115 protein-coding genes and 2 pseudogenes (2 of these 117 cut by a window edge) are annotated in these 110,380 nt (G+C 63.4%); 69 read left to right on the forward strand and 48 right to left on the reverse strand.

The annotated features are described in order from the left end of the window. Together Amn_RS12845 and Amn_RS12850 are read right to left on the reverse strand one after the other, a co-directional pair. Positions 1–145 carry the beginning of an NADP-dependent isocitrate dehydrogenase gene (locus Amn_RS12845; RefSeq protein ID WP_192316852.1) on the reverse strand. It extends 1,067 nt beyond the left edge of the window, so 145 of the gene's 1,212 nt are visible here — the first part of the coding sequence; its start codon is at positions 143–145; its stop codon lies off the left edge, out of view. A gap of 179 nt (positions 146–324) precedes the next feature. After that, positions 325–669, reverse strand: coding sequence for a TfoX/Sxy family protein (locus Amn_RS12850; protein WP_286297522.1), 345 nt, complete (start codon positions 667–669; stop codon positions 325–327). A gap of 99 nt (positions 670–768) precedes the next feature. Here Amn_RS12850 and Amn_RS12855 point away from each other — a divergent pair, with 99 nt between their 5' ends. The 3 genes from Amn_RS12855 to Amn_RS12865 all read left to right on the forward strand — a co-directional run bounded on the left by Amn_RS12855 (position 769) and on the right by Amn_RS12865 (position 2,684). Next, a complete protein-coding gene (locus Amn_RS12855; protein ID WP_246340630.1) occupies positions 769–1,629 on the forward strand; it encodes an RNA methyltransferase in 861 nt (286 codons plus the stop codon). Continuing rightward, complete coding sequence (gene murI, locus Amn_RS12860; RefSeq protein ID WP_067962648.1) at positions 1,622–2,416, forward strand: glutamate racemase; 795 nt, start codon at positions 1,622–1,624, stop codon at positions 2,414–2,416. The genes Amn_RS12855 and murI overlap by 8 nt, the downstream gene beginning before the upstream one ends. A 79-nt stretch (positions 2,417–2,495) precedes the next feature. After that, the gene (locus Amn_RS12865; RefSeq protein WP_067962645.1) at positions 2,496–2,684 is read left to right on the forward strand and encodes a DUF3008 family protein; all 189 of its coding nucleotides are present in this window, start codon (positions 2,496–2,498) and stop codon (positions 2,682–2,684) included. A gap of 41 nt (positions 2,685–2,725) precedes the next feature. Here Amn_RS12865 and Amn_RS12870 read toward each other — a convergent pair whose 3' ends face one another. Beyond that, positions 2,726–3,361, reverse strand: coding sequence for an NAD(P)-dependent oxidoreductase (locus Amn_RS12870; protein ID WP_154385523.1), 636 nt, complete (start codon positions 3,359–3,361; stop codon positions 2,726–2,728). 147 nt (positions 3,362–3,508) lie between these two features. On the opposite strand from Amn_RS12870, the gene Amn_RS12875 reads away from it, so the two are divergent. The 4 genes from Amn_RS12875 to ttcA all read left to right on the forward strand — a co-directional run bounded on the left by Amn_RS12875 (position 3,509) and on the right by ttcA (position 6,602). After that, a complete protein-coding gene (locus Amn_RS12875; protein WP_154385522.1) occupies positions 3,509–3,919 on the forward strand; it encodes a winged helix-turn-helix transcriptional regulator in 411 nt (136 codons plus the stop codon). Positions 3,920–3,993: 74 nt separating this feature from the next. Further along, positions 3,994–4,701, forward strand: a complete 708-nt coding sequence (locus tag Amn_RS12880) for a 2OG-Fe(II) oxygenase (protein WP_154385521.1) — start codon at positions 3,994–3,996, stop codon at positions 4,699–4,701. 222 nt (positions 4,702–4,923) lie between these two features. Further along, on the forward strand, positions 4,924–5,541 hold the full coding sequence (gene rpsD / locus Amn_RS12885; RefSeq protein ID WP_067962637.1) for a 30S ribosomal protein S4: 618 nt from the start codon (positions 4,924–4,926) through the stop codon (positions 5,539–5,541). A 212-nt stretch (positions 5,542–5,753) separates the two neighbouring features. Then, a complete protein-coding gene (ttcA, locus tag Amn_RS12890; protein WP_154386084.1) occupies positions 5,754–6,602 on the forward strand; it encodes a tRNA 2-thiocytidine(32) synthetase TtcA in 849 nt (282 codons plus the stop codon). Between the two features lie 79 nt (positions 6,603–6,681). Here the strand turns inward: ttcA and Amn_RS12895 are convergent, their stop codons facing one another. The 7 genes from Amn_RS12895 to Amn_RS12925 all read right to left on the reverse strand — a co-directional run bounded on the left by Amn_RS12895 (position 6,682) and on the right by Amn_RS12925 (position 13,615). Then, positions 6,682–7,947, reverse strand: coding sequence for a multidrug effflux MFS transporter (locus tag Amn_RS12895; RefSeq protein WP_154386083.1), 1,266 nt, complete (start codon positions 7,945–7,947; stop codon positions 6,682–6,684). A 93-nt stretch (positions 7,948–8,040) separates the two neighbouring features. After that, entirely contained in the window at positions 8,041–8,376 is a 336-nt protein-coding gene (grxD, locus tag Amn_RS12900) for a Grx4 family monothiol glutaredoxin (protein ID WP_067962632.1), read from the reverse strand. Between the two features lie 164 nt (positions 8,377–8,540). Next, complete coding sequence (locus Amn_RS12905; protein WP_067962630.1) at positions 8,541–8,765, reverse strand: hypothetical protein; 225 nt, start codon at positions 8,763–8,765, stop codon at positions 8,541–8,543. Positions 8,766–8,842: 77 nt separating this feature from the next. Beyond that, positions 8,843–9,580, reverse strand: coding sequence for a class I SAM-dependent DNA methyltransferase (locus Amn_RS12910; RefSeq protein ID WP_286297534.1), 738 nt, complete (start codon positions 9,578–9,580; stop codon positions 8,843–8,845). Between the two features lie 14 nt (positions 9,581–9,594). After that, positions 9,595–9,828, reverse strand: a complete 234-nt coding sequence (locus Amn_RS12915; protein WP_067962623.1) for a BolA family protein — start codon at positions 9,826–9,828, stop codon at positions 9,595–9,597. 14 nt (positions 9,829–9,842) lie between these two features. Next, positions 9,843–12,068 (reverse strand): phosphoribosylformylglycinamidine synthase subunit PurL, encoded by a 2,226-nt coding sequence (purL, locus tag Amn_RS12920; RefSeq protein WP_154386082.1) that lies wholly within the window; start codon positions 12,066–12,068, stop codon positions 9,843–9,845. Positions 12,069–12,199: 131 nt separating this feature from the next. Continuing rightward, the gene (locus tag Amn_RS12925; protein ID WP_286297537.1) at positions 12,200–13,615 is read right to left on the reverse strand and encodes an aminotransferase-like domain-containing protein; all 1,416 of its coding nucleotides are present in this window, start codon (positions 13,613–13,615) and stop codon (positions 12,200–12,202) included. 83 nt (positions 13,616–13,698) lie between these two features. Between Amn_RS12925 and Amn_RS12930 the strand changes: the two genes are divergently transcribed. Next, positions 13,699–13,914 carry a DUF1127 domain-containing protein gene (locus Amn_RS12930; RefSeq protein ID WP_067962615.1) on the forward strand — a complete coding sequence of 72 codons (216 nt, stop codon included), beginning with the start codon at positions 13,699–13,701 and terminating at the stop codon, positions 13,912–13,914. Positions 13,915–14,147: 233 nt separating this feature from the next. Here Amn_RS12930 and Amn_RS12935 read toward each other — a convergent pair whose 3' ends face one another. The 4 genes from Amn_RS12935 to purC all read right to left on the reverse strand — a co-directional run bounded on the left by Amn_RS12935 (position 14,148) and on the right by purC (position 16,357). Then, complete coding sequence (locus tag Amn_RS12935; protein WP_067962612.1) at positions 14,148–14,555, reverse strand: hypothetical protein; 408 nt, start codon at positions 14,553–14,555, stop codon at positions 14,148–14,150. Positions 14,556–14,599: 44 nt separating this feature from the next. Continuing rightward, positions 14,600–15,274 (reverse strand): phosphoribosylformylglycinamidine synthase subunit PurQ, encoded by a 675-nt coding sequence (gene purQ / locus Amn_RS12940; RefSeq protein WP_182573850.1) that lies wholly within the window; start codon positions 15,272–15,274, stop codon positions 14,600–14,602. A 1-nt stretch (position 15,275) separates the two neighbouring features. Beyond that, complete coding sequence (purS, locus tag Amn_RS12945; RefSeq protein WP_067966646.1) at positions 15,276–15,518, reverse strand: phosphoribosylformylglycinamidine synthase subunit PurS; 243 nt, start codon at positions 15,516–15,518, stop codon at positions 15,276–15,278. Between the two features lie 71 nt (positions 15,519–15,589). Next, complete coding sequence (gene purC / locus Amn_RS12950; RefSeq protein WP_067962607.1) at positions 15,590–16,357, reverse strand: phosphoribosylaminoimidazolesuccinocarboxamide synthase; 768 nt, start codon at positions 16,355–16,357, stop codon at positions 15,590–15,592. Between the two features lie 286 nt (positions 16,358–16,643). Here purC and Amn_RS12955 point away from each other — a divergent pair, with 286 nt between their 5' ends. Both Amn_RS12955 and Amn_RS12960 read left to right on the forward strand, forming a co-directional pair. Next, positions 16,644–16,964: a DUF1476 domain-containing protein gene (locus tag Amn_RS12955; RefSeq protein WP_067962605.1), complete on the forward strand. Its 321-nt coding sequence runs from the start codon at positions 16,644–16,646 to the stop codon at positions 16,962–16,964. A 135-nt stretch (positions 16,965–17,099) separates the two neighbouring features. Next, the gene (locus Amn_RS12960; protein ID WP_286297540.1) at positions 17,100–17,870 is read left to right on the forward strand and encodes an HpcH/HpaI aldolase family protein; all 771 of its coding nucleotides are present in this window, start codon (positions 17,100–17,102) and stop codon (positions 17,868–17,870) included. Here the strand turns inward: Amn_RS12960 and Amn_RS12965 are convergent. Both Amn_RS12965 and Amn_RS12970 read right to left on the reverse strand, forming a co-directional pair. Beyond that, positions 17,867–18,421: an RBBP9/YdeN family alpha/beta hydrolase gene (locus Amn_RS12965; RefSeq protein ID WP_286297544.1), complete on the reverse strand. Its 555-nt coding sequence runs from the start codon at positions 18,419–18,421 to the stop codon at positions 17,867–17,869. The two genes, Amn_RS12960 and Amn_RS12965, sit on opposite strands and share 4 nt — an antisense overlap. Positions 18,422–18,467: 46 nt before the next feature. Beyond that, the gene (locus Amn_RS12970) at positions 18,468–18,875 is read right to left on the reverse strand and encodes a GNAT family N-acetyltransferase (RefSeq protein ID WP_353622429.1); all 408 of its coding nucleotides are present in this window, start codon (positions 18,873–18,875) and stop codon (positions 18,468–18,470) included. A gap of 128 nt (positions 18,876–19,003) precedes the next feature. On the opposite strand from Amn_RS12970, the gene Amn_RS12975 reads away from it, so the two are divergent. The 4 genes from Amn_RS12975 to Amn_RS12990 all read left to right on the forward strand — a co-directional run bounded on the left by Amn_RS12975 (position 19,004) and on the right by Amn_RS12990 (position 21,340). After that, positions 19,004–19,393, forward strand: coding sequence for a GFA family protein (locus Amn_RS12975; RefSeq protein WP_286297550.1), 390 nt, complete (start codon positions 19,004–19,006; stop codon positions 19,391–19,393). Between the two features lie 105 nt (positions 19,394–19,498). Then, entirely contained in the window at positions 19,499–20,296 is a 798-nt protein-coding gene (locus Amn_RS12980) for a DODA-type extradiol aromatic ring-opening family dioxygenase (protein ID WP_286297552.1), read from the forward strand. Between the two features lie 50 nt (positions 20,297–20,346). Continuing rightward, positions 20,347–20,706 (forward strand): diacylglycerol kinase, encoded by a 360-nt coding sequence (locus Amn_RS12985; protein ID WP_067962590.1) that lies wholly within the window; start codon positions 20,347–20,349, stop codon positions 20,704–20,706. Between the two features lie 40 nt (positions 20,707–20,746). Continuing rightward, positions 20,747–21,340 (forward strand): hemerythrin domain-containing protein, encoded by a 594-nt coding sequence (locus Amn_RS12990; RefSeq protein ID WP_067962587.1) that lies wholly within the window; start codon positions 20,747–20,749, stop codon positions 21,338–21,340. Here the strand turns inward: Amn_RS12990 and Amn_RS12995 are convergent. Both Amn_RS12995 and Amn_RS13000 read right to left on the reverse strand, forming a co-directional pair. Then, positions 21,337–21,918 (reverse strand): DedA family protein, encoded by a 582-nt coding sequence (locus tag Amn_RS12995; protein ID WP_067962584.1) that lies wholly within the window; start codon positions 21,916–21,918, stop codon positions 21,337–21,339. The genes Amn_RS12990 and Amn_RS12995 overlap by 4 nt on opposite strands. Next, entirely contained in the window at positions 21,915–22,478 is a 564-nt protein-coding gene (locus Amn_RS13000) for a DUF1003 domain-containing protein (RefSeq protein ID WP_067962582.1), read from the reverse strand. The genes Amn_RS12995 and Amn_RS13000 overlap by 4 nt, the downstream gene beginning before the upstream one ends. 98 nt (positions 22,479–22,576) lie before the next feature. Here Amn_RS13000 and Amn_RS13005 point away from each other — a divergent pair, with 98 nt between their 5' ends. The 4 genes from Amn_RS13005 to Amn_RS13020 are packed head-to-tail and all read left to right on the forward strand — an operon-like array spanning position 22,577 to position 26,738. Beyond that, the gene (locus tag Amn_RS13005; protein WP_286297562.1) at positions 22,577–23,290 is read left to right on the forward strand and encodes a DNA-3-methyladenine glycosylase I; all 714 of its coding nucleotides are present in this window, start codon (positions 22,577–22,579) and stop codon (positions 23,288–23,290) included. Positions 23,291–23,343: 53 nt separating this feature from the next. Then, positions 23,344–25,023, forward strand: coding sequence for an NAD+ synthase (locus tag Amn_RS13010; RefSeq protein ID WP_067962580.1), 1,680 nt, complete (start codon positions 23,344–23,346; stop codon positions 25,021–25,023). A 44-nt stretch (positions 25,024–25,067) separates the two neighbouring features. Next, positions 25,068–25,487 (forward strand): GNAT family N-acetyltransferase, encoded by a 420-nt coding sequence (locus tag Amn_RS13015; RefSeq protein WP_067962577.1) that lies wholly within the window; start codon positions 25,068–25,070, stop codon positions 25,485–25,487. Positions 25,488–25,496: 9 nt separating this feature from the next. Beyond that, positions 25,497–26,738 carry an MFS transporter gene (locus tag Amn_RS13020; protein ID WP_286297566.1) on the forward strand — a complete coding sequence of 414 codons (1,242 nt, stop codon included), beginning with the start codon at positions 25,497–25,499 and terminating at the stop codon, positions 26,736–26,738. 4 nt (positions 26,739–26,742) lie between these two features. On the opposite strand, the gene Amn_RS13025 is transcribed toward Amn_RS13020, so the two are convergent. From Amn_RS13025 to Amn_RS13035, 3 genes are read right to left on the reverse strand one after another with little or no spacing between them, the layout of a single operon-like run. Next, positions 26,743–27,363 (reverse strand): ATP-dependent Clp protease proteolytic subunit, encoded by a 621-nt coding sequence (locus Amn_RS13025; protein ID WP_067962570.1) that lies wholly within the window; start codon positions 27,361–27,363, stop codon positions 26,743–26,745. A 37-nt stretch (positions 27,364–27,400) separates the two neighbouring features. Next, positions 27,401–27,784: an SRPBCC family protein gene (locus tag Amn_RS13030; protein WP_067962567.1), complete on the reverse strand. Its 384-nt coding sequence runs from the start codon at positions 27,782–27,784 to the stop codon at positions 27,401–27,403. Next, positions 27,781–28,095, reverse strand: a complete 315-nt coding sequence (locus Amn_RS13035) for an ArsR/SmtB family transcription factor (protein ID WP_067962565.1) — start codon at positions 28,093–28,095, stop codon at positions 27,781–27,783. Before Amn_RS13035 ends, Amn_RS13030 begins: the two co-directional genes overlap by 4 nt. A 341-nt stretch (positions 28,096–28,436) precedes the next feature. On the opposite strand from Amn_RS13035, the gene Amn_RS13040 reads away from it, so the two are divergent. Continuing rightward, a complete protein-coding gene (locus Amn_RS13040; RefSeq protein WP_286297569.1) occupies positions 28,437–30,239 on the forward strand; it encodes an ABC transporter ATP-binding protein in 1,803 nt (600 codons plus the stop codon). A 171-nt stretch (positions 30,240–30,410) separates the two neighbouring features. Next, entirely contained in the window at positions 30,411–31,784 is a 1,374-nt protein-coding gene (gene gltX / locus Amn_RS13045) for a glutamate--tRNA ligase (protein ID WP_067966637.1), read from the forward strand. Here the strand turns inward: gltX and Amn_RS13050 are convergent. The 3 genes from Amn_RS13050 to Amn_RS13060 form a co-directional block, all read right to left on the reverse strand. Next, entirely contained in the window at positions 31,702–32,772 is a 1,071-nt protein-coding gene (locus tag Amn_RS13050) for a DUF2865 domain-containing protein (RefSeq protein ID WP_286297570.1), read from the reverse strand. The genes gltX and Amn_RS13050 overlap by 83 nt on opposite strands. Before the next feature lie 105 nt (positions 32,773–32,877). Next, on the reverse strand, positions 32,878–35,196 hold the full coding sequence (locus Amn_RS13055) for an NADP-dependent malic enzyme (RefSeq protein WP_286297573.1): 2,319 nt from the start codon (positions 35,194–35,196) through the stop codon (positions 32,878–32,880). Between the two features lie 239 nt (positions 35,197–35,435). Beyond that, on the reverse strand, positions 35,436–36,215 hold the full coding sequence (locus Amn_RS13060) for an SDR family oxidoreductase (protein ID WP_263007302.1): 780 nt from the start codon (positions 36,213–36,215) through the stop codon (positions 35,436–35,438). A gap of 117 nt (positions 36,216–36,332) precedes the next feature. On the opposite strand from Amn_RS13060, the gene Amn_RS13065 reads away from it, so the two are divergent. Continuing rightward, positions 36,333–37,154: a UDP-2,3-diacylglucosamine diphosphatase gene (locus Amn_RS13065; protein ID WP_182573859.1), complete on the forward strand. Its 822-nt coding sequence runs from the start codon at positions 36,333–36,335 to the stop codon at positions 37,152–37,154. A gap of 313 nt (positions 37,155–37,467) precedes the next feature. After that, the gene (locus tag Amn_RS13070) at positions 37,468–38,688 is read left to right on the forward strand and encodes an MFS transporter (RefSeq protein ID WP_286297577.1); all 1,221 of its coding nucleotides are present in this window, start codon (positions 37,468–37,470) and stop codon (positions 38,686–38,688) included. Here the strand turns inward: Amn_RS13070 and dgcA are convergent. Then, a complete protein-coding gene (gene dgcA / locus Amn_RS13075; RefSeq protein WP_067962540.1) occupies positions 38,650–39,633 on the reverse strand; it encodes an N-acetyl-D-Glu racemase DgcA in 984 nt (327 codons plus the stop codon). The genes Amn_RS13070 and dgcA overlap by 39 nt on opposite strands. A 77-nt stretch (positions 39,634–39,710) precedes the next feature. Here dgcA and Amn_RS13080 point away from each other — a divergent pair, with 77 nt between their 5' ends. From Amn_RS13080 to Amn_RS13095, 4 genes are all read left to right on the forward strand, one after another. Beyond that, a complete protein-coding gene (locus Amn_RS13080) occupies positions 39,711–40,898 on the forward strand; it encodes an ABC transporter permease (RefSeq protein WP_286297583.1) in 1,188 nt (395 codons plus the stop codon). Between the two features lies 1 nt (position 40,899). Beyond that, positions 40,900–41,721, forward strand: coding sequence for an ABC transporter ATP-binding protein (locus Amn_RS13085; protein WP_286297586.1), 822 nt, complete (start codon positions 40,900–40,902; stop codon positions 41,719–41,721). 14 nt (positions 41,722–41,735) lie between these two features. Then, positions 41,736–43,109, forward strand: coding sequence for an MlaD family protein (locus tag Amn_RS13090; protein ID WP_154386068.1), 1,374 nt, complete (start codon positions 41,736–41,738; stop codon positions 43,107–43,109). Positions 43,110–43,210: 101 nt separating this feature from the next. After that, on the forward strand, positions 43,211–43,789 hold the full coding sequence (locus tag Amn_RS13095; RefSeq protein WP_263007298.1) for an ABC-type transport auxiliary lipoprotein family protein: 579 nt from the start codon (positions 43,211–43,213) through the stop codon (positions 43,787–43,789). Between the two features lie 273 nt (positions 43,790–44,062). Here Amn_RS13095 and Amn_RS13100 read toward each other — a convergent pair whose 3' ends face one another. Continuing rightward, positions 44,063–50,704 (reverse strand): kinesin, encoded by a 6,642-nt coding sequence (locus Amn_RS13100; protein WP_286297589.1) that lies wholly within the window; start codon positions 50,702–50,704, stop codon positions 44,063–44,065. Positions 50,705–51,007: 303 nt separating this feature from the next. On the opposite strand from Amn_RS13100, the gene Amn_RS13105 reads away from it, so the two are divergent. The 3 genes from Amn_RS13105 to Amn_RS13115 all read left to right on the forward strand — a co-directional run bounded on the left by Amn_RS13105 (position 51,008) and on the right by Amn_RS13115 (position 52,942). Next, on the forward strand, positions 51,008–51,358 hold the full coding sequence (locus tag Amn_RS13105) for an Hpt domain-containing protein (RefSeq protein ID WP_246340632.1): 351 nt from the start codon (positions 51,008–51,010) through the stop codon (positions 51,356–51,358). A gap of 153 nt (positions 51,359–51,511) precedes the next feature. Beyond that, positions 51,512–51,832, forward strand: a complete 321-nt coding sequence (locus tag Amn_RS13110) for a 2Fe-2S iron-sulfur cluster-binding protein (protein ID WP_067962523.1) — start codon at positions 51,512–51,514, stop codon at positions 51,830–51,832. 81 nt (positions 51,833–51,913) lie between these two features. Beyond that, positions 51,914–52,942: an NAD(P)/FAD-dependent oxidoreductase gene (locus Amn_RS13115; protein WP_182573860.1), complete on the forward strand. Its 1,029-nt coding sequence runs from the start codon at positions 51,914–51,916 to the stop codon at positions 52,940–52,942. An 18-nt stretch (positions 52,943–52,960) separates the two neighbouring features. On the opposite strand, the gene Amn_RS13120 is transcribed toward Amn_RS13115, so the two are convergent. After that, positions 52,961–53,575 carry a DUF922 domain-containing Zn-dependent protease gene (locus Amn_RS13120; protein WP_154386063.1) on the reverse strand — a complete coding sequence of 205 codons (615 nt, stop codon included), beginning with the start codon at positions 53,573–53,575 and terminating at the stop codon, positions 52,961–52,963. 152 nt (positions 53,576–53,727) lie between these two features. Here Amn_RS13120 and folP point away from each other — a divergent pair, with 152 nt between their 5' ends. From folP to folK, 3 genes are read left to right on the forward strand one after another with little or no spacing between them, the layout of a single operon-like run. Then, positions 53,728–54,576: a dihydropteroate synthase gene (gene folP / locus Amn_RS13125; RefSeq protein ID WP_286297602.1), complete on the forward strand. Its 849-nt coding sequence runs from the start codon at positions 53,728–53,730 to the stop codon at positions 54,574–54,576. Positions 54,577–54,581: 5 nt separating this feature from the next. Next, a complete protein-coding gene (gene folB, locus Amn_RS13130; protein ID WP_154386061.1) occupies positions 54,582–54,941 on the forward strand; it encodes a dihydroneopterin aldolase in 360 nt (119 codons plus the stop codon). Further along, positions 54,925–55,449, forward strand: a complete 525-nt coding sequence (gene folK / locus Amn_RS13135) for a 2-amino-4-hydroxy-6-hydroxymethyldihydropteridine diphosphokinase (protein ID WP_154386060.1) — start codon at positions 54,925–54,927, stop codon at positions 55,447–55,449. Before folB ends, folK begins: the two co-directional genes overlap by 17 nt. Before the next feature lie 9 nt (positions 55,450–55,458). Here folK and Amn_RS13140 read toward each other — a convergent pair whose 3' ends face one another. Continuing rightward, positions 55,459–56,112, reverse strand: a complete 654-nt coding sequence (locus Amn_RS13140; protein WP_154386059.1) for a hypothetical protein — start codon at positions 56,110–56,112, stop codon at positions 55,459–55,461. Beyond that, positions 56,109–56,408 carry a DUF3572 domain-containing protein gene (locus Amn_RS13145; protein ID WP_154386058.1) on the reverse strand — a complete coding sequence of 100 codons (300 nt, stop codon included), beginning with the start codon at positions 56,406–56,408 and terminating at the stop codon, positions 56,109–56,111. Before Amn_RS13145 ends, Amn_RS13140 begins: the two co-directional genes overlap by 4 nt. Before the next feature lie 214 nt (positions 56,409–56,622). Between Amn_RS13145 and Amn_RS13150 the strand changes: the two genes are divergently transcribed. Then, positions 56,623–56,994 carry a response regulator gene (locus Amn_RS13150; RefSeq protein WP_067962504.1) on the forward strand — a complete coding sequence of 124 codons (372 nt, stop codon included), beginning with the start codon at positions 56,623–56,625 and terminating at the stop codon, positions 56,992–56,994. A 30-nt stretch (positions 56,995–57,024) separates the two neighbouring features. Then, entirely contained in the window at positions 57,025–58,398 is a 1,374-nt protein-coding gene (locus tag Amn_RS13155; RefSeq protein ID WP_154386057.1) for a PleD family two-component system response regulator, read from the forward strand. Between the two features lie 436 nt (positions 58,399–58,834). Here Amn_RS13155 and rpmG read toward each other — a convergent pair whose 3' ends face one another. From rpmG to Amn_RS13205, 10 genes are all read right to left on the reverse strand, one after another. Next, the gene (rpmG, locus tag Amn_RS13160) at positions 58,835–59,002 is read right to left on the reverse strand and encodes a 50S ribosomal protein L33 (protein WP_019173400.1); all 168 of its coding nucleotides are present in this window, start codon (positions 59,000–59,002) and stop codon (positions 58,835–58,837) included. Positions 59,003–59,119: 117 nt separating this feature from the next. Then, entirely contained in the window at positions 59,120–60,262 is a 1,143-nt protein-coding gene (locus Amn_RS13165) for an MFS transporter (protein ID WP_182573884.1), read from the reverse strand. Positions 60,263–60,309: 47 nt separating this feature from the next. Next, positions 60,310–61,050, reverse strand: a complete 741-nt coding sequence (locus Amn_RS13170) for an NUDIX hydrolase (protein WP_067962500.1) — start codon at positions 61,048–61,050, stop codon at positions 60,310–60,312. A gap of 73 nt (positions 61,051–61,123) precedes the next feature. Beyond that, positions 61,124–61,561: a DUF983 domain-containing protein gene (locus Amn_RS13175; RefSeq protein WP_286297639.1), complete on the reverse strand. Its 438-nt coding sequence runs from the start codon at positions 61,559–61,561 to the stop codon at positions 61,124–61,126. A 2-nt stretch (positions 61,562–61,563) separates the two neighbouring features. Further along, the gene (gene rnr / locus Amn_RS13180) at positions 61,564–63,879 is read right to left on the reverse strand and encodes a ribonuclease R (RefSeq protein WP_286297641.1); all 2,316 of its coding nucleotides are present in this window, start codon (positions 63,877–63,879) and stop codon (positions 61,564–61,566) included. Between the two features lie 6 nt (positions 63,880–63,885). Continuing rightward, complete coding sequence (gene topA / locus Amn_RS13185) at positions 63,886–66,498, reverse strand: type I DNA topoisomerase (protein ID WP_286297642.1); 2,613 nt, start codon at positions 66,496–66,498, stop codon at positions 63,886–63,888. Positions 66,499–66,939: 441 nt separating this feature from the next. Continuing rightward, on the reverse strand, positions 66,940–68,073 hold the full coding sequence (dprA, locus tag Amn_RS13190) for a DNA-processing protein DprA (RefSeq protein WP_286297645.1): 1,134 nt from the start codon (positions 68,071–68,073) through the stop codon (positions 66,940–66,942). After that, positions 68,070–68,681, reverse strand: coding sequence for a glycerol-3-phosphate 1-O-acyltransferase PlsY (gene plsY / locus Amn_RS13195; RefSeq protein WP_263007290.1), 612 nt, complete (start codon positions 68,679–68,681; stop codon positions 68,070–68,072). Before plsY ends, dprA begins: the two co-directional genes overlap by 4 nt. Before the next feature lie 28 nt (positions 68,682–68,709). Further along, complete coding sequence (locus tag Amn_RS13200) at positions 68,710–69,996, reverse strand: dihydroorotase (protein WP_286297649.1); 1,287 nt, start codon at positions 69,994–69,996, stop codon at positions 68,710–68,712. Next, entirely contained in the window at positions 69,993–70,958 is a 966-nt protein-coding gene (locus Amn_RS13205; RefSeq protein ID WP_192316774.1) for an aspartate carbamoyltransferase catalytic subunit, read from the reverse strand. Before Amn_RS13205 ends, Amn_RS13200 begins: the two co-directional genes overlap by 4 nt. 184 nt (positions 70,959–71,142) lie before the next feature. Between Amn_RS13205 and Amn_RS13210 the strand changes: the two genes are divergently transcribed. After that, positions 71,143–72,771: an acyl-CoA dehydrogenase family protein gene (locus tag Amn_RS13210; RefSeq protein WP_182573865.1), complete on the forward strand. Its 1,629-nt coding sequence runs from the start codon at positions 71,143–71,145 to the stop codon at positions 72,769–72,771. A 193-nt stretch (positions 72,772–72,964) separates the two neighbouring features. Beyond that, positions 72,965–73,300: a DUF6105 family protein gene (locus Amn_RS13215; RefSeq protein WP_067962479.1), complete on the forward strand. Its 336-nt coding sequence runs from the start codon at positions 72,965–72,967 to the stop codon at positions 73,298–73,300. Here Amn_RS13215 and ruvX read toward each other — a convergent pair. Further along, positions 73,239–73,724, reverse strand: a complete 486-nt coding sequence (gene ruvX, locus Amn_RS13220; protein WP_067962477.1) for a Holliday junction resolvase RuvX — start codon at positions 73,722–73,724, stop codon at positions 73,239–73,241. The genes Amn_RS13215 and ruvX overlap by 62 nt on opposite strands. A 146-nt stretch (positions 73,725–73,870) precedes the next feature. Here ruvX and Amn_RS13225 point away from each other — a divergent pair, with 146 nt between their 5' ends. From Amn_RS13225 to Amn_RS13245, 5 genes are all read left to right on the forward strand, one after another. After that, positions 73,871–74,578 carry a metal-dependent hydrolase gene (locus Amn_RS13225; protein WP_182573867.1) on the forward strand — a complete coding sequence of 236 codons (708 nt, stop codon included), beginning with the start codon at positions 73,871–73,873 and terminating at the stop codon, positions 74,576–74,578. 32 nt (positions 74,579–74,610) lie between these two features. After that, positions 74,611–75,027 (forward strand): hypothetical protein, encoded by a 417-nt coding sequence (locus Amn_RS13230; RefSeq protein ID WP_182573868.1) that lies wholly within the window; start codon positions 74,611–74,613, stop codon positions 75,025–75,027. A gap of 83 nt (positions 75,028–75,110) precedes the next feature. Beyond that, on the forward strand, positions 75,111–75,398 hold the full coding sequence (gene gatC / locus Amn_RS13235; protein WP_067962472.1) for an Asp-tRNA(Asn)/Glu-tRNA(Gln) amidotransferase subunit GatC: 288 nt from the start codon (positions 75,111–75,113) through the stop codon (positions 75,396–75,398). Positions 75,399–75,467: 69 nt separating this feature from the next. Continuing rightward, positions 75,468–77,033, forward strand: a complete 1,566-nt coding sequence (locus Amn_RS13240; RefSeq protein WP_182573869.1) for an amidase — start codon at positions 75,468–75,470, stop codon at positions 77,031–77,033. Between the two features lie 132 nt (positions 77,034–77,165). Beyond that, on the forward strand, positions 77,166–77,963 hold the full coding sequence (locus Amn_RS13245; protein ID WP_154386048.1) for a YdcF family protein: 798 nt from the start codon (positions 77,166–77,168) through the stop codon (positions 77,961–77,963). On the opposite strand, the gene Amn_RS13250 is transcribed toward Amn_RS13245, so the two are convergent. Next, positions 77,912–78,649: a DUF599 domain-containing protein gene (locus Amn_RS13250; RefSeq protein WP_067966626.1), complete on the reverse strand. Its 738-nt coding sequence runs from the start codon at positions 78,647–78,649 to the stop codon at positions 77,912–77,914. The genes Amn_RS13245 and Amn_RS13250 overlap by 52 nt on opposite strands. A 305-nt stretch (positions 78,650–78,954) precedes the next feature. Here Amn_RS13250 and Amn_RS13255 point away from each other — a divergent pair, with 305 nt between their 5' ends. From Amn_RS13255 to Amn_RS13275, 5 genes are all read left to right on the forward strand, one after another. After that, positions 78,955–79,083, forward strand: a complete 129-nt coding sequence (locus tag Amn_RS13255; RefSeq protein ID WP_256438414.1) for a hypothetical protein — start codon at positions 78,955–78,957, stop codon at positions 79,081–79,083. A gap of 189 nt (positions 79,084–79,272) precedes the next feature. Further along, entirely contained in the window at positions 79,273–80,676 is a 1,404-nt protein-coding gene (locus Amn_RS13260; RefSeq protein WP_154386047.1) for an L-serine ammonia-lyase, read from the forward strand. A 90-nt stretch (positions 80,677–80,766) separates the two neighbouring features. After that, the gene (locus tag Amn_RS13265; protein WP_067962461.1) at positions 80,767–81,204 is read left to right on the forward strand and encodes a DUF1489 family protein; all 438 of its coding nucleotides are present in this window, start codon (positions 80,767–80,769) and stop codon (positions 81,202–81,204) included. A gap of 66 nt (positions 81,205–81,270) precedes the next feature. After that, positions 81,271–82,002: a VWA domain-containing protein gene (locus Amn_RS13270; RefSeq protein WP_286297665.1), complete on the forward strand. Its 732-nt coding sequence runs from the start codon at positions 81,271–81,273 to the stop codon at positions 82,000–82,002. Then, positions 81,999–82,694, forward strand: coding sequence for a DnaJ domain-containing protein (locus tag Amn_RS13275; RefSeq protein ID WP_067962454.1), 696 nt, complete (start codon positions 81,999–82,001; stop codon positions 82,692–82,694). The genes Amn_RS13270 and Amn_RS13275 overlap by 4 nt, the downstream gene beginning before the upstream one ends. Positions 82,695–82,735: 41 nt before the next feature. On the opposite strand, the gene Amn_RS13280 is transcribed toward Amn_RS13275, so the two are convergent. Next, entirely contained in the window at positions 82,736–84,175 is a 1,440-nt protein-coding gene (locus tag Amn_RS13280) for a D-alanyl-D-alanine carboxypeptidase (RefSeq protein WP_083948773.1), read from the reverse strand. 329 nt (positions 84,176–84,504) lie between these two features. Between Amn_RS13280 and Amn_RS13285 the strand changes: the two genes are divergently transcribed. The 3 genes from Amn_RS13285 to clpA all read left to right on the forward strand — a co-directional run bounded on the left by Amn_RS13285 (position 84,505) and on the right by clpA (position 87,917). Beyond that, on the forward strand, positions 84,505–84,834 hold the full coding sequence (locus Amn_RS13285) for a phasin family protein (protein ID WP_067962446.1): 330 nt from the start codon (positions 84,505–84,507) through the stop codon (positions 84,832–84,834). Between the two features lie 273 nt (positions 84,835–85,107). Further along, positions 85,108–85,437: an ATP-dependent Clp protease adapter ClpS gene (gene clpS / locus Amn_RS13290; protein WP_067966623.1), complete on the forward strand. Its 330-nt coding sequence runs from the start codon at positions 85,108–85,110 to the stop codon at positions 85,435–85,437. A gap of 8 nt (positions 85,438–85,445) precedes the next feature. Further along, complete coding sequence (gene clpA / locus Amn_RS13295; RefSeq protein ID WP_067962443.1) at positions 85,446–87,917, forward strand: ATP-dependent Clp protease ATP-binding subunit ClpA; 2,472 nt, start codon at positions 85,446–85,448, stop codon at positions 87,915–87,917. Between the two features lie 70 nt (positions 87,918–87,987). On the opposite strand, the gene Amn_RS13300 is transcribed toward clpA, so the two are convergent. Further along, positions 87,988–89,238 (reverse strand): GGDEF domain-containing protein, encoded by a 1,251-nt coding sequence (locus tag Amn_RS13300; RefSeq protein WP_154386044.1) that lies wholly within the window; start codon positions 89,236–89,238, stop codon positions 87,988–87,990. 193 nt (positions 89,239–89,431) lie between these two features. Here Amn_RS13300 and Amn_RS13305 point away from each other — a divergent pair, with 193 nt between their 5' ends. The 4 genes from Amn_RS13305 (at position 89,432) to Amn_RS13320 (ending at position 91,595) form a co-directional block, all read left to right on the forward strand. Next, the gene (locus Amn_RS13305; protein WP_286297674.1) at positions 89,432–90,178 is read left to right on the forward strand and encodes an AzlC family ABC transporter permease; all 747 of its coding nucleotides are present in this window, start codon (positions 89,432–89,434) and stop codon (positions 90,176–90,178) included. After that, positions 90,175–90,522: an AzlD domain-containing protein gene (locus Amn_RS13310; RefSeq protein ID WP_286297679.1), complete on the forward strand. Its 348-nt coding sequence runs from the start codon at positions 90,175–90,177 to the stop codon at positions 90,520–90,522. The genes Amn_RS13305 and Amn_RS13310 overlap by 4 nt, the downstream gene beginning before the upstream one ends. A 117-nt stretch (positions 90,523–90,639) precedes the next feature. Continuing rightward, positions 90,640–90,957: a hypothetical protein gene (locus tag Amn_RS13315; protein ID WP_286297682.1), complete on the forward strand. Its 318-nt coding sequence runs from the start codon at positions 90,640–90,642 to the stop codon at positions 90,955–90,957. Further along, on the forward strand, positions 90,948–91,595 hold the full coding sequence (locus Amn_RS13320) for a phosphatase PAP2 family protein (RefSeq protein WP_154386042.1): 648 nt from the start codon (positions 90,948–90,950) through the stop codon (positions 91,593–91,595). The genes Amn_RS13315 and Amn_RS13320 overlap by 10 nt, the downstream gene beginning before the upstream one ends. A 100-nt stretch (positions 91,596–91,695) precedes the next feature. On the opposite strand, the gene Amn_RS13325 is transcribed toward Amn_RS13320, so the two are convergent. Further along, the gene (locus Amn_RS13325) at positions 91,696–92,130 is read right to left on the reverse strand and encodes an HIT family protein (protein WP_154386041.1); all 435 of its coding nucleotides are present in this window, start codon (positions 92,128–92,130) and stop codon (positions 91,696–91,698) included. Between the two features lie 88 nt (positions 92,131–92,218). On the opposite strand from Amn_RS13325, the gene Amn_RS13330 reads away from it, so the two are divergent. Beyond that, entirely contained in the window at positions 92,219–92,548 is a 330-nt protein-coding gene (locus Amn_RS13330) for a DMT family transporter (protein WP_067966619.1), read from the forward strand. 3 nt (positions 92,549–92,551) lie between these two features. Here the strand turns inward: Amn_RS13330 and Amn_RS13335 are convergent, their stop codons facing one another. Genes Amn_RS13335 through Amn_RS13345 form a run of 3 tightly spaced genes read right to left on the reverse strand, consistent with a single transcriptional unit; the run spans position 92,552 to position 94,994 of the window. Beyond that, a complete protein-coding gene (locus Amn_RS13335; RefSeq protein ID WP_192316751.1) occupies positions 92,552–93,754 on the reverse strand; it encodes a GNAT family N-acetyltransferase in 1,203 nt (400 codons plus the stop codon). Between the two features lie 38 nt (positions 93,755–93,792). Then, positions 93,793–94,521, reverse strand: coding sequence for a glycerophosphodiester phosphodiesterase (locus tag Amn_RS13340; protein ID WP_067966615.1), 729 nt, complete (start codon positions 94,519–94,521; stop codon positions 93,793–93,795). A gap of 8 nt (positions 94,522–94,529) precedes the next feature. After that, positions 94,530–94,994 carry a RidA family protein gene (locus tag Amn_RS13345; protein ID WP_286297694.1) on the reverse strand — a complete coding sequence of 155 codons (465 nt, stop codon included), beginning with the start codon at positions 94,992–94,994 and terminating at the stop codon, positions 94,530–94,532. Between the two features lie 143 nt (positions 94,995–95,137). Here Amn_RS13345 and Amn_RS13350 point away from each other — a divergent pair, with 143 nt between their 5' ends. The 15 genes and pseudogenes from Amn_RS13350 (at position 95,138) to lpxB (ending at position 109,738) form a co-directional block, all read left to right on the forward strand. After that, complete coding sequence (locus tag Amn_RS13350) at positions 95,138–95,965, forward strand: cell envelope integrity EipB family protein (RefSeq protein WP_067962414.1); 828 nt, start codon at positions 95,138–95,140, stop codon at positions 95,963–95,965. 9 nt (positions 95,966–95,974) lie between these two features. Then, positions 95,975–96,247, forward strand: a pseudogene (locus Amn_RS13355) (DUF4031 domain-containing protein); the annotation flags it as partial. Between the two features lie 363 nt (positions 96,248–96,610). After that, positions 96,611–97,393, forward strand: a complete 783-nt coding sequence (gene rpsB / locus Amn_RS13360) for a 30S ribosomal protein S2 (protein ID WP_067962398.1) — start codon at positions 96,611–96,613, stop codon at positions 97,391–97,393. A gap of 118 nt (positions 97,394–97,511) precedes the next feature. Continuing rightward, positions 97,512–98,432, forward strand: a complete 921-nt coding sequence (gene tsf, locus Amn_RS13365; RefSeq protein WP_067962397.1) for a translation elongation factor Ts — start codon at positions 97,512–97,514, stop codon at positions 98,430–98,432. A 107-nt stretch (positions 98,433–98,539) separates the two neighbouring features. Continuing rightward, complete coding sequence (pyrH, locus tag Amn_RS13370) at positions 98,540–99,262, forward strand: UMP kinase (RefSeq protein ID WP_286297699.1); 723 nt, start codon at positions 98,540–98,542, stop codon at positions 99,260–99,262. Positions 99,263–99,305: 43 nt separating this feature from the next. Further along, a complete protein-coding gene (gene frr / locus Amn_RS13375; RefSeq protein WP_067962393.1) occupies positions 99,306–99,860 on the forward strand; it encodes a ribosome recycling factor in 555 nt (184 codons plus the stop codon). A gap of 32 nt (positions 99,861–99,892) precedes the next feature. Beyond that, complete coding sequence (locus Amn_RS13380) at positions 99,893–100,612, forward strand: isoprenyl transferase (RefSeq protein WP_083948597.1); 720 nt, start codon at positions 99,893–99,895, stop codon at positions 100,610–100,612. A 7-nt stretch (positions 100,613–100,619) separates the two neighbouring features. Further along, positions 100,620–101,450 carry a phosphatidate cytidylyltransferase gene (locus tag Amn_RS13385; RefSeq protein ID WP_067966611.1) on the forward strand — a complete coding sequence of 277 codons (831 nt, stop codon included), beginning with the start codon at positions 100,620–100,622 and terminating at the stop codon, positions 101,448–101,450. Between the two features lie 82 nt (positions 101,451–101,532). Continuing rightward, positions 101,533–102,672 (forward strand): RIP metalloprotease RseP, encoded by a 1,140-nt coding sequence (gene rseP / locus Amn_RS13390; RefSeq protein ID WP_154386038.1) that lies wholly within the window; start codon positions 101,533–101,535, stop codon positions 102,670–102,672. A 221-nt stretch (positions 102,673–102,893) separates the two neighbouring features. Beyond that, the gene (gene bamA, locus Amn_RS13395) at positions 102,894–105,266 is read left to right on the forward strand and encodes an outer membrane protein assembly factor BamA (RefSeq protein ID WP_286297706.1); all 2,373 of its coding nucleotides are present in this window, start codon (positions 102,894–102,896) and stop codon (positions 105,264–105,266) included. A 72-nt stretch (positions 105,267–105,338) separates the two neighbouring features. Then, a pseudogene (gene lpxD / locus Amn_RS13400) lies at positions 105,339–106,379 on the forward strand (UDP-3-O-(3-hydroxymyristoyl)glucosamine N-acyltransferase); the annotation flags it as partial. Further along, a complete protein-coding gene (fabZ, locus tag Amn_RS13405) occupies positions 106,362–106,853 on the forward strand; it encodes a 3-hydroxyacyl-ACP dehydratase FabZ (protein WP_286298040.1) in 492 nt (163 codons plus the stop codon). The pseudogene lpxD and the gene fabZ, both read left to right, overlap by 18 nt. Before the next feature lie 11 nt (positions 106,854–106,864). Further along, positions 106,865–107,698, forward strand: coding sequence for an acyl-ACP--UDP-N-acetylglucosamine O-acyltransferase (gene lpxA, locus Amn_RS13410; RefSeq protein WP_192316742.1), 834 nt, complete (start codon positions 106,865–106,867; stop codon positions 107,696–107,698). Further along, complete coding sequence (locus tag Amn_RS13415; RefSeq protein ID WP_286297710.1) at positions 107,685–108,578, forward strand: LpxI family protein; 894 nt, start codon at positions 107,685–107,687, stop codon at positions 108,576–108,578. The genes lpxA and Amn_RS13415 overlap by 14 nt, the downstream gene beginning before the upstream one ends. Continuing rightward, positions 108,575–109,738 carry a lipid-A-disaccharide synthase gene (gene lpxB / locus Amn_RS13420; RefSeq protein ID WP_192316738.1) on the forward strand — a complete coding sequence of 388 codons (1,164 nt, stop codon included), beginning with the start codon at positions 108,575–108,577 and terminating at the stop codon, positions 109,736–109,738. Before Amn_RS13415 ends, lpxB begins: the two co-directional genes overlap by 4 nt. Positions 109,739–109,841: 103 nt before the next feature. Here the strand turns inward: lpxB and gltA are convergent, their stop codons facing one another. Next, positions 109,842–110,380, reverse strand: partial view of a citrate synthase gene (gene gltA / locus Amn_RS13425; protein WP_067962369.1) — the 3' end only. Its footprint extends 751 nt past the window's final position; only the last 539 of its 1,290 coding nucleotides appear in the window; its start codon lies off the right edge, out of view; it ends in the stop codon at positions 109,842–109,844.

Here is a 110,380-nt window from a genome sequence, read left to right on the forward strand (position 1 = left end):
GGTGTTCGATGCCGAGGTCGTAATATTCGAGGTCGATGTCGAGATAGGGGTGGATCAGCTTGTCCTTGATGAACTGCCAGATGATGCGGGTCATCTCGTCGCCGTCGAGTTCGACGACGGGCTTGGCCACCTTGATCTTCGCCATAGGAAATTGCCTCTTTTTGCCTGGAACCAGCCGGTCCCGGAGGGTTCACGATTGGGAGTGCGGCCCCTATACCAAAGCGAATCGGGCGGCGCAAATGATTGCGATTGCGACCTTCGGCCTGTCTGCTGACATTGTATGAAATGCCTGGCTGCGACGTTGGCCGTCGCTGGTGCCGCAGGTCATTTCCGCCTTGCTGATCCCGTCTTCGGCGGCATCGGCCCGACGAAGCGCGACGCCATGGCGATCCAGTTCTCGATCGCCCGGTCGTCCAGCTTATCAGGCGCCACCATGATGAAGCCTTTCATCTCGCGGCCGGTGAAGTCCATTCGCCTGGCGCCCGGCAAGGCGAGAGCTGCGGGCTCCTGTTCCTCACCGACGCGCACCAGCAAGGCGCCGTCCTTCAGCGTGCCGACCATCATGTTGCCGTTGAGCGTGAAGCAGGTGCCGCCGAACATACGGATTTCGCCGACATTGGGATCGTCGCCGACTAAGGCCCGGATCTGTTCCGCGAGATCGTCCGCCATGGCTCGCCCTTACCGGAACTTCATTTTCGCGCGCGAATATGTCAGGGACGCGCAAAAGGCGCAATTCTCGGTTCAATCGCAACAATGTCAGAAAACCCCATGCCAACAGCGGCCCCCGTGATCATCCTCGTCGAGCCGCAGCTCGGCGAGAACATCGGCATGGTGGCGCGCGCCATGGCCAATTTCAGCCTCGGCGAACTGCGCCTGGTCAATCCACGCGACGGCTGGCCGAACGAGAAGGCGCGCTCCGCTGCCAGCAACGCCGATCACGTCATCGACGCCGTCGTGGTCTTCCCCGACCTCGCATCGGCGGTTGCCGACCTCAACTTCGTCTTCGCCACCACCGCGCGCGAGCGTGACGGCTTCAAGGAAGTGCGCGGTCCCGTCGAGGCCGGCCGCATGCTGCGCGGCCGCGCCGCGTCAGGTCTTCGTACCGGCATACTGTTCGGGCGCGAGCGTTTCGGTCTCTACAACGAGGAAGTGAGCCTGGCCGACGAGATCGTCACCTTCCCGGTCGATCCCAGATTTGCCTCGCTCAACATCGCCCAGGCGGTGCTGTTGATGTCCTATGAGTGGATGAAATCAGGTCTGGAAGACGAGACCCAGACCAATTTCTCTGGCCCGGAAATGAAGCCGGCGACCAAGGACGAGCTGCACGGCCTGTTCAATCACCTCGAATCCGCCCTCGAGGCGCGCGGCTATTTCCGCCCGGCGACCAAGAAGCCGAAGATGGTCGACAATCTGCGCTCGGTGCTGACCCGGGCCGGCTTCTTCTCCCCCGAGCTCAAGGTGCTGCGCGGCGTCGTTGCCTCGCTCGACTATTTCTCGCCCAAGGAGCCGCGCGGCAAGGGTTATCCCGAACGCAAGGCCAGGGTTGACCTCGCCGCCCATTCGGGTGGCGCCGGCAGCGACGAGGACGACACGCCGCCGGTCGGCGGCAGAGGGCTCGACAATGACTGACCGCCCGATCCTGATGTTCGATTCCGGCATTGGCGGGCTGACCGTGCTGCGCGAGGCGCGTGTGCTGATGCCCGACCGCCGCTTTGTCTATGTCGCCGATGATGCGGCATTTCCTTATGGCAACTGGGAGGAGCCGGCGCTCAAGCAGCGCATCCTTGGCCTGTTCGACGAATTGCTCGAGCGCTTCAAGCCCGAGCTGTCGGTCATTCCCTGCAATACCGCCTCGACGCTGGTCATCGAGGCGATCCGCGAGCGTTTTCCCGACCACCCATTCGTCGGCACAGTGCCGGCCATCAAGCCGGCGGCCGAGCGCACCTGTTCTGGCCTGGTTTCGGTGCTGGCCACGCCGGGCACGGTGAAGCGCCAGTACACGCGCGACCTCATTACCCAATGGGCGTCGAAGTGCCATGTCCGCCTCGTCGGCAGCCACAGGCTGGCAGCCTTGGCCGAGACCTACATGCGCGAGGGTTTCGTCGATGAACAGGCGGTAGCCGAGGAAATCGCCCCGTGCTTCGTCGAGCAGGACGGCCGCCGCACCGACATCGTCGTGCTTGCCTGCACGCATTATCCTTTCCTGGTCAACCGCATGCGCAAGACAGCGCCCTGGCCGGTCGACTGGATCGATCCGGCCGAGGCGATCGCGCGCCGCGCGCTGTCCTTGCTCGACGGTTCGCGCGAGTGGCGCGACGACGCCGGCCGCGACATCGCCGTCTTCACCTCGAAGCGCACCGATTTTGCCACGCGCCGGCTGATGCAGGGTTTTGGACTGACAGTCGAAGGAACATGACGGTCCGGCAGGCGTTTCCCAAAGCCGAGAGGTCCAAAGGCCCAGAGGTCCAAAGGCCCCAGAGGTAAGGAGAAACGCCATGCCAGCCGTGTCCAAAGCCCAGCAGAAAGCCGCTGGAGCAGCCCTCGCCGCCAAGCGCGGCGAGATCAAGAAGAGCGAACTCGTCGGCGCATCGAAGGAAATGTACGAATCGATGACCGAAAAGGAACTCGAGGAGTTCGCCGAGACCAGCCACAAGGGTTTGCCGGAGCACAGGACAAAGCACTGAGGTCCGGCAAACCCGTCGGGCACTGAGCCTCGGCGAGCCGATCAGTAGCCGACGGTGAAGCGCTTGCCCGTATGCTCAGGCGTTTCGGCCTCGTTGACGATGGCGACGGCCAGGTCTTCCACCGAGATGTGGCTTTCGCCATTGGCATCGAACACCGGCTGGTCGCCACCTGTGCGGAATTTTGCGGTGCGTGCGCCCGGGGCCATCATGATTGCCGGCGACAGGAAAGACCATTCCAGACCGGTCTCGCCGCGCAGGGCCGCAAGGGCGTCGCGCGCGGCGCGTGCACCGTCCTTGTAGGCTTCGGGGAAGTGCGGGCCGTCGACCAGCTGTTTGCCGTCGATTTCGAGGCTGCCAGCGCCACCGACGACGATGACGCGCTTGCCGGCGGCCTTTGCGGCTGCGACGATCGCCTTCGAGCCGGCGAGATGCTTGGCATAGATCTCCGGATCGCCCCAGCCGCCATTGAAGGCGGAGACGACGACGTCGCTGCCCGAGATCGCGGCCTTCAGCGCGTCGATGTCGTTGACGTCGGCTTTGACAGCGGTGACGCCGTCGAGGGCGGCGACCTTGGACGGGGTGCGCACGATGGCCGTGACCTCGTGGTCACGCGAAGCGGCTTCCTTGAGCACCGCGTTGCCGACGAAGCCGGATGCGCCGATGAGAGCGAGTTTCATGATCTTCTCCTTGTTCGCCTGCTTTGCCATTTCAGGCGAATGCAGGTATGATTTGTAATCAGGTTACCAACGATAACTATATAGATCGAACCGAAGAGGGCGAAAAGAACGCATGATTTCGTGCCCAGGTTACGTCAGAGGAACCACATGAACGCCCCGACAAAACCCACAACCGCGGTGCCGCTGCTTCACACCACCCCCGGCTTCGAAACCGATGGCCGCAGCACATGCCCGATCCGCGAGGTGCTCGACCGTGTCGGCGACACCTGGAGCATCCTCGTCATCATCAATCTCCAGGAGCAGCCGGTGCGCTTCAACGCGCTCAAGCGCGCGATCGAAGGCATCTCGCAGCGCATGCTGACGGTCACCCTGCGTTCGCTGGAGCGTGACGGGCTGGTCACCCGGACGGTGCGGCCGACAACCCCGCCAGAGGTGGAATACGGGCTGACCGAGCTCGGCCAGTCGCTTGCCGTGCCGATCGCGTCGCTCGGCGGCTGGGCCGCAAGCAATCGTGACAACATGCGCCAGGCGCGGGAGGCGTTCGATCTCGATACCTGAGCCGCGCAGGAATCGGAATGCGGCGCCCGGATTGGGCGCATAGCGTCGGCCTCCAACAACAACGGAGCGCCGCCATGAAGCCAAACCCTATCGTTTCGCGCCTGGACTGGACGCGAATCCTCAGTGAACTCGACGAGTTTGGTGTCGCGCCGACCGGTCCGCTGCTCGACAACGAGACCTGCCAGGCCTTGCGCGCGCTCTATGATCGCGACGCGCTATTCCGCAGCCGCATCGTCATGCAGCGTCATGGTTTTGGGGCGGGGGAGTACAAATACTTCGCCAACCCGCTTCCTGAAGTGATCTCGGGCCTGCGCCACGGCTTCTATGAGCACCTTGCGCCCTTCGCCAATGGCTGGAACGAGCGCATGGGGCTCGCAAGGCGTTATCCCTGCGAACTCGACGCTTTCCTTGCCGAATGCCACGCCGACGGCCAGACCAGGCCGACACCGCTTCTCCTGAAATACGGTGCCGGCGACTACAACTGCCTGCACCAGGACGTCTATGGCGAGCACCTGTTTCCGGTCCAGCTGGTGATTCTGCTCTCCGACCCGCAATCCGAATTCGCAGGCGGCGAAATCGTCATGACCGAGCAGCGTCCGCGCATGCAGTCGCGCGCCGAGGTGGTTCCGCTCGGCATCGGTCATGGCGCGCTGTTTGCCGTCAACGACCGGCCCAAGGCTGGTTCGCGCGGCGACTATCGGGTAAAGATGCGCCACGGCGTCAGCCGCATCCGCTCTGGCGAGCGCTTCACGCTCGGCATCATCTTCCATGATGCGAAGTGAGCCGGCTGCCTTGGAAGCGTTGACATTGCAGCCGGTTTCGCCTAGTTAGCCGCCAACGCCGGGCCGAAACGCCCGGTGTTTCATTTGACGTGTCCCGTGGACCTTTTCCGCAATGCGTGCGTGGAAGATCCTGTCAGGCTCCGAAAACGGGGGCCAGAGGAGGGCGCGTTTTCCTCGCCTGGAACGTGAAGTTCCGGGTGCAACGTTTTGAAGGGAAATGCGATGAGCAAGCGCGAATCCGCTAAGTACAAAATCGATCGCCGTCTTGGCGAGAACATCTGGGGCCGTCCGAAGTCCCCGGTCAACAAGCGTGAATACGGCCCCGGCCAGCACGGCCAGCGCCGCAAGGGCAAGCTCTCGGACTTCGGTCTGCAGCTGCGCGCCAAGCAGAAGCTGAAGGGTCACTACGGCGACGTTTCGGAAAAGCAGTTCCGCAAGACCTATGAAGAGGCAAACCGCCGCAAGGGCGACACCTCCGAGAACCTGATCGGCCTGCTCGAGTCGCGTCTGGATGCGGTCGTCTACCGCGCCAAGTTCGTGCCGACCATTTTCGCTGCCCGTCAGTTCGTCAACCACGGCCACGTCAACGTCAACGGCAAGCGCACCAACATCTCGTCCTACCGCTGCAAAGCTGGCGACGTGATCGAAGTCCGCGAGAAGTCGAAGCAGCTGGTCATCGTTCTCGAGTCGGTTGGTCTCGCCGAGCGTGACGTTCCTGACTACATCGAAGTCGATCACAACAAGATGGTCGCGACCTTCGCTCGCGTTCCCGGCCTGTCGGACGTTCCGTACGCAGTCCAGATGGAACCGAACCTCGTCGTCGAATTCTATTCGCGCTAATCCCCAGAGCGCGGTGCTTCGCGCCGCGTTCAATCTCGCTGCCTTGGGCGCATCTTGGCGATGCGCCGGGATAGCACCGAATTTCAAAGGGCGGCCGGCAACGGCCGCTCTTTTCGTTTGGGGCGCATGTCTTGCGCGCCGCCTGAATTTGCGGAATACCGCTGGCGGCAGCGCTGTCCCGTATGCGCGCCGTGGATTGAAGGACCAGACCGATGGGCATTCACGAACAGGACGCGCTGGCCGAGCCTGCGGAGGGTGCATTCCCGCTCTATCGCGATGCCCCGTCCTCGGTCGAGTTCAACAAGCTGCGCAAGCGACTGCTGCGCCAGACGCGCCAGGCGATCGAAGACTATGCCATGGCCAGGTCAGGCGAGCGCTGGCTGGTGGCGCTGTCGGGCGGCAAGGATTCCTATGGCCTGCTCGCGGTCCTGATGGATCTCAAATGGCGCGGCCTGCTGTCGGTCGATCTGCTCGCCTGCAATCTCGACCAGGGCCAGCCCAACTTCCCCAAGAACGTGCTGCCCGATTATCTCAATGCCAATGGCATCGCCCATCGCATCGAATATCGCGACACCTATTCGGTCGTTACCGAGAAACTGCCGGAGGGCAGCACCTATTGTTCACTGTGCTCGCGGCTCAGGCGAGGGCACCTCTACCGCATCGCGCGTGAGGAGGGCTGTTCCTCGCTGGTGCTCGGCCACCATCGCGAGGACATTCTCGAGACCTTCTTCATGAATCTGTTCCATGGCGGACGCCTCGCCGCCATGCCGCCCAAGCTGCTCAATGACGAGGGCGACGTCATGGTTCTGAGGCCTCTGGCCTTCTGCGCCGAGGCCGACATGGCCAAATTCGCCGAGGGCATGAAGTTTCCGATCATCCCCTGCGACCTCTGCGGCAGCCAGGAAGGCCTGCAGCGCAACGCCATGAAGGCGATGCTGGACGATATCGAAAAGCGCATGCCGGGCCGCAAGGACACCATGCTGCGGGCGCTGTCCAACACCCGTCCGTCGCATCTGCTCGATCGCAAGCTGTTCGATTTCACCAGCCTGATGGCTGGCTGAGGTCGACAGGGTCACCAAAACGAACAGCCCGAAAACCTTGAGGTTTTCGGGCTGTTTCTATTTCAGGTCGTCGACGCTGTCAGTGGACCTCGGCAACTGCCGGCTTCGGATCGTGCTGGCCGCGGAACAGCTTGCCCTTCTCGGCAATCAGCACCATCACCAGGCCAATCGAGGCGACGCTGCAGAAACCGATCGCCAGCGGCACCGTCGTGCCATCGAAGGATTGGCCAATGGCCGCACCGATCATGCCACCGCCCAGGGTCTGCATGAAACCCTGCACCGAGGATGCCGTGCCGGCGATATGGCCGAGCGGCTCCATCGAGATCGAGTTGAAGTTGGAGCCGATCCAGCCGAACTGGAACATCGCCAGAGCAAACAGCACGATGAAGGCTGGAAACGGCACCGGCCCGGTCAGCGACCAGACGAGCCAGATCGCACTCACCAGCAGGAAGCCGATCAGGGCGCCGTGCGACAGCTTGCGCATGCCGAATTTGACGACGAGACGCGAGTTGAGGAACGACGACACCGACATCATGCCGGCAATGGCCGCAAACACCGCCGGGAACCACACGCCGAGCCCGTAGAGGCCGACATAGACCTGCTGCGCCGAGTTGATGAAGCCGAACAGCGCGCCGAAGATGGTCATCGAGGCCAGCGTGTACCACAGCGACATGCGCGTGGTGAGCACGGTGCGGAAGCCCCGGGCGATCGACATCACCGACAGCGGCCGCCGGTCCTCGGGATGCATCGTCTCAGGCAGGCGGATCGCCGCCCACAGCGTGATCGCCAGCGCCGACACCGCCATGACGATGAAAATCATGTGCCATTCCGAAAACAGCATGACGATCTGCCCCATGGCGGGCGCCACCACCGGCACGACCATGAACACCATGAAGATCAGCGACATGATCTCGGCCATCTGCCGCCCGCCGAAGCGATCGCGCACCACCGACACCGCAATGACGCGCGTCGACGCAGCACCTATGCCCTGGACGAAGCGCAGCAAAAGCAGCGTTTCGAAGCTTGGCGCGAATGCCGCCGCGAAGGCCGCAAGCACATAGATACCGAGGCCGAACAGCAGCGGCTTGCGCCGGCCGAACTGGTCGGAGATCGGGCCATAGGCCAGCAGCGCCAGTGCGAGGCCGGCGAAATAGGCGGTAATCACATATTGCCGGTGGTTCTCGCTCTCGACGTTGAGGGCAGCACCGATCTGCTGCAGCGCCGGCAGCATGATGTCGACGGCAAGCGCGTTGACGGCCATCAATGCGGCGGCCAGCGCGATGAATTCCCAACGCGGAATCGGGAATGCGTCCTGACGGACGCTGGGAGCGACTTTCTGTTCCATTCGGAATCCAATTCAAACGGAAATGCGCCGGGCAAGCCGGCGCATTTGCCACAAACGGGACCCCGGAACAGGCCGGAGCCGGTAATTCTTAGGTCAGGCGGCGCCCTTGACGCTCACGCCCTTCTCTTCCAGGAACGACTGCAGTTCGCCGGCCTGGAACATCTCGCGGATGATGTCGCAACCGCCGACGAACTCACCCTTGACGTAGAGCTGGGGGATGGTCGGCCAGTTGGAATAGTCCTTGATGCCCTGGCGAAGCTCGTTCGAGGTCAGGACGTTGACGCCCTTGTAGTCGACCCCGAGGTAGTCGAGGATCTGGACGACCTGGCCGGAAAAGCCGCACTGCGGGAAGCCGGGCGTGCCCTTCATGAAAACCACGACATCCTGGCTCTTCACTTCGCTATCGATGTATTCGTTGATTCCGCTCATGGCGCACCTAAACCTCAGATCTGGCCGGCGGACCGGCAATGTTCGTTAGACTGCTAGCATCTGCCACTATGTGGTTGCAACAGTCGAGCATTCCAAGCGTCGGGTCGACCCGAAATCCGGAAATGTGACCTTTTTGCCGTGCAGCACCTGCGTTGCGGCGTCAGTCAGCTGCTGCGGCGTGCCTTCGAGCGCGAGCGGACCGTGCGCTTGCGGCTGGTCTGCTTCTTGGCTGGCCTCAAAAGCTTCTCGATCTGGCGCAGCGTGGCCGAACTCGTCGACGTCGTCCGCTTGCGGCGGCGGGCGCGCTTCGAGGTGCTCGACGGCTTCTTCAGAATGTCCTTCAGCACGCCGTCGACGACGCCTTGGACCAGGTCGTTGATCAATGACATCAGCGCGCACCCCTGTTCTGTGGAATGTCCCGGATAAAAGATCGGGCGATCGATGTCGAGGGCCTCGGCCTTCTGGCCTACTTGATCGCCCGCACGCAGATGAACCCAGGCGAATGGCTGAGCTCGGCAAAGTGTTCGGGGTCGACGGCGGCCATCTCGGCCACCGGCAGCGGTTCGACAAAACGGTCGAGACGCCAGCCGGCATCGCTCAGGCCGTTCAAAATGTCCTGCAGCGGGCGACGGTAGGATGCGACGTAAGGCCTGGGCTCGCCAAAGCCGGCCCAATGCAGGCCCCAGCGGTTGGTCGTGACGTAGTTGGCATCGCGGCGTGCGCGGGGATCGGCCCAGTCACGCATCGGGTGGCCCATCGAGAACACCAGCCGGCCTCCGCTGCGCGTAATGCGATGAAACTCGGCGAAGACAGGCTTGAGGTCTTCGACATAGTCGAGCGCCAGCGAACACAGGATCGCGTCGGTGCTGCCGCTCGCCAGCCAATCCAGGGGCCTGGCCAGATCGCCTTGGTGGAACGCGACGTCGAGACCGGCGCAGCGCTTGCGCGCCAGTTCCAGCATTTCGGGCGTGATGTCGAAGCCGCGGACCCGGGCGCCGCCGCGCGCCAGCTTTTCCGAGCAGATGCCGGAGCCGCAGCCGGCATCGACCACGTCGAGTCCGGCGACATCGCCGAGCAGGGCCAGCGACGCCGGCCGCTCGTACAGTGCGTTGTGGGGCTTGGTGGGGGCTGCCGCGTCGTAGCGCTCGGCAAAAGTCGAGTAGGCGCGGCGCCCTACGTGATTGTCATCCGGGCGCCGCGTCATGGGAGCGCAGACCCTTATTCGGGAATGCTGGTCTGTAGGGCGAGTGCGTGCAGCACGCCGCCCATATTGCCCTTCAGCGCGTCGTAGACCATCTGGTGCTGCTGCACGCGGGTCTTGCCGCGGAAGCTTTCCGAGACGACCTCGGCGGCGTAGTGGTCGCCATCGCCGGCGAGATCGCGGATGGTCACCCGGGCATCCGGAATGCCGTCCTTGATCATCCGCTCGATGTCGTGTGCGTCCATTGCCATGTTGTCGTTCCCGCTCAGTTGTCCATGAAGCGAGGGAACCAGGATTCGTGAGCCGAGGTCAACTCGTCGACGCTCACCGCCCGTGCCTCGCCCAGCTTCAGTTCCTTGCCGCCGGTCGTTCCGATCCACGGCGCGTGGATGCCGAGCGCCTTGGCTTCGTTCCACAATTCCTGCATCTCGGCCGACTGCGGGTCAAGCTTGACGGTGACCAGGTAACGGCCCTGGTCCTCGCCGAAGAACACCGGGATCGGGTTGGTGCCGCTGAGGCCCGGAACAGTCGCCCCGATGCCGGACGCCATCGCCATTTCGGCAAGGGCTACGGCAAGGCCGCCGTCCGACAGATCATGCACGGCAGTGGCCATGCCGCCGCGGATCAGCTTGCGCACGAAGTCGCCGACCTTCTTCTCATGTTCGAGGTCGACCGACGGCGGCGGGCCGTCGGTGCGGCCGTGCAGGTCGCGCATGTAGATCGACTGTGCCAGGTGGCTGCCCCATTGGGCCGGGCCGCCGACCAGCAGGATCACTTCGCCTTCCCGAGCGAAGCAGGCCTTGGCCATCTTCGACCAGTCGTCGATCAGGCCGACGCCGCCGATGGTCGGTGTGGGCAGGATGCCCTGGCCGTTGGTCTCGTTGTAGAGCGAGACATTGCCGGAGACGATCGGGAAGCCGAGCGCGCGGCAGGCATCGCCGATGCCGGTCACTGCGCGCACGAACTGGCCCATGATCTCGGGGCGTTCGGGATTGCCGAAATTGAGGTTGTCGGTAGCGGCGAGCGGCACGGCGCCGGTCGCGGTCAGGTTGCGCCAGCATTCGGCGACCGCCTGCTTGCCGCCCTCATAGGGGTCGGCCTCGCAATAGCGCGGCGTCACGTCTGACGAGAACGCCAGCGCCTTCGTGGCGTGGCCCTCGACACGCACCACGCCTGCGTCGCCGCCGGGGCGCTGCAGCGTGTTGCCCTGGATCATCGTGTCATATTGCTCGTAGACCCAGCGGCGCGACGAAAGATCTGGACCGCCGAGCATCTTGAGCAGTGCGTCAGCGACATCGGCTTGTGGTATGTCGTCGTCAGCCAGCGGCGCGCGCTTGGCCGGCTCGACCCACGGGCGATCATATTCGGGCGCCTCGTCACCGAGCTCCTTGATCGGCAAATTGGCGACTTCGACGCCCTGGTGGATGACGCGGAAACGCAAATCGTCAGTGGTCTTGCCGACGATGGCGAAATCGAGGCCCCACTTGACGAAAATCGCCTCGGCTTCCTTCTCCTTCTCGGGACGCAGCACCATGAGCATGCGCTCCTGGCTTTCCGACAGCATCATCTCGTAGGCGCTCATGCGCTCTTCGCGCACCGGAACCTTGTCGAGGTCGAGCTCGATGCCGAGGTCACCCTTGGCGCCCATCTCGACGGCCGAGCAGGTCAGGCCGGCGGCACCCATGTCCTGGATGGCGATGACGGCGCCTGAAGCCATCAGCTCGAGGCAGGCCTCGAGCAGGCATTTTTCGGTGAATGGATCGCCGACCTGCACGGTCGGGCGCTTCTCGTCGATCTTGTCGTCAAACTCGGCCGAGGCCATGGTCGCACCACCGACGCCGTCACGGCCGGTCTTGGCGCCGAGATAGACGACCGGCAGGCCGACACCCTTGGCCTGCGACAGGAATATGCCGTCGGTCCTGGCGAGGCCAGCGGCAAAGGCGTTGACCAGGATGTTGCCATTGTAGCGGGCATCGAAATTGACTTCGCCGCCGACGGTCGGCACGCCGAAGGCGTTGCCATAACCGCCGACGCCGGCAACTACGCCCGAGACCAGGTGGCGGGTCTTGGGGTGGTCGGGCGCACCGAAGCGCAGGGCGTTCATCGAGGCAACCGGGCGGGCGCCCATAGTGAAGACGTCGCGCAGGATGCCGCCGACACCGGTCGCAGCCCCCTGATAGGGCTCTATGTAGGAGGGGTGGTTGTGGCTCTCCATCTTGAAGACCACGCAGTCGCCGTCGCCGATGTCGACGACGCCGGCGTTTTCGCCGGGGCCCTGGATGACGACGTCACCCTTGGTCGGCAGCGTGCGCAGCCACTTCTTCGACGACTTGTAGGAGCAGTGCTCGTTCCACATCGCCGAGAAGATGCCGAGTTCGGTAAAGCTCGGCTCGCGCCCGACAAGGTCGAGGATGCGCTGGTATTCGTCCGGCTTGAGCCCGTGCGCGGCGATGAGTTCGCCGGTGATCTTCACGTCATTCTGAATGGTCATCGTAGATCGCAGAATCCGTTGGGGTGCGTTGGTGGCTCCATAGCGCATGATTGCGCCGGGATATACCGCCAATGGCCAGAAAGTCACCCTTTAAGGCACGGAAACGGCCATCCGCCCGAGATCTCAGGGTTTCAGCCGAAGCTGTCGTAGCCGGCGTCACCCTCGTCGAGCAGGCGGCGCAGCTTGATCAGCCCGCCCTCGACCTCGCTGCGCGTGCGCGGTGCCGAAATGCCGATCCGGACGCGGTGGAAAACCTGGTCGGAGCGGCCGGCCTTGAACTCGTCCTCGTCGTCGACCAGCACGCCCTGGCCATAGGCGGCATTCTTGAATGTCCCTGAATTCCAAGGCTCCGGCAGGGCCAGCCAGACGAAGGGGATGTTGGCGGCGATGTTGAAGTCGCTGCCGTCGAGCGTCTTGCGCACGATGTCGAGGCGCGCATTGATCTCGGCGATGGAGCGGGCGCGAATGGCGGCGGCTTCGCCTGACAGCACCAGTTGCGCGCACAGTTCCGCCAGAAGGTACGGCATGCCGCCGGTGACCATCTTGTGGGCGACGCGGATACTGTGCCGGAAATGCGCCGGGCAGGACAACCAGCCGCCTCGTACGCCGGCGGCGACAGATTTCGACAGACCGCCGACGACGAAGACCCGCTCGGGTGCAAATTCCGCCAGCAGCGGCGTGCGATCATCGGTCAGGGCGCCATACAGATCGTCCTCGATCAGCAGCACATTGTACCTGCGCGCGACGTCGGCGATCGCGGCGCGACGCTCGGCCGGCATGGTCGCGCCGGTCGGGTTCTGCACTGTCGGCATCAGGAAGGCGACCTTCGGATGCTTCTGTGCGCAGACGGCCTCGAAATCAGCGGGGTCGATGCCGTGTGCGTCCGACCGGACAAGCGCCATGCGGCGCCCGACCAGTCCGGCGCTGCGCGCCACTTGCGTATAGGTCAGGTGCTCGAACACGATGAAGTCGCCCGGCTGCGTCACCGCCGCGATGATCGAGACGATCGCCGCATGCGCGCCGAGCGTCGGCACGATCGTGTCGGGCGAAGGAGCAAAGCCATTGCGGCCCAGCCAGGCGCTGCCGGCCCTGAACCAGTGCTCGGGGAAGTTCCGGGCATAGCTCGCGACGTCGTCGGGAAAGTCGCGGCAGATCGCCGAGGTGATTGTCTCGATTGTACTGTTCTGCCCGACATTGGGCGCAGCCGTGCTGTCGAAATGCAGCTTGCCCGCCGGCGCCTCGACTGGCCGCGATCCCTCATGGGGCAGGGGCGGGGGCTCGATGATGGAGGGCTGGATGCCGTTGCGCTCCAGCACATAGGTACCGCGGCCGACCTCGCCGCTGACCAGCCCGCGTTCGCGCAGCAGCGCGTAGGCGCGACCGACAGTACCGATGGTCACTCCGATGTCGTAGGCCAAGTCGCGCTGCGGCGGCAGCTTGGCACCGGAAGCGAGTATGCCGTTGTCGATATCGTGCTCGATCCGCTCGGCCAGCCTGAGATAGAGCGGGCCGGAGCCGGAGGAGAGGTCGGGAAGCCAAATTGTCATGGTGACAATTCCTAAATTGCTATCGTCGTTGAGTCAATTCATAGCATTGATCGTCACAAATAGACACAATGTGGACAGCAAAAATGAGTACAATCGATGCAATTGGCGGAGTTGCCACGGCTGCATCTCCGCACGGGAAGCGCAGCGGTATACGCGGCTTCGTGCGCTGGCTGGCGTTTTGCATGGAGCGCCGGCGCACCAGGCTGGCGCTGCTGGAGCTGACCGACGACCAGCTCGCCGATATCGGAATTTCGCGCTGCGACGCCTATCGCGAAGGGCTACGCCCCTTCTACGACTAGAGCGCCGTGCGTCCGTGAGGACGCATAAGTGGGCGCTCTCGATCCTTGCGTTTTCGCATCGGACTTTTCGAAAGCCGGGTTCGGCTTTCGGGCCGATGCGGCCCACTCCCATGGTCACGGGCCGTCACGACCCACTGACGGTTCGGTTCAGGTGGAGGCGCGCCCCTGGTGCCTCCACCTCTTTTGCCCCGAGGCGGGCACGAGAGGCGGGTAATTGACGATTTGTCGGTCCGTCAGGCGGCCGAGCCGCAGGACGCGTCGCCGCTGCGCCAGCGATTGATGTCAGATGTGATCCGGCTGCCGAGCGCTTCGCTCATCAGCGGGCCGAACACCTGGACCTGGCTGGAATTGCCCTGTGCCTGCACGACCAGCAGCGGGCGCGCGCCATACTGCTTGGCCGGCACGAGCAGGAACCGCGGCGTGCCGCCGAAATTGTTCAGCTCATTGGCCATCTGGTACTTCTTGAAGGCCGGATCCTTGCTGGCGAACCAGCATTTGTGCGCAGCGATCGCCACCTGTTCCATCGAACGCAGCGAAGCGCTCTTGCCGGATGACGAGGGCGGCGGCGTCTTCGGGCCGGAATTGCAGGCGGCGAGGCCGATGACCGCGGCCGTTGCCGCCAGAATCCGCAGAGTCTTCATGCGCCGATACCAGCCTTTTCAGAGGGTGAGGGGAGGAGGTTCGCTCAGGCTGCCTTGGGCAGCCCGAGTGCGCTCTCGAACAACGCGCGGCCATCGTCGCCGCCATGCGCTGCCTCGATCAGGTTTTCCGGATGCGGCATCAGTCCGAGCACGTTGCCCTTGTCATTGATGATGCCGGCAATGTCGTTGATCGAGCCGTTCGGGTTGGTGCCCTCGGCGTAGCGGACCACGACCTGGCCTTCGCCCTCGATGCGCGCCAGCGTCTCGGGATCGGCAAAGTAGTTGCCGTCGTGATGCGCCACCGGGCAGCGGATGATCTGGCCGGCCGCGTAGTTGCGGGTAAAGGCGGTGTTGGCGTTGGCGATCTCGAGCTTTACTTCGCGGCAGACGAACTTCAGCGAAGCGTTGCGCATCAGGGCGCCCGGCAGCAGGCCGGCCTCGACCAGGATCTGGAAGCCGTTGCAGACGCCGACGACCTGCACGCCCTTGGCGGCCTTCTCGGCCACCGCGCGCATCACCGGCATGCGGGCTGCGATCGCGCCGCAACGCAGGTAGTCGCCGAAGGAGAAGCCGCCGGGAATGGCGATCAGGTCGACATCGGGGATTTCGGTGTCGGTCTGCCAGACGGTAACGGGCGCGGTGCCCGAAATCTTGGTCAGCGCCGCGATCATGTCGCGGTCGCGGTTCAGGCCGGGGAGGAGAACGACCGCTGATTTCACGTCAGGCAATCTCCACTGCGTAATTCTCGATCACCGTGTTCGCCAGAAGCTTCTCGCACATGGCGTTGAGGTCGGCTTCCGCCTTGGCCTTGTCGGCGCCGTCGATTTCGACGTCGAAGACCTTGCCCTGGCGTACCGAACCGACGCCGCCGAAGCCGAGGCCGTCGAGCGCATGTTCGATAGCCTTGCCTTGGGGGTCGAGCACGCCGTTCTTGAGGGTGACGGTGACGCGGGCCTTGATCACGGGCATTTCACTCCGGAGCAGAAATGGAAAACAGTCGGGCGCGAAGTTACTCGCGCCCGTGCTTGGATTTGTCAGTGCTTGACGAGGACCGGCCCGGTCGGACGGGGCGTCTCGTTCTCGTTCATGATGCCGAGACGGCGCGCCACTTCCTGATAGGCTTCGACCAGCCCGCCCATGTCGCGGCGGAAGCGGTCCTTGTCGAGCTTGTCCTGGGTGGCGACGTCCCACAGGCGGCAGCTGTCGGGCGAAATCTCATCGGCGACCACGATGCGCATCATGTCGCCCTCGAACAGGCGGCCGCATTCGATCTTGAAGTCGACCAACTGGATACCGACGCCCATGAACAGGCCGGAGAGGAAGTCGTTGACGCGAATGGCCAGCGCCATGATGTCGTCGATTTCCTGCGGGCTCGCCCAGCCGAAGGCCGTGACATGCTCTTCGGAGACCATCGGGTCGTCGAGCGCGTCGGCCTTGTAGTAGAACTCGATGATCGAGCGCGGCAGCACGGTGCCTTCCTCGATGCCGAGGCGCTTGGCCAGCGAGCCGGCGGCGACGTTGCGGACAACGACCTCGAGCGGGATGATCTCGACTTCCTTGATCAGCTGCTCGCGCATGTTGAGCCGACGGATGAAGTGGGTCGGAATGCCCATGCGGTTCAGGTGGTTGAAGATGTGCTCGGAAATGCGGTTGTTGAGCACGCCCTTGCCGTCGACGACTTCATGCTTCTTCTTGTTGAAAGCGGTGGCGTCGTCCTTGAAAAACTGGATCAGGGTACCCGGCTCGGGGCCTTCATAAAGGATCTTGGCCTTGCCTTCGTAGATGCGGCGGCGACTCTTCATTTGATTGTTTCTCTGGTTGGAAGGGTGGACGGCAAGCTACCGGTCCCTTTCTCACGCCGCAAAGCCGCGGCGGCTGTGGGTTTCAAGGCCGGTCTCTATCTTAATCGGGCCAATTGCTCAATCATCATTTCCTGCCAATTAACGCCTTTTGCTGCGGAAATGCCGCACCGCACAGGCAAACAGCTCAAAAGAGACGTATTGACCGGGCGGCGGGCTTTTGGTTTGAGGAAGTCGATATCATATGCACCGGAAGTCGAATCGATTTCCCACTCCCTGGAGGATTGCCATGAGCAACATGAAGGACCGCGAAGAAGGTTTTGAGCGCAAGTTCGTCTTCGACGAAGAACTGCGCTTCAAGGCAAATGCGCGGCGCAACAAGGCGCTCGGCCTCTGGGCTGCCGAAAAGCTTGGCAAGTCGGGTGCCGACGCCGAGGCCTACGCCAAGGAAGTCGTGGTTTCCGACATCGAGGAAGCCGGCGACCATGACGTCTTCCGCAAGATCCGCGCTGATTTCGACGCCGCCGGCGTCGACCAGTCCGATCATCAGATCCGCCGCACCATGGACGAGCTGATGGCGCAGGCGATCGACCAGATCAAGAACACCTGATCAAGACCAAATGCTGGATGCCGGGGCGCGAGTTTCTGCAGCCCTGGACCAACGAACCGCCCGCATCCCGGGCGGTTTTTGTTTGCGCCGACGCCAGCTTCCGGTTGAAATGGCTACGACCTGAGGGAGAGAAAGATGTCGCTTGCCGAGAGACTGCACGCCAACGAGACCATCATCACCGCCTGGTCCGGCGTGCCGGATGCGCTGACGGTCGAAATCCTTGCCGGGCAAGGCTTCGATGCCGTCACCCTCGACATGCAGCATGGCGGCCACAATGAAGACAGCGTGCTGCGCTCGATCGCGCCGGTGCTCCGGGCGGGCAAGCATTCGATCGTCCGGGTTCCGGTTGGCCGATTCGACATGGCGAGCCGCGCGCTCGACTTTGGTGCCGAGGCGGTCATCGCGCCGATGGTCAATTCGGTCGAGGATGCCCGGCGCTTTGCCGCCGCGATGAAATATCCGCCGCTCGGCGAACGCTCCTGGGGCCCAACCTTCGCAGCACCGCGTCACGGCAGCAAGGATTCGGTCAAGTGGCTGAAGGAAAGCAATGCCCGCACCGTTTCCTTTGCCATGGTCGAGACCCATGCGGCGGTTGCCGTGCTCGACGGCATCCTGGAAACGCCCGGCATCGACGGTATCTTCCTTGGGCCGGGTGATTTCTCCATCGCCTGGACGAAGGGCGAGACGATCAACTCGACACTCGAAGCGATGATGGAAACGGTCGCCGATGTCGGCAGGCGGACCCGTGCCGCCGGCAAGCATGCCGGCATCTACGTCACCGATCCCAGGATCGCGGGGCGTTTCGTCGACATGGGTTACCAGATGCTGGCGACAGGCTCCGAGCACCAGCTGATCGCGGCCGGCGCCGCGGGTCTTCTGGCGGACCTCAAGAAGTCTTTGGGCTAGCTTTCCAGCCGCGACAGGAACTGCGCGAACACCATCGATCCCTCCGGCCACGGCCCATGGCCGGAATCGGCGTTGATGTGGCCTGAATCGCCGGCGTCGATGAACAGCGATCCCCAGGCCGCGGCGATGTCCTCGGCGACGTCGAGCGCGCAATAGGGGTCGTTGCGGCTGGCGACGACGACCGACGGAAACGGCAGCGGATCACGCGGGTAGGGGCCGAAGGTCATCAGGTGCTTCGGCTTGATCGCCGGGTTGGACACATCAGGCGGCGCCACGAAGAAGCCGCCGGCGACGGGTTTCTTGAATTCGGGAATGGCGTGAATGACCGTCGGGATGCCGAGCGAGTGGGCAACGAGCACCACCGGCCGCTCCGCCGCGTTCACTGCCTTGACGACCTTGTCCGTCCAGTCCCCGCGGACCGGCTTCGACCACTCGTCCTGCTCGACGCGGCGTGCGGTCGACAGCTTTTCTTCCCAGCGGCTCTGCCAGTGGGCGGGCCCCGAATTGGTGTATCCGGGCACGATGATGATATCGGCGTCTTTTACCTTCATGTCGCGGATGTAGCGATCCGACCTTGCTGGTGCAAGACGGTGCAGCTCACAGTTCCATGTGCACGATCTCGATCGGGTCGCCACCGACACCGTGGGAGAAATAGCCTCGCTCGACCGCGCGAAAGCCGTGGTGGAGATAGAAGCCCTCGGCATTGACGGTCGATTCTATCCGGACCGGCCCTTCATGGTTCTTTCGTGCATTCCGGATGCCGATTTCGAGCAGTTTTTTGCCGAGACCTGATCCTGCCGCGTCGGCAACAAGGAACAGCCGCGTCACCTCACCTGGCTCGGAATCGACGAAGCCGACGATCCTGTCGCCTCGCTCGGCAACAACCATCAGCCCTTTGGCAATGAGGGCTTCGTAAGTGTCCGGCGTCCGATCGCCCATCCATCCGGCAATCTGTTCGGCGGAATAGTGCTCCTTCGCCAGCTCACGCACGGAATGTCGCGTCACGTCAAACACCGCTCGTCCGTCCCCGCTCCGTGCCGGCCTGAGCGTTGTTGTATGTTCATTGTCGTTCATGACGTGCACCAGGATCGCATTTATGAGTAGCCGGCCTGGGATGGGATTGTCTCCGGTGTTTGCCGACTGGCACAACGGAACTGTTGCCGACGATCCAGAGCCGGTCGCGCAATTTTTGCAACATGTGCCGGAAGCAGAGCGGCCACGACTACGCTGCAACCAATATCAATGACGACATGGTCGATATCGAAGGCGGTGAGACCGTGACGTGGTTTGCCGCGTCAAGCTTCGCCCGGCGCGGCTTCTGCAGTCGTTGCGGCTCGGTGATGCTCTGGAAGCCTAACGACGAAGGCTACGTTTCGATCATGGCCGGTTCGTTCGAGGAGCCGTCGTCGCTGGTTGGCGGCTATCACATCTTCATCGCCGACAAAGGCTCATATTACGAGATCGATGACGACTTGCCGCGATACGAACGGTCGTCGCCTTCGCTCAAAGTGCTGGAGGATTGAACGGGAGACTGTCGATCGTTCTCGATTGTTGAACGCTTCGTCGTGGTTCGGCGCTCTGCTCGAAACAGTGAGGAGCGCGTATATTTCAGGGCAAGGAGACATGACATGACCTCGTTGCCCACACTTTTCATTTCGCATGGCGGCCCCGACATCGTTTTGGCCGACACGCCGGCGCGCCATTATCTCGAAGGCCTCTCGGGTCTCGTCGAGAAGCCCAAAGCCATTGTGATCGTCTCGGCGCATTTCGAGACCGACGGCGTCGCCGTCGTGACGGACCCCAAGCCGGGCATGATATACGATTTCGGCGGCTTCGCGCCCGAGCTCTACAAGATGATCTATCCGGCCGTCGGCGAACCTGCCCTGGCCGAAAGAGTGTTCGGCATGCTCGATCAAGCCGGCCTGAAGCCGCATACGTTCGAGAAGCGCGGCTATGACCACGGCACATGGACGCCGCTCAAGCTGGCGTTCCCCGACGCCGACATTCCAGTGGTTCAGGTGTCGATCGACCCCAGTCGCGATGCCGCTTGGCATCATGCCATCGGCAAGGCGCTGGCGTCATTGCGCCACGAAGGCGTACTGCTGATCGGCTCAGGCCACATCACCCACAATCTGCGCGCCTATTTCAGTCGGCTTCGGCGCGGAGCCGAACCCGATCCCGCGCTGGCCGGCAAGGTGCATGCGTTCACCGAATGGTTCGCCGACAGGCTGGCGCTCGGCGATACCGAAGCGCTGCTGCACTGGAAGGACAAGGCGCCTTTCCCTGGGGAGAACCACCCGACCGACGAACATCTGATGCCGATCTTCTTCGCTTACGGTGCGGCAGGTGAGGGTGCGACGGGCCGTCGCGTGCACGATTCGGTCGATCACGGCTTCTTTGCCAACGATTCATATCTGTTCGACTGAGCGTCGAGCCGCTAAATGATGCCGCTTCGATCGAATTGAAAGGGCATTCCATGGAGCGGCTGGTCAAGGCTTTCCAGAACTCGGTGCGGGCATTCTCGCGACTGATCCGCTCCGAGGCGGCATTCCAGCAGGAAATCATGCTGCTCGTCGCAGCCCTGCCGATCGGCTGGTTCGTGGCAGGCACCTGGGGCGGCTACGCGCTGCTGATCGGATCGATCCTGTTCCTGATCACAGTCGAGGTGCTGAACACCGGCATCGAGGCGGCGTGCGACGCCGTCAGCCGCGAATTCAACATCGACATCCAACTTGCCAAGGACTGCGGCTCGCTCGCCGTGCTGATCTCGATCGTCATCGTGCTGGGCGTCTGGGTCTACGCCATCGCCGAGCGCCTGGCCGGGCTTCCGATCTGAAGGTCGCGTACCTACATGTCGGTTACCAAAGGAGACCGACATGGCTGACAAGGCCGATATCCACCACCTCGAGACGCGCGCCGGCCTGCCGGAGGACCTGCGTTGGCTCGTCGCCAAGTATCCGCGCGAGGACTGGCGCGCCCACGACAACGTCCATGGCATGGCCTCGATGTGGCTGCAGCGTCACGACATGTTCCGCGAGCTGGGCGGCATGCTGACCGCAGGCATTGGCGATTATCGCGAGGGCCGCATGGACGCGCAGCAATTCGCCCGCTGGTTCGCGCCGCGGCTGAACCATTTCCTCGGCAATCTCGATGGCCACCACAATGTCGAGGACCATCACTATTTTCCTGTCTTCGCCAAGGCTGAAAGCCGGCTGAAGCGAGGCTTCGAGATCCTCGACGCCGACCATCACCTGATCCATGAGGCGCTGGAGCGCAATGCAGACTCGGCCAACGCGTTCATCCAGGCGCTGCAGGAAAATGAGGACAAGCAACGCTTTGCCGCCGACGCCTATGCCGACGAGAATGCGCGGCTTGTCGCCATGCTGACGCGGCATCTGGATGACGAGGAAGACCTGATCATCCCGCTCATTCTCGATCGCGGCGACCGGGAACTGGTGGGCTCGGACTAATCCTTCGGCTGCCTGCGGGCGATGTGGCGGGCCAGGAGCCAGGTTCCCAGCGCCACGGCGATGCCGATGCCAAGTCCGAGAAACAGCCGGTGGTGCGCCTTCAGCGTGTCGCCGAGGATGTGCTCGGCGCCGAGGCCGAATACGTAGCCGAGGCTGACGAAGATGCCGGCCCAGACGAGCGCCGACAGGCCGTTGAGGGCCAGAAACAGCGAGACCGGGATGCGCGACAGGCCTGCGGCGATACCGCCGGCCAGTCGCATGCCGTAGACGTAGCGGTTGCCGAGCACGAACAGGTTGGGATGCGCCTGCACCAGGCGGAAGGCATGGCTGAAGCCAGGCCTGCGGCGCAGCAATCGCACCCATTTGTGGTTGGAGAACCGCCGTCCAAGGATGAAGAACAGCGTGTCGCCGAGAAAGGCGCCTGTCGCGGCCACGGCAAAGGCGCTCCACGGTTCGAAAAACCGCTGATGGGCGAAGAAGCCGCCGAGGATGGCAAAGCTCTCGCCTTCGGCCATGCAGCCGATGAAGACGGCGAGAAGCCCGAAGCGCTCGACGAGGTGGTGAAGGGTTTCGATCATCGAGCGGGCGACTGAGGTGCGGAGGAGTCGGCAATGCGCTGGACCTGGACAGTCAGCTGCTGCACCTGCTCGCGCAGCAGAATGATCTCCTGGAAGCGGATCTCATCAAGTTTCTCGTGCAGCGCCATGATCTCGATCTCGGCCTTCAGGTTGACGGCATAGTCGTGCGAGGCATCGATGCGGTCGCGCTCGGCCTGCCGGTTCTGCGACATCATGATGATCGGTGCCTGGATCGCCGCCAACATCGACAGCACAAGATTGAGGAAGATGAATGGGTAGGGATCGAACGAGCCGGATCCCAGCAGCCAGGCATTGAGCATCGTCCAGACGACCAGGAAACCCAGGAAGCCGAGGATGAAGCTCCAGGAGCCGCCGACGCGGGCGATGCCGTCCGCCAGTCGTTCGCCCCGGCTTTCGCTGTGAGCGACGCTGTCATTGACGTTGAGGGAAACCGGTTTGCGATCAATCGCGCTCTGCAGGACCTTGTGCTCGAGTTCGCTCAAATGCTCCGGTGCGCGCTTCAGCCATCTTCCGGCAAGGTCAGCCACAGTCTTGTTCATTTGCACGCCCCCGCTTTCCAACCGGCTGCTTGGCAGCCACGAATCCTTATATGAAGATGGCTGGCGATGTCGCCAAGATGAGGTTGCAGGGGAATGGAATGATGGACTTCGCCAGGATCAGGGCGCGCGCTGAGGAGCGCAAGGGCGGCGATGCGGTGCTGAAGTCGCTGCTGGGGCCGGCGTTCGACAATACGACGCTTGCCAAGGTCCCTGACGACCGGATCCTGTCGACAATGGCGGAGCGTGTTTTTGCCGCCGGTTTCGTCTGGCGTGTCATCGAGCAGAAATGGCCCGGCTTCGAGGAGGCTTTCCTTCGTTTCGAGCCGAAGCGGCTTCTGTTCCAGCCCGATGACTTCTGGCACGACCTCGCCTCCGACAAGCGCATCGTGCGCAATCCGCAAAAGATCCGCTCGGTGCGCGACAACGCCGCCTTCGTCGAACGCATCTCGCAGGAGCATGGCAGCTTCGGCAGGTTCCTTGCGGCATGGCCGGCCGACGACCAGGTCGGGCTGACGGGCTATCTGGGCAAGCACGGCAGCAGACTCGGCGGCAACACCGGCCAATATCTGTTGCGCTGGCTGGGCTGGGACACGTTCATCCTGTCACAAGACATGATCCTGGCCCTGCGCGACGCGGGTCTCGACATCGGCGAGGCAGCGTCCTCCAAGAAGGATCAGGCCAAGGTGCAGGCTCAGATCAACGAATGGGCAAAGGCGACCAAGCTGCCGCGGGCGCATATCTCGCGCATCCTCTCCATGTCGATCGGCGTCAACCGTCCGGCCGAGGAACTGGCGAGCTACATGGGCGAATGATGGCCCAACCGAACTCGATTGCCCGACTTCACAACGCAGGCTAAACCGCTGACATGACGAAAAAATCTCCCGACATCCTGCGCATCGCCGTTGCCCAGCTCAACCCGACGGTCGGCGACATCAACGGCAATCTCGCCAAGGCGCGCGAGGCGAGGGCGGACGCGGCGCGACAGGGTGCCGATCTGGTGTTGTTCACCGAACTTTTCCTCGCCGGTTATCCGCCGGAGGACCTGGTGCTCAAGCCGGCCTTCCTGGCTGCCTGCGAGCGTGCGGCGGAAGATTTCGCCAAGGACACATCGGACAATGGCCCCGGCGTCATCATCGGCGTGCCGCTCAAGCGCAAGAGCGGCGTGCACAACGCGGTCGTCGTTGCCGATGGCGGCAAGATCGTTGCCGAGCGCTTCAAGGTCGACCTGCCCAACTATGGCGAGTTTGACGAAAAGCGTGTGTTCCAGCCCGGTCCCGACATGCCGGGTCCGATCAATTTCCGTGGCGTTCGCATCGGTATCCCGATCTGCGAGGACATCTGGGGTGAGCTCGGCGTCTGCGAGACGCTGGCCGAGAGTGGTGCTGAAATCCTGCTCGTGCCCAACGGCTCACCCTATTATCGCGCCAAGATGGACGTGCGCCATCAAGTGGCGATCCGTCAGGTGATCGAGAGCGGCCTGCCGCTGCTCTATGCCAATCAGCTCGGCGGGCAGGACGAACTCGTCTTCGACGGCGCCTCCTTCGCCATCAACGCCGACCATTCGCTGGCGTTCCAGATGAGCCAGTTCGAAGAGACGGTGGCGATGACAACCTGGAAGCGCGGCGACGAAGGGTGGGCCTGCGTCGAAGGGCCAATGTCGAAAATCCCCGAGCGCGAGGAGGCCGATTATCGCGCCTGCCTGCTGGGCCTGCGCGACTACGTCAACAAGAACGGCTTCAAGAACGTCGTGCTTGGCCTTTCCGGCGGCATCGATTCGGCGATCTGCGCGGCACTCGCCGTCGACGCGCTCGGCGAGGAGCGGCTCAGGGCGATCATGATGCCTTATCGCTATACCTCGAAGGATTCGCTCAAGGACGCCGAGGATTGCGCCCGGGCGCTCGGCTGCCGTTACGACATCGTGCCCATCCATGAGCCGGTCGACGGTTTCTCGCATGCGCTGACGCAGCTGTTCGAGGGCACCAAGGAAGGCATCACCGAAGAGAACCTGCAGAGCCGCGCCCGCGGCACGATCCTGATGGCGGTGTCCAACAAGTTCGGCTCGATGGTGGTGACGACCGGCAACAAGAGCGAGATGTCGGTCGGCTATGCCACGCTCTATGGCGACATGAATGGCGGCTTCAATCCGATCAAGGACCTCTACAAGATGCAGGTCTATGCGCTGTCGCGCTGGCGAAACACGCATGTGCCGCCGGGCGCGCTCGGCCCCTCGGGCGAGGTCATTCCGAAAAACATCATCGACAAGGCGCCGTCTGCGGAACTCAGGCCCAACCAGACCGACCAGGATTCGCTGCCGCCCTATCCGGTGCTCGACGATATCCTCGAATGCCTGGTCGAGAACGAGATGGGCGTCGATGACATCGTCTCCCGCGGTCATGATCGCGATACGGTCCACAAGATAGAGCACCTGCTCTACATCGCCGAATACAAGCGCCGGCAGGCGGCACCGGGCGTGAAGATCACCAGGAAGAATTTCGGCCGCGATCGCCGCTACCCGATCACGAACAGATTCAGGGATCGTGGCTAAGTCGCTGGAACTGAACTGAAAACCGCCAGCAGACCGGAGGGTTCATGACCGAGGTCGAGATCAGTTTCGACGTGTCGCGCATCGACTTCGACAAGACGTCGGACGTCATCAAGGCGAGCTATTGGGGCGAGGGCCGGACCGACGACATCCATCGCCGGGCCTTCGCCAATTCGCTGTGCCTGGGCGCTTATATCGACGGCGAGCAGGTCGGTTTCGCCCGCGCCATCACCGACTATGCCTGCTTTGCCTATGTCGCCGACGTCATCGTCTGGCCTGAGCGGCGCGGCCTCGGCATCGGTAAGAAGCTGATCCAAGCGCTCATCGACCATCCTGAGCTTGCGAGCGTGACCGGCTTCTCGCTCAGAACCTCGGACGCGCACAGCCTCTATGAACAATTCGGCTTCGTGACCTCGACTGACGGCATGTACATGCGCCTGTCGAGGCAGCCGGCAGCCCAAGGATAGACCAGAGGCGTGTCCTACATCTCCTTCGTTCGGGACAATCCGCGCTGGCTGGCCGGCGGGTTCCTGCTCACCTTCTTTTCGACCTTCGGCATGACCTCGTTCATCGCGCTGTCGGCCGGTGACATCCGTGGCGATTATGGGCTGTCCCATGGCGAGTTCGGCACGCTTTACATGGTCGCCACGCTGGCCAGCGCCTTGAGCCTGCCGCGGCTCGGCCAGATCGTCGATCGCTACAGCGCACAGAAGGTGGCGCTGTTCATCGTGCCGATGCTGGCGCTGGCGAGTGCATCGATGGCACTGTCGCAACACCTCGTCATCCTGTTCGTCGCCATCTATCTGCTGCGGCTGTTTGGCCAGGGCATGATGGTGCACACCGCCTACACCGCAACCGCGCGCTGGTTTTCGGCGCAAAGGGGGCGCGCGCTGTCGACCGTCATCCTCGGCCACAACGCCGGCGACGCTATCATCCCGATGGGTTTCGTGCTGATCGCCGCATCCGTTGGCTGGCGCAACGGCTGGCTGCTTGCGGCAGCAATGATTGCCTTCATCGCCCTGCCGGCGATCGTGCTGCTTGTCTCCGTGGACCGTAAGCCGCGCTCGTCCGATCCCGTGGCACGCCAGATCGACGCGCGCGACTGGACGCGCGCCGAGGTGGTTCGCGATCCGATCTTCTACGTGCTGCTGCTCGGCGTCATGGCGCCGGGGCTGATCGTGACGACCTTGTTCTTCCACCAGGTCTATCTGGTGGAATTGCGTGGCTGGTCGCTCGAGGTCTTTGCCTCATCCTTTCTGGTGACGGCGGTGGTCAACGCCGCCTTCACGCTTGTCGTCGGCCAGCTCATCGACCGCTTTTCCGGCGTCTCGCTGCTGCCCTTCGTGCTCTTGCCTCTGGGGCTGGCCTGCCTGGTGCTGGGCCTTGTCGACGCGCAGTGGAGCGCCTTCGGCTTCATGGCGCTGCTCGGCATTTCGAATGGCCTGTCGACGACGCTGTTCGGTGCCATATGGCCCGAAGTCTATGGCCTCAGGCACCTTGGCTCGATCAGGGCGCTGATCGTTTCTGCCGGCGTGTTCGCCTCGGCAATCGGGCCGGGCCTGACCGGGTTCCTGATCGACGGCGGCGTCAGCTACCCCGGCCAGATCGTGGCGATGGCGGTCTACTGCTTGGCCATTTCCTTTGTTCTGCTGTTGGCTTCGCGGCGGATCCGCGCGCGAAGCCATGTTCAGCCGGCACCAGCCGTGGTTGGCGTTTAGCCGACTACTTCCCGGATATGCTCTCCACGGTCTCGCGGCGGTCATAGACGTGGTCGACGATACCCCAATCCCTGGCTTCCTCCGCCGTGAAGAAGTAATCGCGGTCGAGCACGCGCGCCACTTCTTCCTCGGTGCGCCCGCAATGCTCGGCATAGAGCCTGGTCATGCGCCGCTTGAGCTTGATGATGTCTTCGGCATGGCGCTCGATGTCGGAGGCTTGGCCACGGAAGCCGCCGGAGGGCTGGTGCAGGATTACGCTCGCATTGGGCAGGGCAATGCGCCTGCCGGGTGCGCCGGCCATCAGCAGGAACGAGCCCATCGAGCCCGCCGTGCCCATGCACAAAGTAGATACGGGGCAGCGGATGAACTGCATCGTGTCATAGATGGCAAAGCCGCTGGTGACCACGCCGCCCGGGGAGTTGATGTAGAACGAGATTTCGCGGGTAGGGTTTTCCGACTCAAGGAACAGCAGCTGCGCGCAGATCAGCGAGGCCGAATTGTCGTCGACCTCGCCATTGAGGAAGACGATCCGCTCGCGCAGCAGCCGGGAAAAAATGTCGAAGGAGCGTTCGCCGCGCGGCGATTGTTCCACCACCATAGGGACGAGTTGCATCGTGTCGCGCATGCGCGAATTTCCTTTCATCAATGGAGACTGTTTGGGCTTAGGCGGCGGCGCGCATCAGCGGCGGGCTGTTCGAATTCGCCGGCGAAGCAATGGTCCTGGCCGTCTCGACGCTATGGGTCAGGCGGAACCACGTGCCGCCGTCCGGCTGCGCTTCGAGGTCGAAAGTCACGACCGTTTCGGGTTCGCTCACCGTTGCGTCGTTCCAGGCGTAGCGAACGCGCGAGAACGGCAGAGCCTCGATGATGCGGTAGGCCGGGCCGGTCGTATCAGCGGTGACCTTGTCGGCCGCCGGCACATCGAGCCAGGTTGCGACGAACTCCGGTACCGTCAGCGCGCGCCAGACCTTTTCAGGCGTCGCTTCCAGTTCGCATTCGACGACGATGGTGTCGTCTGTCTCTTCCTGCCTTTGGGCGTCCGTCATTGGTCCATCTCCTTGAGCAGTGTCTTCAGCCTCTCGACACGTTCCGGCCAGAAGCTGCGATAGCGGGTGAGCCAGTCGAAAAGCGGCCGCAGCCCGTCGGGGTTGACGCTGTAGTTCACATGCCGGCCGGCACGCGCTTCCTTGATCAAGCCTGCGCCGCGCAGCACGGCGATGTGCTGTGAGATCGCTGGCTGTGAAATCTCCAGCCCCTGGCGTAGTTCCGTCGCGTTTTTCTCGCCTGCCGTCAGTCGGTCCAGTACGGCACGGCGGGTGGGATCGGACAGGGCGCGGAATATCTCGGATTCGTTCATGGAAATGAGATAAGCATGGACTTATCTGTTGCGCAAGTGCCACCCAATGATGCCTGCGAAACTGGCACAACAGGCTTCGGTCCAGCGCGGGGGTTGGCTAAGCAAAAATGCTTCGATATAAGCAAATTCTTCGCGGCCACTAACAGGGAGGTCTGAATGCCAGAATATGACATGTCCTCCCGGGGTTCACGCCGAGGTCGTTGACCTCGCGAACCACCTTCGGCGTCCCTTTTATCTGACGCTGCCGTACCGCGACTTCCTGATTCAGCAAGAATTATTCGTCGCGCCTTTGAACATCTTTTTTCCAGGGGTGGCGTCGGGTTTCGGCGCCTCAACGCATCATGGCTCGTTTTCGTATCGACCTGCGCGGCGGCGCTTTCCGCAGCGTTCTGGGTTTCACTTTCAGGCACTGGCAACGCCAACCGGCCCGGCTCGTCGTTATCTCGGCGGCCGTGCTCATTTCGACGATGGCCGACGTGTTGACGCCGCTCTATTCGGGCCGGCTGATCGACGCCGTCGCCAGTAGCGCGGCGACTGACGAGGTGGCATGGAATGCGGCGCTCGCCGCGTTCTTCACCTTGCTGGCACTTGCCACTGGCTCGCTGGTGTTCCGCCACATCGCCTTTGCCGGCATCATCGAGTTGACGCTCAAGATGATGTCCGACATCGCCCAGGATGCGTTCCACCGCGTCCAGCGCTTCTCGACCGACTGGCACGCCAACAGCTTCGCCGGCTCGACGGTGCGCAAGGTGACGCGCGGCATGTGGGCGCTCGACCTGCTCAACGACACGCTGCTGGTGGCGCTGCTGCCGTCCTTCGTGATGCTTGTCGGCTCGACCATCCTGCTGGGATGGCACTGGCCGATGATGGGCCTGATCATTGCCGTGGGCTCGCTGATCTTCATTACCCAGACGGTGGTGATGTCGCTCGGTTTCGTCGCCCCGGCGGCCAGCCTTGCAAACAGCTGGGACACGCGTCTCGGCGGCTCCTTGGCCGACGCCGTCAGCTGCAATTCGGTGGTCAAGGCCTTTGGCGCCGAGGAGCGTGAGGAAGGGCGTCTCGCCAAGGTGATCGCCAAGTGGCGTCACCGCACGGGGCGCACCTGGATGCGCGGAACGATCAACGGTACGTCGCAGAACATCACGCTGGTTCTGCTGCGCGCCGCGATCATCGGCTTCGCCCTTTTCCTGTGGTCAAGCGGGCAGGCCAGTGCAGGCGATATCGCCTTCGTGCTGACCTCGTTCTTCCTGCTCCAAGGCTATCTGCGCGATGTCGGCATGCACATCCGCAACCTGCAGCGTTCGGTCAATGACATGGAGGAACTCGTCGACATCCAGGGCCAGCCTCTCGGTGTGGCCGATCGGCCTGGCGCCAAGCCGATCCAGATCGGCGACGGCGGCATCGAGTTCAAGCATGTGACGTTCCACTACGGCACGCATGCGAACCCGCTCTACCGGGACTTCTCGGTGTCGATCAAACCGGGCGAGCGCGTCGGTCTCGTCGGCCATTCCGGTTCGGGCAAGACGACCTTCGTCAAGCTGATCCAGCGGCTGTACGATGTCGGCGGCGGCAAGATCACCATCGACGGGCAGGACATCGCCAAGGCGACACAGTCGTCGCTGCGGTCGCAGATCGCGATCGTGCAGCAGGAGCCGATCCTGTTCCACCGCTCGCTGGCCGAGAACATCGCCTACAGCAGGCCGGGCGCGACGCAGGCCGAGATCGAGCGCGCGGCAAAGCTCGCCAGCGCGCACGAATTCATCCAGCGTCTGCCCAAGGGTTATGGCACGCTGGTCGGTGAGCGTGGCGTCAAGCTGTCGGGCGGCGAGCGCCAGCGCGTGGCGATTGCCCGTGCCTTCCTGGCCGATGCGCCGATCCTGATTCTCGACGAGGCGACATCCAGCCTCGATTCGGAATCGGAGGTGCTGATCCAGCAGGCGATGGAGCGCCTGATGGTTGGGCGCACGACGCTGATCATCGCGCACCGGTTGTCGACGGTGAGGGCGCTCGATCGGCTGCTCGTCTTCGATCGCGGAGAGATCGTCGAGGAGGGCCGGCACGAGGCGCTGGTACGCCGCGAAGGCGGCATCTATCGCCGCCTGTTCGAACGCCAGGCGCTGGAGCTCACCAAAGGGCTCGTCTAGATCTGGAGCGGGCCGCGAGAGATCGCGGCCCGTTCGTCATGCTGAAGCGGCCCGCAAGAAGATGTAGCCCCATTGGTCGGCTTCCATTCGCGCTCTGGTTGCTTTATTTCTGGTGCAGAGGTGCGGGGGCGCCGCCTTGTCAACGCAAAAGCCATCCGCTACGCCCCGATCATGACAGTTACAGTTCGCTTCGCCCCTTCGCCCACCGGCCGCATCCACATCGGCAATGCGCGCACCGCCTTGTTCAATTGGCTCTTCGCCCTCAAGCACAAGGGGCGGTTTGTCCAGCGCTTCGACGACACCGATGTCGAGCGCTCGCGCCAGGAATTCGCAGACTCCATTCTCTACGACCTGCACTGGCTCGGCATCTTTCCCGACCAGACCGAATACCAGTCGCGCCGCTTTGCCAGCTACGACGCCGCCGTCGACAAGCTCAAGGCATCAGGCGTGCTCTATCCCTGCTATGAGACGCCCGAGGAGCTCGACCTGCGCCGCAAGGTGCGGCGGACGCGCGGTCTGCCGCCGGTCTATGGCCGCGAGGCGCTGAAGCTCACCGATGCCGAGCGCCTGTCCTACGAACATGACGGGCGCAGACCGCACTGGCGTTTCCTGCTGCCCAATTTCGTCTCCGATCCGTTCGAGACCCAGCGCACCGACGTCCATTGGACCGACATCGTGCGCGGCGAGGAGACCGTCGATCTGGCGTCGCTGTCCGATCCGGTGCTGGTGCGCGAGGACGGAACCTATCTCTACACGCTGCCATCGGTTGTCGACGATATCGAGATGGAGATCACCCACGTCATCCGTGGCGACGACCATGTCACCAACACCGGTGTTCAGATCGCGCTGTTCCGCGCACTCGGCGCCGAGCCTCCTGTTTTCGGTCACCACAATCTGCTGACGACGGCTTCCGGCGAGGGCCTGTCCAAGCGCACAGGTGCGCTGTCGATCGAGAGCCTGCGCGACGGCGGCATCGAACCGATGTCGGTTGCCTCGCTCGCCGTGCTTGTCGGCACGTCGGAGAATGTCACCGCGGTGCCCAACCTTCGCGACCTTGCCGAAAAGTTCGATCCGGCCGCGACCTCGAAATCGGCGGCGAAGTTCGATCCTGAGGAACTGGTGGTGCTCAATCGGGCGCTGCTGCACCACATGTCCTTTGACGAGGTGCGTGATCGCCTGATGGTGCTCGGTGTCAGCGGCAACCATGCCGAAGCGTTCTGGATGGCCGTTCGCGGCAATCTTGACAGGCTCCAGGACGCCGTGGCGTGGTGGCGCATCCTGCGCGAAGGGCCGCAGCCGGCTGTCGAGATCGCCGACGAGGACCGCGAATTCGTTGGCCAGGCGCTCGACCTTCTGCCCGAAGAGCCGTGGGACGGCAATGTCTGGAAGGACTGGACGGCCAAGGTGAAGAAAGCGACCGGCCGCAAGGGCAAGGCGCTGTTCATGCCGCTCAGGCTGGCGCTCACCGGTCTTGAGTCGGGCCCGGAACTCGCAGATCTGTTGCCGCTTGTGGGTCGGGAAGGAACGTTGGCCCGACGGCCCTGACCTTGCGGTTGGGATCTGGTGCCGGACGAGGCACCACCGGCGACTGCGGCTCCTCCACCGGCCTGGCCTGCGGGGTGCTCGGTACCGGGCGTCCTTCGCCGGCGATGACCGAAAAATTCCTGTCCAGGCTGACATTGCAGCCGCAGGCCGGAACGCGCGGCAGGTCGAGGCGCTTGTAGCGATAGGCTGTCGCAAGATTGCGGTAGGGCTGGCCGGAGCGGGCTGAAACCATGCTCTCCTGTGGCTGGCCGGCATTGAGGTGATAAAACAGCTCGATCTCGGTTCCAGGGCAGCTGGCTTCGCAATTCTTCTCGTCGCGCTGGAAATCCGAGACATCGGCTGCATTCGACATCGGGAAGAAGTATCCGTCGCAGGTGCGCACGCACAAGGTACGGTATTCGTCCAAGCCTTGTTGCTGGCTGCGGCCGATGACGATGTGCTGCGGATAGCTTTCATTGAAGCTCAGGCTGGTCGCCTCGCCGCCGCGGATGACGATCGCGCCGGCTTGCTCCGTCGCGGGATCGTTGCCTGCGCCTTCTTCCGTCTTCTCGCCCTGGTCGTTGCAACCCGCGAATTGCATCGCATCAAGGATGCGGATGCGCTCGCGCCGGACGTTCCTGTTCGGTTGCGCGGTCTGGCTGTCGAGCTTGCCGAGATTGTCCTGCATCTCAGCGATCTTGGCATTCAGCGCGGCGCACTGAGCGATGACGTCGCCCGAGATCGCCCTGTCGCAGCCAAGGTCGGAAGCCCTGATGCGGGCGAGGTCGATCTGGTCTTGCTGGGTGGTGGCAGCGGCGGCGAATTCATCCGGCTGGATGAAGCTCCCGCTCTCCCGCGTCGGCAAGTTGGCCAACTGGACCTCGAGTTCCAGGCATTCCGCCGACACGGCGAATGCAGATCCGGTGGTCAGCAACGACACGGCGACCGCGGCCAGCAAGGCGATGGCTGGCCGCTTTACCGGGAATTTGCTTCTGCCGCGCCCGAACATCCCGCTTTCCATCGACCTTCCGCGCGACGCGCGGAACATGGCTCGCCTCGAACCCTAGCGCCGACGAGGTTAACCGTTTCTTTGGAAACGGCTACCCGTGCCCGATCAGGACGCCGCGTGCGCGCGCTGCGACGCTTCGACGACGGCGAGTGCCGTCATGTTGACGATGCCGCGCGAGGTAACCGAAGGCGTCAGGATGTGTGCCGGCTGGGCGGTGCCGAGCAGGATCGGCCCGACATGCAGCGCGTCCATCATCGTCTTGACCGTGGTCAGCGCGATGTTCGCCGCATCGAGATTGGGGAAGACCAGCAGGTTGGCTTCGCCCTTCAGCGTCGAATGCGGGAAGACACGCTGGCGCAGCACTTCCGACAGGGCGGAATCGCCATGCATTTCGCCGTCGCTGGCGAGTTCCGGCGCGATGCGCTTCAGGATCGCCGCCGCCGCCCGCATCTTCTGCGCGCTTTGCGAGTCGCGTGACCCGAAATTCGAATGCGACAGCAAGGCCGCCTTGGGCTCGATGCCGAAACGACGGATCTCGTCGGCCGCCAGCATCGTCATCTCGGCGATCTCTTCGGCGGTCGGATCGACGGTCACGTAGGTGTCGGTGAAGAACAGCACGCCGCGCTGCGAGATCAGCATCGACAGCGCCGACAGATCGCGATCCTTGACGCCGTCGCGGGCGCCGACGATCAGCGTGACGTTGCGCAGGTGCCGCTCAAAACGGCCTTCCAGGCCGCAGATCATGGCATCGGCATCGCCGCGCTTCAGCGCGATGGCCGCGATGACCGTGTTGTTGGTGCGCACCATGGTGCGCGCCGCCTCGGGCGTGATGCCCTGGCGGCCGCCGAGGTCGATCAGGTGGTCGACATAGTGACGGTAGCGTGGATCATCCTCGGGATTGATGATGTCGAAGTCGACACCCGGCCGGATGCGCAGACCGTAGCGCTTGATGCGGACCTCGATGACATGCGGACGCCCGATCAGGATCGGCTTGGCCAGCCCTTCCTCCAGCACCACCTGGGCGGCGCGCAGCACGCGCTCGTCTTCGCCGTCGGCGTAGATGACACGCTTGGATGTTGCCTGCTTGGCGTTGGAGAAGATCGGCTTCATCACCAGGCCGGAGCGGAAGACGAAGCGGCTGAGCTTGTCGACATAGGCGTTGAAGTCGGCGATCGGGCGGGTCGCCACGCCGGTTTCGCAGGCCGCCTTGGCAACGGCAGGCGCGATTCTGAGGATCAGCCTGGGGTCGAAGGGCGAGGGGATCAGGAAGTCGGGGCCGAAGGTCGGCGTCTCGCCGGAATAGGCGCGCGCCGCGACATCGGACGGTTCTTCGCGCGCGAGCGCAGCAATTGCGCGCACGGCAGCCATCTTCATTTCTTCATTGATGGCACGCGCGCCGCAATCGAGCGCGCCGCGGAAGATGTAGGGGAAGCACAGGACGTTGTTGACCTGGTTCGGGAAATCAGAGCGTCCGGTGCAGATCATCGCGTCGGGACGGGCGGCACGCGCCACTTCCGGCATGATCTCGGGATTCGGGTTGGCCAGCGCCAGGATCAGCGGCTTGTCCGCCATCTCCGACAGCAGTTCCGGCTTCAGCACACCGGCTGCCGACAGTCCGAGGAAGACGTCTGCGCCGCCGATGACATCAGCCAGGACGCGCGCGTTGGTGTCCTTGACGTATGGGTCCTTCCAGCGGTCCATCTCCTCGACGCGGCCCTTGTGGGCGACGCCGAAACGGTCGGTGACCCAGATGTTCTCGACCTTGGCGCCGAGGGACACCAGCAGGTTGAGGCAGGCGAGTGCCGCGGCACCAGCGCCCGAGGTGACGATCTTGACGTCCTCGATTTTCTTGCCGGCGAGTTCCAGGCCGTTGAGAACGGCGGCCGCGACGATGATCGCGGTGCCGTGCTGGTCGTCATGGAAGACCGGGATGCGCATCTTGGCCTTGAGCTGCTCCTCGACTTCGAAGCACTCTGGGGCCTTGATGTCCTCGAGGTTGATGCCGCCGAAGGTCGGCTCCAGCGCCGCGATGGTGCTCACCATCTGCCCGATCTCGGGCGCGTCGATCTCGATGTCGAAAACGTCGATGCCGGCGAATTTCTTGAACAGAACGGCCTTGCCTTCCATCACCGGCTTGGATGCCAGCGGGCCGATATTGCCGAGACCGAGCACGGCTGTGCCATTGGAAATCACGGCGACCAGATTGGCGCGGCCGGTATAGTCGGCGGCGGTCTCGGGATCATCCTTGATGGCGAGACAAGGGGCGGCGACGCCGGGCGAATAGGCCAGCGCCAGGTCGCGCTGGTTGCCGAGCGGCTTGGTCGCCTGAATCTCGAGCTTGCCGGGAATGGGGTGCTTGTGGAAGAAGAGCGCGGCCTGATCCAGATCGGACAGTGCTTCCTTCTTCTTGTCTTCCCCAGCCATGTCCCGCTCCTTCTGAATCCAACAGCAAAGGCCGTTATTAGCACGGCCAGCACGATTTTCGAGGCTTCAACGGCCAAATGGACGTTGAATCACTTTCAAGCGCCGGAACTGCAATCATTCCAGCGACTTGCGGGTGGCGGTTGAGAGATTGATTCGGTCTTTTGTGAGCTTGGCTGAAACAGCGCGTCCTTGCGACGCGCTGTTGGCTGCCTTTGGGATAGGTTCGTGCCGCCGTGAGCCTAGAATGAGCTCACGTAAAGCCCGCCGTCGACAGGAATGTTCTGGCCGGTCATGTAGCCTGCATGGGTCGAGCACAGGAAGGCGCAGATCTGGCCGAATTCTTCCGGCGTACCGAGGCGGCCGGCTGGTATGCCGGCGCTGAGGCGGGCGCGGCGCGCAGCACCTTCCGCCGGATCCTCGATGCTGCCGGGCTCGTGCGGGCCGCGCAGGCGGTCGGTGTCGAGCTTGCCGGGCAGCATGTTGTTGATGGTGACGTTGCGGTCGGCGACAGTGCGCGCAACGCCTGCCAGGAAGGCTGTCAGGCCGGCGCGGGCGCCGGAGGACAGGTCGAGGCCGGGGATGGGCGTGTAGACCGACAACGAGGTGATGTTGACGATGCGGCCGAAGCCACGCGCCGCCATGCCGTCGATGACAGCTTTGATCAACTCGATGGGCGTGACCATGTTGTTGGTGACGCCGGCAAGGATCTTCTCGCGGTCGAGCTCTCGGAAGTCACGGTAGGGCGGACCGCCATTGTTGTTGACCAGAATGTCGGGGTCAGGGCAGGCGGCGAGCAGGGTCTTCTGGATCGCCGGATCGGAGATGTCGCCGACGATTTCGGTGACCGGCACGCCGTAGCGTTGACGAATTTCGGTTGCCGTGCGGCTCAGGATGCCGGCGTCGCGGCCGTTGAGGAACAGCTCACAGCCGGCTTCGGCCAGCGCCATCGCGCAGCCCTTGCCGAGGCCCTTGCTCGAGGCGCAGACGATTGCCTTCTTCCCGCTGATGCCGAGATCCATGATCGTTCTCCTGTCGGTGATGACCCAGCCTAGAACTGCCCGGCCAAAGCCGCAACCGTCATACGGCTGTTGCATGAATCTGGGCATAGCCACGGCAAAAGCAACGGGTCGATTGCCATGTCCGGCACGAGCACACGCAATTTTCGCACGCTGTTCATCTCAGATGTGCATCTGGGATCGAAGGGAGCGAAGGCCGATTTCCTGATCGACTTCCTGCGTCACCACGAGGCCGAGAAGATCTTCCTCGTCGGCGATATCGTCGATGGTTGGCGCCTGCGCCGGTCCTGGCATTGGCCGCAGACACACAACGACGTCGTCCAGAAATTGCTGCGCCAGGCGCGCAAGGGCACCGAAATCACCTACATCGCCGGCAATCATGACGAGTTCGCCCGCAATTTCCAGGGCGTGCATTTCGGCGGCATCGTCGTTGCCGATCGGGCCATCCACGAGGCGGCCGACGGCAAGCGTTTCCTGGTCATCCATGGCGATCAGTTCGACGCGGTGGTGCAGAACGCCCGCTGGCTCGCCTATCTCGGCGACTTCGCCTATGACGCGGCGATGGCGATGAACCGGCTGGTGGCGCGCTTCCGCCGCACCTTCGGCATGCCATACTGGTCGTTTTCGTCCTGGGCCAAGGTCCGGGTCAAGAAGGCCGTCAACTTCATCGGCGCCTTTCAGGACGTGCTGACCGAGGAAGCGCGGCGTTCGGACGTGGACGGCGTCATCTGCGGCCACATCCACCATCCGACGATCGAGAATTTCGACGGCATCCAGTACATCAACACCGGCGACTGGGTCGAAAACTGCACGGCGGTCGCCGAGGATTTTGATGGCAGCTTCGTCATCCTGCACTGGCCGCACGTGCTGGCGGGCAAGCTGGTCAACGAACCCTTCGTGCCGATGGTCGTCGATCAGCGCGCCGACAAAGCAGCCGCCTGAACGGAACGACATCGATGTGCAGCTCCAGATATGCCTCGCGCCCATGGCGGGATGGACCAGGTTATGCGGCAATTGCCGCGCCGCGCGTTGCCGAGACGCTGCTAAGACGGGCACGGCGGCTCGGCGCGCACCACTCGCCGATGGAAGCGCAGGCCATGCCGCGCCTTGGCCGATAAGGCCGTGGCAACTGGCCCAAGCTTTGGGTAAATGCTCGGCCCCGTTGGCTTTCGTGGCGTGGCCGCCCATGGTAAGGGATCAGGCAAATCGGTGAGGCTTGGTTGGTTCGGGTCGCGCCCGGACACACTTACCCACCATGACATTACCGCCACTCACGCCAGAGCAGCAGGTCAAGCCACGACGCTTTGAACTGCGAATCTCCCTGCTTTTCGCAGCACTTTTCGTGCCGATGGGCGTGCATCTGCCGTATTTTCCGCTGTGGCTCGAAGCCAAGGGGTTCGATCCCGAGCAGATCGCTATCGTGCTGTCGGCGCCAATGTTCCTGCGCGTCATCACAACTCCATTGATCGCGGCCATGGCCGATCGTGCCAAGGACCGCGCCAACGTCTTCATCGTCCTGGCTGCATCGTCCTTGCTTCTGTCGCTCGGCTACTTCCTTGAGCCGACCTACCTCATCGTCTTGGCCGTCTCGCTGGCGCTGGCGGTGGTGTGGACGCCGCATTCGCCGATAGCCGATTCGCTTGCGCTCTCAGGTGTCCGCCGCTTCGGATCGGACTATGCCGCCATGCGCATCTGGGGCTCGATCGCCTTTCTCGCCGGCAGCCTTGGCGCAGGCTTCATCCTGTCGCTGACCGGTGCGGACACGGTGCCGGCGATCATCTCGATCGGCCTGCTCGGCTGCTTCCTGATGTCGTTCATCTCACCGCGCCTTGGCCGACCGCGCAAGGCCTCACCGCTCTCGGCGACCGACATGCAGGCGGCGCCAAAGCTGTTCAACCGCTATTTCCTGCTGATGGCCGGCGGCACCGGCGTCATCATCGGCAGCCACGGCTTTCTCTATGGCTTCGTGTCGATCTACTGGAAGTCGCTCGGCATCAACGAGACGATCGTCGGGTTGCTGTGGAGCTGGGGCGTGGCGGCCGAAATCGTCATGTTCATGTTTTTCACGCGGCTGTTCGGCAACAGATCGACGGCACTGGTGCTCGTTCTGGCGGGCGCAGGCGCTATCGTCCGCTGGGTCGCATACCCGTTGATCTGGCCGCTCGGCCTGGGTGTACCTGGCTTCTTTGCCGTCCAGAGCCTGCACGCCGTGTCGACAGCGCTGGTTCTGATTGGCGTGCAGAAGCTGATCGCCGAGTCGGTTCCGGAAGAGCGCACGGGCGCTGCCCAGGGTGTTGCCTATTTCGCCAACGGCATGTCGATGGCGATCGTGACGCTGCTGTCCGGTCCGCTCTACCAGCGCTTCGGCGTCGACGGCTTCTATTTCATGGCGGCGGTCGCCGCCTGCGCCATCGTGCTTGTGCTGCTTGCATCCCGCTCAGCCCCAAAGTTCGGGCAGGGGCGGCGACACCATTGAACCCTCGTAGACAAGCCCCGGCGAACGGTCGCGCGCCAGGAGCAGCGGGCCGTCGAGGTCGACGAACTCGGCGCCCTGGGCGAGCAGCACCGCAGGCGCCATGGCGAGCGAAGTGCCGACCATGCAGCCGACCATCACCTGGAACCCGAGCGTGCGGGCCTGGTCGCGCAGTTCGAGTGCTGCCGTCAGCCCACCCGACTTGTCGAGCTTGATGTTGACGGCGTCGTAGCGGCCCTTGAGCTCGGCGAGATCGGCGGCGATGTGGACGCTCTCGTCGGCGCAGATCGGCACAGGATGTGGGATGCGGCCGAGGATCTGGTCGGCGCCGGCGGGCAGCGGCTGTTCGATAAGCGCGATGCCGAGCTGGGCGGCAGCGGCAAGGTTCTCGGCGATGTTGGCATCGGTCCAGCCTTCATTGGCGTCGAGGATGATGCGGCTGTCGGGGGCGGCTTCGGTGACCGCGCGGATGCGGGCGATGTCGTTGTCGCCGCCGATCTTGACCTTGAGCAACGGCCGCGCCGCGTTGGCGCGGGCCTGGGCTGCCATAGTCTCGGGTTCGCCGAGCGACAGCGTGTAGGCGGTCTCGAGCGCCAGCGGCGCAGCAATGCCGAGCCTGTCCTTGACCGGCACGCCGCTCAACTTCGCTTCCAGGTCCCAGAGCGCGCAGTCGACGGCGTTGCGCGCTGCACCGGCTGACATCAGCGTCAGAAGGTCGGTGCGCGAAGCACCGTCCTCGATGGCGTGGCGCGCCTGTTCGATCGCCTCAGCCACGCCAGCCATGGTCTCGCCATAACGCTTGTAGGGCACGCACTCGCCGCGTCCGATGACGCCTGATTCGGCGATTTCGCAGGTGATGACCTCGGCTTCGGTCTTGGAACCGCGTGAGATGGTGAACGTTCCGGCGATGGGAAAACGCTCGTCAACGACCGAAAGGACACGCGTCATGAAAATCTGCTCCGTTCAACTGCTTGGCGCGGCTGCGAAAATCGACATGCCGCAGCCGACGCGTTAAGTAGTGTGCCATGTTGACCATCGGCAAACGGGAAGCAAGCGGCGGGGCAGCCGACGGCCGAGATCACCGACCGCAGGTTGCTGTGGCGGAGCGCGAAGGCGTGCTCGCCTGTGTGTTCACCGGGATCTGGACCACCCGCACCGTTGCCTTCGTCGACGCAGAGATGCGCAAGATCGAAGCCCGCAAGGGCTACAAGACCCTGGCGCTCGACCTCGGCGGCATCGAGAAGATCGACACCGCCGGCGCCTGGGTCATCGACAGGCTCGTCAGCGCCAATGAGAAGAAGGGCGTCGAGGTCAGGATGGAAGGCCACAGCGAGGTGGCCAAGATCCTGCTGGGCGCCGTCAGCGAGGCCGTGCGGCGCGAGGGCGAATCTGCCCCGGCTGGTCCGCCCAACATCGTCATGCGCATGCTTGAGGCTGTCGGCCGCCGCGTGTACGAGATGCGCGACGACTTCCTGTCGTCTATGAACATCCTTGGCGCAACAATTCGCGGCGCCCAGATGAAGCTCGGCCGTGGCCATGCGGTCAATCCGGCCGCCATCTTCAACCAGATCGACCGCATGGGCGTCGGCGCCATTCCCGTCGTCGTACTGATGTCGGCAATCGTCGGCGCCATCGTCGCCCAGCAGGGCGCCTACCAGCTTGCCTATTTCGGCGCCGATATCTTCGTCGTCGACCTGGTCGGTGTGCTGGTGTTGCGCGAACTCGGCGTGCTGATGACCGCGATCATGATCGCAGGCCGCTCGGGCAGCGCCATCACCGCCGAGATCGGCTCGATGAAGATGCGCGAAGAGGTCGACGCGCTGACGGTCATCGGGCTCAATCCCATCGGCGTGCTCGTGTTCCCGCGCCTCGTGGCCCTGGTGATTGCGCTTCCATGCCTCACCATCATCGCCAATTTCGCAGCGCTTGGCGGCGGCATGCTGGCGGCATGGCTCTATTCGGACATTCCGATTGCCGCCTTCATCGACCGCCTGCGCCTGGCAATCGACCTCAGCACCATCTTCGCCGGGCTGATCAAGGCGCCGTTCATGGCACTGATCATCGGCACCATCGCTTCCGTCGAGGGCATGAAGGTCGGCGGCAGCGCTGAATCGCTTGGCCGCCACGTCACCGCGTCGGTGGTCAAGGCCATCTTCGTCGTCATCATCCTCGATGGCCTGTTTGCCATGTTCTACGCAGCGATCAACTTCTGACATGGCAAACCGGACACAGACCATCGAGGCGGAGAGCCAAGGCCAGGACGCCAGGGGCGAGGTGTTGCTGTCGGTGCGCGACCTGACGGTGGCCTTTGGCGACAAGGTCATTCTCGAGGATCTCGATCTCGACATCCGGCGCGGCGAAATTCTCGGCTTCGTCGGTGCTTCGGGGTCGGGCAAGTCGGTGCTGTTGCGCACCGTGCTTGGCCTGATCCGCAAGCGATCCGGCACGATCAAGCTGTTCGGCGTCGATCTCGAGCAGGCCAACGAGGAGGAGCGGCTCAGGATCGACATGCGGGTCGGTATGCTGTTCCAGCATGGCGCGCTGTTTTCGGCGCTGACCGTGCTGGAGAACGTCCAGGTGCCGATGCGCGAATATCTCGACCTGCCGAAAAAGCTGATGGACGAGCTCGCCATGCTCAAGATCGAGCTCGTCGGCCTGCCGCCTGACGCGGCCCGCAAGTTTCCGTCCGAGCTTTCCGGCGGCATGATCAAGCGTGCGGCACTGGCGCGTGCGCTGGCGCTCGACCCTGACATCGTCTTCCTCGACGAGCCGACGTCGGGTCTCGACCCCATCGGTGCTGCCGAGTTCGACGAGTTGGTCGGCAAGATGCGCGATACGATGGGGCTCACCGTCTACATGGTCACCCACGATCTCGACAGCCTGTTTTCGGTCTGCGACCGAGTCGCGGTGCTGGGCAACAAGAAGGTGCTCGTCGAAGGCACGATCGAAGATATGCTGAAGAGCGAAGAACCGTGGGTAAGGTCGTATTTCCGCGGAAAACGCGCGCGGCAGCTTGATCTTGCCGCAAGGGCATAGAATGGAATGATGTGATGGAGACCAGGGCAAACTACGTCATTGTCGGTATCTTCACGCTGTTTGCCGTTCTGGCCGCCTTTGCGTTCGTCTACTGGACGGCGGCAATCGGTGAACGTGGCGAGACGGCAACGTTGCGTGTCCGTATTCCCGGTTCCGCATCGGGCTTGGCCAGGGGCAGCTTCGTGCTGTTCAACGGCGTCAAGGTCGGCGATGTCCGGCGCGTCTATCTCGACATTTCCAATCCCCAGGTGGCGATCGCCGACGCCGAGATCGACAAGCTGACGCCGATCACCCAGTCGACACAGGCGGATATCGGCCTCGCCGGCCTGACGGGACAGGCCAATATCGAGCTCAAGGGTGCCAACATCAAGGAGCCCAACCTGCTCGACCAGGCCGAGGCGGAGGGCAAGATCGCCGAGATCGTTGCCAATCCGTCCGCCGTGACCAATCTGCTGCAGACGGCGCAGGACATCTTCAAGCGCGCCGACACGGTGCTCACCAATCTCGAAGGTTTCACCAACGACGTGCGCGGACCGCTGACCGAGACCGTCAGCAATGCCCAGAAATTCTCGGAGTCCTTGGCGCGCAATGCCGATGGTGTTGACAAGTTCCTGGCGAGCGTCAGTGCGCTGTCGGAGCAATTGTCTGCGGTCTCGGGCAAGCTCGATGGCACCATCGAGGCGGCGGAAGGCCTGCTCAAGTCGGTTGACCGTGACAAGGTCAAGAACATCGTTGCCAGTGTCGACACCTTCACCAAGAACCTGAGCGCTCAGAGCGACCAGCTCGACGGCATCGTCAAGGGCGTCAACACCGCGGTCGCCTCGATCAACGACTTCGCCCAGAAGACCCAGCAGACGCTGACCAAGGTCGACGGCGTGCTCGACGGCGTCGATGCGGCCAGCGTGCGTGAGTCGCTCGACAACATCCGCAAGGCCAGCGAAAGTGCCAACCAGGCTGCGGCCGACGTCGCCAAGGTCACCGAAAAGTTCGGCGACCGTGCCGACGACATCGACCAGATCATTACGGACGCCAAGCAGCTGGCGTCGCGCCTCAACGCCGCTTCGGTGCGCGTCGACGGCGTCATGGCCAAGGTCGACAAGCTGCTCGGCTCGGGCGAGGCGGAGGGCGTCATGTCGGACGCCAGCGCCACCTTGAAGTCGTTCAAGCAGGTGGCCGACACGCTGAATTCGCGGCTCGCCACGATCATGGACGGCCTGTCGCGCTTCTCCGGCCAGGGGCTGCGCGACGTCGACGCGCTGGTTCAGGACTCCAGGCGTTCGATCAGCCGCATAGAACAGGCCATTTCCGACCTGGAGCGCAATCCGCAACGCATCATCACCGGCGGCGAGGGCTCGGTGCGCGAGTTTGACGGCCGGGTGCGTCGTTGACATCGCCGGCATGCAATCGCATGAAGGCAAATGAGGGGTGTTCGCGCGCGGCGCGGGTGAGTCTGTTTCGGGGACAGCACGTGAAGGCTGCTAGATCAACTTTGCTGCTGAGCGCAGTCACGCTTGCGCTGTCCGGCTGCACCTCGTTGTTCGTCAGTACGCCGCCGCCGCTCGACACCTACGAGCTGACTGCGCCCGCTGTCGACGGCCGCAACGGCCCGAGCCGCCGCCAGATCCTGATTGCCGAACCTTCGGCGCTCAAATCGCTGGATGGCCAGAGCATCGTCATCAAGCCATCGCCCGGGTCGATACAGTTCCTCAAGGGGGCGCAGTGGTCGGACAGGCTGCCGCGCATCGTCCAGGCACGACTCGCCGAAACCTTCCAGCGCGCCGGCGGCTATATCGGCGTCGGCAAGCCGGGCGAGGGCCTGGCCATCGACTATCAGGTGATCGTCGAGCTGCGCAGCTTCGAGATCAAGGTCGGCGGCGGCGAACGCGCCGACGTCGAGCTGTTCGTCAGGCTGCTCAACGACCGCAACGGCCAGGTGCGCGCCTCGCGCGTCTTCACTGTGAGCGCCCCGGTTTCCGGCGGCGGCAACGATGCCTATGCGGCGGCGCTCGACAGCGCATTCGGCCAGGCCGCGACCGAAATCGTCAAATGGACCGAGACGCTGATCTGACCAGGTCGGTAGGGGAATGAGGCAATAGGGCAGTAGGTTCCCGAACTCTTCCGGTCTGCTTGCCTGGGTTCTTGACGCTTCCTTTCCAACGTGGCGCGCATCTCTCAATGCGACATTCGGCTGCCAAGTCGGCGCAGGCCCCGGCGCTTGCCATGTGACCCAGGGCAGATCAACGCCACAAATCGTAACTTCAGACAGCAAAAGGGGCAGTAGGTTAACACCCCACTGCCCCATTTCCTTATTGGCATACTGCCCTCATGGGCCGCGGCAGCCTTACTTCAGGCGGCCGGCCGCATGTGCGAGCATGGTGTAGACCTTACCGGTATCCGACGTCAGGTAGGTCTTGGTCATGATGCTGTCGCGGTCGTTGCGCGAGACGTCCTTCAGCAGCTTCTCGAAGTCGTCGCAATAGCGGTCGACGGCCGAGCGGAACTCGCCATCCGACTGATATTTACGGCGGATCTCGTCGAAGGTCTGCTGACCCTTGAGCGTGTAGAGGCGGCGGGTGAAGACGTCGCGCTCGCCGCGGCGATAGCGGTCCCAAAGCTCGATCGAGGCGTCGTGGTCGATGGCGCGGGCGATGTCGACCGACAGCGAGTTGAGCGACTCGACGACGTGCAGCGGCGAACGCTGGGCAGGCACGGCGCGTGGTTCTGCCTGGGCAGCGCCCCGGGTCAGCTGCTCTTCGCGTGAAGCACCGGTCAACAGATCGCGGACCCAACCGCCCTGCTGCTGGCCGCCACGGCTGGCGGCCGGTTCACGTGCCGGCTGCTGCGGGGCAGGAGTGGCCGGGCGCTCGATGTCGAGCGTGCCGCGCAGACCGGCGCCACCAAGCGGCACCTGGGGTGCCGGCGGTTCGCGACGCTGCTCGGGCTGAGGCGCTGGGCGACGCGGCGTCGGCTGCTGCGCAGTGCGCAGCGAGGCATCGGAGACATCGACGCTGCGGCCGGACTTGGCGACGATCGCCGACAGTTCCTTGAGCGCGTTGATCTGCTCGGAAACCGCGCGGCGGATGGCCGTCGTCGATTCCTTGGCTTCCTCAGGCATGTCGAGCACGCCCTTCTTGAGCTCGGCGCGGGTGCTTTCGAGCTCGGTCTTGATCGAGCCTGCGGTGCGGCGCATGTCCTCGGTGGCGTCGGCGAAACGCTTGGTCGCTGTCTCGACGACGTCGGAGATCGCCGCACGGATCTTGTCCGCCGACTCCATCGTCTTGCCTTCGGCGTTTTCGAGCGTCTGGCCAACCAGGCGCTCGAACGACTGCATGACGCGCTCGAGGTCTTCCGACTTCTTGACCAGGCCGACAGCCAGGTCTTCCAGCGACGACTGGCGCTCAAGCGTGTGCTCGAGGTTGCTCTGCGCCGAGGACAACAGGTTGGAAGCGCTCGACAGCAGGCGGCTGTGCTCGTCGAACTTGGTGGCGATGGACGCCACCTCGCGCAATGTGCTGGACGACAGGTCGGTCAGGCGATTGGTGTTCGAGTCGACCAGGCGGGCGGCGCTCGAGAATGTCTGAGCGGCCTTTTCGGTGGTGTTGGCGAAGTTCGAGGTGCTGCTGGTCAGGCGCTCGTCGACATTGGCGAGGTTTGCCGTCGCCTGGTCGATGAGGTTGCCCAGCTGCGCGCTCGACGTCGTCATGCGGCCGATCAGGTCGGCGACGCTTTCGGCGAGCGTCGAACGTGCACCCTCGACAGCCGACAGCGTCTCGGCCGTGCGGTTGGCGAGCGCGTCGACGAGAGCGGCGTTTTCCGAACGCAGCTTTTCGGTGGCACGTGCGGTCGCTTCTTCCATCGAGCGGTGAAGCTCGCTGCCGCTTTCGGCGAAGCGGTCGACCAGCGGGCGCGCCGTCTCGTCGAGGATCTTGGCGATCTCGTTCGAGCGTTCGGTCAGCATCGCGTTGAGTTCACGCGTGTTGGTGCCAATGGTGCGTGCAGCTTCGTTGGTGCTCTGGCCGATATGCTGGCCGACGGCGGTGAAGGTCTCGGCGATGACGTTGGCACGGGCGACAAGCTGTGCCTCGGCCTGGGTGACCTGTTCGTTGAGCTTCTGGCCCATCGATTCCGCGCCATAGGCGAGGCGGTTCTCGGCGCTCGACAGATGTTCGCCGATACGGGCTGCGACGCTTTCGGCGCCGGCAGCCAGGCGCTCATCGACATTGGCAAGCGTTTCTTCGATGGCGCGGGCGCGGGCATCGAGATCGGCCGAGGTGCGATGGGCGCGGGCAACGACGCGCTGTTCGGTCTCGTTGAAGGCGCTGGCGATCAGTGCCGCATGCTCGCCGATGCCCGAAGTGCTCTCGGTGACGCGGGCGGCAAGCTGGCGTCCTGCCTCGTCGAAGGCCTGGCCGATTTCCGATGCGCGGCCGAGCAAGGCCTCTGACGTCTGGTCGACGCGTGCAGCGATGCGGCTGTCGGCTTCGTCGAAGGCGCGGCTGATCTCGGCAGCGCGGCCAAGCAGCGTTTCCGCTGTCTGGTCGACGCGTGCAGCGATGCGGCCGTCGGCTTCTTCGAAGGTCCGGCTGATTTCGGCGGCGCGCCCAAGCAGCGATTCTGCCGTACGGTCGACGCGGGCGGCGATGCGGCCGTCGGCTTCTTCGAAGGTACGGCCGATTTCGGCGGCACGGCCGGCAAGCGTGTCGGCGGTCTGGGCCGCACGCGCCGCGAGCCTTTCGTCGGCCTCCTCGAAGTTGCGCACGATTTCGCCGGCACGGCTGCCGAGCGTCGCCGAGCTGTCGGCGACCCGAGCGGCGATACGTTCGTCGGCTGCATCGAAGATGCGGCTGAGTTCGCCGGCGCGGCTGCCCAGCGAATCCGCGCCTTCGGCGATACGGGCGGCGAGCTTCTCGTCGGCAGTGTCGAAGATGCGGCCGAGTTCGGAGGCGCGGGCGGCAAGCGCGTCAGCGGATTCGCCGATGCGCATGCCCAGGCGTTCGTCCGCGGTGTCGAAATTGCGCAGGATGTCGCCGGCGCGAGCCGACAGGGCATCCGCGGTTTCGATGGCGCGGGCGATCAGCGAGCGGTCGGCTGCGTCGAACGTGCTGGCGATCTCGCCTGCCTTGGCCGACAGCGTGTCGGCAGTCTCTTCGGCACGCGCCAGCAGCGCGTTCGACGTTTCGTCGGCGCGGGCGGCAAGGCGACGGTCGGCGTCGTCGAAAGCACGGGCGATGTCTTCGGCCCGCGCGAGCAGGGCGCTCGATGTCTGCTCGGCACGCTCGGCAATGACGCGGTCGGCGTCGCTGAAGGCCTTGCCTGCCTCTTCGTTGAGAGCTGCGGTCACTTCCATGACCTTTTCGCGCAGGGCGCCGGCAACGAAGACGGCGCTCTTTTCGAGCACGCCGCGGACATTGTCGACACCCAGCGACAGGGCGCGTTCCATGGTGGAGGTGCGCTCTTCGATGACGCCGGTCTGGCGGCGGAAGCTCTCTTCGATCTTCTCGATATCGCCGGCAATCGCGTCGGAGATGTCGACGCGGCGTGCCGCGATCTGGTCGATGTGGCCCGATATGGCCAGGTCGATGTCACGGCGGGCATCGCCGAGCTTGCCGAGATCCTCATCGAGCGCACGGGCCATCGTGTCGCGGCCTTCGGCGAGCTTGCCGACATGGCCGGCGACGATGTTGTCGATGGTGGCGCGGCTGTCGTTCAGCATGGCGAGATCGGCTTCGAGCGCCTTGGTCAGCGTGTCGCGGCCGGCGGCCAGCTTGTCGACCTGGCCGAGCATCATGCCGTCGATCTTGGCGAGGTCGGCTTCCAGCGCGCGGCGCAGGATGTCGCGGCCTTCTGCCAGTTTCTCGACCTGGCCGGCAACGAGGCCGTCGATGCCCGAGCGGCTTTCGGCCAGCTTGGCGAGGTCGTCTTCAAGCGCCATGGACAAGGTGCTGCGTTCGGCAACCAGGCGTTCGGCGTGGCTCGATACGAGGCCCTTGACGCTATCGAGGTCGGCTTCGAGCGACCGGGTCAGCATGGCGCGGTCTTCGGCGAGCTTCTCCGACTGGGATGCAACGGTGTTTCGGATGGCATTGAGGTCGGCTTCGAGGGCGCGCTTGAGGATATCGCGGCCTTCGGCCAGCTTCTCGACCTGGCCGGCGACGAGGCCGTCGATTCCCGAGCGGCTTTCAGCCAGCTTGGCGAGATCATCTTCCAGCGCCTTGGACAGCGTACCGCGCTCGGCGACCAGGCGTTCGGCGTGGCTCGACACAAGGCCTTTGACGCTGTCGAGGTCGGCCTCGAGCGAACGCGACAGCATGGATCGATCCTCGGCAAGCTTTTCCGACTGTGCCGTGATCGTGCTGTGGATCGCATTGAGATCGGATTCGAGGGCGCGCTTGAGGATGTCGCGGCCTTCGGCCAGCTTCTCGACCTGCCCGGCGACGAGGCCATCGATGCCGGATCGGCTTTCGGCCAGCTTGGCGAGATCGTCTTCCAATGCCTTGGACAGGGTGCTGCGCTCGGCGATCAGCCGTTCGGCATGGCTCGACACGAGCCCCTTGACGTTGTCGAGGTCGGTCTCGAGCGCGCGCTTGAGGATGTCGCGGCCTTCGGCCAGCTTCTCGACCTGGCCAGCGACGAGACCGTCGATGCTGGCGCGGCTGTCCGCCAGCTTGGCGAGATCGGTTTCCAGCGTCTTGGAGAGCAGAGTGCGCTCGCCGGCAAGTTTTTCGGCATGGCCTTCGATAAGGCCGTGGACGTTGGCGATGTCGGTTTCCAGGCTGCGCGACAGTTCGGCGCGATCGGACGCGATCTTGGAGGAATGGCCGTCAACGAGCGCCTTGATGCCGGCGAGGTCGGTTTCGAGCGCGTTGGCCAGGATGGCGCGGCCCTCGGCGATCTTCTCGACCTGGCCGGCGACGAGGCCGTCGATGCTCGCGCGGCTGTCGGCAAGCTTTCCGAGATCAGCTTCCAGCGCACGCGACAGGATGTTGCGGCCTTCGGCCAGCTTGCCGACGTGGCCAGCGACCATTTCATCAATGTTCGTACGGGCTTGGACGAGTTTCTCGGAGTCTTCGACGAGTGCCTGGGCAAGCTGTTCACGGCCCTGGGCGAGCTGCCTGAACTGGCTGCTGAGCGTGTCGTCGATTGCCTGGCGCGACTGCTCCAGCTTGCGCATGTCGTCGTCGAGGGCGCGCGTGATCAGGCTGCGGCCTTCGGCAAGCTTCTGCACCTGGAAGCCGACGGCGGCCTCGATGCTGGCGCGACCCTCGGCGAACTTGCTGAGGTCGTCGCGTAGCGCTGCTGCCATGCGGTCGCGCGCTTCGGAGAGCTTGGTGGTGTGGTCTTCCACGGCCTGCTCGATGCCGACGCGGGCCTCGGACAGACGCTGGATGTCGCCGTCGAATGCGCGCGACACCTGATGGCGGGCTGCTTCCATGCGGCCGGCGAAATCGCTGGCGCGGGCCTCGAGCATGGTCGAGGTCGAGGTGATGATGTCGGCGAGGTCGGTGCCGATCTGGGTCTTGCCCTGGTCGATCATCGCCGACAGCGAGTCACGGCCCTGGACGAAGGTGGTGGCGATTTCGCGCGCACGCTCGACCAGCGTCTCGTTGATCTGGCGGGCGCGGGCTTCGAGAGCGGCATTGAGCTTGGCAGTGCCGGTGTCGAGCGCTTCGGCGCGGGTCTGGAATTCGCCGATCAGCGCCTGGCCGCGTTCAGCCAGCGTGCGCTCGATGCCGTGCAGGCTCGCCTCGAATTCAGAGTTGATCGTCTTGGCAGCGCCGCCGAGCAGCGAGACCATGCCCGAGGTGCGGTTGTCGAGCAGGTCGGTCAGCGAGCGGGTCACCTCGTCGGTGCTCTGCGTCAGCTTGGCGATGCGGGTGTCGAGCAGGCTGGCGAAGGCTTCGCCTGAGGTCGACAGGCGGTCGCTCAGCGAATCCATGCGGTTGTCGATCGCCTCGAACAGGCCCATGCCGCCTTCGTTGATGCGGTCGATGAGCGTGTCACCGGAATTGGTGATCGTCATCGACAGCTTGGTCGAGGCATTCAGGATGCTGTCACGGATGATGTCGCTGGCCGAGCCGAGTTCGTCGCGCAGCGTCTCATGGGCGCCGGAGATCGAGGCGCGGACGCGCTCCGCGTGGGAGACGACGGCCTCGCGCTCGCTGCCGAGACCATCGACGAGCGAACGGATGCGGGCGGCGTTCTCGGAATAGGAGCGCTCGATCTGGTTGACTTCGGTGTGGACGAGCGTTTCGAGCTCGACGGCACGCGCCAGCGTGCGTTCGATGCCTTCGCCCATGGCCGCCACCTCGCGGCGCACGGCCTGGCCGACCATCATGACGCGGTCCTGTGCCATGTTTTCGGGCTCGGCGAGGCGGAAGGCGACTTCGGTCATCGACTGCGCGGCAATGCGCATTTCCTGGGCGCGGCGGATCATCGCGGCAAAAGCCCAGAACAGCGCGATCGGCACGATGGTGGCGACGAGCAGCATCAGCAGGCCGGGACGTGCCAGCGCGTCGTCGAACGAGCGGATGGTCCAGATGCTGGGCGTGACGATGCGATCGGCCAGCGCCACGGCACCGGCAACCCATGCGACCGAAACCAGGCCGACCATCCAATAGATGGTGCTCGATGCGCGGCGGTTGAGGCTGTGCAGGAGCGACTTGTAATCCTTGGCGCGATCGTCGTTCGCGGGCTTGAAGCCTTCGGGCTGCAGCGGGCGGGTTTCGACGGGGCGCAACTGGGTCGGCGGCTCGGCTGCGCGTGCCACGGGGGCGGGCTCGGCCTTCGGCGCAGCAGCCTTCTGCTTGCGGCCTTCACGTGCCAATTCTTCAGCTGCCTGCGAAATCTGTGCTTCGAGATCGTCCATCGACGCGGCCATGTCGAGGCCGCCTTCGTCGCCGCTCAGGTCGAGGTCGAGCGCCTGCTCGAGCTCCTTGGCCACGTCGAGATCGAGGTTCTTTGTCGGAGTGGATTTCTTCGCCATGCCTTCGCTACCCTGTACTAAAGACGCGGATTTGCTGGACTTTTTGTCCTATTTTTGTCCGCGGCCGAGGCTCAATATGGACTGCCCGTATCGTAGTGACACAATCGGGTAAAGAAAACATGCATTCGCCCCGATACGTAAAAGTTTAAATATAAGGTTAACACTGCAGTGATTATTGGCCCCAATCCCGCACGGTTCCGGGCTTTGTCAGGTTAACGGGTTATCCACACGGACGCCCTAGCTTACCAACCCAAGGGCGAGTGGCGGGGCACGGGTTGAATGGTAACGCGCGAGACGGCTTCGATGGCTTTTGGCATGCCGGGAGGCGAATCCTCGGCATCGGTTCATGGCCGTCCGATCGACCTTGAACATCTTTCCCGGCAGACGATCGGCGACCGCGATGTCGAGCGCGAGGTGCTCGACATGTTCGTCCATCAGGCGCTCTCGGTTCGAGATGCGATCGTCAAGGCCGATCTTGCCGAGCGGCTGATGCTGTGCCACGCCCTGAAAGGTTCGGCGCGTGGCGTTGGCGCATTTCCCATTGCCGACTGCGTGGCGGCGATCGAAGCGGACCCGGACAATGTCGCTCTGATCACGCGGCTTACCCGCCTGATCGACGAGGCGCGCGACTTCATCGCCTCGTTCAGCCGCTGACGTTCGGCGGTGCCTTCCCGGGGGGCGTGCAATGGCCGCAGTAACATTTGTGGACCAGTCAGTGTAATTCCGACAGCCGGCGGCGCTATCGCACGGCAGTTGACACACACGGCGGAGTGATTATCTGCCGTGTGACCTATTTCGGGAACGAGCATGACCAAGCTGACTTACATAGCCCATGATGGCACGCGTTTCGAAGTCGAGGCCGAGAACGGCTCGACCGTGATGGAAAATGCGATCCGCAATGCCGTGCCGGGCATCGAGGCGGAATGTGGCGGCGCTTGCGCCTGCGCGACCTGCCATGTCTATGTCGATGACGCATGGACGGCGATCGTCGGCGAGCCCGAGGCAATGGAAGAAGACATGCTCGACTTCGCCTACGAGGTCCGGCCGTCGTCGCGCCTTTCCTGCCAGATCAAGGTTCGCGACGAACTCGACGGCCTGGTTGTCTCCATTCCCGAGCGCCAGGGCTGACGTTCCCAACTTGGCCTTGCTTGGCATGACAGCTGTTGTCATGCACATTTTCGAAATGCGTGCGTCAGCGGCGAGGTGGCCTTGAGCGACATCACCACAACCGACGTCCTGATCATCGGAGCCGGGCCGATCGGCCTGTTTGCGGTGTTCGAGCTCGGTCTCTTCGACATGCGCTGCCACCTTATCGACATTCTCGACCGCCCCGGCGGGCAATGCGCCGAGCTTTATCCGGAAAAGCCGATCTACGACATTCCCGGCTATCCGGTGATCGGCGCCCAGGAGCTGGTCGACAAGCTTCTGGAACAGATCGCGCCATTCAAGCCCGGTTTCACCTTCAACCGGATGGTGACTGCGCTGGAGCGGCTCGAGCATGGCAGCTTCCGCGTCACGACCGACGAGAATGAGGTGTTCGACGCCAAGGTCGTGGTGATTGCCGCCGGCGGCGGCTCGTTCCAGCCCAAGCGCCCGCCGATCCCTGGCATCGAGGCTTATGAGCAGGCCAGCGTCCGCTATGCGGTTCGGCGCATCGAGGATTTCCGCGATCAGGAGGTGGTCGTCGTTGGCGGCGGGGATTCCGCGCTCGACTGGACGCTCAACCTGGAGCCGGTGGCCAGACGCGTCACGCTGGTCCATCGGCGTCCGGAATTCCGTGCCGCGCCCGACAATGTCGGCAAGATGCATGCGCTGCGCGATGCGGGCGCCATCGACCTTGTGATCGGCCAGGTTTCAGGCCTGTCAGGCGAGGACGGCATATTGCGCTCCGTCACCGTCAAGGGAGCGGATGCCGAAACCGAGGTTGCCTGCACGCGGCTGCTGCCGTTCTTCGGCCTGACCATGAAGTTGGGGCCGGTGGCAGAATGGGGCCTCCATCTTCACGAGAACCAGATCCCGGTCGACACCGAAAAATTCGAAACGTCGGAGCCGGGAATCTTCGCCATCGGCGACATCAACTGGTACCCGGGCAAGCTCAAGCTGATCCTGTCGGGCTTTCATGAAGCCGCGCTGATGACGCAGGCTGCCAAACACATCATCAGCCCCAAGGAACGCGTCGTGTTTCAATACACGACGTCGTCGACGAGCCTGCACAAGAAGCTCGGCGTTCCTGACTGATTTGCAGAGGCCTGGCCCTCAGTTCTTGAGCTTGCCGGCGTCGATGCGCTCCAGCCGGTAGCGCAGCAGCCTGACGATCCGGCTTTCGAAATTGATGCCTTCGATGCGGTCGAATTCCTCCTGTGCCCGGTCATGGGCATTGAGGATGCGGTTGCTCGTCGCCTTTGCCTTGGTGGCGGCGATGTCGCAGCTCTTCTGCTTGCCGATCGCCCTCAGCGCCTGTTCCAGTTCACGGGCGTGGTTCTTGGCAATGACGACGTGGCTTTCCTCGTGGCGCTTGATGTCGGAAGACAGCGTGTTCCAGATCAGCTTGACGTCCTGGGCTGCCTTGCCGTTCTGGCGCCAGCGCGGCAGGATCACCTTGGCCTTGACGGTGACCTGGGCCGAGACGATGGCGCAGCCGCCCTTGACCTCGGCGTAGCCGATGCGGCTGGTGAATTCCATCTGGGTTGCGCCCGGGTGCCTGCCGCCGGTGCTCTTGACCTCGGGCCCGCGCGTCATCAGCTGCTGCTCGATCTCGTCGAGCGTTTTGCCGGTGATGGTGAAATAGCTGTAGGATTTGGACACAGTTGCCGCCTGAACGGGTAGGCAAATGCCTCCAGCGAGTAGGGCGGCCAGGAAGAGTTGCTTCATTAGTTGCCTCTTGGCCTACCTTGCGTTAGGGGCGATGGCGGCGCAACGGAAATCGGATCGTGCCGCTGATGTGACCGTGCAGCGAGTTGAAGCTGCAAGCGTTGATATTTCGTGACGTGGTCTGTGCTCTGGAATTGTTTTGTGGCGACGGCATGACCGGCAAACGATGGCAACTGGCGCATGGGCGCCAACTCGACCTCGGCGACAGGGCGCTTGTGATGGGCATCCTCAACGTCACGCCCGACAGTTTTTCCGACGGCGGCGCGTTCGATGCGCCCGAGCGCGCGCTCGCACAGGCGCGCCGCATGGTCGCCGAAGGGGCCGTGATCATCGATGTCGGCGGTGAATCCACCCGCCCGGGCGCAGCACCTGTTTCTTCAGCCGAAGAGCAGGATCGCGTGCTGCCGATCATCGCCGCACTCGCCCGATCTGGCGATACACTGATCTCCGTCGACACCTACCGCGAGGAGACAGCGCGGCTCGCCGTTGCCGCCGGCGCGCACATCGTCAACGATGTCTGGGGCGCCCAGCGCGAGCCAGGTATTGCCCGGGTCGCAGCCGACACCGGGGCAGGGCTGGTGCTCATGCATACCGGACGCGAGCGCGACAAGCTGCCCGACGTGATCGACGACCAGTTGCTGTTCCTGCGCCGTTCGCTGGAGATCGCCCGGGAGGCCGGTGTCCAGGACGCTCAGATCGTGCTCGATCCGGGCTTCGGCTTCGCCAAGGATGCGGACGAAAATCTCGACCTGATGGCGCGTTTTTCGGAGCTGAAAGGGCTCGGTTATCCGCTGCTCGCCGGCACCTCGCGCAAGCGCTTCGTCGGCCATGTTACCGGGCGCGAAGCAGCCGACCGTGACGCGGGGACGGCGGCGACGAGCGTCATACTCCGCCTGCAGGGCGCGGATATATTTCGCGTCCATGATGTCGCAATCAACGTGGACGCGCTGGCATTCGCAGATGCTATGCTGGCGCGACAGACCAACCTGCCGGGACGCTGACCCAGATGTACCTTATCCGTATGAAAAACTGCGCCTTCTTCGCCCGGCACGGCCTGTTCGACGAAGAAGAGGCACTTGGCCAGCGCTTCTATGTCGATGCCGAGCTGACGGTCGATCCGTCGCGTCCGCTGGAGGACGATTCGATGGACAGCACCGTTGACTACGGCGTTGCCTTCCAGGTCATCGAAAAGATCATTACCGGCCAGCGGCGCTTCCTGATCGAGGCGCTGGCGCAGGAGTGCGGTCGCGCGCTCGCAGCGCGTTTCCCGCAGATCAAGCGGGCCGAAATTACGGTCCGCAAGCCGAATGCGCCCGTGCCCGGCGTCCTCGATTACGTAGAGGTGACCGTTGTCTGGCCAGGTTGAGGAGCGCGGCTTTCTCAGCCTCGGCGGCAACCTGGGCGACCCAGCGAAGTCGATGGCGTCGGCGCTGCACATGCTCGACAGTTCCGGCGGCACGCGCGTTGTGGAAGTCTCGTCTCTGCACCGCACGCCGCCTTGGGGCAAGGTCGATCAGCCCGATTTCCTGAACGTCACCGCCGAAGTCGCTACCACGCTCGCGCCGCTCGAACTGCTGAAGCTCTGCCTCGAGCTCGAGCGGCGGCTGAAACGCGTGCGCATCGAGCGCTGGGGCCCGCGCCTCATCGACATCGACGTGCTCCTGCTGGGCAACAGCAATGTCAGCGATGTCGGACTTGAGATACCGCATCCGCGCATGCTCGACCGTGCGTTCGTCATGGTCCCGCTGGCTGAAATCGCGCCGAATCTCATGCTGGCAGGCAAGTCGGCGGCCGAATGGGCCGCCAGGCTCGACAGCGAAGGCATCGAGAGGCTCGACACCGGCCGCAACTGGTGGCGCAATCTCGGCGAATAGTCAGTGAGACTAGAGACCCAAGGCCGTGGCGATCTTCGGCGCGGCCTGGGACCAATCGTCCTCGATGACGATTCCGTCCGGCAGCGGCGGCAGAAATGCACGCATTTCACGATAGGACATCAGGTTGAACAGATGCGCGTCGGCGACGGCGTCGCGCACCGAGACCAGATTGTGCGGAATGTCGTCGACGAAGGCGACCCTGCGGCTGGTTTCGCCCCGCAACAGCCGCAGCGCGGGGCCCTTGGCCCTTTCAGTGGTCAGAAGCGGGTAGGGGAAACCCAACGCATCGAGATGCCGGCGCCTGATGTCGCGGTGGCGATGCGGCATCGCGGTCAACAGTACCACTTCCGCGCCTGCCGCGAGCCCCGCCACCGCATCGGCAGCGCCAAGTGCCGCCGTCTGCCATTCGCTCTGGGCATGAAAGAAACCGTCGAGCTGCGCCGACACCGCTTCCTGGTCCAGCGGGATCTGTGTCTTCACGTTGATGATGTTGCCGGTCAGCTTGAACGACCTGGCCGAGAAGGCCAGCCCCTGCGCATCGAGGAAGCGCATGAAGGGCACCATGAATTCGAGCAGCACCTCGTCGACGTCGAGCACCAGCAGCGGCCTGGTGTCGCGGGCCAGTTCGGCGATCTGCCGTGCTGTTTCGGGATCTTCGCTCATGCGGAACGCTCGTGATCGTCATTGCCAAGGGGAAGGGCACGCAGGGCGCTGCCTATTTCGCCCGGCGCGATGCCCACTTCCTGCGAGAAGCGCAGCAGCGTCGGCTCATGGGCGAGAATGAAGTTCAGGACGCCGGCCAGGAAGCCGGGCTCCTGCGCAGCTCGGCGGATCTGGTGCGCCTCGATGCCTGATATGGCCAGGAAGCGCGGCAGGAGTTCCGCGTCGGAGGCGACGAAGCCAAGTGCCTGGACTGCCAGCGCTTCGGCGCTTTCCTGCGATTGTTGGTTCTTCTGCATACTGGTGTTCGCCCCGATCGACCTCTGTCGGGAGTAACCGCAAGCAGCCATCGCGGCAACCGCTAAAGCGGTCGCGCAACCATCCGTGATTTGGCTTCGGTGTTTTACGTTTCGTAATGTTCTTGAGTTACGGTCGGATTCGGGGTTGGTGTGCGCATCCGGCGCGCAACAGGATTGCCGCGGGCCTGTGGCGAGCAATCGGGACGGAATTTCTATGGTCAAGAAGGTGATGATCGTCGAGGACAACGAGCTCAACATGAAGCTCTTTCGCGACCTCATCGAGGCAAGCGGCTACGAGACCGTGCGCACGCGCAACGGGCTCGAAGCGCTCGATCTTGCACGGAAGCATCGGCCGGACCTCATCCTGATGGATATCCAATTGCCCGAGGTCTCGGGCCTCGAGGTCACCAAATGGCTGAAGGAGGATGACGACCTCCACACCATCCCCGTCATTGCCGTCACCGCATTCGCCATGAAGGGCGACGAGGAGCGGATCAGGCAGGGCGGTTGCGAAGCCTACATTTCCAAGCCGATCTCGGTGCCGCGCTTTATCGAGACGATCAAATCCTATCTGGGCGATGCCTGATGTGCTCGCCGGCTCGCTCGAGGGACTAGCATGACAGCGCGCATCCTCGTCGTTGACGACATACCGGCCAATGTGAAGCTGCTCGAAGTCCGGCTTCTCGCCGAGTATTTCGAGGTGCTGACCGCCTTCAATGGACCTGATGCCATCGCCGCCTGCGAGGACGGCAAGGTCGATGTCGTGCTGCTCGACGTGATGATGCCCGGCATGGACGGTTTCGAGGTATGCCGCCGCCTGAAGGCCGATCCGGCAACCGCCCACATTCCCGTCGTCATGGTCACTGCGCTCGACCATGTCACCGACCGCGTGCGCGGCCTTGACGTCGGCGCCGACGATTTCCTGACCAAGCCTGTCAACGACCTGCAACTGATCACCCGCGTCAAGAGTCTCGTCCGTCTCAAGGTGCTGACCGACGAGCTCAGGCTGCGCGCCTCGACCACCCACAGCATCGGCATGGACGAGCTTCTGGCCCGATCCGACCTGGTCCGGGGGGAACTGCCGAAGGTCCTGCTCATCGATGAGCAAACGTCTTCCGCTGCTCATATCTGCGCGCTGCTGGATGGCGCCGCCGACGTGCAGTTGGCTGCCGATCCGCAGTCGGGGCTCTTCAACGCGGCCGAAGGTGCCTATGAGTGCATCATCGTGTCGTCAGGGTTTTCCGCGTTCGATCCGCTCAGACTGTGCTCGCAGCTCAGGTCGCTCGACCGCACGCGCTCGCTGCCGATCGTACTGCTGGTCAACAAGGAAGAGGACGACCTTACCGTTCGCGGACTCGAACTCGGCATCAACGACTATCTCGTGCGGCCGCTGGACAGGCAGGAGCTGATCGCGCGCCTGCGCACCCAAGTGCGGCGCAAGCGCTACAATGACGAGCTCAGGCAAAGCGTCAGCCAGACCATTGAGATGGCCGTGACGGATGGCCTGACCGGTCTGCATAACCGCCGCTACCTCGACAGCCACCTGCCGCGGCTGGTCGAACGTGCGGCTGCCCGTCGTCGACCGCTGTCGCTGATGATCACGGACCTCGACCGCTTCAAGCGCATCAACGACACGTTCGGCCATGACGGCGGCGACGAGGTCCTGCGTGAATTTGCACGGCGCGTGAAGAAGAGCGTGCGCGGCATTGATCTCGCTTGCCGATTCGGCGGCGAGGAATTCGTCATCGTGATGCCGGATACCGAAGGCGCGCTGGCCGAGATCGTTGCCGAACGCATCCGCTCCGAAATCGCCAGGACGCCGTTCAAGGTCGGCGGAACCGAGCAGGGCGTGTCGGTGACGGTCAGCGTCGGCGTCTCGGCGCTGGTCATGGAAGGTGACACGGTTGCCGGGCTGATGAAGCGCGCGGATCTGGCGCTTTACGACGCCAAGACACGTGGTCGCAATCGCGTGGTGGCGCGAGCGGCCTGAGCCGCAGTACGGCTTCACGGTCAAGCGCGTTAAGCTCAATCGTTTACCTTAACCCGAGCGATTCGCGAGCCGTGGTTAAGAAAGTGTTGATTTTCAAGCGATCTTGCGCGACTGTGAGATCGAGAAGAAGGACGGGCGCCGGCACGAGGAGCACAGGCCGGATGCCCTATCGATACCCCATGATGCTCAGGTCCGCCGCATCTCCTGGGTCCGTGGGGTCGGCCGGCCGGCACTGGCACATAGTGGCCTCCTCGTACCGCTGCCAGACGCCGACCGGCCCCCTATCTCGAAATCATCCCGTTTTGACTGAGTATGGGGCAGGCGGCTTTCCGTGTGTCCTTCGATGCGTTGGCGCAAGCCGCCGTGCGGTAGACAGTCCTGAAAACGAAAACGCCACCCGATGGGCGGCGTTTTGGAATTCCTGGAGGCAACAAGATTACTTGATCTTGGTTTCCTTGAATTCGACGTGCTTCTTCGCAACCGGGTCGTACTTGCGGAACGACAGCTTTTCCGTCTTCGTGCGGCTGTTCTTGCTCGTCACGTAGAAGAAACCGGTGTCGGCGGTCGACAGAAGCTTGATCTTGATGTTTGCAGCCTTGGCCATGATTCTCGTCCGTTAATCGTCTGGAGTTGCACCCGCCTCAGGACGGGAAAACAACCCGGACGCGGAAAACCTGCGGGACACATAAAGAACGCGCCCGGAAAGTCAAGCCTTGGAGCGCTATCGGCTCGCTTTCGCGGCAATTCGGCCCAGTCCGATGGCGATGTAGCCGCCGAAGAACACCGCCAGCGCCCAGCCGAATCCGTTCGGGCCGAAGACGTCCATGAAGATGCCGATCACCTGCGGCCCAAGGATCATGCCGAGGCCGTAGCAGAAGATGAAGGCGGCGTTGGCCGAGGCCAAGTCGCGGCCTGATAGCTGTGCGCCGAGATGCGCGAGGCCGACGGTGTAGAGTGCCGCCACCACGCCGCCCCAGACAAACAGCATGCCCGCCATCAGGTGCCAGTTGATGGTCAACAACGGCATCGCCAGCGTTCCGCCCAGACCGACGAGGGCGCAGATGAGCAGCAGGATGCGGCGATCGCCGATGCGGTCGCTCAGCATGCCGATCGGAATCTGCAGCAGGAAATTGCCGAGCCCGATCATGGTCAGCAGCATCGCTGCCTCGCCCTCGCTGTAGCCGATGCGCTGGCCGTAGATCGGGAAGAGGGCGAAGCCGCCTGTTTCCACCGCACCGAAGACGAGAACGGCGGCGGTCGCTGTCGGCACGATCCAGATGTAGCGGAAGAAGCCACCCTTGCCGCCTTCGGAGACGATCCTGGGGCTTTCGCTGCGCGCCAGCAAGACGGGAATCGCGGCGATCATGACGAAGGCGAAGGTCAGGCCGAACGGCAGGAAGCCGCTGCTGCCGATCTGCGAGAACAGCCATGGGCCGGCGGCGAAGCCGAGCGAAAGCACGGTGGCATAGATGCCGAGCACTAGGCCGCGCCGATGTGGCGGAGCACAGGTGCTGATCCAGAATTCCGACAGGATGAACAGCACTGTCAGCGCGAAATGCAGCACGGCCCGCAACGGAAACCACATCCAGAAGGACTGGGCGAAATAGAAGCCGACGAAGGCTACGGCGCCGGCCAGAATCATCGCCAGCATCGTCCAGACGACGCCGAAGCGCATGGCGATCGGCGTCGCCAGCGGGGCGGCGGCAATCGAGGCGATGCCGGCGACCGCCGTGTTGAGGCCGATCATCGAGGAGGAATAGCCGCGCGATTCGAGAATCACGCTCAACAGCGGTATGCCCAGCCCAATGGCGATGCCGACGACGCTGATCGAGGCAATGGCCGCTGAAATCGCGCGCCAGTGCACGCGTTCGACGTTTTCAGCCTCCTGAACGGTATCGGTCATGCAAAGCCCTACAGGATGTCGCGGCGGAAGTGTTGGGCAAGCATGCGGTAGAATGGCACCTCGCCACCCGGCTGGAGACCGGGATCGACAGCTAGCCGCTGCCTCAGGTCGCCAAGCACCGACTGGGTGATCGCCGGAATGTCGGCCTGCATGGCATCTGCCAAGGGCAACCAGATCAGTTCCTCGAGCTCGTTTGTCGGTCCGCCCTGAGGCAACTCGACCGCGACGTCGCTGCGCCAGGCGGAGAGGAAGCGTGTGTCGAAACGCCTGACCCGGCCGGGAGGGGTCACCGCGCGCGCGATGAAGCGCAGGCAGCCGAGCGCAGGCGCGACGCCATGCTCGGCAAAGCCTTGCCAGTCGGCCTTGGTGGTCGAGAACGGGCCGCGCCGGCCGATCAGAAGCCCTGCTTCTTCGTAGGTTTCGCGAACAGCCGAAAGCGCAATCGCCCGTGCGCGCGCGACGCTGACCCGGCCGGTGCCGGCGCGCAGCTTGTCCTGCTCGTCGGGATGGAGCTCTTCGGCCACCTTGATGCGGCTGTCTGCCGGGTCGGTGCGGCCGCCGGGAAAGACGAACTTTCCGGGCATGAAGGCATGCTTCATGTGGCGCCGGCCCATCAGCACCAGCACGTCGTCGCCCTTGCGGTCGAGCAGGATCAACGTCGCCGCGTCGCGCGGACGCAAGGGGGCTGGTCCTTTGGCCATTTCCCTGGCTTCGAGCCTGTCGAGGTCTGCTTTGCTAATGCCATCCATCGCGGCTGTCCTAACGGAATGTCGGGTTGGACGGAAGCACTTGCTTGCTCTTGGGCATTGCGCCAGCGCGGGGTCAGGCCTCGGGATGCGTTTCGATCACGTCTTCTTCGCCGCCGAAGCCGTGCATGTAGAGCGCCCATTGCATGCCGACCACGGCGCCCTTCATCGGGCGCAGCAGCGCGAGCGCGGAAACGATGGTCAGCGGTACCCAGATCAGCAGATGCTGCCATAGGGCCAGCTTGCTGGTCGCCTCGACGCCCATGAAGGCGCCGACGACGATGTGGCCGACGATGACAACCACGAGATAGGCGGGCAGGTCGTCGGCGCGATTATGGAAAATCTCCTCGTGGCAGACTTCGCATCTGTCGACAGTCTTGACGAACGACGCAAACAGCCGGCCTTGGCCGCAGTTCGGGCACTTGCAGAGCAGGCCCCGCTTGATCGCTTGCCAGACCGGCCGAGGTTCACGCGCAACCTTGTGGTGGTTGCCGCCGAATACCTGCTCTTCCATCGTCATCTCCTGCCGCGAGGTCCTCGCCGTGGCTGGGAGGCGCGGGCACGCGTTCGTTGCCCCTTGGTCTTGTGGAAGGACCGCTTGGAACCGGGCAGGGGCTTCGGTTCGGTCAGCATCTCGAAGCGCATGGCACCCGCCAGCGGCGCGATCTCGACCAGCTTGACCTCGACACGGTCGGCGAGCTGGTAGCCCTTGCCGGAGCGTTCGCCGAACAGGGCGCGGGCTGCTTCGTCGAAATGGTAATAGTCGTCACCTAGCGATGACACCGGGATGAAACCATCCGCGCCATATTGCGGCAATTGGACAAATAGTCCCGCCTTGACGACGCCGGAAATGCGCGCCTCGAATGTCTCGTCGACGCGCTCGGCCAGGAAACCCGCGACCAGCCTGTCGACGGTCTCGCGCTCTGCTGCCATGGCGCGGCGTTCCGTCTGCGAGATCAGCCCGGCGGTCTCTTCCAGCCGCGCTTCCTCCTGGGGCGTCAGGCCGCCGGCACCGAGGCCGAGCGACCCAATCAGCGCGCGATGCACGATGAGGTCGGCATAACGGCGGATCGGCGAGGTGAAATGCGCGTAGCGGCGCAAATTGAGGCCGAAGTGACCGATATTGTCGGGATTGTATTCGGCCTGGCTCTGCGAACGCAGCACCACCTCGTTGACGAGCTGCTCATTGTCGCCGCCGCGCACCTGCTCGAGGATGCCGTTGAACTGGCTTGGACGCATCGCGGCCCCACGCGCCAGCGACAGGCCGATCGTCTGCAGGAATTCGCGCAGCGATTCCTGCTTGGCCAGCGAAGGGCCGTCATGGATGCGGTAGACGAGCTTCTGCTTCTTGTTCTCCAGCGTCTCGGCAGCCGCGACGTTCGCCTGGATCATGAACTCTTCGATCAGCTTGTGGGCGTCGAGGCGATCGGGAACGATGACGCGGTCCACCGTGCCGTCCGGCTTGAGCAGGATCTTGCGTTCGGGCAGGTCGAGTTCGAGCGGCTGGCGACTGTCGCGGCCGCGCTTGAGCACGTCATAGGCGGCCCATAACGGCTTGAGGACGGTCTCCAGGATCGGCCCGGTCTTCTCATCCGGGATGCCATCGATGGCGGCTTGCGCCTGCGGATAGGCGAGGCGGGCCGAAGACCGCATCATGATGCGGTGGAAGGCGTGCCTGATCTTGCGGCCCTCGGCCGAAAACGTCATGCGCACGGCCAGCGCCGGGCGGTCGACACCTTCGCGCAGCGAGCACAGATCGTTGGAGATGCGCTCGGGCAGCATCGGCACGACGCGGTCGGGGAAGTAGACCGAGTTGCCGCGCTTCAGTGCCTCGTTGTCGAGCGCCGTGCCCGGACGGACATAGGCTGCCACGTCGGCGATAGCGACGGTGATGATGAAGCCGCCGGGGTTCTTCTCGTCGCTGTCGGCGACGGCATAGACGGCGTCGTCGTGATCCTTGGCGTCGGCGGGGTCGATGGTGACCAACGGCAGCTCGCGCCAGTCCTCGCGCTTGCCGTCTAGCGTCGCCGGTTTCACGGCCTCGGCTTCGGCGATCACGTCGGCGGGGAATATGTGGGGAATGTCGTGGGCATGGATGGCGATCATCGAGACCGCCTTCTCATTGGTCAACGAACCCAGTACCGAGACCACCTTGGCGCGCGGCAGGCCGTAACGGCTGGCCCGTTCCGGCACCACTTCGACCAGATCGCCGTCCTTGGCGCCGTTGTGGTGGTCCTTGTCGATCACCAGCTCGGGCTGGCGGCGTTCAACCGGCTCGATGCGGAAGCTGCCGTCCTTGAGGATGCGGAAAATGCCGAGCGCCGTGTCGGCGCGCTTCTCGAACATCTTCATCACGCGGGCGGTGTAGGCCGGCTCGTTGTCGTCGATATGATCGTCGACGGGGAAGGTCTTGGCCAGCACGCGGTCGCCGACGCCGGGCACAGGTCCATTGCCGCTGCGCGACAGCTTGATGGCCACGATCGGGCCGTCAGGCTGTTCGGAGGCGCGGGCCAGAAGCGTGCCTTCGGCGTCGCGGCCAAAAATGTCGAGCACGGCGACATGCGGCAACGCGCCGGCGCGGGTCAGGCGCTTGCGGCTCTTTTCCAACAGACCTTCGTCCTGCAACTCGCGCAGCAGGTGCTTCAGCCAGATGCGGTCGTCGTTCTTGAGCGCAAAGGCCTTGGCGATGTCGCGCTTGCCGCTGCGGTCAGGATTCTCGGCGATGTAGCGCAGAATCTCGTCCCGCGACGGCCGGTAGACGTCCTTGCCACGGACCTCGTCGCTTGCGGCGCGTCTGGTGCCGGCATTTCGTCCGGAAATCTTTCGCGCCACGGTCGCCTAGTCCTTCTTCTTGGCCTTGTTGGCGGCCGCTTTTTTGGTTGTGCTGGCCGCCGGCTTCTTGGCGGCTCGGGCAGGCTTCTTGGCGCCGCCGCCTTTCGCCTCTTTTTCGGCGATCAGCGCGAGTGCCGTTTCCATCGTCACCGTGGCCGGATCGGTGTTCTTCGGCAAGGTAGCATTGACCTTGCCGAAATTGACATAGGCGCCGTACTTGCCGTCGCGCACGGTGACGTTGCCGCCTCCGGCGGGGTGTTCGCCGAGATCCTTCAACGCCGCCGGCGTACCGCCGCCGCGTCCGCCCTTGCCCTTGGCCTGCTTTTCGGCAAGCACCGTGACCGCGCGGTTGAGGCCGATCGAGAACACGTCCTCGATGCTTTCGAGATTGGCATAAGCACCGTCATGCAGCACGAACGGGCCGTAGCGGCCAAGCCCGGCCGAGATCATCTTGCCCGTCTCTGGGTGCTGGCCGACATCGCGTGGCAGTGCCAGCAAGGCGAGCGCCTTTTCGTGATCGATGGACGCAGCCGCCCAGCCCTTGGGCAGGCTGGAGCGCTTGGCGTCCTTGCCATCACCGCGCTGGATGTAGGGGCCGAAGCGGCCGCTGCGCAGCGTGATCTCTTCATTGGTGTAGGGATCGCTGCCCAGAACCTTGGTGCCGTCTTCGAGGCCGCCATTGTCGCCGTTGCCGCCGGGGCCGTCGAGCTGGCGGGTGAAGCCGCATTCGGGATAGTTGGAGCAGCCGACGAAGGCGCCGTACTTGCCGAGCTTGAGCGACAGGTTGCCGGTGCCGCATTTCGGGCAGATACGCGGGTTCGATCCGTCCTCGCGTTCCGGGAAGACCAATGGCGCGAGTTCCTCGTTCAGCGCGTCGAGCACGTTGGTGACGCGCAGTTCCTTGATCTCATCGACCGCACCCGAGAAGTCCTTCCAGAAATCGGCCAGCACGTCGCGCCAGGCGAGCTTGCCGTCCGAGACTTCATCGAGCTTTTCCTCGAGCGAGGCGGTGAAGTCGTACTCGACATAGTGCCGGAAGAAACTCTCCATGAAGGCCGTGACCAGCCGGCCCTTGGCCTGGGGCACGAGCTTGCGGTTCTCGATCTTCACATAGTCGCGGTCCTCAAGCGTCTTGAGCGTGGCGACATAGGTCGAGGGCCGGCCGATGCCGAGCTCTTCCATCTTCTTGATGAAGCTGGCTTCGGAGTAGCGGGGCGGCGGCTCAGTGGTGTGATGGCTGGCGTCGACGCTCTCGCGCTTCAGCGTTTCGTCGGCGCGGATCTCGGGCAGGCGACGGCTTTCCTCGTCTTCCGAATCCTCGTCCTTCTGCTCGGTATAAGCGGCGATGAAGCCGTCGAAACGGGTGACCGAACCGACGGCGCGCAGGCCGGCGATTCTTGACTCGTTGCGCGCCTCGATCTCGACCGTGGTGCGCTCGATCTCGGCCGGCTGCATCTGGCTGGCAATGGCGCGCTTCCAGATCATCTCATAGAGCCGGGCCTGGTCGGCATCGAGGAATTTGCGCATCTCTGCCGGCGTGCGATTGAAGTCGGTCGGCCGAATGGCTTCGTGCGCTTCCTGGGCGTTCTTGGCCTTGGTGGTGTACTGGCGCGCCTTTTCGGGCAGGTACTTTGTGCCGAATTCCTTGGCGATGGCATTGCGTGCGGCTTCGATCGCCTCCGGCGCCATCTGGACGCCGTCGGTACGCATATAGGTAATCAGGCCGGCGGTCTCGCCACCGATCTCCATGCCTTCATAGAGGCGCTGGGCGACCTGCATGGTGCGGCTTGCCGAGAAGCCGAGGCGCGACGACGCAGCCTGCTGCAAGGTCGAGGTGGTGAAGGGCGCGCTCGGGTTGCGCCGGGTCGGCTTGGCCTCGACCGACAGCGTCTTGAAGCTTGCGCCATCGAGCATCGCCTTGATGTCATCGGCCATGGCCTGCGACGAGATGTCGAGCTTCTGCAGCTTCTTGCCGTCGAAGGCGGTCAGCCTGGCTTCAAAGTTTTCGGCACGCGGCGTGCCGAGGATGGCGGCGATCTGCCAATATTCCTCACGCACGAAACGTTCGATCTCGGCTTCGCGGTCGCAGACGAAGCGCAAGGCCACCGACTGCACGCGGCCAGCCGAACGGGCGCCGGGCAGTTTGCGCCACAGCACAGGCGACAGGGTGAAGCCGACAAGATAGTCGAGCGCGCGGCGCGCCAGATAGGCATCGACCAGCGGCGGGTCGATCTCGCGCGGATTGGAGATGGCTTCGAGCACTGCCTGCTTGGTGATCGAGTTGAAGGCGACGCGCTTGATCGTCTTGTCCTTCAGCACGCGCTTCTGCTTCAGCACCTCGAGTACGTGCCAGGCGATGGCTTCACCTTCGCGATCCGGATCGGTTGCGAGGATCAGGCCATCGGCTTCCTTGACCGCCTTGGCGATATCGCTGAGCCGCTTGGCCGATGCGGTGTCGACCGACCAGGACATGGCAAAATCGTCTTCCGGCTTCACCGAGCCGTCCTTGGCCGGCAAATCGCGGACATGGCCGAACGAGGCGAGAACCTTGTAGTTCCGGCCCAGGTACTTGTTGATGCTTTTCACCTTGTTCGGTGACTCGACGACAACGACGTCCATATGTGGCTGATTTTCCAGTGAAGCGCCCAAACAACGGCAAACGGCGCGTGGCGAAGATTTTCAATTCGCTCGTCACATGGCCGCGCTTTTCGGTCCGGTCAAGGGGAAGGGGGCAAAAACGACGGTGAAGAACCGGATTGCAATCCTGGGTATATTAATTCGTCCTGTTGCAATCCCTGCTAGATTTGCTGAATGTCCACCATCGCCGGTTGAGCCGGCTATTGGCGTTGAAATCGGCCTTGGTCACGCGACTCACGCGGGGCGACAGAGGGCCCCTTCCGGACAAGCAGGCACCTGCGCAAAGGCGGGCCAAAACTCTTGATTCCATACTGTCGATGCCTGGCCAGCTCGGCATCCTGGTCGACGCCTCGCGGCACACCCGCTTGTCTGATCGACATGGCCTATGTCGAAGCCGCCGGTGTCGCCCCCGGCGAGCGCCCGTCACATGTCGGGCTCAACGAGCGAAACACGCCCGCCTGAATGGCGCTCGAGCCGACCGGCGAGGTCGAGCTCCAGAAGGATCATGAAGATCTGCGCCGGATGAAGCCCGGTGTGGCGGATCAATTCATCGACCTCGACGGGAACCGGGCCGAGCGCCTCGATCACCCGGGCGCGGTCGCCGTCGACGGGTGGCGGCGTCGCGGTGAAATCAGGCGGTTCCTCGAGTCTGGCCGGTGCAAAAGGCTTGCGTCCAACCAGCGGCGCCAGAGCTTCCAGCACGTCGGCAGCCTCTGTCACCAGTGTCGCGCCATCCTTGAGCAGGCCGTTGCTCCCGGCGGCGCGCGGGTCGAGCGGCGAGCCGGGCACGGCGAAGACCAGGCGTCCCATCTCGCCGGCAAGCCGCGCGCTGATCAGCGAACCCGAACGTTGAGCCGCCTCGACGACGACAAGTCCGAGCGAAAGGCCGGCGACGATGCGATTGCGACGCGGAAAGTCCTGGGCGCGTGGCTCCCAGCCGAACGGCATTTCGGAGACGATGGCACCGCGTTCGGCGATCTCGTCGCAGAGGCCGACATTCTCGGGCGGGTAGGGGCGATCGATGCCGCCGGCCAGGACACCGACCGTACCTGTGTCGAGGCTGCCCTGATGGGCTGCGGTGTCGATGCCGCGGGCCAGTCCCGAGATCACGCCATAGCCGTTGCGACCAAGCTCCGAGGCAAGCATGCGCGCCATCTTGATGCCGGCGAGCGAAGCGTTGCGCGCGCCGACGATGGCCACCGGCGGCAAGCCGAAGACGGCAGCGGTGCCCTTGACGGCGAGCAGCGGCGGTGGGTTGTCCATGCGCGTGAGCGTCTGCGGGTAGTCGTGCTCGCCAAGCGCAACGAAGCGCGCGCCGCATCTGCGCGCCAGCTGCATCTCCGTCTCTGCCTCGGCCATCGAGGGAACCCGAACCGGGCGGTTTGCGCCCCCGGCCATCATGATTTCGGGCAGCATCTCAATTGCCGTTTCGGCGGATCCGAAGCGGTTGATCAGGTCGCGAAAACTTGCGGGGCCGACATTTGGCGTACGGATCAGGCGCAGCCAATGAAGCCGCTGCCGGTCGCTGAGATGCGGCCCGGCGGCGGCGCGGGTCATCCCTTGGACCCGATCCGCGATTCAGTGCCGGCAAGCAGACGCGAGATGTTGGCGCGGTGGCGGATGAAGACGATCAGGCTCATCAGGGCCAGCAGGCCGGCGGCCTTGGGCATGTCGATCATATAAAGAGCAATCGGCACGACGATGGCGGCGGTCAGCGCGGCAAGCGACGAGTAGCGGCTGACGAAGGCGACGAGCAGCCAGGTAACGGCGAAGGCAAGCGCGCCGAGCCCCGACAGGCCGAACAGCACGCCGAGATAGGTGGCGACGCCCTTGCCGCCCTTGAAGCCGAGCCAGATCGGATAGAGATGGCCGATAAAGGCGCCGAGGCCGGCCGCAAGGGCCGCGTCGTGGCTCCAACGAGAAGCGACAAGCACAGCCACCGTGCCCTTGAGCGCGTCGAGCAGCAGCGTCGCTGCCGCCAGCTTCTTGTTGCCGGTGCGCAGCACATTGGTCGCGCCGATATTGCCGGAGCCGATCTTGCGCACGTCGCCGAGGCCGGCAGCGCGGGTCAGCAGCAGGCCGAACGGAATCGAGCCGAGGGCATAGCCGAATACGGCGGCCGCGATGAGCACGTGCATGGCCGTCGGAAAAATGTCATCCGGCATCAAGGTCTGTGGTCTCCCCCGTGGCCTATCAGGCCGAAAACACTGTGCGTCCGCCGACCAAGGTTTTCAAGACCTTGCCTTGCAGCCTGGCGCCTTCGAAGCAGGTGTTCTTGGAGCGCGAGCGGATGTCGGCCTCGCGCACCAGCCACGGCTCGCCAAGATCGACAAGCGCCAGATCTGCCAAGGCGCCGGGCTTCAGCGTACCGCCGGGCAGGCCGAACAGCTTTGCAGGCGCAGTCGAAAGTGCATCGATGATGCGCAGCAGCGGCACTTCGCCATTGTGGTGCAGGCGCAAGGCCACGGCCAGCAACGTCTCCAGGCCGATCGCGCCGACGGCTGCGTCTGCGAAGGGCAGGCGCTTGGTATCGACGTCCTGAGGGTCGTGCGAAGAAACGATCAGGTCGATGGTGCCGTCCTTCAACGCCTCGATCATGGCGATGCGGTCTTCCTCGGCGCGCAAGGGCGGTGCCAGCCGGAAGAAAGTGCGGTATTCGCCGACGTCGTTCTCGTTGAGCGACAGGCTGTTGATCGAGACGCCCGCTGTGACCTTGGTGCCATCGGCCTTGGCGCGCGACACGGCACTTGCCGCCATCGCGGTCGAGATCTTTGCCGCGTGATATTTTCCGCGGGTCAGCCGGGCGAGCGCCATGTCGCGCTCGAGCGGGATGGTCTCGGCCTCGCGCGGAATGCCTGAAAGACCGAGCCAGCTGGCATAAAGGCCTTCGTTCATAACGCCTGACGAGGCGAGGTCAGCGTCCTGCGTTTCATGCGCGATCACCGCGTCGAAGTCGCGGGCATAGGTCAGCGCCCGGCGCATCACCATCGAACTGGCGATGGTGTGGCGTCCGTCAGTGAAGGCGACGGCACCGGCCTCCCGCAGCAGGCCGAACTCGGTCATCTCATGGCCGTCGAGTCCCTTGGTGATGGCCGCCGCCGGGAAGATGTTGACGGATGCGGTTTCCTTGGCGGTGCGCAGAACGAACTCGACCAGCGCGACATTGTCGATGACCGGGTCGGTGTCGGGCATCATGACGACTGACGTGACGCCGCCGGCTGCAGCGGCGATGCTTGCCGAGGCAATCGTCTCGCGATGTTCGCCGCCGGGTTCACCGATGAAGACGCGACCGTCGATCAGGCCGGGTATGATCGCCTTGCCGGTGCAGTCGATGACCTCGGCGCCGCCTGGTATGCCCTGGTTGAGCGCGTCTGCGCCTGCGGCGACGATCTTCTTGCCGTCGACGATGACGGTGCCGGTCTCATCGATGCCGCGCGAGGGGTCAATGAGGCGGGCGCGCTGGAAAACCGTGATGCTCATACGTTCTTTCCGTCGCGATTGCGGCGCGGGTCGAGCAGCGCTTCCATCACCGCCATGCGCACGGCGACGCCCATTTCCACCTGTTCCTGGATCACGCTCTGCGGGCCGTCGGCGATCTCCGAGGCGATTTCCACGCCTCGGTTCATCGGGCCGGGGTGCATTACCAGCGCGTCGGGCTTGGCCGCCTTCAGTTTCTCTGCGTCCAGTCCGTAGTATCGGAAGTACTCGCGTACCGACGGTACGAAGGCGCCGGCCATGCGCTCGCGCTGCAGGCGCAGCATCATCACCACGTCGGCGTCCTTCAGCCCCTCGGCCATCGATTGCGTCACCTCGACGCCCATCTGGGCAATGCCCGACGGCAGCAACGTCGAAGGAGCCACGACCTTGATGCGGGCGCCGAGCGCGTTGAGCAGCAGGATGTTGGAGCGGGCGACGCGCGAATGCAGGATGTCGCCGCAGATCGCCACCGTAAGATGAGCAATGCGGCCCTTGGCGCGGCGGATGGTCAGTGCGTCGAGCAACGCCTGCGTCGGGTGCTCATGCGCGCCGTCGCCGGCATTGACCACCGAGCAGCCAACCTTTTGCGCCAACAGTGCGGCGGCACCCGCCGACTGGTGGCGAATGATCAGGATGTCGGGCCGCATCGCGTTCAGCGTCATCGCCGTGTCGATCAGCGTTTCGCCCTTCTTCACCGAAGAGCTCGCCACCGACATGTTCATGACGTCGGCGCCGAGGCGTTTTCCGGCGAGCTCGAACGACGATTGCGTGCGCGTCGAGGCTTCATAGAACAGATTGATCTGGGTTCTGCCCCGCAACGTCGAAGTCTTCTTCTCCGACTGACGCGAAATGGAGACGGCCGCGTCGGCGCGGTCGAGCAATATTTCGATGTCGAATGGAGAAAGGTCGCGGATGCCAAGAAGATGGCGGTGCGGGTAGGGCGGCAGGGACGATAGGTCTGTCATCTCAAGGCGCTGCTATAGGCTGTGCTTAGGTGACCCGCAAGCCGGCATTTCATCGATGAAAGTTCTCCCACGGGATTTTCGTCGCTTCCAAGCTGGGCCATAAGCTATCGATAAGCATTTCGGCTATAAAGCCGGCCATGGCTGCGGATTCGTGCCCGTCGCCCACACCGATGAAGGACAAGGCGTGACGCAGGACGTGCCGAACCAGCCCCCTCCGCTGACGGGCAGCAATGCCTGGCGCGGTGACCCGCTGCTGATCCAGATCGCGGAAGGCTTCTCCGATCCCGTGCGCCGTGACCTCGACGGGCTAGGCCGCTTCGTGCTGACTCATGAAGCGCAGGACCTGGCGCGGCTCGCCAACAGCGAAGTGCCGAAGCTCAGGACCCATGACCGCCAGGGCCGCCGTATCGATCAGGTCGAGTTCCATCCCGCCTATCACGCGCTGATGCGCCGCTCGATCGCGGGCGGCCTGCATTCCTCCGTCTGGGAGAATGGCGGCACCGAGACCGGCCGCCGCCACCAGGTGCGCGCGGCGCGCTTTTATCTGACAGCACAACTCGAATGCGGGCATCTGTGCCCGATCACCATGACCAATGCCTCGCTTGCTGCCTTGATGGCGAGCCCGAAGCTGTTTCGCGAATGGGCACCGCGTGTCACCACGCGCAAATATGACCAGGCGCAGAAGCCGCCGGTCGAAAAGACCGGGCTGACGCTCGGCATGGGCATGACCGAGAAGCAGGGCGGCACCGACGTGCGCGCCAACACCACCAAGGCCGAGCGTGCCGGCGGCAGTTTCTACCGGCTCACCGGTCACAAATGGTTCATGTCGGCGCCGATGTCGGATGCCTTCCTGATGTTGGCGCAGGCGCCCGAGGGGCTGTCATGCTTCCTCGTTCCGCGCATATTGAGCGACGGCTCGGCCAACGGGCTGCAGTTCCAGCGCCTGAAGGACAAGCTCGGCAACCGCTCGAATGCCTCGTCGGAAGTCGAAATCCAGGGCGCCATCGGTGACCTCGTCGGCGAACCGGGCGGCGGCATCAAGACGATCATGGACATGGTGACGCTGACGCGACTCGACTGCGCCGTCGCCTCCTCGGCGATCATGCGGGCAGGGCTTGCGGAAGCCGTCCATCATACCCGTCACCGCCAGGTGTTCGGTGCCAACCTCGTCGATCAGCCCCTGATGCAGCGCGTGCTGGCCGACATGGCGCTTGATGTCGCCGGCGCGACCGCGCTCGCCTTCCGCCTGGCACGTTCCTTTGACGAAGCGGCATCGGATCGCGGCGAGGCGGCCTTTGCCCGCGCCATGACGCCCGTCGTCAAATACTGGGTCTGCAAGATCGCGCCGGCGCTGCTCTACGAGGCGATGGAGTGCCTCGGCGGCAACGGCTATGTCGAGGAAGCGCCGCTGGCCCGCTATTATCGTGAGGCGCCGGTCAACGCGATCTGGGAGGGCTCGGGCAATGTCATGGCGCTCGACGTGCTGCGCGTTCTGCAACGGGCGCCCGGCCTGTTCGAGGACGTGCTGGCAACGCTTGAGCGTGACCTCGGCCCTGGCGGACGCAGCGTGCTCGGCGTGCTGCGTGCCGCCATGCAGGTCGCATCGTCGGACGAGGGCTCGGCGCGCATCCTGACCGAGCAGCTGGCGATCTCGGCGGCCGCTGCCGAACTGCGCCGCATGGGGGCAGGGCGGATTGCCGACGCCTTCATCGAGACCCGTCTCGCCGGCCAGTGGCGCGGCACCTACGGCATGCTCGACGCGCGCCACGATTCGCGCCTGATCATCGATACGCTCTATCCACAGGTGGGCTGACACGTTCCGGGTCACAGGCCGTCCCATTTTCGGACGGCTGCGGCCAAATTAACCTTAACAAATGGTTTACGTTGCGCGTCGCAGGCGCAGGGCCCACTGTCTTTTGCAAAGAAGCAGGAATCCCGATGCCGGTCCTTTCGAACCAGTTCCAGGGCGATGAAGCCGCCAGACCGCCGGCCAGAGGTAGCGTCTGATGCGCTATATTTTCGCCGTTTGGGCTGCGCCGCTGGTCCTGTTCTGGGGATGGTACTTCCTGTCGATCAACGACCTCCATTTCGGTTACCCGATCCTGAGCCGCGCCCTGAACCTGGCGATCTTCGACCTCTATGGCGAATTGCTCGGCGTCGAAGCGGCCAAGATCCCGTGGATGATCGGCAAGGCCTGCATCATCGACACATTCATCCTTTTGGGAATCTGGGCGTTCCGCCGTCGCAAGCTGATTGCCGAGAAGGTGAGGGGCTGGCGCTCTAATCCCCGGCCGGAGATGCGTCGAGTGTCTGAAGCCGGTCGAGTACACCCTGCAGAATAAAGGCGGCGGCGGCCGAATCGATGCGGCCGTCACGCTTCTTGCGCGAGACGTCCATCTCGATCAGCGCGCGTTCGGCGGCGACCGTCGACAGCCGCTCATCCCAGAACAGGAACGGCAGGTCGGTCAGGTTAGCTGCGTTGCGCACGAAGGCGCGCGACTTCTGGGCGCGTGGCCCCTCGGAGCCATCCATGTTGATCGGCAGGCCGATGACGATCGCACCGGTGTTCTCCTTGGCCAGCATGGCAAGCAAGGCGGCCACGTCTAGCGTGAATTTCTTGCGGATGATGACTTGGCGCGGATGCGAGAAGGAGAGCCCGCGATCGGAGACAGCAACGCCGATCGTCTTGTCGCCGAGGTCGAGCCCGGCTAGCGTCTTTCCGCCGGCCAGCAGCCCGGGCAGTTGTTCAATCGTAACGATGGCCAAGCGGCTTTCCTCTTTGAATTGCCGGATGCGTGCGCCCGGACGGGCAGCGCAGGTCCTAACACCTTGAATTTACGTATCGGCCTCTTTGAAAGGGGCGTCGTGCGTTCTATCCTTTGGCCGGCGAAATGACGAGGAGTGCCGAAACGATGAAGCTGACCTGGTATGGACATTCGGCATTCCGGATTGAAGTCGCTGGCGCTACCATTCTGATCGACCCGTTCCTGACCGGCAATCCGTCATGGGGACAGTCCTGGGAGCAGGCCGCCGAGGGCGTCACCCATGTGCTTTTGACGCACGGCCATGACGACCATATCGGCGATGCCGCAGCGATCCTGAAGAAGACCGGCGCCATGCTCGTCGCCAATTTCGAGATCTGCATGTATCTCGTCGGCCAGGGTGTCGGCGACAAGCAGATCAATCCCGGCAACATCGGCGGCACCGTCGATTGCGGCAGCTTCACCACCACCTTCGTTGCGGCGCTGCATTCGTCGTCGGTCAGCGGGCCGAATGGCGGCAACGTCTATCTCGGCAATCCCGGCGGCCTGGTGCTGCATTTCGCCGAGGAGCGCACGCTTTATCACATGGGCGATACCGACATCTTCTCCGACATGGCGCTGATCAACGAACTGCACGAACCGGTCATCGGCCTCGTGCCGATCGGCGACCGCTTCACCATGGGCGGTGCTGTGGCGGCCCTTGCCTGCCGGCGATTCTTCAAGTTCGAAACGGTGGTGCCATGCCACTTCGCCAGCTTCCCGATCATCGACCAGACGGCGGAACAGTTCGTTGCCGGTCTCGAAGGCTCAGGCATCGAGGTCGTGCTGCCCAGGGTTGGCGTGGCGACCGACATTTGAGCTGGCGGCTGTGCCGCGAAGTGGGGTTTGACATGAAGTTCTTGCGCATTCTTTCGGTGTCCTCGCTGGCAGTGTTCGGCACGTCGGCCCATGCCGCCGACTTCATCAAGGGTGTCTATCTCCAGTCCGAGGAGCTCTGCGCCCAGGCGAAGAAGGATTCGCTGCAGTCGGTCATCGACGCCGGCAGCCTGATCCTGTCGTCGAACGGTCTCGAAAGCGTCGAGTACAATTGCGAGTTCCTCAATGTCACGCGCGCGACGCGGGCGCCTGCATGGGTCGTGACCGCCGTGTGCCAGGAGCCCGGGCATCTGTTCCCAGACACGCTCTCCATCCTCGAACTCAGCCCGACGCAACTCGAGCTCGTTTCAGTGCGCCAGGTCGATCCCGAGGGCGGCCAGACCGACAATGGCGGCACCTACGTGCTGTGCGATGGCGTCGCCATGCCATGAGCATGATCATCGATGTTGCACCGCGCCCGCCGCGCCGTTATAGCCCGACCTGACCAAATTTACCGGCTTTCCGGAGTTTTTCGATGTCCGTTGATCTCAAGACCGTCAAGCGCGTCGCGCATCTCGCCCGTATCGCAGTGAGCGAGGACGATGCCCAGCGCATGACCGGCGAATTGAACGCTATCCTCGGCTTCGTCGAGCAACTCAACGAGGTCGACGTCACGGGCGTCGAGCCAATGACGTCGGTCACGCCGATGGAGATGAAGAAGCGCGTCGATGCCGTCACCGACGGCAACAAGGCGGCCGACATCGTCGCCAACGCGCCTGCCACCGACGAGAATTTCTTCCTTGTGCCGAAAGTGGTGGAATAGGCCCTGCCGGCCAGTCCGTCGTCTCATCAAAAGCAGCTTTCGGCTGCGTGACCCCGAAGTGAATTCGCCATGACCGACCTGACCAGACTGACGATTGCCGAAGCGCGCGAGAAGCTGCGCGGCAAGGAGATCACCGCCACGGAGCTGACCGACGCCTACGTCAAGGCGATCGATCAGGCCAACGCGACCTTCAACGCGTATGTCGCCACCACGCCTGAAAAGGCGCGCGAGATGGCCAAGGCGTCCGACGCCAGGCTCGCCAGGGGCGACGGCGGTGCGCTCGAGGGCATTCCGCTCGGCATCAAGGATCTGTTCGCCACCGAAGGCGTGCATACCCAGGCCTGCAGCCATGTGCTGGACGGTTTCGAGCCGCGCTACGAATCGACGGTGACGGCCAATCTGTGGGCCGACGGTGCTGTCATGCTCGGCAAGCTCAACATGGACGAGTTCGCCATGGGCTCGTCCAACGAGACCTCCTATTACGGTCCAGTGATCAACCCGTGGCGGCGGTCGCGCACCGAGACGGTGGTGATGCCGACAACCCATCAAGGCGATGGCGGCTTCGTTGCATCAGGTGGCGCAAGGACCGCGCGCAGCTATGACAACATGCAACTTGTGCCAGGCGGCTCCTCGGGTGGCTCTGCGGCAGCCGTTTCGGCCTTCCTCTGCGCCGGTGCGACGGCCACCGACACGGGCGGCTCGATCCGCCAGCCGGCGGCCTTTACCGGCACTGTCGGCATCAAGCCGACCTATGGCCGTGTTTCGCGCTGGGGCACCGTTGCTTTCGCCTCGTCGCTCGATCAGGCCGGTCCGATCGCCCGCGACGTGCGCGACGCTGCGATCCTGCTCAAGTCGATGGCCTCCGTCGATGCCAAGGACACCACTTCGGTCGACTTGCCGGTGCCGGACTACGAAGCGGCGATCGGCAAGTCGGTCAAGGGCATGAAGATCGGCATTCCCAAGGAATACCGCGTCGACGGCATGCCCGAGGACATCGAGGCACTTTGGCAGAAGGGCATTGCCTGGCTCAGGGATGCCGGCGCCGAGATCGTCGATATCTCGCTGCCGCATACCAAATACGCGCTGCCAGCCTATTACATCGTGGCGCCTGCCGAAGCGTCGTCGAACCTCGCTCGCTATGACGGCGTCCGCTACGGCCTGCGCGTGCCGGGCAAGGACATCATAGAGATGTACGAGAACACTCGCGCCGCCGGCTTCGGCCGCGAGGTCAAGCGCCGCATCATGATCGGCACCTATGTGCTGTCGGCCGGCTATTACGACGCCTACTACCTCCAGGCGCAGAAAGTGCGCACGCTGATCAAGCGCGACTTCGAACTGGCGTTTGCCGCCGGCGTCGATGTCATCCTGACGCCGGCAACGCCTTCGGCCGCGTTCGGCGTCGCCGACGAGGACATGGCCGCAGATCCGGTCAAGATGTATCTCAACGACATCTTCACGGTGACGGTGAACATGGCCGGCCTGCCTGGCATCGCCGTCCCCGCCGGCCTCGACGGCCACGGCCTGCCGCTCGGCCTACAACTGATCGGGCGCCCGTTTGACGAAGAGACGCTGTTCCAGACCGCTCATGTCATCGAGCAGGCCGCTGGCCGTTTCCAGCCGGACAAATGGTGGTAGGCGTATAGCGCCTATCAGCCGAAGCCGGGCACGTGTCAGCTGTCCAGTCGAGCAAGTCCGGGGTCGTACTTTGCGGGCTGACATAGTAGTGGATTGGAGGGGGCTCCATTCCACTACGGACGGCATATCGGTTTGTTCTTCTATCTCTCCAAGATCTTCTGGTTCTTCGCCCAGCCGCTCAATTTCGCAATCTTCCTGCTTGCGGCCGGGCTCGTTGCCAGCTTCTTCGGGCGCCGGCGCCTCTTCCGCATTGCGACTTTCGCCTCGCTGATGATTCTGGCCCTCGCGACCTGGACCTCGCTTGGCTCGCTGATGCTCAATCCGTTGGAAGAGCGGTTCCAGCGACCAGCCCAGCCGGCCAGGGTCGACGGCATCATCGTGCTCGGTGGCGGCTTCGAGGGCGCGATCAATCTGGTGCGGGGCGGCTATGAGCTCAACAGCGGTGGCGACCGCATGGTCGAGACGGCGATCCTTGCCAGGCGCTATCCCGATGCGAAGGTCGTCATTTCAGGCGGCACAGGAACGCTGGTACTCGAAGGCGAAGGCGATGCCGACACGGCGCCGCGCCTGCTCGAAGCGCTCGGGGTGGCGCGCGACAGGCTGATTCTCGAAAACCGTTCGCGGAACACTTACGAAAATGCGCTGTTCTCCAAGGAGATGGTGACGCCAAAGCCTGGCGAGACGTGGCTGCTGGTCACCTCGGCCTTCCACATGCCGCGTTCGATGGCGCTGTTTGCCAAGGCCGGTTTCGATGTCACCGCCTGGCCTGTCGACTACCGGACATCGGGCGAAGAGGGCGTCGGCCTGTTCACCGACAACCCCGCCGATTCGCTGCAGAACACGACGATGGCGATGCGCGAATGGATCGGCCTTCTCGCCTACTGGCTGTCGGGTCGAATCGACGATCCGTTTCCAGGCCCGAAATCCTGAACCAGCACCGCCTTGCGAGCCTCGGAAAAGAACTGGCGTCTGATCAGCACCGCGAGCAGCACCACTGTGGTGACGAAGAAGACGCGCGCGTCGACGAACCAGCCGAGATAGCCGATCGAGAAAAACACGCCGCGCAGGCCGGCGTTGAAATGCTTGCCGGCCAGCTGGTTCATCCGGGTCGCCCGCATGACTGCGACGTCGATCGCCGCGTTGGGCTCGCTGCCGGGGCTGAGCTGGGGAACGGCGCCGATCAGGATCGAGCAGTAGTTGAACAGCCGGTAGGCCCAGCCGAACTTGAAGAACGAATAGGCCAGGATGACGATCAGGCCGATGACCTTGATCTCGAACAGTGGCCGTGCGGTGGCGCCTGCAAGCGGCACGTCGCTCAAGATGGCCAGAACGCGATCGGAGGCGCCAAGCAGGGCAAAGCAGCCGCCGACGGCAATCAGCGAGCTGGAGGCGAAGAAGGCGGTGCCTTGCTGCAGCCCGTTCATGATCGAGGTGTCGACGATCCTGACCTCGCGCCGAGCCATCGTCGCCATCCAGGCGGCACGTTGGGCGTTCATCGCCCGCGTCAGCGACATGCGCGTGACAATATGGCCTTCGGCGCCAAGGGCATGAAATACCCAGCCGGCGAGGAAGAACGCCAGTGCCGCGATGTCGAGAGCGCCCAATGGGCCGGTCATGGAAACGGAATCGTTGATCATCCAGTGCAGGCTAGCATGTGCGCCGCACCTATTTCGAGATCATCTGCCTGCCACGGCAGTGTCACAGGTGTTTAGAAAGCGTGAATCGTGAATTCGGCATAAGTGCCTGATTTGATTAAAAATGGATTGATGGCCGCATGGCTGCCATGCAGATTTCGCCATGCTTTGGCCATTTTTTGCAATTGCGAAGGCGCGCGCAAAGGCGTATCCAGCAGGCAACTCGGCCGCGTGCTGAGGCGGACCCACCGCCCGCTGACCGAACCACAAGGATCTTGCTAAACATCATGGATGACGGCGTTCAGAAATCCTGCTGGGGCCTTACGGCCAAGGCAGTGATTGGCTTTGCAGGTTTTCTTCTTATTGCCTGGCTGGTGAGCGGTGCCGAAACGGCAGCTGTCGTGGCCGCCGGCTGATCGAAAATCGCCAGGATTGGATACAAAAAGCGCGGCTGGGCCGCGCTTTTTTGGCCTTGCGTTGTCAGGCGGTTTTTTCAAATGTCGCGCGCTGAGCAAACCACGTCGGATCGCGCCTAGCCACAGACGTGAAAAGGGCGGAATGATCGTATACGCGACATGAGCCGCCGACGTCGCAGGGAGTGAGATTTGTTTCTTTCGGTATTCGACCTGTTCAAGATCGGCATTGGTCCGTCGAGCTCGCACACGATGGGGCCGATGACGGCGGCCGCGCGTTTTCTTGACGAGATCCTCACCGGCGACTGGCCGCGCCCGGCCGGCGCCAAGGTCGACCGCGTCGGCGCCAGCCTGCACGGTTCGCTCGCCTATACCGGCGTCGGCCACGGAACCGACCGCGCCGTCATGCTCGGCCTCTACGGGCTGACCCCTGTCACCGTCGACCCGGACCAGACGGACGGCATCGTCGAGCAGATCTCGCGCGACAAGCGTGTGTCGCCGGAGGGCCATCCGTCCTATCGCTTCGATCCGGGCATCGATCTTGTGCTCGACAAGAAGACGCCACTGCTCGGCCACGCTAACGGCATGGCGTTTTACGCTTATGACGCGAGCGACCGCCTGCTGCTCAAGCGCATCTATTACTCCATCGGCGGCGGCTTCGTCGTTTCAGAGGAAGAGCTGCAGCGCATGAAGGCCAAGACCGCGGCTCCGGCGGCGGGCAAGCGTGTGCCCTATCCGTTTGCGAATGCCGTCGAAATGCTGGCTATGGCGTCGCGGAGCGGGCTCTCCATTGCCGAGATGAAGCGCGCCAATGAAGAAATCCACATGCAGCGCGCTGATCTCGATGCCGGTCTTGATGCCGTCTGGGACGCAATGAGCCGCTGTATCGACCGTGGCCTGTCGCAGGACGGTATCATGCCGGGCGGCCTCAAGGTTCGTCGTCGCGCCCGCCAGCTGCACGACAAGCTGCAGGAGCAGTGGAGCCAGAACCGGCCCAACCCGCTGCTTGCCAATGACTGGCTGTCGATCTACGCCATGGCCGTCAACGAAGAGAATGCCGCCGGCGGCCGTGTCGTCACGGCGCCCACCAACGGTGCTGCCGGCACGCTGCCGGCCGTCCTGCGCTACTGGCTGCATTTCCATGTCGAGGCGGACAAGGACAGCATCCGCGACTTCCTGCTGACTGCAGCCGCCGTGGGCGGCATCATCAAGACCAACGCCTCCATTTCCGGCGCCGAGGTCGGCTGCCAGGGCGAGGTCGGCTCGGCGTCGGCGATGGCGGCGGCCGGGCTGTGCGCCGTCATGGGCGGTACACCCGAGCAGGTCGAGAACGCCGCCGAGATCGCGCTCGAACACCATCTCGGCATGACCTGCGATCCCGTCGGCGGCCTTGTCCAGGTGCCGTGCATCGAGCGCAACGCGCTCGGCGCGGTCAAGGCGGTCACCGCGGCCTCGCTCGCCATCAAGGGCGACGGCAAGCATTTCGTGCCGCTCGACGCCGCCATCGAGACGATGCGCCAGACCGGCATGGACATGAGCGAGAAGTACAAGGAAACCAGCCTTGGCGGTCTCGCGGTCAACGTCGTCGAGTGCTGAGGGTGTCCGACGGGCTGGCCCAACGGGCCAGCCTGTGCAAAACCACTGGCGGCGTTGAATGCGTCTGACGGAGACGCTAGTTTTCAGCCTATGTCACTGAACATGCTAAAGCTCTGCGTCGGCTGCGACAGCGTCGAGGATCTCGAGGAATGGATCGCCTTCCGCTTGGACGAGCGCAGGCGCGATGGCGAGCCGGTGGAGCAGTTCCACACCACGCGCATGGTGCCGACCCGCGGTGCCGAACTGACGTCGGGTGGCTCGCTCTACTGGGTTATCAAGGGCAACGTTCAGTGCCGCCAGCGCTTGCTGGAAATCCGGCCCTTCACCGATGCAGAAGGCATTGGCCGTTGCCATCTCATTCTCGAGCCGACCGTTGTGCGCACCGACTGGCAGCCGCGCCGCGCCTTCCAGGGCTGGCGCTACCTCAAGCCGGTAGATGCGCCGGCCGATCTCGGCCAGGGCAATGCAGCGCTGGCCGAAATGCCGCCAAAGCTGCGGCTCGAACTTGCCGAACTCGGGCTACTCTAACTCGGGTGCCGAAGCCCGCAACGACGGGCTTGCAAGCTATCGCGCGCCGCCACATCTTCTTTGGTGATGAGCGACCAAAGCAAACCTCCGGCTGCGTCAGCCAATCACCCGCCGGTCGAGCGCCGTTCGGATTCCGCGGCGATCGACGCATTCGTGCGCCAGGCGCGCGCGCTGGCCACCGGCAAGGCCAATGGTCGACTGGTGCTGGCGCTCGACGCCACGATGAGCCGGCAGCCGACCTGGGATCTCGCCTGTGAATTGCAGGGCCAGATGTTCGACGCCGTCGGCAACACCGGCAGGTTGAACGTGCAGCTTGTCTATTTCCGCGGGCTTGGCGAATGCCGGGCGTCCAAATTTGTTGCCAAGACGGCGTCACTCAAGCAGCTGATGACGTCCATCCAGTGCCGCAGCGGTCAGACGCAGGTCGGCAAGGTGCTGGCGCATGCGCTCAAGGAGACGTCGTCCGCCAAGGTCGATGCGCTGGTCTACATCGGCGATGCGATGGAAGAGAACATCGACGAACTGGCCGAAAAGGCCGGCAAACTTGGCTTGTTAGGCGTTCCGGCCTTCGTCTTCCAGGAAGGCCATGACGCAGACGCCGAGCGCGCCTTCAAGGAGATCGCGCGGCTCAGCAAGGGCGCCTGGTTCCGCTTTGACCGCAAGGCCGCGGCGACCTTGTCGAAGCTTTTGTCCGCGGTCGCCGTCTTTGCCACGGGCGGCATCAAGGCGCTGGAGGCGAGGGGCCGTCCCGAGGACATTCTGATGATCGAGCATTTGAGGAGCGGCAAGGCGCCATGACAGTTCTCGCCGTCCTCGCCGCTGTCCTGGTATTTTCGACGCTGGCCGTCACCATCTTCTTGCGCGCAGATGCGACCCAGCTCGCCAGGGCGCTGAAGATGGCAGGGCCATTGGCGCTGGGGCTGGTTGGCGTGGTTCTGTTGCTGTTGGGTCGGGCAGCCGTCGGCGGCGGCCTGATCTCCGCGGCCCTGGCCTGGTATGCGGCCGGAAGGAGGGGGGCTTCTACCAGTCGAACGCCGGGGCGGCGTTCGACCGTAAGGACCGCGGCGCTCGAAATGGAGCTTGATCACGACACAGGTGGCCTGCAGGGGTTCGTCCTGGCCGGCCACCAGGAAGGCAAGTCACTCGCCTCACTCGGCCTTACTGAACTCAAGGCACTCTACAAGGAACTGTCCGGCGATCCGGAAAGCCTACAGCTACTTGAGACCTATCTTGACGGCCGCTTTCCCGTTTGGCGAGAAGACGCGCAACCTGACCGAGACGACGGGCAGCGTGTTGCGCCAAGTTCTGGCGCCATGACTAAGGAGGAGGCCTACAAGGTCCTTGGTCTTGAAGCGGGGGCCGCCGCGGCGGATGTCCGCAAGGCGCATCGACGACTGATTCAGCGCCTGCATCCCGATCTCGGAGGCTCGTCTTTCCTCGCGGCGAGGATCAACGAAGCCAAGGACGTCCTTCTCTCCGATCATCACTAGACTCTCCTTCGACACAGAACTTTCCAGGAGGTTGGGGGCGCCTACTGCGCGATGGCGTAGCAGGCGATCTTCTTCTTCTTCAGTGCGTTGCAGGCATTCCAGGCGGAGTCCTTGGATTCAAAGCCGGCAAAGCGGGCACGGAAGTAGGTCACGCCGCCCTTTTCGAAGGGCACGGTGAAGGGCGAAGCCTTGGCAAGTGCTGCTCCAGCCTGCTTTGCCGTCTTGTCGAGGATGGCACGCGCCTCGCCGTCGCTCGGCGACGACGCGACCTGGATCGCCCAGCCCGACGGGACTGACGCGGTTTTCATCTGGTCGAGGGCCTGGACGGCCGGAGCGCGCTCTTCTGCGTAGGCCTGCTCGACGCCCTCAGCGGGAGCGCGATCCTTGGCCTTGCGGATCTGGAACGGAATCTTGCCGCCGAAACGTTCGGTCGAAGCCATGGCGATCTTCGGCTCGGTGGTGCGTGCGATGACCGGCTTCGGAGCGGGCACGGCAGCAGCCACGACAACTTCGTCGCTCTCGGCGGCCTCATCGGCGGAAGCGTCGGCGACGACGATCTCCTCGGCTTCCGGGCGCATGTCGGGCGTCGGCGCATTGCGCTTGGGCAGCTGAGCCTTGGCGACCGCGACGGCCGGCATCGGCGTATCGGTCTTGGCGATCAGGTCGCCACCGCCGCGCTTCGAGGCCTGCGGCATGTAGGTCTTGATCAGTTCAGCCATCTTGTTGTCACGGCTGGCGCCGCTGGTGCCGCCGAGAACCACGGCGACGATGCGGCGGTTGCCGTCCTGCACCGACGAGACCAGGTTGAAGCCCGAGGCGCGGGTGTAGCCGGTCTTGATGCCGTCGACGCCCTTGATGCGGCCGAGCAGGCGATTGTGGTTGGCGATACGCTGGCGACCGAAGGCGAAGGAGCGCGTCGAGAAGTAGCTGTAATATTGCGGGAAATGCTCGCGCAACGCGATGCCGAGCTTGGCCATGTCGCGTGCGGTGGTGAACTGGGCGGTGTTGGGCAGGCCGTTGGCATTGCGGAACACGGTGCCCTTCATGCCTAGGCTGCGTGCCTTGGCGGTCATCATGCGGGCGAAGTTTTCTTCCGAGCCGCCGATCATTTCGCCGAGCGCGGTCGAGGCATCGTTCGCCGAGCGCGTGATGAGCGAGAGAATCGCTGCTTCGACGCTGATCGAACCGCCTGCCTTGACGCCGATCTTGGTCGGCGGCTCGGCGGCTGCGTTCTTGGAAAACACGACCTTGGTATCTTTCTGGATTCGACCCTTCGAAAGCGCCTCGAAGGTCAGATAGAGCGTCATCATCTTGGTCAGCGACGCCGGATAGCGCCGGGAATCGGCACTCGAGGAGTGAAGGGTTTCACCGGTGTTCGCATCGACGACGATCGCTGCGTAGCGACTGTCCCTGGTCGCCTTGGCTGCAGAAACAGGAGCCACCGACGCCATCCCTATGGCTGCGGCGAGGGTGAAAACCATGAACGATTTGATGGAGATGGCCGACTTGAGCACTTTACCCGGCAACGCTTGACGCACTGTTACACCCTTGAATTATTGTTGCATGTGGGGCGGCAAAGGTTCCTGCCCCGTATCGATGCACAGTAGGGTCACAGCGTTACCAATCCGTTTATGGTAACCGGCTCGTTCACACTTTTGCTTGGGCTTTAGTCTAACTTTACCGAACGGGATCGTCGCTTCGGGCGGTATGGAATGACGCGGGGTCAGTTGACATTTTGTGCGCTGCACAATATCTAGACTGCATCGCACAATCACATAGCGCAGCGCGCGGAACCCGAAAGGATGCAGCGATGACCCAGACCTATGAAGATTTCAGCAAATACGGCAAGGACTTCGTCGACACCGGCCTGAAGAGCTTCGCTTCGCTCTCCAAGGGCGCGCAGGCGATCGCCACCGAGACGACCGACTACACCAAGAAGAGCTTCGAGGCAGGTGCTGCCACCTTCGAGAAGCTGCTCGGCGTCAAGTCGCTCGAGAAGGCCGTCGAAATCCAGACCGACTATGCCAAGCAGGCTTATGAAGGTTTTGTCGCTGAGGCGACCAAGCTCGGCGAACTTTATGCCGAACTCGCCAAGGATGCCTACAAGCCGTTTGAGTCGCTCGTCGCCAAGGCGAAGTGATCGACTGATCCCCGATTTCAGGGGGCTGGATTGAAAGATCCGGCAGATAAGACCCGGTTGCGCCCGCGCAGCCGGGTTTTTTGTTTTTCTTTTGCACAAGTGCTTCACGTTTATGGCAATTCGGGCCATGCCGCCCCCGTCACCATATTGTCAGCACGTCAGAAGGGCTTAAAATCCCCCTAATGACACCTACATGACGAAGTGTCGGAATTGATGAAGGGCAGGACCAGATTGACGACCGGCTTGGAAGCCACGAACTTCGACGTGGCGCGGATGCAGAGCGGTGACGAGGGAGGCAACGGCCCAGGCCGCGGCACCGCAGTCATTACCCGTACGAAGACCAAGACCAAGCGGCCGAGCCTCTACCGGGTGCTCATCCTCAACGACGACTACACCCCGATGGAGTTCGTCGTGCATGTGCTCGAACGCTTCTTCCAGAAGGACAGGGAGGCCGCTACCCGCATCATGCTGCATGTCCACAACCATGGCGTCGGCGAATGCGGGATCTACACGTTCGAAGTGGCCGAGACAAAGGTGTCCCAGGTCATGGATTTCGCCAGACAAAATCAGCATCCGCTGCAATGCGTGATGGAGAAGAAGTGAGGTATTGAATGCCGGCTTTCTCCCAGGGCCTCGAAAAAGCGCTGCATCAGGCGTTGACGCTCGCCAACGAGCGTCACCATGAATATGCGACGCTCGAACATCTGCTGCTCGCTCTCATCGACGACAATGAGGCAGCAGCGGTCATGCGCGCCTGCAACGTCGATCTCGACGAACTCAAGCAGACAGTGCTGACCTATATCGACACCGAGCTCGACAATCTCGTCACCGGCTATGACGAGGATTCGAAGCCGACCGCCGGTTTCCAGCGCGTCATCCAGCGCGCCGTCATCCACGTCCAGTCGTCCGGCCGCGAGGAAGTGTCCGGCGCCAACGTGCTCGTTGCGATCTTCGCCGAGCGCGAGAGCCATGCCGCCTATTTCCTGCAGGAACAGCAGATGACCCGCTACGACGCGGTCAACTACATCTCGCACGGCATCGCCAAGCGTCCCGGCGCCACCGAAACGCGCAGCCCGCGCGGCGCCGATGAGGAGCAGGGCAGCTCGAACAATGAGGCAAACGAAGAGACAGGCAAGGGCAAGAAGCAGCAGGATGCGCTGACGGCCTATTGCGTCAATCTCAACGTCAAGGCGCGGGCCGGCAAGATCGATCCGCTGATCGGCCGCGAGTCCGAGATCAACCGCACCATCCAGGTGCTGTGCCGCCGCTCTAAGAACAATCCGCTCTACGTCGGCGACCCCGGCGTGGGTAAGACTGCGATCGCCGAGGGCCTCGCCAAGCGCATCGTCGAGGGCGATGTTCCCGAAGTGCTCGAGGATGCCACCATCTTCGCGCTCGACATGGGCACGCTGCTTGCCGGCACGCGCTATCGCGGCGATTTCGAGGAACGCCTGAAGCAGGTGGTCAAGGAGCTCGAGGAGTATCCGGGCGCTGTGCTGTTCATCGACGAGATCCACACAGTCATCGGTGCGGGTGCGACATCGGGCGGCGCGATGGATGCCTCCAACCTGCTCAAGCCGGCGCTGTCGTCGGGCGCCATCCGCTGCATCGGCTCGACCACCTACAAGGAGTTCCGCCAGTTCTTCGAGAAGGACAGGGCGCTTGTCCGTCGTTTCCAGAAGATCGACGTCAACGAGCCGACCGTCGACGACGCCATCGAGATCATGAAGGGCCTCAAGCCCTATTATGAGGACTTCCACAAGGTGAAGTTCACCAACGAGGCGATCAAGGCGGCCGTCGAGCTTTCGGCACGCTACATCAACGACCGCAAGCTGCCCGACAAGGCGATCGACGTGATCGACGAGACGGGCGCGTCGCAGATGCTTTTGCCGGAAGGCAAGCGCAAGAAGACGATCGGCATCAAGGAGATCGAGGCGACGATCGCCACGATGGCGCGTATTCCGCCGAAGACCGTCTCGGCCGACGACGAAAAGGTGCTGGCCGGCCTCGAGGTCGAGCTGCAGCGCGTCGTCTATGGTCAGGACACGGCGATCACCGCGCTTACCTCGGCCATCAAGCTGGCACGTGCCGGCCTGCGCGAACCGGAGAAGCCGATCGGCTCCTACCTGTTCTCGGGCCCGACCGGTGTCGGCAAGACCGAAGTGGCAAAGCAACTCGCTCTGTCGCTCGGCGTCGAGCTGATCCGCTTCGACATGTCGGAGTATATGGAGCGCCATACCGTCAGCCGCCTGATCGGCGCGCCGCCCGGCTATGTCGGCTTCGACCAGGGTGGTCTTCTGACCGACGGCGTCGACCAGCATCCGCATTGCGTGTTGCTGCTCGACGAAGTGGAAAAGGCCCATCCCGATCTGTTCAACATCCTGTTGCAGGTCATGGACCACGGCAAGCTGACCGACCACAACGGCAAGCAGATCGACTTCCGCAATGTCATCCTGATCATGACCACCAATGCGGGCGCGTCCGACGCGCAGCGCGCGGCGATCGGTTTCGGGTCGACAAAACGCGAAGGCGACGATGTCGAGGCGATCAACAGGCTGTTCACGCCCGAGTTCCGCAACCGCCTCGATGCCATCATCCCGTTCGGCTCGCTGCCGGTGCCGGTGGTGCATCAGGTCGTGCAGAAGTTCGTCATGCAGCTGGAAGCCCAGCTTTCCGAGCGGGGCGTCACCTTCGACCTGTCGCCGGATGCCATCGCTTGGCTGGCCGAGAAGGGCTACGACGAGCGCATGGGCGCGCGTCCGCTCGGCCGCGTCATCCAGGAGCACATCAAGAAGCCGCTGGCCGACGAGGTGCTGTTCGGCAAGCTCAAGAAGGGCGGCACGGTGCGTGTCACCGTCGAGAAGAAGGAAACCGGCGAATCCGGCCTGAAACTCGAGACGGTTGCCGACGAAGTGCCAGTGAAGCCGAAGAAGGAAGATCCGGCCGATCGTCCGAAGCCCAAGAAAGCTGCTGCCAAGAAGCCGGTCGCCAAGAAGGTCGTGTCGGCGAAGCCGAAGTCCGAGCCGAAGGGCAAGGATGGCGGCAAGCGCAGCCTCGTTCCCCAATTGCCTCGAAAGGGCTGATTGGAAAAACAAGGAAGCCCCGGCAACGGGGCTTCCTTTTTGGCTGATCGAAACTGCCCGGCGGCTTGCTTCAGGCGATGACGGGGCTCTCGACGCGGTTCCGGCCGAGCCGTTTGGCACGATACAGCCAGGTGTCGGCATCCCTGATCATCTGCTCGACCGAAACTGGACCGCTTCTGGCGGTCGTCACCCCGATGCTGACGGTGGTGCTCAGGCCGGGCTCAGCCAGGGTCATGCTCGCTACCGCAGCGCGCAGGCGCTCGGCGAGGATCGTCGCGTCGCCGGCGTTCAAGTCCTGGCAGATGGCGACGAACTCTTCGCCACCATAACGGAACAGGCGGTCGCCGCTGCGCAAAGCGCCGTCCAGCGCGCGTGCAACGTCCTTGAGCACCTTGTCACCGGTGACATGGCCATACTGGTCGTTGATGCTCTTGAAGTGGTCGATGTCGATCATCAGCATGCTCACCGGCTTGCGGTCGGCCAGTGGCCGGTCGATCAGCGACTGTGCCACCGCTTCGAAATGGCCACGGTCACTGGTGCCAGTCAGCGTGTCCTTGCCGGTCTTTTCCAGCAGGTCCTCGTAGCGATGGCGGAACGTCAGCCGGTCGAAGACCTTGAGCAGCGGCTCGGGGCCGGCCAGTGCCGGACGTGTCTCGACATATCTGAGGTAGATGACGAGCATTGCGCTGTAGAGGGCCGCTGCCGCCATCTTGGCGATCCAGCCGCCGTAAAGCGCGCTGATCGGCACACCCGACACGAGATGCAGGCCAAGGAAGAACATCAACTGGTCGAAGGTGAGGACCAGAGCGGCGCTGAGGAAAATGCGCTTGAACAGGGTGTTGGCGATGCGCTGTCCGAGCTTCTCGTAGATCAGGATCAAGGCGATGCTGTCGAGGAACAGCAGGGCCGTGCCCCAGACCATCAGTACGCCCATGTCGTCAAGGAACGTCAGGTCGGGTTGATAACCCGGCATTTCCGCGACATCGCCGTAGAGGCGCAGGATCAGGGCCAGCGCCACCATCAGGCAGTTGCCGATCAGAAGCCCGTAGATCGGCTGGCGCACTGTCTCGGCATCCTCCTTGATGTAGAGCAGAAGGAACATCAGCAGCTTGCCGGAAAACATCACCGTAGAGCCGGGGGATATCAGGCCAAAGGGCAGCTGAACGAAGAAGACGGCGGCAAGATAGGTCTCGAGGAAGTGCATGACCCCAAGCACGCAAACAAAGATTCCGATGCCGAATCTGTGCCGTGAATGGAAAACCGCGGCCATGGTCACGAAGTAGATCAGCGCTTGCAGGACCAGCAGCAATGCACCTGTCATGACCTGGCTGTTCCTCGCTTCCCACCCAAAGGCCTATCTACACATTCGCGGTAGGTAAACCGTTAATATGCCGTCTCTTTCGCTGGTTGGCGCGATATGGCGCGGTCGGATCGGTGGTCACGAGGTGCAGTCGATTGCGCCAGGCGGATCGAAGCGCTGACTTGGCAGGGAGGCCATGCTATGCGCGGTTTCAATGCCTGCTGACCACGCATCTCCAACGCCGAGCCTGTCGACACGCCGCCTCTGGTATCTGCGCGGCGTTCGCGCTGCCTTTTCGATCCCCGGCCTGATCCTCGCCAGCGCCTTTATCGGCTTTGCCGGGCTTGCCAAAGAGGCCGGGCTGACGCTTGCGCAGACCGTCTTCATGGTCGGCATGGTCTGGGCTCTTCCGGCCAAGGTGGTGCTGATCGGTGCCATTCTGTCAGGCGCTTCGCTGCCGGCGGCGGCCTTTGCGGTGGCGTTGTCATCGATACGTCTGACCCCGATGGTGGTGGCATTGGTGCCGGAGCTGCGTGGGCCGAGGACGCCGCGCTGGGTGCTCTATGTCCTGTCGCACTTCGTCGCCGTCACCTCCTGGGTACTGGCGATGGAGCGGCTGCGCGGCATCCCGCGGGAGCTTCGCACCACCTACTATGCCGGGCTCGGCTCGACGCTCGTGCTGTTCAACATGGCGGTCACGGCCATCGTCTATCTCGTCGCCGACAGCCTGCCGCCTATCGTCTCGGCGGCATTGTTCCTGCTCACGCCGATGTACTTCCTGACCTCGCTCTGGGGCTCGGCGCGCGAGCGGGCAGGGCACGTTGCCATGATCCTCGGCCTCATTCTCGGCCCGCTTCTCCACCTCGTCGTGCCCGGCTTCGACCTGCTCGTCGCCGGCTTGATCGGCGGCGGTATCGCATTTGCCTTCCACAAGCGGGCGTGGCGGAGGACATCGGCATGACCTTCGCCGCTTTCGACAACTGGTGGTGGCCGTTCCTGTTCATCCTCGTCGGCGGCTGGCTCGCCACCGACGCCTGGCGCTTCCTTGGCGTCTATCTCGGCGACCGCCTGTCGGAGGAGTCGGACCTGCTTGTCCTGGTCCGCGCACTCGCCACCGCACTCGTCGCCGCGGTCATCGGCAATCTGATCGTCTTTCCCAGCGGAGCGCTTGTCGACACCGCGCTTGCCCTCCGCATCGGTGCCGCCTGCGCTGGGTTCGTTGCCTATATCTGCCTCGGGCGAAAGATTTTGGTCGGCATCGTTGCGGCCGAAGTGATCCTGCTGGTAGGGATGTGGACATCCTGAGCCGCTGGGACATTGCCCGCAGTCCAGAGCCACAGCGCTGGTTCCGCTGTGTCTCGGTACATTCGCGACAGCTTAATTTCTGATGCCTAATATCCTCCAAGGGTTGGGGGATCCACAATGACTGAACTGGACGTGACGGCGCCCGAACTCAGGCAGCGGACTGATGCCCTGCTGTCCGTCAAAATGACGCTCGTTGGTTTGCTGATTGCGATCGATGCGCAGTCGATAGGGGCGACGGACTTCGTTTTTGACCCTGTCAGCGCGGTCAAAGTGGTTGCCGTGGTATCCGGATTGGCGTCCATATCCTGGTTCTATGCCGTAATGCGCCCGGTCGAACGCTTCCAGGTCCTGTGTGCCGAAACAGCTGTGCTGTTGGCATTCTCTGCGGCCGCGGCCGTGCTACGCGTTCTGGTGATTCCAACGACATGCCGCTGATCGACGACCGGTTGATCACATTCGACGCTGCGTTGGGTTTCGATTGGCGTGCCTATGTCGATTTCGTCAATGCGAGACCCTGGCTCGGCCAACCGTCGTCAATGGTCTTTGTCACATCACTGTCGCAGGTTGCATTGACAATACTTGCGACCAGTTTGCTGGGACGAACCCGGCGCGTTCAGCAGGTCGTGACTGCGGTTATGCTGGGTGCGCTGGTGTGCGTCTTGGTTTCAGCCCTCTTGTCGGCAGCCGGAGCTCTCGGGACCGTCCGTCCATCCGCCGACTTCATGGCTATGAACAAGCCAATCGTCGATCTCGCATACAAGCAGGCGTTTTTTGACATTCGCGCCGGCACATCACGCTTGATCTCACTTGACCACCCCCAAGGGCTCATTGCGTTCCCGTCCTATCACTGGACGCTGTCTGTGTTGACCGTGATTGCTTTCTGGAGGGTCAGGATCTGGTTCTGGCCTGTGTTGGCGCTGAACCTTGCCGTCATTTTGTCTTCCCCAGTTGACGGCGGCCATCATCTTGCCGACGCGTTGGCCGGCGTTCTTGTGGCGTTTTTGGCCTGGGGGATGGCTGAGAAGCTCTCAACGGTTGTTGAAGGCCGGCTGGCCGTGGAAGCCATCGCGTGATCTGGAGCAGGGGCTCTGAAGTAGCGGTTGAGACTACGGCGCATTCGACAGGCCGGCCGCCGAGGCAGCGCTCTCGCTGGCCTGAAACGCGCTGCGTCTGTCATGCTCCCGCCAGCGCAGCCCTGATCTTCTCTGCGTTTGCCGCCAGCACTTCAGGCTTTTCCATCACCGCCGCGTGACCCTTGGGTGCGACGCCTTCGAAGCGAGGCACGATGTGGACGTGGAGATGGAACACCGTCTGGCCGGCCGGAGCTTCGTTGAACTGCGAGATCACGATGCCGTCGGCGTCGAAAGCCTGCTGGGCGGCCCTTGCCACCTTCTGGACTGCTGCGAACAGCCGGCCGAATGTCTCGGGTTCGGCGTCGAGAAAGTTGCGCGACGGCGTCTTGGGCACCACGAGCGTATGCCCGGTGCTCTGCGGCATGACATCCATGAACGCCACCACGGCATCGTCTTCGTAGACACGATGCGAGGGGATCTCGCCGCGCAGGATCTTGGCGAAGATGTTGTTTGGATCGTAACCGGCGCTCGACATGGCCTATCCCGTTTGCTGCGATTTCGTGGTGGATGTTTCGGCGCTGGCAGGCGGAACGTCAAGCCGCGGAAGGCTGCAAGGAGCTGAGTTGAACTACATCTATCTGATCGTGGCGGTGGCCTTCGAGGTCGTTGCAACCTCCGCCCTCAAGGAAACCAACGGTTTCACGCGGCTGTGGCCATCCGTCGTAGCACTGGCCGGCTATGCCTGCGCCTTCTATTTCCTTTCCCTTGTGCTGCGCCAGGTGCCGGTCGGCATCGTCTATGCGATGTGGTGCGGTGCCGGTATCGTCTTCATCACGGCGATTGCCTGGATCTGGTTCCGCCAGACGCTCGACCTGCCGGCACTTCTCGGCATCGGGCTGATCATGGCGGGCGTCATCGTGATCAACCTCTTCTCGAAGTCGATAGCCCACTGAACCTCAGCCGCGCCGGAACGGCCCGTGATCATCGAGATACTCGCCGATCTGGGCGACCTCCCGGCGTTCGCGCTCGAGATATTCAGCGACGGCGCGGCGAAGGCCGGGGTGGACGATGTAATGCGCCGACTGCGTCGTGACGGGGCGATAGCCGCGCGCCAGCTTGTGTTCACCTTGGGCGCCGGCCTCGACGATGCGCAGCTTGCGTTCTATGGCGAAGTCGATGGCCTGGTGATAGCAGACCTCGAAATGCAGGAAGGGGTGGTCCTCGATACAGCCCCAGTTGCGGCCGTAGAGCGTGTCGGAGCCGATGAAGTTGATCGCGCCGGCGATGTAGCGGCCGCCGCGCCTGGCCATGACCAGCAGCACGTCGTCGGCCATGCGTTCGCCGATCAGCGAGAAGAATGTCCGGTTGAGGTAAGGCCGACCCCATTTGCGGCCGCCGGTGTCCATGTAGAAGGCGAAGAAGTCGTCCCAGTGCGCTTCGGTGATGTCCTTGCCGGTCAGTCGTTCGATCGAAATGCCTTCGGTCAGCGCCTCGCGCCGCTCCTTCTTCAGCGCCTTGCGCTTGCGCGAGGCCAGCGTGGCGAGAAAGTCGTCATAGGTGCCGAAGCCTTCGTTGAAGAAATGGAACTGCTGGTCGGTGCGGCGAAGGAAGCCGGTGTCGGCGAGGATGTCGACTTCGTCCGGCTCGGCGAAGGTGACATGTGCCGACGACACCCCGACGCCCTCGGCGACACTGCGCAGCGCCGTTGCCAGCGCCGCCTTGGTTACGGTTGCCGTGTTGCCGGGAACAGCCAGAAGGCGAGGGCCGGTCGCCGGCGTGAACGGTATCGAAGCCTGGAGCTTGGGATAATATCGCCCGCCGGCGCGCTCGAAAGCGTCGGCCCAGCCATGGTCGAAGACATATTCGCCCTGGCTGTGTGATTTGGCGTAGCAGGCAAGGGCACCGAGAAAGCTGCCGTCGGCCTTTTCCAGCCGGAGATGGTGGCCTTGCCAACCGGTCTTGCGTACGGCGCAGCCGGAGTCCTCGAGGATGCTCAGAAAATCAAATGAAACAAACGGGTTATAGGCCGATCCTGAAGCCTTTGACGTGCCTGAGAGGCTGTTCCAGTCGTCGCGTCCGAATTCGCTGATGCTTGAGACGACGCGGACGGCGTAGCCGCCATCCGCATTCGTCGCCCCGACATCGCTCGCATTGCTCATGCGTAGTTACTTACGCTCGATAACAGCCGTTGCAAGGGTCAGGCCACCGCCAGCGCATCGGGATCAAAACCCTCGAAGGTCATCTGGTCGGCCTGCGCGAAGGTCGTCCGCACGGCGTCTTCGTCGCGCACTGTCCAGGTGATGACCGGCATGGCGAGCTTGTCGCGCACAAAGCTGACGAACCTGTTCGGCAGGTGCGTCACGGAGTAGGAAACAAACGAAATGCCGTGTGCCAGCATCGAAAAATGTGCTTCGAGCTCGTGATCCAGATCGCCCCAGGCGGTCAGTCCGGCCGGAATGCCCGGTGCGTGACGGGAGAAGTCGCGGATCAGCCAATGATCGAAGGACATGATCGCGGCCTTGCCCTTGTAGTTGCGCAAGGCCGCCGCCACGCGTTCGACGAGTTCGCCATCATGCCCGGGAATGCCCTTGAGTTCGATGACCAGGGGTACGCGCCCGTCGACCAGTTTGAGCATTTCGGCAAGCGTCGGCACATGATCGGCGGTGCCGCCGACGCGAAGTGCCGCAAGCTCGCGTGTCGTACGCTGCCAGATGAAGCCATCCGTACCCGTCAGCCGGTTGAGCACGTCGTCATGAAACACGGCAACGTCGCCGTTGGCGGTCAGATGGACATCGCACTCGATGGCAAAGCCGCGCGCCGCTGCGCGCTCAAAGGCGGACAGCGTGTTTTCCCAGCAGGTCTTGTTGAGGTCGTGCAGGCCGCGATGAGCAATCGGGCGGGCGGTCAGCCAGGATAGGTCGGTCATGAGGCCGCTCATTCGTGCTCGATGATGGCTTCGATCTCGACGGCGGCATTCAGCGGCAGCGAGGCGACGCCGACGGCCGAACGCGCATGCTTGCCGCGGTCGCCAAGTGCCGCGACCAGGAAGTCGGACGCACCATTGGCGACGAGATGCTGCTCGGTGAAGTCGGAGGACGAAGCGACAAAGACGCTGATCTTGACAATGCGACGGATCTTTTCGAGCTCGCCAAGAGCTGCCTTTGCCTGGGCGAGGATGTTAACGGCGCACTGCTTGGCCGCCTCCTTGCCGCCTGCAACGTCGACATCGCGGCCAAGCAGGCCGGTGACGGTGAGCTTGCCGTCCTTGAGCGGCAGCTGACCGGCGGTGAAGACGAGATTGCCCGAGCCCATGTAGGGCACGTAGTTGGCGGCGGGGGCTGCGGCTTCGGGCAAGGTGATGCCAAGATCGCTTAGCCGCTTTTCGATTGTTTCGCCCATCGTCTTTCCTTATCTCTGAGTCTCGTGTGGCGGGTGAGGCTGCGCCGAAACTGCTATGTTTGCCTCGCTTCCGCCACGACTTTTTTTAAGGTGGACCATCATTCAAGGCGGCTTGTCATGGCCGCGCCGATCGGAGCCAGTGTATGCGCGCAAAGCGCCTTGTTCTTCTTGCCACCCTGTCCACCTCGCTGCTGTCCCTGACGCCAGCTCTTGCGGCTCCCGTGCTTGCGCCCCATCGCGCCGTCTATGATCTGGTGCTCGACCAGGCCTCCGACCGGTCAGGGATAACAGGCCTTTCCGGGCGCATGGTCTATGAGTTCAATGGCTCCGCTTGCGAAGGCTACACGGTCAAGTTCCGCTTCGTGACCCAGATCGCGACCAGCGAGAACACGCGGCTGACCGATCAGCAGACGACCACCTTCGAGGACGGCGAGGGCAAGACCTTCTCGTTCGTCACCAAATCCTTCGTCGATCAGAACCTCGACCGCGAGGTCAAGGGCACGGCGACGCGCGAAGCCAACGGGCTCAAGGTCGCTTTGGAAAAACCGTCGGCGGGTTCCGTCGACCTCGCGAAGACGCAGTTCCCGACCCAGCATCTCGTCGAGCTGATCGACAAGGCCGAGAAGGGCGAGACCTTTTATGAAACGAGCCTGTTCGACGGCTCCGAGGACGCCGACAAGGTGATGACCACCACCGTCATCGTCGGCAAGAAGAGCGAGGCGCCGGAGGCCGATCCGGAGCGCCCTGCGCTTGCGGCACTCGCCAAGGACAAGTTCTGGCCGGTCGACATCGCCTATTTCGACGAAAGCAAGGGCGGCGGTGAGGAGGTGCCGGAGTATCGCATCAGCTTCAAGCTGCATGAGAACGGCCTGACGCGCGACTTGGTGATGGATTACGGCGATTTCTCGATGACCGGCAAGCTGGTCAATCTATCGTTGTTTCCTGTGCCGCAAGGCGACTGCAAGCATTAGGCCGCTGTCGTGGCGGTCTATGTCGACGCGGCAATCTGGAAGTGGGTGGGCCATCGCTGGTGCCACCTGCTCGCCGACGACACCGACGAGTTGCATCGTTTCGCCGCCCAGCTCGGCCTGAAGCGTTCGTCCTATCAGGGTCCGCCCAAGACCTCGGCGCCGCATTACGACATTACAGGCTTCGAGCGTGATCGTGCCGTGCGTCTTGGCGCGATCGAATGCAGCCGCGACGAGATCGTGGCGGTGTTTCGCCGCGTGCGCGTGCGCAACTTCAAGCGCCGCGAACCCAAGGTGGTGCAGGAATCGGTGGAACAGGAGCCCGGCATGTCGCGCTGGGCGGCCGGCAGCTGATCTTCTGTTCCGAAGGGAATCGCTGCCAAGGAATCCTCTGCCTGACCAGTGGCGACCGTGCGCTTCGGGAGGCTTTGGTTGAGGCCCACAAGCACGGAAAGCCTCGATTTCCCGGGCAATCGGGCCGGTCCCGGGGTTGCGCTCACCAGCCAATACGTCTATATGCCGCCGCATTCCACACACGGACTTCGGTTTCTGTCCGGGAGAAATCCGGCTGAGACCCCCCGGTGGCGTTTCGAGCATCCAGCGAAAAGCGTCATTGTCCGTGGAGGCCAACCGGATAAGGAAATAACGATGGCACTGCCTGATTTCAGCATGCGCCAGCTTCTTGAAGCTGGTTCTCACTTTGGCCACCAGACCCACCGCTGGAACCCGAAGATGGCGCCCTACATCTATGGCGCCCGCAACAACATCCACATCATCGACCTGTCGCAGACTGTTCCGCTTCTGCACCAGGCTCTCAAGCAGGTTTCGGACGTCGTTTCGCGCGGCGGCCGCGTGCTGTTCGTCGGCACCAAGCGTCAGGCTTCGGACATCGTTGCTGACGCTGCTCAGCGTTCGGCCCAGTACTATGTCAACTCGCGTTGGCTCGGCGGCATGCTGACCAACTGGAAGACGATCTCGAACTCCATCCAGCGCCTGCGCAAGCTCGACGAGCTGCTCGCTGGCGAAGCCCACGGCTTCACCAAGAAGGAGCGCCTGAACCTTGAGCGCGAGCGCGAAAAGCTGGACAAGGCCCTCGGCGGCATCAAGGACATGGGCTCGACGCCGGACCTGATGTTCGTGATCGACACCAACAAGGAAGCCATCGCCATCCAGGAAGCCAAGCGTCTCGGCATTCCGGTTGTCGCGATCATCGATTCGAACTGCGATCCGGATAAGATCGATTTCCCGATCCCCGGCAACGACGACGCTGCCCGCGCCATCCAGCTCTACTGCGATCTGGTTGCCAAGGCTGCGATCGACGGTATCGCTCGCCAGCAGGGCGCGCTCGGTGTCGACATCGGCGCATCGGCCGAAGCCCCGGTTGAGCCTGCGCTCGACGAGACTCCGTCGACTGAAGCGCCCCAGGCGTAATCACGAAGGCCGGGAGACCGGCCTTCCTTTTCAGGATTGGGCGCAACCAGCGCCGGCGTTCGGCGCATCATCGAACCCTCGGTGGTGCGCTCGCGCATTTTGAAGCAAAGAGGCCACAATGAGCATTTCGGCAGCACAGGTTAAAGAACTCCGCGAACTCTCGGGCGCGGGTATGATGGATTGCAAGGCGGCTCTCACCGAGACCGGCGGCGACATGGAAGCCGCGGTCGACTGGCTGCGCAAGAAGGGTATCTCCAAGGCCGACAAGAAGGCCAGCCGTACCGCGGCCGAGGGCCTGGTCGGCGTCGATGCCGGCGTGCGCGAAGCCGTCGTCGTCGAAGTCAACTCGGAGACCGACTTCGTTGCCCGCAACGCCGCCTTCCAGGAAATCGTCGCCAACGTGTCGAAGGTCGCTCTCGCTTATGGCGACACCGACGCTGTTGCCGCTGCGAAATATCCGGGTTCGGACAAGTCCGTTGCCGACACTATCAAGGACGCTGTCGGCACCATTGGCGAGAACATGAGCTTCCGCCGTTCGGTCAAGCTGTCGGTTTCTGAAGGCGTCGTTGCGACCTATGTCCACAACGCGGTTGCCGACAACCTCGGCAAGCTCGGCGTGCTGGTCGCTATCGAGACCGCCGGCAATCATGACGCGGCCCGCGCCTTCGCGCGTCAGGTCGCCATGCACGTTGCTGCGACCAACCCGCTGGCCCTGACGCCCGACGAAGTCGACGCTTCTGCCGTCGAGCGCGAAAAGTCGATCTTCGCCGATCAGGCCCGCCAGTCGGGCAAGCCGGAGAACATCATCGAGAAGATGGTCGAAGGCCGCATGCGCAAGTTCTACGAGGAAGTCGTGCTGTTGAAGCAGGCTTTCGTGCTCAACCCCGACCTGACGGTCGAGGCGGCACTGAAGGACGCTGAAAAGCAGATCGGCGCGCCGGCAAAGATCACCGGCTACGTTCGCTTCGCGCTCGGTGAAGGCATCGAGAAGGAAGAGAGCGACTTCGCCGCTGAGGTCGCCGCGGCCGTCAAGGGCTAAAAAGCAGCGCTGCATCAAGCGCTTCCTGAGGATAGCCGAAGGGCGCCGCGTGACATCGCGGCGCCCTTCGTGTATCGGAACCCAAATTCAACAGCCGCGAGGAACCCATGACCGACAAGCCGCTCTACCGGCGCGTACTGCTTAAGGCGTCGGGTGAAGCCCTGATGGGCGAGCAGCATTTCGGCATCGACGTTTCCGTTGTCGACCGTATTGCCAGCGACATCGCCGAGGCGAGGGCGCTCGGCGTCGAGGTCGGCGTAGTCATTGGCGGCGGCAACATCTTCCGCGGCGTGGCAGTGGCATCCAAGGGTGGCGATCGCGTCACGGGCGACCACATGGGCATGCTTGCCACCATCATCAATTCGCTGGCTCTGCGCACCTCGCTGCACAAGCTTGGCGTCGAAGCCGTGGTGCTTTCGGCGATCGCCATGCCCGAACTGTGCGAGAGCTTCTCGCAGCGCCAGGCAACCGCTTACATGGATGCCGGCAAGGTCGTGATTTTTGCCGGTGGCACGGGCAACCCATTCTTCACCACCGATTCGGCAGCGGCCCTGCGTGCCGCCGAGATTGGCGCTGACGCGCTGTTCAAGGGCACCCAGGTCGATGGTGTCTATTCGGCCGATCCCAAGAAGGACCCAGCTGCGACGCGCTTCGAACGCATCACGCACGCCGAAGTCATCACAAAAGGCCTGTCCATCATGGATACGGCCGCGATTGCTCTTGCGCGCGAAAACAACATCCCGATAATCGTCTATTCGATCCATGAAAAAGGCGGGTTCGGCGAAATATTGAAAGGTGGCGGCCGCTGCACGATTGTTGCGGACGCCTGACGATTGGAACGATGGCCCCGAAATCGGGACCAAGGAGACTGCAATGAGCACGGATTACAGCGATCTTCAGCGCCGCATGGAAGGCGCCATCAACGCCTTCAAGCACGACCTCGCCTCGCTGCGCACGGGCCGTGCCTCGAGCAACCTGCTCGATCCGATCCACGTCCAGGCCTATGGCTCGTCGATGCCGCTCAACCAGGTAGCCACAGTGTCCGTGCCTGAGCCGCGCATGATCTCGGTCTCGGTCTGGGACAAGTCTATGGTCGGTGCTGTCGATCGCGCCATCCGCGAATCCAACCTTGGCTTCAACCCGATCGTCGACGGCACCAACCTGCGCATTCCGCTGCCGGAGCTCAACGAGCAGCGCCGCAAGGAACTGGTCAAGATCGCCCACACCTACGCCGAGAACGCCAAGGTCGCCACCCGCCATGTGCGCCGCGACGGCATGGACGCACTCAAGAAGGCCGAGAAGGATGGCGACATCAGCCAGGACGACCAGCGCGTCCAGTCCGACAAGGTCCAGAAGCTGACCGACGATACGATCAGCCAGATCGACAGCCTGCTCGCAGGCAAAGAAGCCGAGATCATGCAAGTCTGAGGCAGGCATACGGCCGGCCCGAAAGCGAACGGATGACTACGCCCGCGCATGTCGCAATTATCATGGACGGCAACGGTCGCTGGGCAAAAGCCCGCGGCCTGCCGCGCGTTGCGGGCCACCGGGCCGGAGTCGAGGCGTTGCGCCGCACCGTTCGTGCCGCCGCAGACCTCGGTATTTCCTGGCTGACCGTCTACGCCTTCTCCTCGGAGAACTGGTCGCGGCCCAAGTCCGAAGTCACCGACCTCATGGGGTTGCTCAAGATCTTCATTCGGCGCGATCTTGCCGAACTCCACAACAGCGGTGTGCGCGTACAGATCATCGGCGACAGGGCCACACTGCAGCCCGATATCCGCAGCCTGCTCGAGGAAGCCGAAACGCTGACATCGGGCAATGATGCGCTGACACTGGTCATCGCGTTCAACTATGGGGGGCGCGACGAGATCGCGCGCGCCGCGCGCCGGCTGGCGGAAGCGGTCAAGCGTGGCGACATTTCAAGCGAGCAGATCACGCCGGAGCTGTTTGCCGAGGAACTCGACACATCGGGCATTCCTGATCCCGATCTGGTCATTCGCACCAGCGGCGAAATCCGGCTCTCCAATTTCCTGCCCTGGCAGTCGGCCTACAGCGAGCTGATCTTCCAGCCTTGCTACTGGCCGGATTTCACCCGCGAGCATCTGTCGGAGGCCTTGCGCGAATATACTGGCCGCGAACGCCGTTTTGGCGGGCTTGCAGCGCGCGACGTCGCTTCGTGACCTTGCCATGAGCAATCTCCAGCTCCGGACAATTTCAGCGATCGTGCTGGCAGCTGCTGTGCTGTTGCTGACATGGCTGGGCGGGCTGCCGTTCAGGATGCTGACCGCGGCGATAGCGCTTGCCATCTTCTACGAATGGTCGCGCATGTCGCGGCCGAACAGCGAGACAGGATGGGCTGGCGGCAACCTCAACATGCTGCCGGAAGTGTTCATCCTGATGTTCGCCGGCGCCCTGGTCGCGGGCATTCCGGCACTTGCGCTGATCATCCTGGCCGCTGTCTTCACGTTCATCCTGTGGGGGCTGGGCAAGCTGCGCAGGGCAGGGGCGTGGGAAGCTGCCGGCTTTGGCTATTCTGCGCTCTCCGGCCTGTCCCTTGCCCTGTTGCGCGGCGACGACGCGTCGGGCCTCGTCGCCATCCTGTTTCTGTTCGCGGTTGTCTGGGCGACGGACATTTTTGCCTATTTTGTCGGCCGCAAGGTCGGCGGGCCCAAGCTGGCACCGGCCATTTCGCCCGGCAAGACGCGCAGCGGCGCTGTTGGCGGCGCTGTCGGTGGTGTGGTTGCCGGACTGTTGCTCGCCAACTTTGCCGGTACGGGCAATTTGTTCCTCCTGGCCGTGATAGGCCTGCTGCTTTCGGTGATCTCGCAGGCCGGCGATCTGTTCGAATCATGGGTCAAGCGTCGGCATGGCTACAAGGATTCGGGGTCGCTGATTCCCGGCCATGGCGGCGTGATGGACCGCGTCGATGGGCTTGTCGCGGCTGCATTTGCCCTATACGTCATCGGCTGGATGTCCGGTTCCGCCGACCATCCGGCTCAGGGATTGTTTCCGGCCTGAGCGACCAAGTTCAGGGGCGCAAGCCTCGGGCAAGGCGCGGTGCTGCACTTGAAGCGCCAAGGTATCTGGTTGAGGGCTTGAATTGAGCGAGTATCTTCCCGCGTTCCTGACTACGGATGGTCTCCTGATCGGCACCATCGTGCCGTTCCTGTTCGTGCTCACCATCGTCGTGTTCGTGCACGAGATGGGCCATTATCTGGTCGGCCGCTGGTGCGGTATCGGTGTAAAGGCCTTTTCGATCGGCTTCGGCCCCGAACTGCTCGGCTTCAACGATCGTCGCGGTACGCGTTGGAAGCTTTGCGCCATTCCCTTGGGCGGCTACGTCAAGTTCGTCGGCGACATGAGCGTCACCAGCAAGCCGGAGGGCGGCGGGGACGACAATCTCAGTGCCGCCGAACGTAAGATCGCGTTCCATACGCAACCAGTGTGGAAGCGCGCGGCGACCGTGTTCGCCGGACCGCTGTTCAATTTCCTGCTGACGATTGCCGTCTTCACTGTGCTGTTTTCGGCTTATGGCCGCTATGTCATGGAGCCGACGGTTGCCGAGGTGCGCGCCGCCAGCCCGGCGGCGAATGCCGGTATCCAGCCGGGCGACCGATTCGTCAGTGTCGACGGCCAGCCGGTGGAAACCTTCTCCGACGTCCAGCGCATCGTCTCGGGACGCGGTGGCGATCCGCTTACCTTCGTGATGATGCGCGACGGCAAGGAAGTCTCTGTTACGGCGACGCCCGAAATGATGGAGCAGAAGGACGCGCTCGGCAATTCGGTCAAGGTTGCGGTCATTGGCGTCGTCAACAATGAGGAGCTGGGGCAGCCCAGGCTGATCAGCTACAGCCCAGGCGGCGCATTTGTGCAGGCGGTTTCCGAAACCGGGCACATCATCGAGCGTACCGGTCAGTTCCTGAAGCGATTCGTCGTTGGCCGGGAGGACAAGTGTCAGCTCGGTGGACCGGTCAAGATCGCCGACATGGCCGGCAAGGCGGCCCAGCTGGGCTTCGTCTGGTTGGTGCAATTGGTGGCTCTTTTGTCGGTCGGCATCGGTTTTCTGAACCTTCTGCCGATTCCTCCACTCGACGGCGGCCACTTGGCGTTCTATGCAGTTGAAGCTGTCATCAGGCGCCCTGTTTCCGAGCGGGCGATGGAGGCTGTATATCGAGTGGGGATGATTCTCGTGCTGGCGTTTATGGGCTTCGTTTTCTGGAACGACCTGTTTGGCTGCTGAAATCATGAAGAAATTTGGGGCCGGCAAGGGGTCCGTTGAGAGGGCGTTTACCATCCGGGGCGGTATGCGTGACGCGAAAGTCACGCTCGCTGAGGAAGTAAGCGCAAATTAACCAGAAGCCTTGCGTGTAGGGAAAATCCAGTTATTACGGTACGGGAAATTACCGCGACGTCCGGTTTTCTCGCCGTGGGGACTTCGAGAAAAGGTTGTAAAGGCCGATTATGAAGGCAGCATCTAAGTTTGCGAGCGCCGCGTCCGCGGTTGCTCTTTCCGCCGCTCTGGCCATTCCAGGCGCCGTGGCGGTCCAGTTTGTTGCCGTGTCAGCCGCGCAAGCGGCGGTGGTCAACCGGGTCGAAGTGCGCGGCAATCAGCGCGTCGATGCGGATACCGTCCGCAACTACATCTCCATCAAGCCCGGCAAGTCGTTCACGAACACCGATATCGACGACGCGGTGAAGGCGCTGTTCGGCAGCGGCCTGTTCTCCGACGTCCGCATCAATCAGGTCGGCTCGACGCTCGTCGTTCAGGTTTCCGAATATCAGGTCGTCAACAACGTGCTGTTCCAGGGCAACAAGAAGCTCAAGGACGCGGCACTCGGTGGCGCCATCCAGCTCAAGCCCCGCGGCGCGTTCTCGCAGGCCGCTCTCGAGGCTGACGCGCAGTCGATCAAGGAAGCCTACAAGCGCGTCGGCCGTGACGACGTCACCGTCGGCACCCAGATCATGGATCTCGGCGAAAACCGCGTGAACGTGGTGTTCGAGATCAATGAAGGCGGCCGCACGAAGATCGCCGCGATCAATTTCGTCGGTAACGACGCCTATGGCGATCGCCGCCTCGCAGATGTCATCTCGACCAAGCGCTCGTCGTTCCTGTCGTTCATGTTGCGTGACGACATCTATGACGAAGACCGCCTGCGCGCCGACGAGGAAGCGCTGCGTCGCTTCTATTTCAATCACGGCTACGCCGACTTCCAGGTTGTCTCCGCCTTCGGCGAACTCGACGAGGCGACCAACCAGTACACCATCACGATCACCGTTGACGAAGGCCAGCGCTACACGTTCGGCGATGTGTCGGTCGAAAGCAGCATCCCCGAGGTCGACGGCGCGAGCCTGCAGCGTCTCGTCGAGACGCGCAAGGGCGATGTTTACAACGCCAAGGACGTCGAAGATTCGATCATCGCGATCACCGAGAACGTTGCCGGCGCTGGCTATGCCTTCGCCAAGGTAACGCCGCGCGGTGACCGCAACTTCGAAAGCCGCACGATCTCGGTTGTCTACACCGTAGATCAGGGCGCCAAGGCCTATGTCGAGCGCATCGAAATCCGCGGCAACGAACGCACCCGCGACTTCGTGATCCGTCGCGAATTCGACGTCTCCGAAGGCGATGCCTTCAACCAGGTGCTGATCCAGCGCGCCAAGAAGCGCCTCGAAGCTCTGAACTTCTTCGAACGCGTCGAAGTCTCGACCGCTCCCGGATCGCAGCCTGACCAGGTTGTGCTGGTTGTCGATCTGGTCGAGAAGTCGACCGGCGAGTTCTCGATTGGCGCCGGCTATTCGACCGGCGGCGACAATGCCGGTCCGTCGGTGGAAGGCTCGATTACCGAGCGCAACTTCCTCGGTCGCGGCCAGTTCATCAAGTTCTCGGCCGGTGGCGGCAAGAACTCGCGTGACTACAGCTTCTCGTTCACCGAGCCGTATTTCCTCGGTCGTCGTATTGCTGCTGGTTTCGACGTCTATCGCCAGACCCGCAAGTACGACGACAAGTACGACAGCGACATCACTGGCGGTACTATTCGCTTCGGCTTGCCGATCACCAACAACATCTCGACTCAGCTTGCATACAACCTCTCGCAAGAGAAGTATGAGCTTAACGAAAAATGCGATACCAACGGTGACGGCGATCCAGATGTTGGCTGCTCGATTTCGCCAGCTATCATCGATGGCATTGAGAACAGCCCTTGGATCAAGTCGTCGGTCAGCGGTACGCTGGTCTACAACACCATCGACGACATGAAGAACCCGCATAACGGCATCTATGCGAACTTCACGACCGAAGTGGCTGGCCTTGGCGGCGACGCGAAGTTCGTCAAGTTCACCGGTCGTGCGAGCTACTATCAGACGCTGTCGGAAGAGCTTGATATCGTTGGCCTCGTATCGGCTGGCGCCGGTCACATCCAGGGCTTCGGCGATGACGGCCTGCGCGTCTTCGATCACTTCAAGAACAATGATCGGATGATCCGCGGCTTCGAATACAATGGCATCGGACCGTACGATCAGACCGGCGGTGACCATCTCGGCGGTACCACCTACTTCAATGCCTCTGCCGAAGCACAGTTCCCGATCCCGGTCGTGCCGGAGAGCTTCGGCCTGCGTGGCGCCGTCTTTGCGGATGCAGCGACGCTCTATGGCAGCAAGGTTAATGTCGCGGGCACCAATATCGTGTCGACAGACATGGAATTGCGTGCCTCGGTCGGTGTCGGCCTGCTCTGGGCTTCGCCCTTCGGTCCGCTGCGCATCGACTATGCGGTACCGGTCAAGAAGCTGGACACCGACAATACGCAGGAATTCAACTTCGGCATTTCGACCCGCTTCTGATTGCGTGGTACAACGTTTCCGGGCCGTCACGGCCCGGAAACTCTTTGCCCGGCTTGGCTGGAACAGCATTTCATGACGGAACCGGTATTTTTTGTGCCGTCACGCCGCTACACGGTGGGCGAGGTGGCCGGCCTTACCGGCGCGACGCTCGTCGACCCCAAACATTCCGAAATCGCCATCTCGACCATCGCAGCGGCAAGCAGTGGTGGCGATGGCGCTTTGGTGTTTGTCGACGGCAAGCGCAACGCAGCACCGCTCAAGTCGCTGCATGCGGCCGCTGTCCTGTGTACGGCCGATGTCGCCGACCTTGTCCCTGATGGCATTGCCATTCTCGTTTCGCCGCGTCCGCAGCAGGCCTTTGCCCGCATCGGCAGGCTAATTTATCCGGATGCCGAGCGCCCGGTAGGTGTGAGCGGTGAAGCAGGCATTTCGCCATTCGCCCACATTGATCCGACCGCTCATGTCGAGCCAGGCGCCGTCATTGAGGCTGGTGTGGTGATCGGCCCGAACGCGGCAGTCGGCAGCGGGACTGTGGTATCCGCTCATGCGGTCATCGGTCGTTCGACCCAGATCGGCCGCGATTGTTATGTCGGTCCGCACAGTTCGATCCAATATGCGTTGATCGGCAATGGCGTGATCATCTACGCCGGCGCCCGCATCGGCCAGGATGGCTTTGGTTTCGCCGGCGGTGCGCGGGGTCCTGAACGCATCCCGCAGATCGGCCGCGTCATCATCCAGGACAATGTCGAGATCGGCGCCAATGCGACGGTCGATCGTGGCGCGATGTCGGACACCGTCATCGGCGAAAACACCAAGATCGACAATCTCGTCCAGATCGCCCACAACGTGCGCATTGGCCGCAATTGCGTTATTGCGGGGCTGACGGGTATTTCGGGCTCGGTCGTCGTCGGCGACAACGTGATGATGGGCGGCGGCGTCGGCCTGGCCGATCACCTGACCATCGGATCGGGGGCGCAGCTGGCAGCGCGCAGCGGCCTGATGCACGACGTGCCGGCAGGCGAAGTCTGGGCAGGATTTCCTGCAAAACCGATGAAATTGGCAATGCGCGAGTTCGCGTTGATCAGAAAAATGGCCATGGGAAAACCAAAGGGGGTGGGAGCAGTGACTGACCAGGCGACCAGGACACTCGAAGCCGTCGATATCCTCGGCCTGCACAAGCTGCTGCCGCATCGTTACCCGTTCCTTCTGATCGATCGCATCGTCGACATCGACGGCGACGATTCCGCTGTCGGCATCAAGAACGTCACCTTCAACGAACCGCACTTCCAAGGGCATTTCCCGGGCCATCCGGTCATGCCCGGCGTGCTGATCATCGAGGCCATGGCACAGACGGCGGGCGCCATCTGCCTGCGGCTGGTCGTCGACGAAACGCCGTCGCTTGTGTACCTGATGACGGTCGACGGCGCCAAGTTCCGCAAGCCGGTCGTGCCGGGAGACCAGCTCCGCATTCACGTCAAGAAGATCAAGAAGCGCGGCAACATCCTGAAGTTTGCCTGCGACGCGCAGGTCAATGGTGCGACGGTAGCCGAAGCAGAGGTGGCCGCGATGATGGTGCCCAAGGAATAAGCAACAACTCCATGACTGAAACCTTTATCCATCCTGCCGCTGTCGTCGAAGCCGGTGCACAACTGGGTGCAGGCGTCCGCATTGGTCCTTTCTGCCATGTCAGCGCTGATGCCGTCATCGGTGACCGCGTCGAACTGATGAGCCATGTCGCGATCCTGGGTGCAACGACGCTTGGCGAAGGCTGCAAGGTGTTTCCGCAGGCAACGCTTGGCGCTGCTCCGCAGAACAACAAGCACAAGGGTGGCCGGACGACGCTCACTGTCGGCAAGAATTGCACGATGCGTGAAGGCGTGACCATGCATGTCGGCACCGACACCAGTCGAGGTGCCACGACCGTCGGCGACAACGGGCTGTTCCTCGCCTATGCGCATATTGCGCATGACTGCATCGTCGGCGACAACGTCACCATGGCCAATGTCGCGACCCTCGGCGGGCACGTCGAAGTCGGCAACAACGTCACGCTTGGTGGCCTGTGTGCCGTCCATCAGATGACGCGTATCGGTCACCATGCCTTTGCCGGCGGTGGCGCGATCATTGATGGCGACATCATCCCCTATGGCATGGTGATGGGCAATCGCGCCCGCCTGCGTGGGCTCAACGTCATCGGCATGCGCCGCTCCGGCCTGCCGCGCGCCGAGATCTTCGCCTTGCGCAAGGCCTACAAGATGATCTTCGACCCAACCCGTTCGGTGGCCGAGAGCATCCCGCTAGTCGAACGCGAATTCGCCGGCTCGCCCATCGTGCGTGACGTCCTGGATTTCATCCAGGCGCGCGGCAAGCGCCACTTCACCGTGCCGCCGCTCAGAAACGCCGTCGCCGAAGACGCCGCCGATGACGAAGGCTGAGGGCGGAAAGAGGATCAACCTTTCCGCGACCGACCGGATTGCTGTCGTTGCCGGCAGCGGTCGGCTCCCGGTCAATGTCGCCGACAGTCTCGCCGAGGCCGGGCACAAGCCTTTCATCGTTCTGATTGACGGTGAGACCGATCCCGGCACCAGCCTCTGGAGCTATGCCGGCGAGCGGCTTGCCATCGAGCAGTTCGCCTCGCTGGTGCCTTTGCTCAAGCGCCACGACATCACCCATTGCGTGCTTGCCGGTGGCATCAGTCGTCGCCCGGTGTGGCGGGCCATTCGCCCCAGCATCGCCCTGCTGCGTGTCCTGCCGCGCGCGCTTGCAGCGCTTGCCCGCGGCGACGACGGCCTGCTGCGCATCCTGGTCACGACGATCGAAGACAACGGTATCAAGGTCGTCGGCGCACATCAGGTCGTTCCGGAGCTGCTGGCCGTGGCCGGCAGCATGGGGGCGCTGGCGCCCCAGCAGAGTGACTGGGCCGACCTTCGAGCAGGCCAGGAGGCCGCACGCACGATCGGTGCGCTTGATATCGGCCAGGCGGCGGTTGCCATCGGCGGGCGCGCCATCGCACTCGAAGGCATCGAGGGCACAGACCTGTTGCTCGAACGCGTGCGCGAGCTACGCGACAATGGCCGCATTGCCGGGCGAAAGCGCGGCGTTCTGGTGAAATGCGCCAAGCCGAACCAGGAACTGCGTGCGGACTTGCCGACAATCGGCCCAGCAACGGTCGATGCTGCGCATGCAGCGGGGCTTGCCGGGATCGGCATTGAGGCCGGACGCTCACTGGTGCTCGACTATGGCGAGGTGGTCGAACGCGCCGACAGGCTCGGCTTGTTCGTCATCGGCCTGTCCGGCGAGGGAAATGAGCGATGACCCAGCCACCGCTCAAGATTGCCATCGTCGCGGGCGAGGAGTCGGGCGACCTGCTCGGCACCGATCTGGTGCAGGCGCTGCAGCGCTTGAGCGGGCGCGAGGTCAGGCTTGTCGGCACTGGCGGCCGGCATCTGCAGGAGCTTGGCCTTTCGCCGCTGTTCAATGCCAGCGAGATCGCATTGATGGGACTGACGGCGGTCATTCGCGACCTGCCGCGCCTGATCAGGCGGATTGGCCAGACCGCCCGTTTCGTCGCGGCCGAAAAGCCGGATTGCCTTGTAACCATCGACAGCCCGGATTTTTCGCTGCGCGTTGCCAGGAAGGTGCGGGCGCTCGATCCCACCATTCCTATCATCCATTACATCTGCCCGAGCGTCTGGGCCTGGCGACCGGGGCGGGCCAAGGCGATGAAGCCGCATGTCGACGAGGTGCTGTGCATCCTGCCGTTCGAGCCGGCCGAACTGGAGCGCCTGGGCGGCCCACATGGTACATTTGTCGGCCATCGCCTGGCGACCGATCCGGGCATCGCCATTGCCGCGGCGATGCAGGAGGGAAAGGCCAATCCGGCGCCTGACCGCGAGAAGACGCTTCTACTTTTGCCGGGATCGCGCCGCAGCGAAGTGCGCAGCCTGATCGGTCCATTTGGTGAGACCGTTTCGATCCTGCGCGCACGCGGCCATCGTATGCGGCTGCTCTTGCCGACGGTGCCGCATGTCACCGGCCTCGTCGAAGAGGCTGTCTCCACCTGGCAGCAAAAGCCGGAGATTATCCTCGATCCGCAGCACAAGTGGCAGGCCTTTGGCGAAGCCGACGCAGCCCTGATCGCATCGGGCACGGTGTCGCTGGAACTCGCGCTTGCGGGTGTGCCGATGTTGTCGTCCTACAAACTCGACACGCTGGCGCGGATGATCCAGAGCATGGTCACGGTGTGGAGTGCTGCACTGCCCAACTTGATTGCCGACAGGCCGGTCGTGCAGGAAAACTACAACGAATATGTGCGTCCGCAATGGATGGCGCGCTATGTCGAAGGCCTGTTCGAGGATGGCGCCCTTCGACGCTGGCAGAAAGACGGTTTTGCCGAAATTGCCAGGCGCATGGCGACCGAACGGCCGTCGGGCGAGATCGCTGCCGAAACGGTTCTCAAACACATCACGAAATGAAAAACACCCGCCGAGGCAATGGCCTGGCGGGTGTTTTTCAAGTCGTTCGCAGCTTCGAGCTGCGACGGCGCCGCGCGCCTGAACGAACGCGGCGCTGAAAGGCTCAGCGCTTGGCGATCGGCACGTAGTCGCGTTCGGTGGCGCCGGTGTAGAGCTGGCGCGGACGGCCGATCTTCTGGCGCGGATCCTCGATCATTTCCTTCCACTGCGCGATCCAGCCAACGGTGCGGGCAAGCGCGAACAGCACGGTGAACATGGTGGTGGGGAAGCCCAGCGCCTTCAGCGTGATGCCTGAATAGAAGTCGATGTTCGGATACAGCTTCTTCTCGATGAAATACTCGTCGGTCAGCGCGATGCGCTCGAGTTCCATTGCCACGTCGAGCATCGGATCGTCCTTGATGCCGAGCTCGCCCAGCACTTCATGCGTGGTCTTCTGCATGATCTTGGCGCGCGGATCGTAGTTTTTGTAGACGCGGTGGCCGAAACCCATCAGGCGGAACGGATCGTTCTTGTCCTTGGCGCGGGCGACGAACTCGGGAATTCGGTCGACGTGGCCGATCTCGCTGAGCATGTTGAGCGCTGCTTCATTGGCGCCGCCATGTGCGGGGCCCCACAGGCAGGCGATGCCGGCGGCGATGCAGG

This window comes from Aminobacter sp. Y103A, from assembly GCF_030294925.1.
GTDB lineage: Bacteria > Pseudomonadota > Alphaproteobacteria > Rhizobiales > Rhizobiaceae > Aminobacter > Aminobacter ciceronei.

Bases quoted from the DNA above. Each gene is read 5' to 3' on its own strand.
- ttcA (WP_154386084.1), top strand. From the start codon at position 5,754: ATGGGCATTCACGAACAGGACGCGCTGGCCGAGCCTGCGGAGGGTGCA.
- Amn_RS13270 (WP_286297665.1), top strand. From the start codon at position 81,271: ATGAGCGACCAAAGCAAACCTCCGGCTGCGTCAGCCAATCACCCGCCG.
- Amn_RS12870 (WP_154385523.1), bottom strand. From the start codon at position 3,361: ATGAAACTCGCTCTCATCGGCGCATCCGGCTTCGTCGGCAACGCGGTG.
- Amn_RS13090 (WP_154386068.1), top strand. From the start codon at position 41,736: ATGGAGACCAGGGCAAACTACGTCATTGTCGGTATCTTCACGCTGTTT.
- Amn_RS13280 (WP_083948773.1), bottom strand. From the start codon at position 84,175: ATGGTTTTCACCCTCGCCGCAGCCATAGGGATGGCGTCGGTGGCTCCT.
- Amn_RS13315 (WP_286297682.1), top strand. From the start codon at position 90,640: ATGACTGAACTGGACGTGACGGCGCCCGAACTCAGGCAGCGGACTGAT.
- Amn_RS13225 (WP_182573867.1), top strand. From the start codon at position 73,871: ATGAAGCTGACCTGGTATGGACATTCGGCATTCCGGATTGAAGTCGCT.
- Amn_RS13155 (WP_154386057.1), top strand. From the start codon at position 57,025: ATGACAGCGCGCATCCTCGTCGTTGACGACATACCGGCCAATGTGAAG.
- fabZ (WP_286298040.1), top strand. From the start codon at position 106,362: ATGGGAAAACCAAAGGGGGTGGGAGCAGTGACTGACCAGGCGACCAGG.
- Amn_RS13305 (WP_286297674.1), top strand. From the start codon at position 89,432: ATGCCTGCTGACCACGCATCTCCAACGCCGAGCCTGTCGACACGCCGC.
- Amn_RS13015 (WP_067962577.1), top strand. From the start codon at position 25,068: ATGACCGAGGTCGAGATCAGTTTCGACGTGTCGCGCATCGACTTCGAC.
- Amn_RS13215 (WP_067962479.1), top strand. From the start codon at position 72,965: ATGCGCTATATTTTCGCCGTTTGGGCTGCGCCGCTGGTCCTGTTCTGG.
- topA (WP_286297642.1), bottom strand. From the start codon at position 66,498: ATGGACGTCGTTGTCGTCGAGTCACCGAACAAGGTGAAAAGCATCAAC.
- Amn_RS13345 (WP_286297694.1), bottom strand. From the start codon at position 94,994: ATGGGCGAAACAATCGAAAAGCGGCTAAGCGATCTTGGCATCACCTTG.
- Amn_RS13380 (WP_083948597.1), top strand. From the start codon at position 99,893: ATGACTACGCCCGCGCATGTCGCAATTATCATGGACGGCAACGGTCGC.
- Amn_RS13100 (WP_286297589.1), bottom strand. From the start codon at position 50,704: ATGGCGAAGAAATCCACTCCGACAAAGAACCTCGATCTCGACGTGGCC.
- Amn_RS13230 (WP_182573868.1), top strand. From the start codon at position 74,611: ATGAAGTTCTTGCGCATTCTTTCGGTGTCCTCGCTGGCAGTGTTCGGC.
- Amn_RS13120 (WP_154386063.1), bottom strand. From the start codon at position 53,575: ATGAAGCAACTCTTCCTGGCCGCCCTACTCGCTGGAGGCATTTGCCTA.
- Amn_RS12930 (WP_067962615.1), top strand. From the start codon at position 13,699: ATGAGTACAATCGATGCAATTGGCGGAGTTGCCACGGCTGCATCTCCG.
- Amn_RS13000 (WP_067962582.1), bottom strand. From the start codon at position 22,478: ATGAACAAGACTGTGGCTGACCTTGCCGGAAGATGGCTGAAGCGCGCA.
- rpmG (WP_019173400.1), bottom strand. From the start codon at position 59,002: ATGGCCAAGGCTGCAAACATCAAGATCAAGCTTCTGTCGACCGCCGAC.
- Amn_RS13310 (WP_286297679.1), top strand. From the start codon at position 90,175: ATGACCTTCGCCGCTTTCGACAACTGGTGGTGGCCGTTCCTGTTCATC.
- clpS (WP_067966623.1), top strand. From the start codon at position 85,108: ATGCAGAGCGGTGACGAGGGAGGCAACGGCCCAGGCCGCGGCACCGCA.
- rpsB (WP_067962398.1), top strand. From the start codon at position 96,611: ATGGCACTGCCTGATTTCAGCATGCGCCAGCTTCTTGAAGCTGGTTCT.
- Amn_RS12905 (WP_067962630.1), bottom strand. From the start codon at position 8,765: ATGTCATTGATCAACGACCTGGTCCAAGGCGTCGTCGACGGCGTGCTG.
- Amn_RS13080 (WP_286297583.1), top strand. From the start codon at position 39,711: ATGTTGACCATCGGCAAACGGGAAGCAAGCGGCGGGGCAGCCGACGGC.
- Amn_RS13070 (WP_286297577.1), top strand. From the start codon at position 37,468: ATGACATTACCGCCACTCACGCCAGAGCAGCAGGTCAAGCCACGACGC.
- Amn_RS13250 (WP_067966626.1), bottom strand. From the start codon at position 78,649: ATGACCGGCCCATTGGGCGCTCTCGACATCGCGGCACTGGCGTTCTTC.
- Amn_RS13325 (WP_154386041.1), bottom strand. From the start codon at position 92,130: ATGTCGAGCGCCGGTTACGATCCAAACAACATCTTCGCCAAGATCCTG.
- purL (WP_154386082.1), bottom strand. From the start codon at position 12,068: ATGACCATTCAGAATGACGTGAAGATCACCGGCGAACTCATCGCCGCG.
- Amn_RS13255 (WP_256438414.1), top strand. From the start codon at position 78,955: ATGGATGACGGCGTTCAGAAATCCTGCTGGGGCCTTACGGCCAAGGCA.
- Amn_RS13340 (WP_067966615.1), bottom strand. From the start codon at position 94,521: ATGACCGACCTATCCTGGCTGACCGCCCGCCCGATTGCTCATCGCGGC.
- Amn_RS13350 (WP_067962414.1), top strand. From the start codon at position 95,138: ATGCGCGCAAAGCGCCTTGTTCTTCTTGCCACCCTGTCCACCTCGCTG.
- Amn_RS13050 (WP_286297570.1), bottom strand. From the start codon at position 32,772: ATGTTCGGGCGCGGCAGAAGCAAATTCCCGGTAAAGCGGCCAGCCATC.
- folP (WP_286297602.1), top strand. From the start codon at position 53,728: ATGACCGGCAAACGATGGCAACTGGCGCATGGGCGCCAACTCGACCTC.
- plsY (WP_263007290.1), bottom strand. From the start codon at position 68,681: ATGCCGGATGACATTTTTCCGACGGCCATGCACGTGCTCATCGCGGCC.
- dgcA (WP_067962540.1), bottom strand. From the start codon at position 39,633: ATGACGCGTGTCCTTTCGGTCGTTGACGAGCGTTTTCCCATCGCCGGA.
- Amn_RS12880 (WP_154385521.1), top strand. From the start codon at position 3,994: ATGAAGCCAAACCCTATCGTTTCGCGCCTGGACTGGACGCGAATCCTC.
- Amn_RS12980 (WP_286297552.1), top strand. From the start codon at position 19,499: ATGACCTCGTTGCCCACACTTTTCATTTCGCATGGCGGCCCCGACATC.
- Amn_RS13010 (WP_067962580.1), top strand. From the start codon at position 23,344: ATGACGAAAAAATCTCCCGACATCCTGCGCATCGCCGTTGCCCAGCTC.
- gatC (WP_067962472.1), top strand. From the start codon at position 75,111: ATGTCCGTTGATCTCAAGACCGTCAAGCGCGTCGCGCATCTCGCCCGT.
- frr (WP_067962393.1), top strand. From the start codon at position 99,306: ATGAGCACGGATTACAGCGATCTTCAGCGCCGCATGGAAGGCGCCATC.
- Amn_RS12915 (WP_067962623.1), bottom strand. From the start codon at position 9,828: ATGGCAATGGACGCACACGACATCGAGCGGATGATCAAGGACGGCATT.
- lpxB (WP_192316738.1), top strand. From the start codon at position 108,575: ATGACCCAGCCACCGCTCAAGATTGCCATCGTCGCGGGCGAGGAGTCG.
- Amn_RS12925 (WP_286297537.1), bottom strand. From the start codon at position 13,615: ATGACAATTTGGCTTCCCGACCTCTCCTCCGGCTCCGGCCCGCTCTAT.
- Amn_RS13005 (WP_286297562.1), top strand. From the start codon at position 22,577: ATGATGGACTTCGCCAGGATCAGGGCGCGCGCTGAGGAGCGCAAGGGC.
- murI (WP_067962648.1), top strand. From the start codon at position 1,622: ATGACTGACCGCCCGATCCTGATGTTCGATTCCGGCATTGGCGGGCTG.
- Amn_RS12965 (WP_286297544.1), bottom strand. From the start codon at position 18,421: ATGAAGGTAAAAGACGCCGATATCATCATCGTGCCCGGATACACCAAT.
- folB (WP_154386061.1), top strand. From the start codon at position 54,582: ATGTACCTTATCCGTATGAAAAACTGCGCCTTCTTCGCCCGGCACGGC.
- Amn_RS13240 (WP_182573869.1), top strand. From the start codon at position 75,468: ATGACCGACCTGACCAGACTGACGATTGCCGAAGCGCGCGAGAAGCTG.
- Amn_RS12865 (WP_067962645.1), top strand. From the start codon at position 2,496: ATGCCAGCCGTGTCCAAAGCCCAGCAGAAAGCCGCTGGAGCAGCCCTC.
- Amn_RS12895 (WP_154386083.1), bottom strand. From the start codon at position 7,947: ATGGAACAGAAAGTCGCTCCCAGCGTCCGTCAGGACGCATTCCCGATT.
- Amn_RS13065 (WP_182573859.1), top strand. From the start codon at position 36,333: ATGTCCGGCACGAGCACACGCAATTTTCGCACGCTGTTCATCTCAGAT.
- Amn_RS13140 (WP_154386059.1), bottom strand. From the start codon at position 56,112: ATGAGCGAAGATCCCGAAACAGCACGGCAGATCGCCGAACTGGCCCGC.
- Amn_RS13385 (WP_067966611.1), top strand. From the start codon at position 100,620: ATGAGCAATCTCCAGCTCCGGACAATTTCAGCGATCGTGCTGGCAGCT.
- Amn_RS13335 (WP_192316751.1), bottom strand. From the start codon at position 93,754: ATGAGCAATGCGAGCGATGTCGGGGCGACGAATGCGGATGGCGGCTAC.
- Amn_RS13030 (WP_067962567.1), bottom strand. From the start codon at position 27,784: ATGACGGACGCCCAAAGGCAGGAAGAGACAGACGACACCATCGTCGTC.
- Amn_RS13035 (WP_067962565.1), bottom strand. From the start codon at position 28,095: ATGAACGAATCCGAGATATTCCGCGCCCTGTCCGATCCCACCCGCCGT.
- clpA (WP_067962443.1), top strand. From the start codon at position 85,446: ATGCCGGCTTTCTCCCAGGGCCTCGAAAAAGCGCTGCATCAGGCGTTG.
- Amn_RS12935 (WP_067962612.1), bottom strand. From the start codon at position 14,555: ATGAAGACTCTGCGGATTCTGGCGGCAACGGCCGCGGTCATCGGCCTC.
- Amn_RS13105 (WP_246340632.1), top strand. From the start codon at position 51,008: ATGGCTTTTGGCATGCCGGGAGGCGAATCCTCGGCATCGGTTCATGGC.
- Amn_RS13170 (WP_067962500.1), bottom strand. From the start codon at position 61,050: ATGGATGGCATTAGCAAAGCAGACCTCGACAGGCTCGAAGCCAGGGAA.
- Amn_RS12855 (WP_246340630.1), top strand. From the start codon at position 769: ATGCCAACAGCGGCCCCCGTGATCATCCTCGTCGAGCCGCAGCTCGGC.
- Amn_RS12995 (WP_067962584.1), bottom strand. From the start codon at position 21,918: ATGATCGAAACCCTTCACCACCTCGTCGAGCGCTTCGGGCTTCTCGCC.
- pyrH (WP_286297699.1), top strand. From the start codon at position 98,540: ATGACCGACAAGCCGCTCTACCGGCGCGTACTGCTTAAGGCGTCGGGT.
- Amn_RS13145 (WP_154386058.1), bottom strand. From the start codon at position 56,408: ATGCAGAAGAACCAACAATCGCAGGAAAGCGCCGAAGCGCTGGCAGTC.
- dprA (WP_286297645.1), bottom strand. From the start codon at position 68,073: ATGACCCGCGCCGCCGCCGGGCCGCATCTCAGCGACCGGCAGCGGCTT.
- tsf (WP_067962397.1), top strand. From the start codon at position 97,512: ATGAGCATTTCGGCAGCACAGGTTAAAGAACTCCGCGAACTCTCGGGC.
- Amn_RS12960 (WP_286297540.1), top strand. From the start codon at position 17,100: ATGTCGCTTGCCGAGAGACTGCACGCCAACGAGACCATCATCACCGCC.
- Amn_RS13175 (WP_286297639.1), bottom strand. From the start codon at position 61,561: ATGGAAGAGCAGGTATTCGGCGGCAACCACCACAAGGTTGCGCGTGAA.
- Amn_RS13040 (WP_286297569.1), top strand. From the start codon at position 28,437: ATGGCTCGTTTTCGTATCGACCTGCGCGGCGGCGCTTTCCGCAGCGTT.
- Amn_RS13205 (WP_192316774.1), bottom strand. From the start codon at position 70,958: ATGACAGACCTATCGTCCCTGCCGCCCTACCCGCACCGCCATCTTCTT.
- bamA (WP_286297706.1), top strand. From the start codon at position 102,894: ATGAAGGCAGCATCTAAGTTTGCGAGCGCCGCGTCCGCGGTTGCTCTT.
- Amn_RS13265 (WP_067962461.1), top strand. From the start codon at position 80,767: ATGTCACTGAACATGCTAAAGCTCTGCGTCGGCTGCGACAGCGTCGAG.
- Amn_RS13200 (WP_286297649.1), bottom strand. From the start codon at position 69,996: ATGAGCATCACGGTTTTCCAGCGCGCCCGCCTCATTGACCCCTCGCGC.
- Amn_RS12990 (WP_067962587.1), top strand. From the start codon at position 20,747: ATGGCTGACAAGGCCGATATCCACCACCTCGAGACGCGCGCCGGCCTG.
- Amn_RS13150 (WP_067962504.1), top strand. From the start codon at position 56,623: ATGGTCAAGAAGGTGATGATCGTCGAGGACAACGAGCTCAACATGAAG.
- Amn_RS12910 (WP_286297534.1), bottom strand. From the start codon at position 9,580: ATGACGCGGCGCCCGGATGACAATCACGTAGGGCGCCGCGCCTACTCG.
- Amn_RS13300 (WP_154386044.1), bottom strand. From the start codon at position 89,238: ATGACAGGTGCATTGCTGCTGGTCCTGCAAGCGCTGATCTACTTCGTG.
- rpsD (WP_067962637.1), top strand. From the start codon at position 4,924: ATGAGCAAGCGCGAATCCGCTAAGTACAAAATCGATCGCCGTCTTGGC.
- Amn_RS13055 (WP_286297573.1), bottom strand. From the start codon at position 35,196: ATGGCTGGGGAAGACAAGAAGAAGGAAGCACTGTCCGATCTGGATCAG.
- Amn_RS13110 (WP_067962523.1), top strand. From the start codon at position 51,512: ATGACCAAGCTGACTTACATAGCCCATGATGGCACGCGTTTCGAAGTC.
- gltX (WP_067966637.1), top strand. From the start codon at position 30,411: ATGACAGTTACAGTTCGCTTCGCCCCTTCGCCCACCGGCCGCATCCAC.
- Amn_RS13085 (WP_286297586.1), top strand. From the start codon at position 40,900: ATGGCAAACCGGACACAGACCATCGAGGCGGAGAGCCAAGGCCAGGAC.
- Amn_RS12875 (WP_154385522.1), top strand. From the start codon at position 3,509: ATGAACGCCCCGACAAAACCCACAACCGCGGTGCCGCTGCTTCACACC.
- Amn_RS13275 (WP_067962454.1), top strand. From the start codon at position 81,999: ATGACAGTTCTCGCCGTCCTCGCCGCTGTCCTGGTATTTTCGACGCTG.
- Amn_RS13285 (WP_067962446.1), top strand. From the start codon at position 84,505: ATGACCCAGACCTATGAAGATTTCAGCAAATACGGCAAGGACTTCGTC.
- Amn_RS12985 (WP_067962590.1), top strand. From the start codon at position 20,347: ATGGAGCGGCTGGTCAAGGCTTTCCAGAACTCGGTGCGGGCATTCTCG.
- Amn_RS13025 (WP_067962570.1), bottom strand. From the start codon at position 27,363: ATGCGCGACACGATGCAACTCGTCCCTATGGTGGTGGAACAATCGCCG.
- Amn_RS12955 (WP_067962605.1), top strand. From the start codon at position 16,644: ATGAGCAACATGAAGGACCGCGAAGAAGGTTTTGAGCGCAAGTTCGTC.
- purC (WP_067962607.1), bottom strand. From the start codon at position 16,357: ATGAAGAGTCGCCGCCGCATCTACGAAGGCAAGGCCAAGATCCTTTAT.
- Amn_RS13415 (WP_286297710.1), top strand. From the start codon at position 107,685: ATGACGAAGGCTGAGGGCGGAAAGAGGATCAACCTTTCCGCGACCGAC.
- grxD (WP_067962632.1), bottom strand. From the start codon at position 8,376: ATGAGCGGAATCAACGAATACATCGATAGCGAAGTGAAGAGCCAGGAT.
- lpxA (WP_192316742.1), top strand. From the start codon at position 106,865: ATGACTGAAACCTTTATCCATCCTGCCGCTGTCGTCGAAGCCGGTGCA.
- Amn_RS12850 (WP_286297522.1), bottom strand. From the start codon at position 669: ATGGCGGACGATCTCGCGGAACAGATCCGGGCCTTAGTCGGCGACGAT.
- Amn_RS13320 (WP_154386042.1), top strand. From the start codon at position 90,948: ATGCCGCTGATCGACGACCGGTTGATCACATTCGACGCTGCGTTGGGT.
- Amn_RS13060 (WP_263007302.1), bottom strand. From the start codon at position 36,215: ATGGATCTCGGCATCAGCGGGAAGAAGGCAATCGTCTGCGCCTCGAGC.